Raw genomic sequence first — 115,343 nt, 5'->3', positions numbered from 1 at the left:
TTGTTTTAATCATTGAATAGATACATTATATGTTTCTATTCGATGTCAAAGATAATGCAAACTGTAAAATATAATACCAAAACAGTTGTTTTTGTGCTTAGTTTCGCAATTTAAGTTTGAGTAGTTTAGTATTAGTTGTGATATATAAGGTCTTAAAGTCATCTGAGAATACACAATTAGTAGCTAATTCTGAGAAGTGTACACGAGCGGTTAGTTCAAGGTCTTTATTGAATATCCATAAACCATTAGGCCCTGCAGTAAATATATTGCCAAATCGATCTACTTCAATGCCTCTAGGTTTATCTTCTATTTCACTGATGAATGGTGTGTAATCAAATACTTTAGGTGTGTCTGATTGTATTTTGCTTTTATTTAAGTTATACTGATATAGATAGTCTTTCTTTTGGTCTGAATAGGTGATATAGAGAAGTTTATTATCAATAGATAAAGTTATTCCTTGTGGTGTTAAATCACTTTGAAAGAGCAATTCTAGTTTGTTTTTGTTTGTTATTCTATATAAACCGTAAGTAGTAGTTTTTTTCTGTTTTGATTTACTTTCTGTAAGAATTGTATCCGTAAAATAGATATTACCAGAGTTATCTTCTGTAAAGTGAGAAGGATTGATTAATTTGATTTTTTGAGGGTTATTGATCCAAGAGGTGAAGTTAAACTTTGGTTCTCTAATAATGGCACTCATTTTAGCTATTTTATCTTCTCCATAAAGGAAAAGAGTAATCTCTCCTTGGTTATTAAAGTGTAAAGCACTTGAGTTTAGGTCTCCATTCTTTGTGTTTTGACCTATAAAATCGATGGCTTCTAAGTAAGTTCTAGGCTCGTTATAATGTTCTTTCCAATAGTGTATTTTCTTATTGGGGAAGTCTGTAAAGAGCAATAAGTTTTCTGCTTGAATCCACAAAGGTGAATCAGCATATTGAAAACCTTCAGCGATTACCTCTATGTATGCGTTGTCATCAAATACTAATTGCGCTATAGGATTGATGATTTCAATTTTGCCTATACGTTTACCACTTTTAGTATTAGTGTTATTATGTTTAAGATTCTTATTCATAATAAGTTAATTGATAATTATAGAGATAAATATAGTAAAAAATGTAATATAAGGTCTTGTGATAATAAATTTAAATACAGTCTTTTTGCTGTATAGATATTATATCTTTTTCAAAATATAGATAAATACAAATTCTAAAGTATTGTTATATGAATAAGTGATTTCGTTTTTTAAAGAATACTTTGTGATAATTATAGGATAAAATCTGTTACATTTACTTAGATATAACTACTAATAAGAAAAAGAAAAGATATGAACTTGTTTAAAAAATTAGCAGGAGAATTCATTGATATCATTGAGTTCTTAGACCCAACTCAGAATACTATAGTACACCGTTTTGAGCGTTATCAAAACGAGATAAAGAATAATGCAAAGTTAGTTGTTCGCGAAGGACAAATGGCTGTGTTTATCAACGAAGGACAATTAGCAGATGTTTTTAGTCCAGGTACACATACTTTAAATACGCAGAACTTACCAATATTAGCAACTTTAAAAGGTTGGAAATATGGCTTTAATAGCCCTTTTAAAGCAGAGGTTTATTTTGTAAGTACAAAGACTTTTATCGATCAACGTTGGGGAACTAAGAATCCAATTATTCTAAATGACAATCGTTTTGGAATGATAGAGGTGCGTTCTTTTGGTACGTATACATTTAAAATAGCAGATCCAGGTAAGTTTATTAAAGAAATAGTAGGTACATCAGGAACTTTTACAACAGATCAAATCAATGATCAGTTGAGAAGTGCTATTGTTACTCGTTTTACGGATTCTATTGGTGAAGCTAATTTACCTATTGAGACGTATGCTGCAAACTTAAATGAACTTTCTACTGCGATTTTCGCGTATATGAAAGACGATTTCGAAGTTTATGGTATGGATGTTACGAAGTTCTTAATTGAGAACGTATCGATGCCTGAAGAGATTAAGAAAGAGATCTTTGAGTTGAGTAGATTGAATCATGTTGATTTGAATAAGTTGATGCAGATGAAAGCAGCTAAAGCGATGGAGGCAGCAGCTAATAATCCATCAGGTGTTGCTGGAGCAGGAGTAGGTATGGGAGCAGGATTCGCTATGGCGAATCAGTTTGGACAAGCAATGGCGCAAGGACAAACTACTACACAGCAACAACAACCAGTAACTAATACACCGCCACCAATACCTGGTACTATAGCTGTAAGTTATTTTGTGGCTGTGAACGGGCAACAAGCAGGGCCTTTTGATTTAGAAGGATTAAAGCAGATGGCAACTAATGGCCAATTGCAAAGAGATACTTTAGTATGGAAGAACGGAATGGGGAATTGGGAGAAAGCAGGCGACCAAAGCGATTTAAGTGCTGTATGGGCACAAACACCTCCACCATTACCAAATATGTAATACGATAAACAAAGGTGCTTCAGAGGCTTTAAATCTTCTTCAGCACCTTTTTTGTACAGGATTAGAATAAAGAGAAAGTTAATAGCTATTTAATTAGAATAAGAAGTGTCGTCAGGAGAAGAGATAAAATTAAATACATCAGAAGCTACACCATGTAGCTCATGTGGTGGGGCAATGACCTATAAGCCAAGTGCTCAAGCATTAGTATGTGAGTATTGTGGTACTGTAAAGGAAATAGAGCAGGGGACAAAAGATTTGAATGAGCATGATTTCGCCAGTTTTATGGAGAGTTATGAAAAAGAGAGCTTTAGTACTACGAAGGTTGTAGAATGCAGTAGTTGTCATGCTACTTCTACCGTAGATGAGAACCTGAAGTCGATGGCATGCCCTTATTGTGCAAATCCTTTAGTAGAACAAGATATACACGAAGAACGATATATTAAGCCGGAGTATGTATCTCCTTTTGCTGTAGATAGGAATCAAGTGTCAGGTATATTACAGAAGTGGATAAAAGATTTATGGTTTGCCCCTAATAAAATACAGAGAGGGATATTCTCTGCGGATAATCTAAGAGGAGTATATGTACCTTTTTGGACCTATGATATGCAAACTCATACTGACTATAGAGGGGAGCGTGGAGATGTCTATTATGTGACAGTAGGTAGTGGAGATAATAAAAGAAGAGAACGTAGAGTTTCGTGGTCAAGAGTAAGTGGTAGAGTCTCTAACTTCTATGATGATATCTTAGTGACAGGAAGTAAAACACTGAAGATGGATTTACTTAATTCTATCTCTACAGGTTGGGATCCTAAAGGCGTACAAAAGATAAAACCAGATTATTTAAGTGGGTTTATTACAGAGAAATACCAAGTAGATTTAAAAGAAGGATATGATAAGGCCAGAGATATCGTCTATCAATATGAAAGAGAAAGTGTAAGAAGAAATATAGGGGGAGATGAACAGCGTATACATAATATGAATACAGATCTGTCCGATATTACTTTTAAGCATATTCTTTTGCCTTTATATGTAAGTTCTTTTTCTTATGGCAATAAGCAGTATACTTTTTATGTCAATGGAGTAACGGGTAGAATCACAGGTGAACGACCTTATAGTACATGGAAGATTGCTTTTGCATGCTTTATTGGTTTACTCATACTTATCTTTCTTGTTTATTTATTTAAAGATGCATAGGTATGAACGCAAAACAGCGGAACCGATGATGAAGCCTGATAAAGCAAGAGTTTTTAGATATACTTCTTATGAATTTGTAAAGAAGAAATAAAATAACAAAGCCTCCTAATGGGAGGCTTTGTTATCTTTTAAAAGTATATTTTATGGTTTGTGTGCCTTTAGGGTAATCTAAACTAAGAGTTATTTCTTCTTTATTTACTTTTTCTACTAAATGCATTTTATAATGGTAGAAATTTGAAATTTCTATTTTTTTAAATGTACTTGTAGATTGTGAAGGAACCATGACAAGTAAATCTCGTTCAACTACTTTGTAACTTAGTTTGTCTGTTGTTTCATTACAATTTCCTGCTTGATTTGTAGAAGATATTTTTCGATTAACTTCTTCTTTGTTAAAAGTCCATTTTTCAGTTGAACATTTTTTTTTCTTTGTGTAATCAATACTTAGAATAACTTTTCCTTTATTATCAAGAAATTCCTTTTTTTCGATTGTCCATTCTTTTATAATTTCCTCTTTAAAATTAGCTACTTCGTAAGGGACATTATCATCGCTAGAACATGCTGTAAAATTATAACTTGTAATAGCTATAATTATAAGTACTACAATTTTTTTCATAATAGTTTCTTTAGTTGGTTAAGAGACTAAAGGTATAGTAAAGCATATTTTTTTAAATATACAATTCAAATTGTTTAACTCAAATTATGTATTAAATCAAAGAGTGTAATGTTTTTTAAATTTATTATATACTAAAGAAGGGCTGTCTATTTAAGACAGCCCTTCTTGTTATTTATAAGCCATTTGATTATTTAGCGTTGTTTTCTTCAATCCACTTGCGTGCATTAACGAATGCTTCCATCCAAGGAGAAACTTCATCTTTTCTTCCTTCTGGATAGTTAGCCCAGTGCCATTGGAATAATGAACGCTCGATATGAGGCATCATTACTAAATGGCGTCCTGTAGTATCACACATCATCGCTGTGTTAAAGTCAGAACCATTAGGGTTAGCAGGGTAAGCATCATAAGCGTACTTCGCTACGATATTGTATTGATCTTCTGTCTCAGGTAAGTTGAATTTACCTTCACCGTGAGAGATCCACACTCCTAATGTACTTCCAGCTAAAGTAGAAAGCATGATAGAGTTGTTTTCTTGGATTGTTACAGATGTAAAGTTACTCTCGTGTTTTTGAGAGTCATTGTGTTGCATCTTACCATGTACTTTGTGTTCAGGGTTGATTAATTCTAACTCCATAAACAACTGACATCCATTACAGATACCTACAGATAAAGTATCTTGACGAGCAAAGAAGTTTTTCAGTGCTGTATTCGCTTTCTCGTTGTACATAAATGCACCAGCCCATCCTTTAGCGGATCCTAATACGTCAGAGTTAGAGAATCCACCTACAGCTCCGATAAATTGGATGTCTTCTAATGTTTCTCTTCCTGAGATAAGGTCAGTCATGTGAACGTCTTTTACATCAAAACCAGCTAAGAACATAGCATTAGCAACCTCTCTTTCAGAGTTACTACCTTTCTCACGGATAATAGCCGCTTTAGGTCTTGGTTTAGAAGCGTCAACTACAGGTTTTTTACCGTCAAACTGAGCAGGGAAGCTGAAGTTTAAAGGCTGTACTTTATAGTTGTTATAACGATCTGTTGCTTTGTTGTTTTTCGTTTGTTTTTGGTCTAATAAGTAAGACGTTTTAGCCCAAGTATCTCTGATAGCAGGCACGCTAAATGTAAAGTGATCTGCGCCATTAGTGAATGATACTTGTTCATCTGTAGTTACAGTACCTATCTTAGTAGCGATAACACCTTTAGTAGCTAAAGCTTGTTCTAAAGTAGCATCGTCTTTTGCTTGAACGATAAGTGCGATGTTCTCGTTGAATAACGCTTTTACAGTATCTTTTTCGTTAAGAGCATTTAAGTCATACTTAGCTCCTAAGTTTACATCTGCAAACGTCATTTCTAAAAGAGAAGTAACTAAACCTCCACTTCCGATATCGTGTCCAGCAGCGATTTGCTCATTCGCTACTAATTCTTGAATAGCATTAAATGCATTCTTAAAGTAAGTAGCATCAGTGATAGTAGGAACTTCTTGACCGATTTTGTTTAATACTTGTGCAAAAGAAGAACCTCCTAATTTGAAGCTATCTTTAGACAAGTTGATATAGTAAATAGAACCAGCATTTTTCTTTAAAGTAGGTTCTACTATTTTCGTAATATCAGTACAGTTAGCCGCTGCAGAGATAATAACCGTACCAGGAGCGATTACTTCATCATTTGGGTACTTCTGCTTCATCGATAAAGAATCTTTCCCTGTAGGGATATTGATTCCTAATTCGATAGCGAAGTCTGAACAAGCTTTTACGGCTTTGTATAGACGAGCATCTTCTCCAGCATTGTTACATGCCCACATCCAGTTAGCAGATAAAGAAACGTTCTTGATACCTTCTTTTAGCGGAGCCCAAACGATATTAGATAAAGCCTCTGCGATAGCGTTTCTACTACCTGCAGCAGGATCTATGATTGCTACGATAGGAGCGTGTCCTACAGTAGTAGCGATACCTTCTTTACCTTTGTAGTCAAGTGCCATAGCACCTAAATTGTTTAATGGCAATTGTAATGGACCAGTACATTGTTGTTTAGCCACACGACCACCAACACAACGGTCTACTTTATTTGTTAACCAATCTTTAGAAGCTACAGCCTCTAATTGTAATAATTGGTTTAAGTATTCTTCTACTTTGTTTACAGAGTAATCTAAATCAGCATATACACGGTTGATAGTTTTATCATCCATGATTGTTTTAGGAGAACTACCGAACATATCTTCGATAGCGAAGTCCATTGGTTTATCACCTTTAGTTTTAGACTCTATCGTAAAGCGGTGATCATTTGTAATCTCACCTACAGTGTACATCGGAGCACGTTCTCTCTCAGCAATCTTCGCTAAAGTATCGATGTCTTTTTGACCAATAACTAATCCCATTCTTTCTTGAGACTCATTACCAATAATTTCTTTAGCAGATAGAGTAGGGTCACCTACTGGTAAAGCATCTAAGTTGATGTTTCCACCTGTTTCTTCTACTAACTCAGAAAGACAGTTTAAGTGTCCACCCGCACCGTGATCGTGAATAGATACGATAGGGTTGTGTTCAGCTTCTACCATCGCACGGATAGCATTAGCAGCACGTTTTTGCATCTCAGGGTTAGAACGTTGGATGGCATTTAACTCAATACCTGAACCAAAAGCACCTGTATTAGCAGAAGATACTGCTGCACCTCCCATACCGATTCTGTAGTTCTCACCACCTAAGATTACCACTTGGTCACCTTCAGATGGCTTGTATTTTAATGCTTGGTCAAGTTTACCATATCCAATACCTCCAGCTTGCATAATCACCTTGTCAAATCCAAGTTTACGAGCGTCTTCTTCATGTTCGAATGTAAGGATAGAACCTGTGATTAATGGTTGTCCAAATTTGTTACCAAAGTCAGAAGCACCATTAGAAGCTTTGATTAAGATATCAATAGGAGTTTGGTATAACCACGCTCTTTCGTCCATCGCTTGTTCCCAAGGGCGGTTTTCTTCTAAGCGAGAGTATGATGTCATATAGATAGCAGTACCTGCTAATGGCAATGAACCTTGTCCACCAGCTAAACGGTCGCGAATCTCTCCTCCTGATCCAGTAGCAGCACCGTTAAAAGGCTCTACTGTAGTAGGGAAGTTATGCGTTTCTGCTTTTAATGAGATCACAGAGTCAAACTCAGTCTCTGCGTAGAAGTCAGGCTTGTCTGCTGATTTAGGAGCAAACTGGGTTACCTTAGGACCTTTTATGAAAGCAACGTTATCTTTATAAGCCGAAACAATATCATTAGGATTTGTCTCAGATGTATTTCTAATTAATTTGAATAGGGAAGTAGGTTGTTCTTCTCCATCAATGATGAATGTACCATTAAATATCTTGTGACGACAGTGCTCAGAGTTAACTTGAGAGAATCCGAATACTTCAGAGTCAGTTAACTTACGTCCAAGTTTAGTAGATAATTCATTTAGGTAAGTAATTTCTTCTTCATTTAAAGCTAAACCTTCTTGTGCATTGTATTTAGCGATGTCTTCAATGTAGTTAATTGCTTCAGGAGCAATGTTGATAGTAAAGATGTCTTGGTGAAGTGCATCAAACTCTTGTAGTAACATAGGGTCAAATGCGTCACTGTCTTCAGCTTTTACAAACTCTTCAATACGGATAATTCCATTGATCCCCATATTTTGAGTAATCTCTACTGCATTCGTACTCCATGGAGTAACCATCGTAGCGCGTGGACCGACAAATTTAGCATTGATTGTTTTCTCGTTAATGTGCTTGGCATTGCCAAATAACCAATTTAACTTTTGGATATCTTCATTAGATAAGTTGTTCTCCACTTGTACAGTGTAGAACTTTCTCGAAGGGTTTTCGAAGAAATGAATCATTACGTTAAGAATATTTAGTTGTTGTTGTAATGCACAAAAATAGACTAAAAAAACAAGATTTTAAAACTTAATATTTTACTCTTAATTTTTAATTCAATAAACTCATTTTAACAAAGAAAGATTATAGACAACTCTATAATCTTTCTTTGTTATGATTTGATATCATTTCTTAACATCCATAGTTTTACATATCTAAGGAAGGTTGCGTAACTGTTTAAAACAGATAATATTAATCCTGGTACACCATCTCTAAATCCTTGTTGAATAAAATAGTGTTTTAAGAATCTAAACGCTGGTTTAAGAATAAAATGATATAGAGTTAATTTACCTGTTCGTTTATTATAATCCTCTGCTTGTAGAGTTGCATATTGATTAAGTTTTTGAATATGAATGTCAAATCCTCTATATGTATTATGATATAGTTTATTTTTTAAAAAGCCTATAGTGCCATCTACGACTAAGTTCTCATGAACATAGTTTTTATATGAACATTTGTGCTTATTAAATAGACGGATAACTTTGTCTTTCTGATATCCAGAATAATGTATAAGTTGATTAAAGAAGTAGTTCGATCTATATACCCAATAAGCTTCGTGATTATTTATGTTATCGTTATTTATCAGGACTTGTATCTCTTGTTTAAGGTCTTCTGTTAATTGTTCATCTGCATCTAATAATAATATCCAATCATTTTTAGCATGAGGTATAGCATAATTCTTTTGATTCGAGAAGTTGTCAAATTTGCGTTGTATAACTTTTGCCCCTAAGCCTTCAGCAATGCTTACAGTATTATCTTGACTATAAGAATCTATAACTATAATTTCACTTACAATGTCTTTAGCAGATAAAATACACTGTTTAATCTTGTCTTCTTCATTTTTAGTCGGGATTAAAAGAGTCAATTTATTGATCATTGTAATAATTTAAATGATGAATGTATTTAGTAATAGTAACAGAATAAAAGCTGCTTTATTGCTTATGCAAGTTAATTAATTTAGTATATTTCATAAAAGAAAAGAAAGATTGAATTAGAGCAAATGCAAGACCATCTATTCCATTAAAAATTCCTTTTTTAAAGAAATAACATCTAATGAAGGCTACAATACCGTTTAAAATAGGTTTAAACGAAGAAACTTTTTTGCCTTCATCAAAAAGTTGTTGAGCAGCCCAAGTAGAGTATTGATTTTTTTTGTCTATAACTTGTTTATAAGAGCTCCATCCATAGTGTAAAATATGGACGTTGATGCTCTTTTCATTTGTTGCTATAATATGTTGGTGAGCCATATGATCTGAAGGATAGGCTGTTTTTTTATTAAAAAAGCGAATCTTTGAATCAGGATACCACCCAGAGAAGTTAATTAACTTATTTCCTAAAAAGTTTTTGACTCTGAATTTATAAGCATCATAAGTATTATTCTCATAAGATTTTTTCGAAATGAAAGTTAATGCATCTTGATCCAAAAATTCATCAGCATCTAAGTTCATAATCCAATCGTTTTTACAATATTGTAATCCATAAGTTCGCTGGGGACCGTCGCCTAGGTATGCTTGAGAATAAACTTTAGCTCCTTTATTTTTAGCTATTTCCACTGTTTTATCTGTACTATTTGAATCTATAATGATTACTTCTTCACAATATTGAAATAATGAATCCAAACATTTTCCAATGTTTTTTTCTTCGTTAAATGTTATTACAAGTCCACTAATTGCCATGATCTATTTGTTCTCTAAAGATAATTGTTAAATGTAAGGTTATTATAATATTATTTCACAGTCAATTGATTGTTTTTAACTCTAGAATTAAAGGACTGTATATATGCTTTGATGAATTTTTCCATCTCTTCTCTTTTTGCAGCCTCTGTATTCATCAGGTTTTGCTTTAGTAGAGGATCTTTTTTCCAGTTGTATAGACCTAAGGTTTTCTTCCCGTCAAAAGCTAAGTAATAATCTCCTTTTTCATAGTTATAGATATTATCTAAGTAGTTTACTACAAAGTCTTGATCAGATTTATAAGATTTACCATAAGTAATAATCTTAGTATTAATCTGTAGATAGTCCAGTAAACTTGGTAGGATATCGATCTGTTGGAAGTTCTTCTCTACTTTTTCAGTTGTTATACTTGGGTCATTAGGAGCAAAGAACAAGATAGGAATACGGAATTTACCTACATTCGTTTTCCATTCATCTTCTATAGGTTCTGCACAGGTATGGTCTGCAGTAATAATAAAAATAGTATTGTTATACCACTCTTTATTTTTTGCAGTTTCGAAGAACTTTTTAAGAGAATAATCAGCATAGGCGATTGATTCGTGGATGTCTGCTTCTCCTTTAGGGAATTTACCTTTATACTTCTCAGGGATAGTATATGGGTTATGTGACGAAATTGTGAATAGAGTAGTAAAAAAAGGTTTCTTGAATCGGTCTAATTGTTTGATATAGAACTGTAAAAACTCTTCATCAAATACACCCCAAGTTCCGTCAAATGCATCAGGGCCTTCGTATTCATTCTTTCCATAATATTCATCAAAACCTGCTACATTAGCATATTGATCGAAGTTTTGACTACCGTTGAACGCACCATGGAAGAACGCAGTGTGATATCCATTTTCTTTTAATATTTTAGGTAGTGTATATACGTCGTTTAATGCATAGCTAGACGAAATAAACGTTCTATTCATTAAGCTAGGAATACTAGAGATAGACGATGGTACAGCATCGATAGATACTTTACCATTAGCGAATGCATTTTCGAAGAAATGACTATTCTGCGCTAGCGAATCCATAAATGGAGTCAATCCTCTATGCATCGTTTCTCTACCGAAACTTTCAACGATTAACAAGACAACATTCTTTTTATTAATACTGTCATATTTGAACTCTTGTACAGGATTAAATACCTGGTCTAGTTCAGCTTCAGTATAGAAGTTTACCTCTTCTAAGTTTTCGTTTCTTCCCATTGTTTTTAATACAGAGAATGGAGTGTTTAAGACTAGAGCTGTATTTTTTAATCCTCCATATTGAGATGCATCTACTAGACGAATAGGTTTGCGTTGTAATCCCCCACGACCTAATACTAGCATGATTCCTATTACTAATACCATCACGACAGTATCTTTAATATTGAATTTACTGCTTTTGATTTTGTAATCTATCTTTCTGTATATCAACCAGAATATTACGAAGGATAAGAACATATAGACTGGTATCCACCAGTAGTCTACAATGAAATTCTTTAATAATCCTGGTAATTCTTGTTCCATACCAGAGGCAGTGATAAAGGCATAAGAACTACGTCTACTGATAAATCTAAAGTATTCGTAGTCTACAAAGTTTAGACATAGTATGAATATATTCACTAAGTAGAAACTGTAAAATAAGAACTGTTGATATCCTTTGTTATTTTGAAATTTACCAGGGAATAAGTGTAATAAGGCGAATGCCATATTAATAAATCCTAGTGCCGCTAAGTCAAATCGAACACCTCCAAGGAATACCTTTAAATCCCAAGGATCTAATAAGTGTGAATTGTAAAAATAGAAACCTACTCTACATACTTGATAAAAGAAGAAGATTAAAAGAAATCTTTTAAAGAATAGGATACAATTTTGAGAAAATAATTTACTCATAATCAATAATAAAAACTTTTTTTAATAAATAAAAACAGAGCACAAAAGTACTCTGTTTTATGATAGTAATGGTATATTTAGTATTTATACAGCTACATTATATTCTCTTAAAGCATCGTTTAGAGATGTTTTAAGATCTGTAGATGGTTTTCTCTGTCCGATGATTAACGCACAAGGTACTTGGAACTCACCAGCAGGGAATTGTTTTGTATACGAACCAGGTATCACTACAGAGCGCTCCGGTACATATCCTTTTATTTCTTTAGGAGTATCTCCTGTTACATCTATAATTTTAGTAGATGCTGTTAGTACTACATTAGCACCTAATACAGCTTCTTTCCCTACACGAACACCTTCTACTACGATACAACGCGATCCGATGAATGCATTGTCCTCAATAATAACAGGCGCAGCCTGTAGAGGTTCTAGTACTCCTCCGATACCTACACCACCTGATAAGTGAACATGTTTACCTATCTGAGCACAAGATCCAACAGTAGCCCATGTATCTACCATCGTTCCTTCATCTACATAAGCACCTATATTCACATAAGAAGGCATAAGGATAACACCTGATGAGATATAAGCTCCATGACGAGCCACAGCATTAGGTACTACTCTGATTCCCTTTGCAGCATAATTCTTCTTTAGAGGCATTTTATCGTGGTATTCGAAGATACCAGTTTCTAAAGTTTCCATCTTTTGAATAGGGAAGTATAGCACTACTGCCTTCTTTACCCATTCATTGATTTGCCATTCTGTTCCCTTAGGTTCAGCTACACGCAATTTACCACTGTCAATCAGCTCTATAACTTCACGAATAGTATTTTGAGTGTTTTGATCTTGTAATAGTGAGCGGTCGTCCCACGCCTTTTCGATTACTTCTTGTAAGTGCGTCATCTGTATTAGATTGAGGTTTGTTAATATATAATTATTGAATGGCTTTGATTACCGCCATTAAGTCTTGTTCGGCTAATCCTTGTTCACTTGCTTTTGCATACGCTTGTTCAGCAGCTTGTGTCAGTGTAGTATTCCATCCTGCATCTTGTGCTAGGCGAATGTCCTTTAGCATAAATTTTAGTGGAAATGCAGCAGGATAGTTATCTTCTAGTATAGCAGGGGTCTTTATCTTACTCATACCAGAGCCACATGCACTATCATTTACGATAGCAGTCATCATCTCTCTTTTTATTCCATTCTGTTCTGCGTATAGTACAGTCTCTGCTAGCCCTTGTACTACTACAGACATATAGTAGTTAATTGCTAATTTAGCTTTGCTACCACTACCTGCCGTTCCTAAGTAATAATGGCTTTTACCCATTACTTCAAAAAGAGGTTCGCAAGTCAAATGATCTTCTAGATCACCACCCACTAAGAATAAGAGTGTACCATCTATCGCAGGTTTTACACTTCCTGATACAGGAGCATCTAGATAGAAAGCCTCTTTCTCTTGTACTTGTTGGTATAGTTTTTCAGCTAATGTAGGCGATATTGTACTACTGTTAACGAATGTTTTTCCCTTTAGATCCGTAGTGAGAATTTGCTCAAAAGTACTTACTACTATTTTATCATCAGGCAGTGTTAGAAAGATAATATCTGTCTTAGCGATAAAGTCTGTAAGATCTTCTATAGGAGTAGCTCCTTCAGCGATAAGTGGAGAAGTTTTAGCATTGTCTCTTCTATAGAAGTTTAGTTTATAACCTGCCTTTAAAAGATTGTGCGCCATAGGGGTTCCCATATTTCCTAATCCTATCCATCCTATTGTTTTCATATCTTTTATTTTTTGTGTTGAGGTTATTTTAATGATAAAGCAAATATAACGATATTTTTTTTGAGAGTCGTTTCTCATGCTATGGAGTTACAGATTTTATACGAATAAATGTAGTGAGGCAATGAGGTACAAGAAGTATCAAAAAACGAAATTATTCTAAATAACTTTCTATTTTTGCCTATCAGCTAGACTAGAAATGAAGAATATTAAATGGGAAACCTTAGATCGCTTAAAGAATAGTTTCAAAGAATTAGAGACTCAGGAGCACTATATCTATATGCCATTTATTAATCTAGCATACTATCCGGCAGAGCCATATCGGTCTAATTATTATGGAATAGGGCTTTTAGAAGAAGGAGAGATTACCTTCTATATCGATCTTACAGAGTATACTATCAAGGGGCCTGCCATTATTTTTGCAGATACTACATCAATTAAGAGATGGGACAAGACTCGTCGTACCTATGAGATGATGACAATCTTATTCTCAGAAGATTTCTTACAAGATAAGTTAGTAGAGAATAATGTACTCGCTTCTTTTTCGGATTTATCTAGTCTAGGAGGTTGTGTCACACAGTTAGATTCTAAGGAGTTTGAGAGTTTTAAAACCATGTTTAAGGTCATAGATCTCTATCATAATTCAACCAACTCTTTTCATACAGAGGTCATCAGAGGAGTAATCTACAGTATGATTAACGAAGTAGCGTATCTGTATGAGAAATATGGTAATGTGACCAAAAGTTTACATAAACTAGCTCTTAAGTTTAGAGAAGCAGTAGGTAAGCACTGTAAAGAACACAGAAGTGTACAGTACTACGCTGACTATCTTCATGTACATCCTAAATATCTAAGTCAAGTAATCTCATCAGAAACGGGACTGACTGCTAGTGAGTGGATCCAAAATCAAGTAGTCTTAGAAGCTAAAATCTTACTACAAGACCAAAACCTCTCTATAGGAATCATCGCAGAGATACTTCACTTCAGCGACCAGAGTACCTTTGGCAAATACTTTAAAAAGTATAGCAGTATTAGTCCTAGTGCTTATCGTCACAGTTTATAAGAGGAATTACTTATAAGAGCGTTATCATCTTTTTATTGATAATAGTATTACTTTTTTATAGCGTATCCCATTCTTGTTATAAGAGATAAGAATGCATTGCCAATTAATAGAAGTCCATTGCCTTCTTTTCTCTAGTTCTCCATTTTGTTAACCTATTTATTGAATATTGTGAATGATCATTAAGTGATTCATAATTGAGCACTGTGTTTTTCTCTAAATGAAATGATTGGAAAATACTGGGAGAATAAAAGAAGTATTCCTCGACAAAGCCCATTTTAGCTCCACCATTATCGGGGTATTCTCCATGTTTTGTCGAAGGAATTAGTATGAATGCTAGGTTATATAAGGGATGAGAGGAGATAGTGCTTTATCAGATAAAAATAGGAATAGATATTATTGTGTTGGTTAGTAGTGGTTTAAGTGTTTTTGTTCTTCAAAAAAGTGAATCTCTTTTTTACTATTTATGGCTAGAATTAGCCTAATAGATCCCTTTTAAGAAAAAATAGAGATTAAAAAAGTGTTTTATTGCTATAAATAGGTAGTAATAAGTAGATTATTTAAAAAAAGTGTTTCCCATTTTTTAAGAACTATAAATAGAAGGGATAAGTGGCTGAAACTTACTTATTGGCTAAAATTAACTTATTTAGAACGATTATAGTTAAATGTTTGAAATCCGACATTTTGAACATCTATACCGTGTTATAGTGCTTGTGTGCTAGTGCTCATTGATGGAATTTTGCCTCATGTTAATAGTAGCCTAATGGCTGTGTATTATATTCTTTTATAAGCTAGGGCATAGTGCGGTAGGGAAGAGAAATAATGTGTTTTGTACTTAAGGGAGATACTTCTTGATTTCTATAATCTTACCTTTTGACTAAAAAATCTACTTTTTACCCCTTTACCTCATTTTGTTTAGATAATACATTTGCCACGGGTTTAAATAGAAATAGTGCTACTACTTAACGCAATAGTTCAATCAATAATAAATAGTTAAAGATGAAAAAAACATCTACTTTTTTAGGTCTTACTACAATCGCCTTATTATGGGCATGTCAAGATAAAAAACAAGAAGCAGAATGGGGAGGAGACGGTCAAGTCGAGCAGTATCCTGTACTTTCAATAAAAGCGGAGCAAGCTAATTTATTTACAGATTATCCAGTGGTGTTACAAGGGATAAAAGATGTAGAATTGCGTCCAAAAATTGATGGTTTCGTGGAGACAATCTATGTGGATGAAGGACAAACAGTCAAAAAAGGGCAACCCTTATTCAAAATCTACGCTCCACAATATCACGAAGAGAGTGTGGCAGCGGTGGCTTCTATAAAAAATGCAGAGGCAGAGTTAAACAACGCTCGTATGCAAGTAGCTAAAGCTAAACCACTAGTGAGTGAAGGTATTATCAGTAACTATGAGTTAGAGTCTGCAGAGTATGCATTAAGAAGTAAAGAAGCACAACTAGCACAAGCTAAAGCAAACTTAAATAGTGCACAGGCTAATGTGGGATATACGCAGGTGGTAGCTCCCTTTGATGGAGTTATCGGGTTAATCCCTTATAAAGTGGGAGCACTGGTAAGTAGCGCTTCACCAGAACCTCTAACTACAGTATCTGAGATAGGAAGTATCAATGCTTACTTCTCTATGAATGAAAAAGAGTTTATCGACTTTATGCAAAAAGGAGGAGAACAAACTCTAGAACAGAGACTCGCGAGTATGCCTGAAGTATCTCTTTTATTAGCGAATGGAAGTGAATACAATCAGAAAGGAAAGATAAATACAGTGAGTGGACAAGTAGACCCTCGTACTGGAAGTGTGAACTTCAGAGCTGTGTTTACTAATCCACAGGGAATATTGAGAAGTGGAAATAGTGCTACCATTCGTGTACACGAGAGTGTAAGTGAAGCTATCCTAGTTCCTCAGAAGGCGACTTTTGAAGTGCAAGGAAAGCGTTTTATTTATGTGGCTAATGCAGAGGGTGTAGTGACTAGCACAGAAATTAAGGTTATGGAGAAGGTGCCTTCGAGTCAATACTTCGTAGTGACAAGTGGGTTAAAACCAGGAGACAAAATCGTAAGTGCAGATATAGGAGGACTACGTGAAGGAATGAAGATTAAAATGTAATAGAGGATAGCATTATGTTGAAAAGATTTATAGAAAACCCAGTATTATCTACCGTGATATCTATCATTATAGTAATACTAGGGTTGTTAGGACTATTCTCATTACCTATCACACAGTATCCTGAGATAGCACCACCTACAGTACAGGTGACTGCTAACTACCAAGGGGCAAATGCTGAGGCGGTAATGAAGAGTGTGATTATTCCATTAGAAGAACAGATTAATGGAGTAGAGAATATGGCGTATATGAACTCAAAGGCGAGTAATGATGGTTCGGCTGTTATTACCATCACTTTTACACAAGGAGCAGACGCTGATATGGCAGCTGTGAACGTGCAGAACCGTGTGAGCCAAGCCATGAGTCAATTGCCAGAAGAGGTAATAAAACAAGGGGTGACTACAACCAAGAGATTGAGTAGTGAGATATTCAGTTTCTTAATGTATAGCTCTGATAGTAGATATGATCAGGCATTCTTAGAGAACTATGCTCGTATCAATATTCTACCTAAGATCAAGCGTATCAATGGAGTCGGAGATGCCTCTATCTATGGAGGGCGTGAGTACAGTATGCGTATCTGGTTAAAGCCAAACGCAATGGCTTCTTACAGACTTACACCAAGTGATATCGTACAAGCGTTACAAGAGCAAAACGTAGAGGCAGCACCAGGTAAGGTAGGAGAGAATAGCAGACAGAGTTTTCAGTATGCTTTAAAATACACAGGTCGATTAGAAACACCTGAGGAGTTCGGAGATATTATTATCCGTTCTAATGGTACAGGTAAGATATTGCGCCTAAGTGATGTGGCAGAGATAGACTTAGGAGCCTACTCGTATGCGATGACCATGACTGCTTATAAACAGCACGGTACTTATATCGCGGTAAATCAGGTGGCAGGGTCTAATGCCCATGAGATTATTAAGCAATGTGAAGAATTATTAAAAGAAGCAGAAAAAGACTTGCCTGCGGGTGCGAAATTCGAAGTATATGCGAATTCTAATGATTTCTTATTAGCCTCTATTGATAAATTGATAGCGACTTTAATAGAAGCATTTGTATTAGTGTTCATAGTAGTATTAGTGTTCTTACAGGATTGGCGTTCTACTTTGATACCCGCTATAGCGGTACCAGTAGCTATCGTAGGTACGTTCTTTTTCTTGAATTTATTTGGCTTCTCTATTAACTTGTTGACTCTTTTTGCTCTAGTACTGTCCATCGGTATTGTGGTGGATGATGCCATCATCGTAGTAGAGGCAGTACATGCCAAGCTATATGAAGGAGCAGAGACAGCGAAGAAGGCTACAGTGAGCGCGATGAATGAGTTGACTACAGCTATTATTTCGATTACGTTAGTGATGTCAGCTGTATTCGTACCTGTTACATTTATCGAAGGATCTGTAGGGGTATTTTATAAAGAATTTGGTATCACATTAGCTGTCGCTATTTTGATTTCGGCTATTAATGCCTTGACACTGAGTCCTGCGCTATGTGCTATTATGTTGAAACCTGAGTCAGGTATACACGAGGAGAAAAGAGGTTTTGTCAATAGATTTAAATCAGCTTTTAATAGTTCATTTGACAGAATGACTAATCGCTATGTGGGTGTATTGGGCTTCTTGAATAAGAATAAATGGCTGTCATTAGGAAGTATCGTTGTATTCGGAGCCTTGTTTGTATTCTTAACGAAAACGACACCAACAGGATTCGTACCTAATGAGGATAGTGCTTCTATCTACGGTAATATTATCTTAGCTCCTTCTACTTCTCTTGAAGAGACTGAGCGTATCTCTAACGAGATCGATAGTATCGCGATGAGCATACCTGAGGTGAAGTTCACTTCACGACTAGCAGGTATGGACTTCTTCAGTGGGAATGGTAGCTCGTATGCTGTAGAGTTCATTAAGTTAAAACACTGGAAAGATCGCCCTAATCCAGAGCAAAATATTCACAGTGTAGTAGGACAATTATTTGCTAAGACAGCGCATATTAAGGATGCTAATGTTGTATTCTTTGCAGCACCTACACTACAAGGATTTGGTAACAGTTCAGGATTCGAAGTACAGTTACAAGATAAAACAGGTGGAGATTATAAGAAGTTTGAAGAAATAATAGGAGGGTTCTTAGGAGCGTTAAATCAACGTCCTGAGATTATGTATGCAACTTCGTCTTTTAATACGAACTTCCCACAGTATGAAGTGTCTGTCAATGTAGCAAAAGCAAAAGAGGCAGGAGTAGGGGTAACAGAGATTCTGACTACACTACAAGGGTATTTAGGAGGTATTTATGCAACGAACTTTAACCGCTTCGGTAAGCAGTATAAAGTGATGATACAAGCAGATCCTAATTTCCGTGAGAACAAAGAGGCTATCGATAAACTATATGTGAAGAATGAGCAAGGAGTAATGTCTCCTATCACAACCTTCATTGATCTGAAGAAAGTGTACAGTCCAGAGTTCTTGACGCGCTTTAATTTGTTTAACTCAGCTTTCGTGAATGGTAGCCCTAATCCAGGTTTTAGTTCTGGAGATGCTATACGTGCGATAGAAGAAGTAGCAGCACAGACTTTGCCACAAGGTTATGGTTTTGAGTATTCAGGATTGTCAAGAGAAGAGAGTGGTAGTGGTAATCAGACTGTTATTATTTTCGTGCTTTCTATCTTATTCGTTTACTTCTTATTAAGTGCTCAGTTTAAGAGTTATATACTTCCATTGGCAGTGTTGTTCTCTTTACCGATAGGGTTAGCAGGAGCTTTTATCTTCGCTAAGCTATTTGGAATAGAAAACAATATTTTCTTACAGATTAGCTTAATTATGTTGATTGGTTTATTAGCGAAGAATGCTATTCTGATTGTAGAGTTTGCCCTACAGAGAAGACAGTCAGGTCAGTCTATTACAGCGGCTGCTATAGAAGGGGCGCGTATTCGTCTAAGACCTATTCTGATGACTTCGTTTGCTTTCATATTTGGATTATTACCACTGATGATGGCGACAGGAGCAGGAGCATTGAGTAATAAATCAATTGGTACAGCTGCGGTAGGAGGAATGTTGATTGGTACGCTGATCGGGGTATTAGTTATCCCTTCATTATTTGTTGTGTTCCAGGCGTTACAAGAGAAAATAAGTGGAGCTCCTGTATTAGAAGAACAAGAGTAAGTGTAATTATAAAGTGAGAAATGTATAAGTGTATCTAAGGGTGCACTTATACGTTACACAATGACTTAAGTCAATGCGATAAATCAGAAGAATCATGAAATGGACATATAAAATATATATAGGTGCTCTGGCTATAGGGATGTTGGCCTCATGCCAATCCACACAGAGTTATCAGCACTTAGATATTGCTGCAAAAGAGCTTTATCGAGATACCCAAGAAGGGGACACATTAAGTATAGGCATGATGCCTTGGCAAACTTTGTTTAAGGATGCAAAGCTACAAGAGCTAATAACAGAAGGAATAGAAAATAACCTAGACCTGAAGATGGGAATAGAAAGGCTACATGCTTCAGAGGCGTTATTAAAACAATCTAAAGCTGCTTTCTTACCTGACTTAAGTATAGGTGGAGGAGTGAAAAGATCAAGATTATCTTATCCTCAGGGGTTTGGTTTTGTAAAAAATGCTACGCAGTATGATGTATTCGCTAATACTTCTTGGGAAATAGATGTATGGGGGAAATTAGCGAGTAGCAAGCGTGCCGCTTATTACAGAATGTTACAGTCTGATGCAGGACAAAAGGCAGTACAGACTCAGATAGTAGCTCAGATAGCGGATTATTATTACCAATTATTGGTGTTAGATCAACAACAAACTATTATCGAAAAGACGATAGTGAATAGAAAAGTAGATGTTGAAACAATGCAAAAGTTGAAGGAGTCAAGTGTAGTAACAGGTGCGGCTGTGGTACAGAGTGAAGCTAACTACTATGACGCTGAGGCTACACTACCTGGTGTGAAACGCCAAATCAGAGAAGTAGAAAATGCATTGAATGTTCTATTAGGGAAACCTGTAGGTACAATAGATAGAGCTAACTTAGCTGTACAAGAACTACCAATAGAACCAAGTATAGGGATACCTGCACATCTATTAAAGAATAGGCCTGATGTGATGGCAGCAGAGTATGAGTTGGCAGCCTATTTTGAAGATGTGAATGCGGCTAAGAGAGCATTCTACCCTTCATTAAATATCACAGGAGGAGCGGGATTCTCTAGTTACGAGTTTAAAGATTGGTTTACTTCTACAGGATTGTTTGCTAATATAGCAGGAGGTTTATTACAGCCTATCTTTAATAAAAGACAAAATAAAACAAGGTTAGAGATAGCGAAAGCAAGTTATCAAGAGAAAGCGTATAACTTCCAAAAGGCAATGTTAGTAGCAGGGCAAGAGGTCTCTGATGCACTATACGCTTATGAAATGGCAGGAGAGCAACTGACTATAAGACAACAACAAGTGGATAAGTTAGCCTTAGCTGTTGATTATACAAAGAAGTTATTAGTGTATCATTCATCAACGAATTATACAGATGTATTGACTTCAGAACAAGCACATCTTTATGCACAATTAGCACATAGTAATGATCAACTATTAGAATGGCAAGCCATTATTAAGCTTTATAAAGCATTAGGAGGAGGTTGGAGAGAATAATTTTTTCCATTTATATATAAAGTAATGAAAGTGATACTATAGTGAGAACAATCTTTATAGTAGATTATTAATTACTTGACTCAATCTGTTCGTCGGCATTTTACTTTTAGATAGTTAATCATCGTGCTAATTTGGAAACTATTTATAAAACTGGATTATGTCAATAGATTGAGTCTTTCTAGACAAATAATCTTTGTCGATTTTTTACTACTTTTTAATTGAGAGAGCCACATCGTGAGATGTGGCTTTTTTGTTTTAATTGATTTCTTTTAATATTTAAAAAGAAATGTTGTGAGTGTTCTTAATTTCTCTCATCACAAAAGAGCTATGAGTACTACCAATGCTGTCTACCATTGCAAGTTTATTAAATACAAAGTCTTGGTAGTGTTTCATATCATTAGCATATACTTTTAGGATAAAGTCAAAATCTCCTGATATATTATAACATTCAACAACTTCGTCTATTAGCATAATATCTTCAACAAATTTGTTATTGATAAGGCGTTCATGCTGTTTGAGCTTAATATTACAGAATACAATAAAGCCTTTATTTAACTTTTCTGCATCTATTAAGGCAATATATTTTTTGATAAAACCTTCTTTTTCTAGTCGTTTTATTCGCTCAAATACTGGGGTAGCAGAAAGGTTTACTTGTTGAGCAATCTCTTTTGTCGTCAGGTTAGAATTATCACACAGTATTCGAAGTAGTTTTAAATCGGTCTCATCTAGGTTATGCATCAGAATAATATTTTGTTTTAGTAGTACCAAATGTAATGATAATAGAATTAAAATCTTGTATAATAGTTTATATGGTTATTTATTCTTAATTGATGAGAGTTTTATGTGTTTATATTCTATAATTGTATCTTTGTTTAGAATTAATGAATTGTTCTTGAAATACTTCATCAAGCGAAAATAGGTTTTACTTAACTGTAGATTAAAAGGGAATCGTGTGAGAATCACGAACTGTCGCGCAACTGTAAGTAACATTGAATATACTAGTCATATTATGCTCACTGATATAAAATCGGGAAGGGCGATTAGTGTAGTTATAAGTCAGGAGACCTGCCATTTTTGAATTGACAATGCTTTCGCGGTAAAGAGCTATAAGTCAGGTTTGATGCTATGATGTACTGTTTCTATGTTATATAGAAGTAGTATTGTATAGCTATACCTTATCTATTAGAGTTTCCCCACTACCGTGTAATGCATTAGGAAGAGAGAACTTTTTAAGTGATTAATTAACCATTTTAAAAAGTTGTGAAAAATGCAAACACAAGTATTAGGCTATCCGCGTATTGGTGGCCAAAGAGAGCTGAAAAAAGCAAATGAACAGTATTGGGCTGAGAAAATTGAAAGAGAAGAGTTAGAGCAGGTTGCGCAAGCTATTCGTCATCAAAATTGGCAATTACAAAAGACAGCAGGTATTACATTAATTCCTTCTAATGACTTTTCATTTTATGATCAGGTATTGGATTGGAGTTTAACCTTAGGAGCTATTCCTAAAAGGTATCAGCCTCTCCGTACAAATGAAGGTCTGTCTTTACTAGATTTATACTTCGCGATGGCTAGAGGGTATCAAAAAGGCGGATTTGATATTACTGCTATGGAAATGACAAAATGGTTTGATACTAACTATCACTATATCGTACCGGAGTTTTATAAAGGACAGCAGTTTGAATTAACTTCACTAAAGGTAGTAGAGGAATATCAAGAAGCCAAAAAGATTGGTATAGAGACGAAGCCTGTTATCTTAGGTCTTGTTTCTTATTTGCTATTAGGTAAGGTAAAAGAACAAGACTTTAATGTATTGAGCTTAGCAGATAGTTTATTACCTGTATATCTTGAAATAATAAAACGTCTGACAGATGAAGGAGTTCAATATATACAAATTGATGAACCTTTTCTAGTGCTTGACTTGACAGAAGAACAGAAAAAAACAATCACATCGTTTTACAATACGATACAATCTACTTTTCCAGATCTTAAGGTAATTGTAGCTACTTATTTTGGAGGGTTAGAAGATAATGCTTCATTGGCATTGGCATTACCAGTAGAAGTATTGCATATTGATCTAGTGCGTAATGAAGAGCAGCTAGAAGAGATACTTAATAAGGCTCCGTCTAGTTTAAAGTTGTCACTAGGTGTGGTGGATGGTCGTAATATCTGGAAGAATGATTATGAACAATCGTTAACATCGATAGATAAAGCTATTGAGCGAAGAGGGAAAGAGACAATTATCATAGCAACATCGTGTTCTTTACTTCACAGTCCTATTGATTTAGAAGGAGAGGTGAAATTAACATCAGAAATCAAGCAATGGCTTGCTTTTGCTAAACAAAAGGTTCAGGAAGTAGTAGATTTAGCTAAGTTAGCGAGTGTTGCAGATAGAGAGGGGGTATCAGCTTATCAAGAGAATAAAATAGCTCAATACAATAAACGTACATCTGCATTAATACATCATGAAGCAGTCAAAAAACGCGTACAAGGAATCACAGCACAAGATGCACAAAGAAAAGCTCCGTTTAGTACAAGACAACCCTTACAACATAAAGCATTAGACCTTCCTTTATTTCCAACAACAACAATCGGTTCATTCCCACAGACGACAGAAGTAAGACAGTGGAGAGCTAAGTTTAAAAAAGGAGAGCTTACAGAGCAACAGTATGAAGATTTATTAAAACAAGAGACGGCTAGAGCTATACAGTGGCAAGAAGAAATAGGGCTAGATGTATTAGTACATGGAGAGTTTGAACGCAATGACATGGTGGAGTACTTCGGAGAACAGCTAGAAGGATTTACATTTACTCAGAATGGTTGGGTACAGAGTTATGGAAGTAGATGTGTGAAACCTCCTGTTATTTATGGAGATGTGTATCGCAGTAAGCCATTGACAGTATTTTGGTCTGCTTATGCTCAGTCATTGACTAAACAAAAAGTAAAAGGAATGTTGACAGGGCCAGTGACGATATTACAGTGGTCTTTTGTACGAAATGATATTCCTAGGTCTGAGACCTGTACTCAAATAGCTTTAGCAATTAGAGATGAAGTAGTAGATTTAGAAAGTGCTAATATTGAAATCATTCAGATTGATGAGCCTGCGATAAGAGAAGGCTTACCATTGCGTAAAGCAGCATGGGATAGTTATTTGGAGTGGGCTGTAAGAGCATTTAGAATTTCTGCTTCAGGAGTGAAGAATGAAACACAGATTCACACTCATATGTGTTATTCTGAGTTTAACGATATTATACAGCATATTGCGGCTATGGATGCAGATGTGATTACGATAGAGTGTTCTCGTTCACAGATGGATTTATTAGATGCTTTTGCGGTATTTAAATACCCAAATGAGATTGGACCAGGAGTATATGATATTCACTCTCCACGTGTACCTACAGAAGAAGAAATGTTGTATCTAATTAAAAAGGCAGAAAATTATATACCAACAAAACAATTATGGGTAAACCCTGACTGTGGATTGAAAACGCGTCATTGGGAAGAGACTGAAAAAGCGCTTATAGCGATGGTGAATGTCTCTAAAAAATTGAGGGAAGAAAGTTTAGTAGAAGCTATTTAATAGAATAAGGCTCTTGATGATCTACAAGAGCCTTATTTCTTATTCTATTTAGAAAGATAGACGAATGATTCTATCTAATTTATCCTTGTCTATATGAGGAGAGAATTCATTGTATAGTTCATGCTTAAGCAGTGATACGATAGCAAAGAAATCTGATGTAAGCGTTAAGTAGTATTGTTCTACTTTTTCTACTGATTGGTTTTCTGCTATTTTGATCTGATGACTCTCAGTCATTAGATTACCTACGTGAACTAAGATTTTATCAAAGGTCTCTGCTGAGGTATGCATTTGAAGAAAACCAAACTCAAAGATCAGATCGTGTAGGTTATTCACTTCTTTCTCTATTTTCTTACCTGTAGATAAGTGTGGACTAAGAGACTCTCGTTGTAAGATCGTGTTTAGTTGAGTCAAGAATTGAAAGAAAACTTCTTGTTTTTTTTCAAATACTAATAAGTGACGTTCTCTAGACTCTTCACTTTTAGTTTGCCCTTGTAATAAAAGAACAGTAATAATAGCCGTAATTACAACTCCTAATAAGGTGCCAAAGAACTGACCAGGAAGTGAAGCTAGTTCAAATATTTCAAAAGTTATGGCTACGATAAAGAAGATAATTGTACTTGTGATAATACCTACTCTTGGCCAATTGATTTTGTTTTTCATAAAGTCTTTTTTAAAAAAACGTTGTAATGGTTTGATGAATAACAGCATAGCCTTTTTTAAGAGATAGAAAAAAGAAAAGCTTATTCAGAATGAAATTACAACTATTTCTGATATAAAAAAGATTATCTTTTCTGATAAGTCTTTCTATAAGCCGACATACTCATCTCTTCGTGTTTTTTAAAGAACTTATTAGCATGACTCTCATCTGTAAACGTAAATTCAGAAGCTATTTCACCTATTCTAAGATCGCTAAACAGTAGGCGTTGCTTAATAAGTTTTAGTCGATAAGTAGTGATGTACTGCTGCATAGTTTCTCCGCATTGATTAAAGAAATAATTACCTATATAAGATGGTGCTAGACCAAACTCTTGTCCTATAACCTGTGCTGTTAATCGTTTGAGGTCATAGATGTTCTGCTGTATGTAACTTATGATGTCTAATACCTTTTGTTCTTTAGTGGTTAAGTTTTCAGGAATATAGTTCATTAGATTACGCGTAGCGATAATCATGATGGCATTGATATACTGACGTTGCAAATCATAGTTACACGTTTTAGTATTTTGGATACTGAGTATAAGACATTCTACTATTTTGTGAATGATATGTTTGTCTTCCTCATCTGTTATAATAGAAGTAGGTAGATGCGTAGCATAGTACAGCACGCATTCTAAGTGATTAATATTAGCAGCATTGTATTGCTTGATGTATTCATCATTCACACGAATAACGACAAACTCTGATTGAGCTGTTAGGTCAAAAGAGTGTTTGTCTTCTGGAGTGATTAGATATAGGTCACCCATAGTTATTTTGCTTTTATTGCCATTTACAGTGTGTGTTCCTTCTCCTGAAATCACAAATACAAACTCAAAAAAATTGAATTGCCTGTTCTGTAGAGGACAAGAATCTACCTTCTCATAAAAGACCTCAAAGGGTTGATATATATTTTCTCTTGCCATGTATATACTGTTATTTGATTGAAATGTACCTGTATGATGGTGTTTAATCAGTTTATTTTTGTGTAAAAGTAATAATTATATGAAAGCAATTGTGTTAAATGAATTTGGAGGAGTAGAGAATCTTCAAATGACAGAGGTAGAGATACCTCTTATCAATAAAGAGGAAGTGCTAGTAAGAGTGAATGCGCTTAGCATTAATCCTGTGGATGCACTAACTAGATCAGGTACAGTAGGAATGTCTAAGATAGTGGGACAGTTTAGTCCTATTATTTTAGGATGGGACTTCTCAGGAATTATAGAATCTATAGGCGAGAATGTCAAGGAGTTTAAAGTAGGGGATGCTGTTTTTGGTATGGTTAACTTTCCTGGACATGGTAGAGCTTATGCAGAGTATATCGCTGTCTCTGTAGATCAAATAGCATTAAAGCCTAGTAATATCACACATGAAGAAGCAGCTGCGTCTACCTTAGCCGCTTTGACAGCATGGCAAGCTTTTGATAGTTATGGTAAACTAAGACCTAATGATAAGGTACTAATACATGCTGCATCTGGAGGAGTAGGGCATTATGCTGTACAGATGGCTAAGCATTTAGGCGCTTATGTGATAGGAACATCTTCATTGAAGAATAAAGACTTTGTTTTAAACTTAGGAGCTGATGAGCATATTGATTATAGAAGTGTGCAGTTTGAGGAAGTAGTGCCAGATATAGATTTTGTCTTAGAGGCAGTAGGTGGAGACAATTTTCAGAAATCAGTAAAGGTACTTAAGCAGTTCGGTACTCTTGTTGCTTTGCCATCAGGATATACAAAAGAAGATGAAGCAATATTTAATGAAAAACAGTTACATGGAAGTTGTTTTATGAGTGTGTATTCGAGTGGAAGAGATATGAAAATCATAGCTGATCTCTTAGAAAAAGGTATTGTAAAAGCTCATATTAGTCGTGTTTTTGCCTTCGAAGACATGGATAAAGCACATTTATATATAGAAAGTGGGAATACTGTAGGGAAGGTAGTTGTGTGTATTTCTTAAAATAAATATAATAATCAAACATAAAAGGTGATGTAATTACAAAGTATATCACCTTTTTTTGTTTTTATATGTTTTGTTATTTAGTTCTTTTGGTGGTTATATTATTGTTTTTTAAGTGTAATAATTAAATAATGTTAATTTTTTATATATTTGAATTGATGAATTTGTTTGATTCTCCTTGTTAACTATTCGAATAATCGTTAAACGTTTATGAAAAAAATAACCTTACTTATATTAATTGGCTTTTTGTCATTTTCTTGTAGCAATGATGACAATAACAAGAATGATAAACCTAAAGAAGAGAAACCAGATTATCAACCTAAAATACTTATCCCTTTTGAAGAGCGTGGTTTGTGGGGATTCAGAGATCCGCAGGCTAATGTTGTGGTAGTGGTACCTCAGTATGAAGCTGTAAAAGACTTTGACCAACATAAAATAGCTAGAGTAAAAAAGAGTAAGCTTTGGGGAATAATAGATATGCTGGGCAAACCTGTAATAGCTCCTACTTATAACGATATTAAAGATTTTAGTATACAGGGATATGCGACTGTGGTTAGATTAGAAAAAAGTGGAGTGATTAATACTAAGGGAGAAGAGAAGATAGAACCTTTGTATGATGAGATTACAGGCTACTATGATAAGCAGTATGTAAAGGTGATGATAGAGCAGAAGTATGGTATTATAGACAAGGATTGGAAATTAGTAATCAAACCTTCTTATACTAAGATTCGCGATTTTGGAACAGAAGGAGTGAATGTAGATCACATCATCGTAGAGCAGAATACAAAGAGAGGATTGATTAATAAGAATTGGAAAGTATTAGCGAATGCTAAGTATGACAGTATTACCAAATTTGATACTAGAGGTATAGCGATGTTAATCGATTCTTTAAAGATGGGGATGATTAACACGGAAGGAAAAATTCTAGAGCCTAAGTACGATGAGATTAAAGAGTCTAACGACGAGGTAGAAGTTACTTATAAAGTAGTTTTAAAAGAGAAATGGGGACTGTTAAATAAAGATTGGAAAGAAATTATAGCACCTCGTTTTGAGGCAGACTTTAAGATATTTGAGTTTGATAAATCAGGTTATGCCAGATTACATGTAGGGGAGAAGTGGGGATTCATTGATAAGAATCACAAGGTGATCTTAGAGCCTATATATGATGAGATCACAGAATTCGACGAACAAGGTTTTGCACGTATTAAAGTAGGAGAGAAGTGGGGAGTGATTAACAGAGAGTTTAAGGTATTATTAGCTCCAGAATATGATAATATAACCGTGTTTAACGCAGAGGGCTTTGCGCGTGTCAATCAGAATGGTAAATGGGGAGTGATTAATAAACAATGGAAAGTAGTGCTACCTGTGATGTATGATAATATCGGAACTTTACTACCTTATGATATGACAATCTTAACACTAGACAGTAAACTAGGGTTAGCGAATAAGAATTGGGAAGTTGTATTACCTGTGGACTATAAGGATATCAATGTGACAGAAGACCAAGGTACTGTGAGAATCTACAATGATATACCAGGTATAGAAAGAGCTGTAGGGTTATTCCATTTAAAAACGTATAAACGTTTAGAACCAACCTATGAGCGAATAGATAATTATAACTCTTTTGGATATGCATTAGTACAAAAGAATGAGATATCTAAGAATCTTATAGATAAAAACTTCGAAGAGCGATTAGATACTTATTATACAGAGATATATCCATTTAATGAAGCTGGAGTGTTTAAAGTACTTAAGGCTCCTTATTTAGGTGTATTTGACTCTAGAATGAATATGTTGGTAGAACCTACTAAGTACACAGATATAGATGAGTTCGCAGAGGATAATCATGCAGTAGTGTCTTTTGGTAATAAGAGTGGACTTATTAATAGACAGTGGAAAGAAGTTCTAGCTGTAGAATATGATGAGATATCTACACCAGACAAAGAGAATAATAGAAAACTTACTATTCACACCTCTTCAGTGACGATGTATAATGTCTTTAATCAGAATGGAAAGACCTTAGAGGATAACTATAAAGAGATAAAGTTTGACTATGCAAACAAAGTCATTTTGTTAAAAGGGATGAATGATTTACATGGTTTTGCATCTGTTAATCTTGTACATATCACTTCTCCTGTTTATGAGAACGAGCTAGACTTTACCAATGCTCTAGTAGCTAGGATGAAACAGAATGGGGTATGGGGACTGATTAATAAACAGGGCATCATTGTTATAAACCCGATGTACGATCGTATCAGTGAGTTTAATAATGAAGGATATGCCTATTTAGTAAAAGGAGGTTTATACGGATTTGTGAATCATGTAGGGCTTACGACTGTGCATGCCAAATATGAAATACCGGATTATGCTTTGACAAAAGACAAGTTAGCAAAGGTGAGAGCGAATGGACTATTGACTATTGTTAATTATGAGAATGGGATAGAGTTATTTAAACCAGGTCAGTATGCGGATGTAGATAATTTATTTAAAGGCTACGCTACATATTTAGAGAAAGGTAAGTGGGGCATAGTGGATAAGTTACAAAAGGTAGTATCAGTAGCGAAATATGATAAGGTAGAGCGCTTCACTAAAGATAATACAGCTCGAATCAGGCTGAATAACTATGTAGGCTTTATGAATGATAAAGGGGTAATCGTATTAGAACCGACTACATACAGTCATATAGGAGAGTTTAAAGATGGTAAAACTACTGCGATAAAAAATGGAGTAGCAGTAGTTATTGATATAAATGGAAAGGAAATATAGGTTTGTATAAAAAGCACTTTTGTAGAGATACAGAAGTGCTTTTTTATGGTAAAGAAGGCAGGATATAAGCTAAAAAAGAATGAAAATGAAGATATTCCTTTTTAAATAATGAAGATATTGTCTAATTACTTGAAAAACAGAATTAATCCATTGGCAGCTAATTTGTTATATTCCTATAAGTATCGTAAATTTAAAGTAATAAAAAGGTGACCTTTTTATATGTGTATTGTCTAACTAAAATCTGATTGTTATGAAACAAAAGGTTCCAGTTGAAGAGATTATGACTAAAGAGCTCATCACTCTTACTTTATCCGATAGTTTATATGATGCAGAGAGATTGTTTAAAAAACATAAAATAAGACACATCCCTATCGTTAAGGGGGATAAATTAATAGGAGTGCTAAGTTATTCTGATTTGATTAAAATTAGTTATATCGATGTGGTCGAGGATGAGTCAGAAGACATGTCTTCTGTAGTATATGACTTATATTCTATAGAACAACTAATGGCAAAAGTGGTAGTAAGTGCTCTCCCTACAGCAACAGTAAAAGAGGTAACAGAAATACTGTCAAAGCAGAGTTATCACTCTATACCGATAGTTGATCAGCTAGGATATTTAAAAGGAATAGTGACTACTACGGATTTATTAAAGTACTTCTTAAAACAGTATTAGTGTCATAAAGATAAAATAGGTGTGACTCTATCAGGATAATATAAAGCAGGATAAATCGGTCGAAAAGAATTTATCTTAATATCTAAATGAACTTTATTCATTAATAGTTATGAATAGAGTTCATTTTTTTATACCCCCAATTTGTTTGGAAATACACATTTTGTGAATTTATAGGGTAACATGATGTTTTTATATAATACTTACAGATGTTTGTTGATACTATTTTATATATTAAGATATAAAAGTTTATTTAATGTATAAATGCTTAAAATAATAATAAAACATCATTTATTTTTGTGTTTTAATATGATAAGTGCTAATTTAGCTTATGTGTTACAATAGTATTACAAATATGAAAAGAAGAACAATGTTTGATTTTGCCAAAACGATATTAGAGAATGTAAGTTTTGATCCAAAGTTATTTTATAAGGAATTGCAAAAAGCAATTCAGAATTTATTACCATACGATTTAGATCAGTTAAAACAGTGGGTTAGTGGTTATGTTCAGGAAAAACCAGAACTACATCAATCCTTAGAGTTATTAAACGCATAAGATAAAAGCACTTCCATAGGAGGTGCTTTTTTTATAAGATCAACTCATTGCATAAAATGAAATTATTGAAATATTTATTTAATAAAATTCAGTCAATTTATTCAAATTATGAGAATCAGATATTAATTGCTAAAATTGTATTAAAGTCTGAGGGAAAAACGGGAAATACTTTTCAAAATGACTATGTTTACTATGTAGTAAGATAAAAAATTACAGATATGAAAACACGTTTAATGTTTGATTTCGCAAAAACTATACTTGAGAATGTAAGTTTTGATCCAAAGTTATTTTACAAAGAACTTCATAAAGCTATTAATCAATTATTGCCTTATGATGTAGATCGCTTAACGAAATGGGTGAATGGTTATGTTCTAGAAAAACCAGAACTTCAAGAATCTTTAAATTTAATTAACGCTTAATTATAACTAAAAAGCACTTCGAATGAAGTGCTTTTTTTATGGGTGTTAGTGATGTACTTTCGATACATTATGTAACGATATAGTTCTTATCAGGTGTCATCAGCTCTGGTAGAGGCATTTCCGATATTTCACTGAGAGAATAAGCTATATTAGCACACATCTGATCTAGAGCAAGGTCGTTTTCTTCTTCTCCGAATGGCTCTGCTATCTCTGCTACTACAGCGTCTAGTGCGATAAAGGTATACGCTACGAAGGTCACAAAGAAGGGCATAGTCCAGACAATAAGATCAATTAATCCAAACGGAAGTATAAAGCAGTACACATAGACTGTCCTGTGTAGAATAACAAAGTATACAAACGGAATTTTAGTATGTACGATACGTTCACATGCACCTAATACTATGGATAGTTCATCGATATTCTTGTCTATCCTAGCTTGTGTGATAGTATCTAGTCTACCTGCACGCTGCTGTGTAGCTATCCATTTCGTTAATTCATTAAGAATATACGCAGGTTTAAATTTCTTAGTCAGCATTTCTTGATATACCTCTTCTTTCAGGTACTGACGTATCTCTTCATAGTCTGTCTTTTCTCTCAGTTGTTTATTTAAGAGATAGCAGAAAGCAATAATAAGTTTGATCCCCTCTTGTTTTTCCTTTTTAGAGAACGAAGGGCTTTCGTCTATATAGTTTTGAATCTGAAAAGCAAGCGATCTAGAGTGTATCACTAGGCTTCCCCATTGTTTCCTTCCTTCCCAGAAGCGATCATAAGCCGCATTATTACAAAATCCTAAGAATATCGCTAGCGAAATACCTACTAAGGCAAACGCTCCTACATTAAGTGGGATTATTACATCAGGGAATAGGTAATGAGCAAAATAGACAATCCAAGAGAATATAAAGATAGCCAGTAGCGTTGGAAATATTTTTTTAAGGACAGACCCCTTCCATATAAAAAGCATTTGTATGATATGCTTTTTGTGTCTTACTATCATATTGTTGAGTTTTGATATAAGAGCAAAGTTAGTTTGGGATTCAGTCTTAGACAAATAATCCTTGTGAAATTAATAAAAGCAATCGTTAAAAAATAGAATAATGGACTGACTATAAGGTTTGTGTAAAATAATATTGTTGTAATTAAGGGGTGAGGTACCTATACTTTAGAGGTATAAAAAAAGCTACTTATTGTAGATAAGTAGCTTAATATGATGTCCTCTAAAAACATCAAAACAACAATATTTTATATCTAAATGTATCTCTTCTTTAGAGATAGTACATAAAGATTGCATATAAATTGCTTTATATGTATGTAGTAAATATAGAAAAAAGTTTTGTTTTTAACAATTTTTTTGAACCTTTAATTGGATTTATTGGTATTCTTTTTTATAATAAACTATGAATCAGTAAAGTAAAATATGATTTTTTAATAGTTATATTGTATTATGTTTTATTTTGCATAAGATATAACTGTAAAATCGTTACTTTCGCATCAAAATAAATTTAAGATTTAAGTAAATGAGTAGTAAACACGACAAAGTAGAGAAGCCAATCACGTTATTTCAATCGCTAATTCCTGTTGTTATTTTAGTAGGATTATTAGCTATTAATGTGTTTGTATTCCGGGATGACGCCTTGTCTGGTACGAATCAGTTTATCTTATTAATAGGTGGTTCTATTGCTACTGTTGTGGGTATCTTTAATCATGTAAGTTACGATAAGGTGATCACGCAGATTATTAATAATGTTAGAGATACCTCTAGTGCTATCTTTATTTTATTATTAGTAGGAGCCTTATCGGGTACTTGGCTTTTAAGCGGGATTATACCTAGTATGATTTATTACGGGTTACAGATTTTACATCCCGCTATTTATCTACCAGCCTGTCTGATCATTACTTCTATTATATCTATAGCTACAGGTAGTTCATGGACTACATCTGCTACAGTAGGGATAGCGTTAGTAGGGATAGGTAATGCGATAGGGATGCCTATAGGGATGATAGGAGGAGCTGTGATATCAGGAGCTTATTTTGGAGATAAGTTATCCCCATTATCTGATACGACTAACCTTGCTCCAGTGATGGCAGGTACAGACTTATTTACCCATATCAGATATATGCTGTACACTACAGTACCTACTTATATCGTTACGTTAGTGCTGTTCTCTGTGTTAGGGGTATTATATGGTCATGGAGGAGATGTAGATACATCAGTGACTTTACAGGCTATAGCAGATACATTTAATATCACACCTATTTTATTTATAGTACCAGTATTTGTAGTTTTTTTGATCGTTAAGAAAGTACAGCCTATAGCAGCATTATTGATAGGAACACTATTAGGAGGAGTATTTGCACTGATTTTCCAGCCAGACATCGTAGTCGCAGTATCAGGTGGAGATACATTTAATTTTTATAATGCGTATAAAGGTGTTATGCTAGCACTGACTACAGATATCAGAATCTTGTCGCCATTAGAGAGCCTGAACGGCTTGTTTGAAGCAGGAGGGATGGCAAGTATGTTGAATACGGTTTGGTTGATTTTATGTGCTATGTTTTTTGGTGGAGCGATGGAAGCTATTGGAGCATTACAGAAGATCTCGATGGCACTGTTGAATATTGCTAATAATGTATTCGGGTTATTTGCAAGTACAGTAGCTAGTTGTTTAGCGATTAATGTGATGACATCAGATCAGTATCTATCTATCGTGGTACCAGGTAAGATGTTTTCTGACGCTTATAAGGCAAAAGGATTAGCACCAGAGAATCTGAGCCGTACATTAGAAGACTCAGGGACTGTGACATCAGTATTGATCCCTTGGAATACTTGTGGAGCATATCATTCAGGAGTATTGGGGATACCTACGATGACCTATCTACCGTATGCATTTTTTAATTATTTGAGTCCATTTGTGACCTTGTTATATGCAGCATTTAATTATAAAATTAGAAAGATAGTGAATAAGGCATAAGACATACCTTATATATTATAGAGAAAAGGGGCGATAAACTTAGGTAGTACTAAGCTTATCGCCTTTTTTCATTGCTTATTTTTTGATTCATTTTTGGAGTGGTCGACTTGTGATGGGAAGGTTATCGCATAGTGGTCGCATACTTTTAGCCCTTTTTTATGCGACCACTATGCGATAAGTATCCGATAAGTATGCGATCACTTCTGTAAAAATGAATAAAAGATGAGAAAATTAAAGACTTGGATGATGAGGTGGAAATTATTTTGTTATAGAGAAGCTAGGGAAGAAAGTGATGCAGAATAAATATACAGATCTATAAAGGAGCTGATATACTATAGATTATAATAATATTTAGGTTTATTAATATTATTATAACATGCTAAGATTTCCTAGTTCTATATAAAATGACTATCTTTAGACATGTCTAAACTAATCAATAGACAATGCAATGTAAGTATAGATTTTATTTATGTTAGAATAAAAAACAATAATCAAGATTAATAGATTATCGTATTTACTAGCCTTACATTTGTAAAAGAAATCAAGAAGGATTATTAACTTTAAAATAAATTATTATGTCTTTAGTAGGTAAAAAATTTCCAAACATCACAGTAGACGCAATGTCTGAAATGGGAGATGATTTAAGAATCAACATTTTCGAAGAAGCAACAAAGAACAATAAAAAAGTATTATTATTCTGGTACCCAAAAGACTTTACATTCGTATGTCCTACAGAATTACACGCTTTCCAAGCAGCTTTACCAGAGTTTGAAAAAAGAAACACTATGGTGATTGGAGCTTCATGTGATACTAACGAAGTACACTTCGCTTGGTTAAACACAGCAAAAGACAATGGTGGAATCGAAGGAGTTACTTACCCAATTATCGCAGATACTCAAAGAAACTTATCATCAGTATTAGGAATCTTAGATGTAGAAAACGAAGTATATAATGAAGAATTAGATTCAGTTCAAATCGAAGGATCTAACGTTACATATAGAGCTACTTACTTAATCGATGAGACTGGAAAAATTTTCCACGAATCAGTAAACGATATGCCATTAGGAAGAAACGTAAATGAGTACATCAGATTAATCGATGCTTACGCTCACGTACAAACTCATGGTGAAGTATGTCCAGCTAACTGGGAAGAAGGAAAAGATGCAATGAATGCTGACAGAAAAGGTGTAGCTGAATACTTAAGCAAACACTAAGAAATAAACCAGGTTACTAACCCAAAATTTAAAAAAAATGCTTTTAGAACTAGATAAAGATAATTTACAAGAAATTGTAAATTCAAATGAAAAAGTGGTTGTTCAATATGCTGCATCTTGGTGTGGTAATTGTAGAATTATGAAGCCTAAATTCAAAAAATTGGCTACAGAGAAAGAAAACATGACATTTGTAATTGCAGATGCTGAGAACTTCCCTGAGTCAAGAAAATTGGCTGATGTAAGCAATTTACCAACTTTTGCTACATTCGTAAACGGTAAGTTAGTTAACCAAACTCAGACAAATAAAACTGAGGTGTTACACGAATTAGTAAACGAAATTGTATAATTTCATAAATCTGATATAGAATGAAATTACCAGTGATAAGACAGTTATCTCAATTCATTGCAGATAACGACCAAGATTATATTATAGAAACGCTAGAAGTGTTAGAAAACCTAACAGAAGTGCCTTCTCTTAAGGATGAGGAACTAGATGTGATCGGTGAACTTATTTCTAATATGTATGGGGCTCTAGAGGTTCAGAAACTTGTAAAAGAAGGAGCTACCCAAAAAGAAGCGTTGAATACCTTTATGCAAAGAGTTTTAGGATCGATAGATAAATAAAACTCTCTTTATAAAATTTTTAAGGACTGTACTCTGAGTACAGTCCTTTTTTTGTTTTTAGGGTTAAATAAGACTGTAGTCCAATTCTAGAAGACTGCATACGAGAGCTTCATTGATTATATATTTATTACATTTAGGTTTTGCTAATATATCTATCAGTATTTAGCATTATATTCTATCGAATTTTACTTATTTTTGTGTAACCTAAAAAATAAAACAATATGGCGACTGTAACATTAAAAGGTAATGCTATCCAAACTATCGGAACATTACCAGGATTAAATACAAAAGCTCCTGAATTCAATTTAGTAGGAGGAGATTTAGCTGATAAAACATTAGCAAACTATAAGGGAAAAAGAGTAATCTTAAACATCTTCCCTAGTGTGGATACACCTACATGTGCTACTTCTGTAAGACATTTTAACCAAGATGCTTCTAAACTAGAGAATACAGTAGTATTATGTGTTTCAAGAGATTTACCTTTTGCACAAGGGCGTTTCTGTGGAGCTGAGGGTATTGCGAATGTAGAGATGTTGTCTGATTTTAGAGACGGACAATTTGGAAAAGATTATGGGGTGCTGTTTACAGACGGACCTTTAAAAGGATTGTTGTCTAGATCTATTGTTATCTTAAACGAAGAAGGTACAGTAATCTATACAGAACAAGTGGCTGAAACAGCTGATGAACCAAATTATGAAAAAGCTATCGCTGCTTTAAAATAAGGGTTTTATATACATAGACTGCTAGTATATTGAATGATTTACTAGCAGTCTATTGTTATAAAAAGAATTAGGTTGAAAACAATATAGCCATATTGTCAATAAAAAAGGAAATGGAAAAAGAAAATACAACAAAAAAGAAAACTACAAAATCAACGAGTACGGCCAAACGATTTGATACAACGATACATATCAATAGCCGATTCTTAATCACTATACTGTTAATCATCAGTGGTATCGCACTAACGTTGAGTTTTATATCCTATTTAATCACAGGGATAGAAGATCAGAGTAATTTAGAATTATTAGGAGATAGACAGGCTGAGGTGGCTAACTGGTTAGGTAAACTAGGGGCATATCTAGCTCACCTATTTGTATATCAAGGCTTCGGAGTAGCGTCTTTCTTTTTTGCAAAGTTATTAGTTCATTCAGGTATTTATGCCTTTTTCACTATACCAGCTAGAAGAATCAAGAAAGTGATTTTCTGGGACTTGTTCTCAATGTTATTGCTATCTGTTTTCTTAGGTTTTTTCTGGAGCAGTAATCCTCTTTTAGGAGGGACAGTAGGATATGAGTTAAATCTGTACTTTGTAGATTATCTAGGTACAGCTGGTACGGTATTGTTATTGTTATTCTTTGCGATTGCTTTTGCGCTGTTTAGATTTAAATTATCACCTACTTCTATTCGTCAAGGATTAGAAGGGTTACCAGCGTTCTTTAAGAAGTTTAAAAAGAAACATATAGAGACTCCTGCTGACTTCGATAATAATGGACAAGCAAATCAGGTAAATGCAGAACCTGTAGCAGTAGCGAATAAGGAGGTAGAAGCACCGTCTGCTAAGCAGGAAACACCTGTTAAAGAAGAAGACTTTAGTATCTATGAGCAACCAGAGTCTCCTAAGTCTGCTATAGTAGAACCAAAGAATATTAAACCGACGATAGAACATAGCTCTGAGTTAGTATTAGATCATAAAAATCCAAAGCCAAACGTAGAGAAGGTAGAGTCTGTGACTGCTAAGGAAGCAGGTGCTAATGACTTCGTTATTGAAGAAATAAAAGACGAAGGAAGTTTAGAAGAGAATCTAGCAGCTAGATTGGTTCAAGACTTTGGAGAGTTTGATCCTACATTAGAGTTGTCTAATTATCAGTTTCCTTCTATTGAATTATTGAAAGAATACAGTGGTTCTGGAATTACGATTAATCAAGAAGAATTAGAAGAGAATAAGAATAGAATCGTAGACACCCTGCGTAACTATAAGATCGATATTGCTCAGATTAAGGCTACTGTAGGACCTACTGTTACACTATATGAGATCGTGCCAGAGGCAGGTATTCGTATTTCGAAGATTAAGAACTTAGAAGATGATATTGCTCTTTCTTTATCTGCATTAGGTATCCGTATTATTGCACCCATACCAGGTAGAGGAACGATAGGTATCGAAGTACCTAATAACAGTCCTTCTATTGTGTCCATGAGAAGTGTGATAGCTTCTCCTAAATTCCAAAGTGCTGAAATGGAGTTACCAGTGGCACTTGGTAAGACGATTTCGAATGAGACCTTCGTAGTAGATTTAGCAAAAATGCCTCACCTTCTGATGGCAGGGGCTACAGGACAAGGTAAGTCTGTAGGACTGAACGCTCTATTGACATCGCTTCTGTATAAAAAGCACCCAGCCGAAGTGAAGTTCGTATTAGTTGACCCAAAGAAAGTAGAATTAACTTTATTTAATAAAATAGAACGACATTATTTAGCTAAATTGCCTAATTCGGAAGATGCTATTATAACAGATAATACGAAAGTTATTAATACGCTGAATTCTCTGTGTATAGAGATGGATAACCGTTATACGCTACTAAAAGATGCAATGGTTAGAAACATCAAGGAATACAACGAGAAATTCAAACAACGCAAGTTAAATCCTGAGAATGGACACCGCTTCTTGCCTTATATCGTATTAGTAGTGGATGAGTTTGCAGATTTAATTATGACAGCAGGTAAGGAGGTGGAGACGCCTATTGCACGTTTAGCTCAGTTGGCTCGTGCTATTGGTATTCACTTAATTATCGCTACACAGAGACCATCTGTAAACGTTATTACTGGTATTATTAAAGCGAACTTCCCAGCACGTGTAGCTTTTAGAGTTACTTCTAAAATAGACTCTCGTACGATCTTAGATCAGCAGGGTGCAGATCAGTTAATCGGTAGAGGGGATATGTTGTACACACAAGGAAATGATTTGGTACGTGTACAATGTGCCTTTGTAGATACTCCAGAGGTAGAAAAACTAACAGAGTACATAGGGGCACAAAAGGCTTATCCAGAGGCTTATATATTACCAGAATATGTAGGTGAGGAGGGAGCTAGTAATTTAGATGTGGATATTAGTGAGAGAGATCCTCTGTTTAAAGACGCTGCAGCTATCATCGTTACAGCACAGCAAGGGTCAGCTTCATTGTTACAAAGAAAGTTAAAACTAGGTTATAATCGTGCAGGTAGATTAATTGATCAGCTAGAGGCTGCAGGTATTGTAGGACCTTTCGAAGGAAGTAAGGCACGTACAGTGAATATACCAGATTTGATGGCTTTAGATCAGTTTTTTGATAATGAAGAAAACAACAATTAAAGAAATAGAATGAGAAAGATTATTGCACTTATAGGAATAGTACTATTTGCTTTTTCAGCAAATGCACAGAGTAGTCAACGAGCTAAGAATTACTTGTTAGAAGTAACGAAGAAGATAAATGGGTATGAGAATATCTCAATCGACTTTTCTTTTAATCAAAAAGGGGCTAATAAAGACTTCGATGGCAAAGGACATCTGGATCTAAAGAAAGATCTTTATAACCTGACATTTATGGGGATAAAGAAGATATACGATGGTAAGAAGATATATACTATCTCGGATGAAGATGAAGAGGTGACAGTCTCTAAATTCAATGAGAAAAATGCAGATGGGATATTGCCTTCTCAGATGCTGACTTTCTTTAATCAAGGATATACATTTCAGTGGGATATTCTACAGAATGTAGAGGGGAAGAAAGTACAGTATATAAAACTAATCCCTACGGATAAAAAATCTGTTATAAAAGAGGTATATCTAGGGATAGATACAGCAACGAAAGATATCTATAACAAGATTCAAGTAAACAAAGACGGTTCTAAATCAACACTGACGGTTAATTCTTTTAAAACAAATCAGTCAATGTCGAAAAATCATTTTACCTTTACACAGTCGTTGTACCCTAATTATTACATCAACAATATAGATTAAAGATTTAAGTGAAATTACTTGACCGTTATATTTTAAAAAGCTTTATATCGACACTGCTAACAGTGTTCGCTATTTTATACTTTATTTTTATCCTACAAGGGGTGTGGTTATTCATCTCAGAATTAGCAGGAAAGGATCTTGATTTGATTGTGATTGTTCAGTTCTTGCTGTTCTATTCACCTAAGATGGTACCCTTGGTATTGCCCTTGTCAGTGTTATTAGCATCTATTATGACCTTTGGTAGCTTTGCAGAGAACTATGAGTTCGCAGCGATGAAGGCATCAGGAATTTCTCTTCAGAGAGCGATGCGTCCATTGTCTATATTCATATTTATATTAGCAGGAGTATCATTTTGGTTTGCGAATGATGTTATTCCAAAGGCGGAATATCGTTTTTTAAATCTTCGAAAAGAAATTATTCAAACAAAACCAGCTATGGCAATAGCCGCTGGGCAGTTTAATGATTTAGGACAGGTCAACATTAAGGTAGATAATAAGACTGGAGATAAAGGTCAGTATTTAGATAATGTAACGATGCATGTCAAGTCTAGTTCTGGATATGAGAATAAGACTGTGATAAGATCTGTTAACGGGGAACTAGAAACAGAAGAAACGTCTAATATCTTAAAGCTTCACTTATTCGATGGTAACTACTATGATGATGTAGTAGCGAAGAACTATGAAGAGCAGAAGAAAGAGCCGTTTATCAAAACTTCTTTTGAAAAATATACGATGAATATTGATTTGAGTAGTTTTCAAGATGAGGGGAAAGATGAGGATAAGATTACCAATACGTATGGTATGCTGAATATAAAGGAGCTAAACTATACGATAGACTCTCTTCAAAGATCTATGAATGTAGAGAAAGCATCTAATGCAGATAACCTAACTTTGAGATTAGGAAATCTGTTGTCTATGGATCGACAACCTTCTAGTAATGATACTATTGCAAAAATAGAAATAGCGGATGCTGACTTAATAAAGGATTTTTCTTATGATAATCAGAGTAGAATCTTACAGTCAGCGATAGATTATACGAATAACATTAGCTTTAATACAGAGAGTAATGACCTTTCTATATTAAATCAAGTAAAGAAGATAAATGATCACTGGTTAGCTCTATACGAGAAGTTTGTGATTGCCTTTTCGTGTTTCCTGATGTTCTATATTGGAGCACCATTGGGAGCTATTATTCGAAAAGGGGGGATTGGTTTGCCAATTGTATTTGCAGTAGGTATCTTTATTACTTATCACTTTATAAATACTTTTGGAAGAAAGATGGCTCAGGAGGATGGAATTATCCCATTCTTTGGAGGGTGGATAGGATCTTTAGTTCTTACTCCATTGGCTATATATTTAACGTATAAGGCTACAAGGGATAATGGAGATGTTAGCTTTAGTCTATCGTTAGATACATTTAAAGATTTATTTGTTGCTTTAAAATCAAAAAGACAACAAAAAAAGAAATAATACAAAACAACAAAATACAACTATAATGTCACATAATCACATTCAATTAAACACTATCGAGGAAGCTATTGAAGATATCAAAGCAGGAAAAGTAATCATAGTGGTAGATGATGAGGATCGTGAAAACGAAGGCGATTTTATCGCTGCTGCAGAAATGGTTACTCCAGAGATGATCAATTTTATGGCCACTCATGGACGTGGACTTATTTGTGCTCCCCTTACTAAAGAGAGATGTCAAGAATTAGACTTGCATCCGATGGTAACTAATAATACTGTACTTCACCAGACAGCATTTACAGTATCTATAGACTTAAAAGGACATGGATGTACGACAGGTATCTCTGTATATGACCGTGCTAAGACAATAGAATCATTGGTAAAAGAAGAGACTACAGGAGAAGATCTTGGTCGTCCAGGACATATCTTCCCATTGATTGCTAAAGAGGGTGGTGTACTGAGAAGAACAGGGCATACTGAGGCTGCAGTTGATATCTCAAGACTGGCAGGGTTTAAACCAGCAGGTATCTTAGTAGAGATTTTAAATGAAGATGGTTCTATGGCTAGACTACCACAGTTAATGGATGTAGCGAAGAAATGGGACTTAAAAATTATATCTATTGAAGCTCTTGTGGCTTATCGTATGAAGCACGATAGCTTAATCGAAAAGAAAGAAGACTTCGAATTAGAAACTAAATATGGCACTTTTAGATTAAGAGCGTATCAACAGAATACAAATGGACAAGTGCATATCGCTTTGACTAAAGGAGATTGGAATGCTGATGAGGCTGTTTTAACACGTATTAATTCAACGATCGGTAATAATGATATCTTAGATGCCTTAAGTGGTAAATTAAGCATTCGTATGGAGAATACGTTTGCTAAGATTAACGAAGGGGATAAAGGAGCGATCTTATTTATTAATCAAGAAGATCACAATGCAAGTCTTTTAAATAGATTAGCTGTACTTAAAAACTCTGGAGCGAAGTTAGATCTTGATACACCTAAGTTATCTGGAGATGAAAAAGACTTCGGTATCGGAGCGCAGATATTACATGACTTAAATATTTCTAAGATTAAGTTGTTGTCTAATTCTGCTCAAGGCAAAAGAGTAGGGATGACAGGATATGGTTTAGAAATCACTGAATATATCAATTACTAATAGTATAATTAGTTTTTAGAGTTAGAATAAGAAGGTCTTGATAAGTTTTTTACTTATTAAGACCTTTTTTTATTCTTTATAAATATTTCATGCCGAGAGAGTTAGTTTTATTACTAAAAAAAAAGTGTGTTTTTTAGTATATATTTTTTTGCAGAATTGAAGGAAGTGTCTATATTTGCACTCGCAATACGGAAGTAATGCAGACCACTGGAGAAATGGCAGAGTGGTCGAATGCGGCGGTCTTGAAAACCGTTGACTGTAACAGGTCCGGGGGTTCGAATCCCTCTTTCTCCGCGAAATTATAAATGATAACTTTTTAAAAGTCATCAAAACAGCTTAAAACCTATGATTCTCAATGAATTATAGGTTTTTTCTTTTTTGGCCCTATCGCATTTTTTTCAAAAATGCTCATAAGGAATCGCTTAATTCATGGCGCAGAGGAAATGTTTTGTCCTGTGCCACAAAAATTAACTAGATCCTAGTGATAATAAGGGGTTAAAGAGATTTACATCTTGATTTTTTAGTGTTTTAATTCGACATTTATTACTAATTTTAAACAGTTGAATTATGCTAGAAAAACGCTTATCAATTAGTTTTTTCCTTAAGAAAGGAAGAGATGGAGGTGATTTAAGGATGGTTTACCTTAGAATCATCGTAGATGGAATCGCTAGAGAGACTTCCATTAGCCACAAATGGGATATCAATAGATGGAACCAAAGATCAGGTCGTGCACTTGGTACAAAAGAAGAGGCAAGGACTCTTAATTTTCTATTGGATACAATCGTATCTAAGATTAATCATTACAAATTAGAACTTGTAAGTAATGGGCAACCTATTACTGTATCTGTGTTAATGGATTTTGTTCAAGGTAAAGGCTCTGATAAAAGTAAGGTTTTGGTTGAGTTTCAAAAGCACAATGAAGAAATTTTGGAACTAGTTCCTAGAGAGTATGCACCTGGTACCTATGAGAGATATGTAACAGCAAGGTCTCATGTAGGTGAGTTTATTAAAAAGGTTTACAATAAAGATGATATAGAGTTTAGAGAACTTGATCATGAGTTTATCCTTGAATATGAACACTATTTAAAGACTGTTAGAGCGTGTTCTAACAATACGGCTATAAAGTATATTTCAAACTTCAAGAAGATTGTTCTACGAGCTGTTGCAAAGGGAATAATCCCTTCTAATCCTTTTGTACAATACAAGCCTAAGAAGACAAAACTCAATAAGAAACCTTTAAGTAGGGAAGAACTGTCTATATTAGAAAGTAGAGAGATTGATAATGAAAGATTATCTATTGTAAGAGATGTGTTTGTGTTTCAATGTTATACAGGACTTGCCTACATTGATGTATTTAAACTTCAAAAAAGTGATATTACTAGAGATGAAGAAGGAAACTTATGGATAAGGACTAATCGACAAAAAACAGATGCTAATATCACCATTCCATTACTACCTAAAGCTATAGAGATAATGGATAAGTATAAAGACCATCCTGATTGTATTGGAAAAGATGTAGTGCTTCCTGTTCGCTCTAATCAAAAGATGAATGCCTATTTAAAGGAAATTTCTGCTCTTTGTGAAATCAGTGAATTAAATACTCACAAAGCAAGAAGAACTTTTGGTAGTACTGTAACTCTTGGTAATGGAGTTCCTATTCATGTAGTCAAAGAAATGTTAGGTCATCACTCTGTTAAACAGACAGAGGAATATGCTTTAACGGAAGAGGAAGCCATCAAGAGTGAAATGCAGATATTAAAGGGTAAGTTAGAAGGACAAGCCACTAAGAGAACTGCAGAGTATAAGAGTTTAGTTGAGAAATTAGAATCTTTAGATCTTAATCAAGAAAAACTAACTCAGTTAATAGATATTGTAACTAAGTTAGTTTAATAGTAATTACTCCCTCGTACAATCATAGGCTTTTATGCAATAATTCAACTGTACTACGCATGTCAGGGTGATACGAGGGAGTATATTTTATATAGCCCAATTCTTGGAGTTCTTTTAAGTATTTATGATAAGTAGGAAGTGTATTAATATGAGCATATTTCATCAGTTTACGTCTACTTACTCTAATTAGTTTACCTTGTTTTTGTAAAAATGCAAACTGAATAATCCCAAGTAGTAGAGCAAAATGCCAGACATTGAGTCTAGTATCACTTTTAAGCTCTACAATATAACGAAGTAGTTTATCTGAAATACTCATATACTACTCCTTAAAAAGATTTTCAATATCAGCTCTATTGTAATAATAGGACCCAAGTATTTTTCTGTATCGTAGCTTTCCACTAATACGTAGTGTCTGTAATGAAGCTGCTGAAATACTAAGTAGTTGCCTTGCTACTTTAGCTTTTACCCATTCAAGTGAAGTCTCATTTGATTTCTGACTAAAGAATTCTTTTAATTCTGTAACGATTGTTTGACTAAACAGCCTTAAATCTTCTTTTGTGATTTGATTGTCCATAATAGTTACTTTTAGGTTAAAAAACTAAAGTATGTGGATATCAATATCTATTAGTGAAATCGGTATAGAGGAGGAGTGTTTGGCTTTTAATTAATAAGCTAGAAATTGAACTAAAAATTATTCTTATAATTATGTTTAATTATAACCCACTTCGTTTTCCAAATACTGGTTTTAATTTATCCCAAAATTGCTGTTCGAGAATTTCAACAATTAAACGGTCAATGGTTTCAGTATTAGTAGAGATAACTTCATATACTGAAATTTCTAAATCATAGTCTAAAGAATTATCCCATTTGCATAAGTGTAAACTAAAAACTTGTGTTCCTGCTGTTCCTAAATGGTTTTTTATTCTGGTTTTAAAATCTGTTGTAGAGCTGCCTACGTATAATACATCAGAGGAAGTACGATTATATCTAGATAAATTAATTCGACTTTTACCTGCTATTTTTAATTTGTTTACTGAATGATAATTTTCAAAATGTTCAAGTAACGTATTTAATTTTTCGACAGACTTTATTTGAAGAATGTAAATAAGTGGATTTCTATTCTTAGGGATTTTATCTAAATTTTTTTTAAGAGTTTCTTTGTTTCTATATTCAGAGGAGTGAAAAGTTACTTTACAAAATGGCTGTATTGATATCTGTGATATTTGTTTAGCTATGTTTAAAGCAAAATGTTTAGATTCACTTACAATGTTTTTTGGATCAATATTCATTTAAATGATTTTTTTTCGTTTTATCGAATTCAATTTTACTCTTTCTTTACTTAACTTATCATCCCAAAAGAAGACTGATGATTTAGAACCCTTGTTCTGTGATGAAGGATATATAATCCCCGTAATTTTATTTGACCTATTTTTATTAAATGGAAATCTTAGAAATTCAGTTACAACTTGAGTTGGAACATACTCAGTGTGCTCTTTTCCATCTTTAATAATTTGTTGGGTTATATCCCTTACAAAGGAATGTAAAAATAAAATAAGGTAATATCGTTTTTTATTTTTGATCTCAAAAATGCTTGGGATTTTAGGGAGTTGGCTAAAATCAACAATAATTTGATCTTCTAAAGTTTCAAATTCAGCAATAGTTATCCATTTTTTATGTTTACTTGTTCTGCTGACTGTTTCAAAAATTGCTGTATCAACATCAAAAGCAGAATAAAACATTGATATTCCTGAAGGGCTGAACCTGTTTGGATAGATTGCTTTTTTATTTGAAGGAGCAGTAATATCTTTAAATTCAGTAATATTTGTTTTAAAGTCATGTTGTCTACAACGATAAAGTTTTGCTCCTGCTGGAATTGTCTTTATTATATTGAGTTTTGAAATTAACTTACCAACTTCTTTTAGAATTAGAAAAGCATTTGGTTGATCGGTATTATCAGATGAAAAAAGATAGCGAGATTTGTGTTTAATAATGTTTTTAAAATGTTGCCACGCATATTCTAAATCATCATTAGGTTTGTCATGATATAGATCTGGTTGAGACCAAGCAATATCTTCGATTGAATCAACAATGTCCTCTATGATTTCAAAAGGTTCAGCATATAGCCCTACTTGTTCTTGAATGAGTTCATCTGGAGTGTAGGTTTCGTCAAGATAACCACCTTCTCTTGTATTGTAACTCATAAAATTCGCAGCATCTTCATAAAAAAGTGAAATACCATCCATTATAAATTCCATTAGATTCTCAAGTGAGATAACTTTTAAGTTTTTTTCACAATAGTCACAAAAACCATCTTGGTAGTTTTGTTTTATAAAACGGTTAATGGCTTTATCTTCGAAATGATTAGCACAAATATTCTTATCTGGTATATTGTTTAAATTTCTGCTTTCTAGCTCAATCCATCTTTGTTTTACGAATCCCATATATTTGATTTATTGTATTCTAATAAATTACAAACTTAACTAATTTATAGTGGTACAAAAAAATGGAAAGTACTAATGTTTAATTACATGAGGGTATTATTTTGATGAGTAACTTATTTTAATATGTTTTATGGCGCAAAAAAGGTTAGCGAATTGCTAACCTTTCTTTATGTGGTGAGCCCCGGTATCGAACCAGGTTTCCTATTTTACTCTTTAAATATATTCATCCTTTCAGATTATTTCGGTCAACTCACCTTCGATACCGAAACTCAATGAAACTAGTAGATTTCCTAAAAGACTTAGCATATAACCTATTGATAGGTTAGTTATAATTGATTTTATTGTTTCCATACATTGTAGTTTTTTATTATTCAACCATTTGTCGATGAAAATTACCAAGATATCTTTTAGATGAATCATACCAAAGAACGCAATAAGAATTTCCAGCTTTTCATATTTAGAGATTAAATATTTCGAACTATTCTTGACTAAATTACATTAAATATATTTAATTTAGGAGTATTATCGCATAATGGTGTGACAATTTTTTGTTTTTATAAATCCTAAATCGATATTTTGTTTTTTATAAATAATTGATTAATAGTGTTTTAGTTTTTAGAAAGCAATGTGTGAAAAAAAAAACGGAACGCATTAAATATTAATAATATAATATATAAGGGCAGTGTGACAAATGGAAAAGAAAAAAGTAACTGTACAAGATAATTATAATGAATTTCTTGTAAAACTGTTAGATGAACAATTGTATTTGGTTGCATCGGATGTGATTAAGCATCTGATAGATAAATTTGATGTTTTACCAGCAAATGCTAGAAAAATAATAGGAAGAGCTGTAGAACAAAATTGTATACAGTCCTCGGCCCCCTATACTTTTGGGAAAAATCAATTTGCGTATCTAAATGTTGAGCATAATTTGACTAAAAATGATATAAAGAATATTTCAAAGGAGAATCGACCACCAATTTATAGATTACTTGAATTAATGGATCAAAATGGTGGTATAGTGTCTTACTATGAAGCTTTAAAAATCACAGCCTCACCTGTAGAAAAAAGTTCCACTAAGGTAGATTCATTGGAAGATATACTTACTTTTCTTATGAAATTAGATATTGTTCAGAAAACAACTGATCATAATGGAGTTGGTTTTGTAATTTATAAAGATGCTACTGATACTGGATTGCCTGAAGAATTGTTGAGAGATACTTTGGAAATTATGACCAGGCAGCATTATGATAAAATGATTGCTGATTGCATACTTCTGCCTGATATTTTAAATTGGTTAAGACGTTCAAATATCATAGATAGTGAGAAGGTTATTTACCGTAATAAAATAACTCCTCATAGAGGTGGTATTCATAATAACTTAGTGTGGGATGCTTTTGGATATTCAAGCACTACAGGTATTAAAACTGTTGTTAAAAAAGGTGATGATTTAATTGATAAAAAAACACTTGTAGTTTTAGATGTAGTTCTTTCTCATGAATATTTAGATATTCATTTAGATGCTTTTATTAGTAGAATGCAGATTAATGTAAATTCTGTAAAAGAAGAACAGAGAAAAGTATTACCTATTATTGTTTATGCATCAAGTTCAATAGCAACTATAAATAAAATGCGCAAATATGGAATTATTACTTTTGACATAGGTTATGTTTTTGGAAATAGGATTTACGAAGTACTAAATGATATTGGTCAATTACCTATTTTGGAATCAGTTAATAGTGGTGACGTAGATAAAGTAATTGAGAAAATGCTTGACTCTATAAGCTCTTCAGGTCAAGATGATGCATTAAAAGCACTAAAAGGAACTCTCTTTGAATATTTAATGTATCCATTACTTAAAACTATTTTTCCTAATGCTATAATTGAAAGAAATAAAACTCTTATAGAGAAGACAAAGGAAGGTAAAAGGTATAACTATGAGTATGATTATATTATTCAAAACAATACTCCTAAGGAGCTGATTTTTGTTGAGCTAAAAGGATACCGAGCAAATGCTATAATTGATGTGGGTAATTGGGAAACAAAAAACACCTTAAAGTGGTTTTTTAATAGAACACTTCCTTTTGCCATGAAAGAACATAAAGCAATGAAGGAAGAAGGTATTAGTTCTAAAGCAATTTATATAACGTCAGCTAATTTTTCAGATGAAGGAAGATTACTTATAGAGGAATATAATAAGAGTAGTTTTAAATCAAGATTATTAGATGTTGGATACGACAGAGAACCTTTACTTTCTTTGCTTAGAGAATATGAATTTGAATCTGAGATAAAAATCATTGATAAATTTTATAAAGAAGTAGACTCTAAAAAGTAATAGTTTTTGTAAAATAATTTATTTGAGATAATTAATAAAATAAGCCTTTGAGTTGATCGAGAGGCTTATTTTCATGATATTAAAATTATTATTCAATGGTTATGTTACTATAATAACTTGAAAAATGGACGATTAAGATTTCTAAAAAGCGTCCCATTAGATATCCATATTCAGGTTTAAATTTAAGTGGTTTACCATCAATTTTTGTTACTCGAAATACTAATTTTTTATTGTCATCATATTTGATAGGTTGAATATACAATTCATCTTCCCATTGCTTAGATTTTGTACTATGGAAGTATAAATTGTAACCATCCGTAGAATCTGTTGTGTGTTCCCAAGTTTCTAATTGGCTCTTTGTTTTTTCTTTAATCGCTTTGCTTAGTGTTTGTGCGTTATTAGTATGTACGGTTATTTTCATAAATATTTTTTTAAGTAATTGATTTTTAGTTGTTTTATTAAATGTAAAGTTCTGAAAATATAAAATATAAAAAAATATTTTGTCAGTTTAAATATTCATCGTAATATTGCGATATATAATTAAGTATAAAACAATGGGAGTAACAAAATCAGAATTATTTAGTGATAAGAAGAATAAGTTATCACTTATGTTTAAGGTTTTAGGGCATCCGGCAAGACTTGCAATTCTTCAGTATATTATCAATCAAGATGCTTGTATTTGTAATGATTTGGTAGAAGAACTTGGATTGGCTCAAGCAACTATTTCACAGCACTTAAAAGAGCTTAAGAATAGTGGACTTATAAAAGGAACAATTGATGGTAAATCAGTTTGTTATTGTATTGATGATGCAGTTTGGAATGAATTTTTTGAGGAATTTAAAATGTTCTTCACTCAAAGAATCCAGTCAGAGGGTTGCTGTTAATATTTTTTAATTAAAATCATCGCAATATTACGATTATAGTGTAACGAAAATAGAATTATAATATGAAATTATCAGAAGTAAAAGCCGTTTTAGGAAATTTAGATCGAGTAGATTTTCAATTTGAAGATGGAACGTTTGTAGCAGAACACTTCCATGTAACAGAAGTAGGTCAAGTAACCAAAAAGTTTATTGACTGCGGGGGAACAATAAGAGAAGAGGTTAAGGTAAGCTTTCAATTATGGAATGCAGATGATTATGAACATCGTTTAAAAGCAGGTAAATTGCTTAATATTATTCGATTGTCAGAAACAAAATTAGGTATTGTTGATGCAGAGATTGAAGTAGAAGTTCAAGGGAAAGAAACAATAGGAAAGTATTTCTTAGAATTTAATGGAACTCACTTTCTATTAAAAAACACATTGACTGCTTGTTTAGCTGAAGATGCTTGTGGGATTACACCAAGTAATCAGGCAACTACAACTAGTTGTTGCGATCCTAACTCTGGATGTTGTTAATCTTAAAAAAGTAAAAGATGTATAAAACACTATCAACTACAATTAGCACTATACTTGAATCACAAATGATAAGTGATAGTAGAAAAGAAGTTTTGGCTCCTTTGGTGGCTTATATTCAATCTAAGGTTGATTCAAAATCTCCAATTCGAATCAATTTTATCTGTACACATAATTCAAGAAGAAGTCATTTGACTCAGATTTGGATGCAAGTAGCGGCTAGTTACTATGGCATTGCAAATGTTACTTGTTATTCAGGAGGAACCGAGCAAACAGCTATGTATCCAATGGTTGCTACAGTTCTGAAAGAACAAGGGCTTGATGTATTTAAAATTGCAGAAGGAGAGAATCCTATTTATGCTATAAAGTATGGTGATAATGAAGTTCCTATTATTGGTTTTTCTAAGAAGTACGATGCTGCTTTTAATCCAAGTGGTGATTTTGCAGCTGTAATGACTTGTTCACAGGCTGATGGAGGTTGTCCTTTTATAGCAGGTGCTGAGCGAAGAATCCCTATTACATTCGAGGATCCTAAGGCATTTGATGGAACAGCAAATCAACAAACAGGATATTTTAATCGAAGTATTGAAATTGCAAGTGAAATGTTTTACATCTTATCACAAATTAAAAAGTAAGTTATGCAAGTTAGAATGAAATTTTTAGATCGATACTTAACCCTTTGGATTTTCTTGGCTATGGGGATTGGTGTTTTGATAGGAAATGTATTTCCAAGTGTTTCTAATGTAATGGATAAACTGTCTATAGGAGCTACCAATATTCCGCTGGCTATAGGGCTAATCATCATGATGTATCCTCCACTGGCTAAGGTTGATTATAATCTATTACCAATGGCTTTTAAGGATAAGAAAGTACTAAGCTTATCTCTTTTCTTAAACTGGATTGTAGGACCTGTTTTAATGTTTGTATTAGCCATTATTTTCATGCGTGATGAACCAGATTATATGGTAGGTTTGATCCTTATTGGTTTAGCAAGATGTATTGCTATGGTGATTGTATGGAATGATTTAGCGAAGGGCAATAGAGAATATGCTGCCTTACTGATTGCATTAAACAGTGTGTTCCAAGTGCTGTTTTATAGCTTTTTTGTTTGGCTTTTTATCAACGTATTACCTTCTTATTTTGGATTTGCGGATTATGCTATTTCAATTAAGATGAGTGATGTTGTACAGAGTGTACTTATTTATTTAGGTATTCCATTTTTAGCTGGATTTTTAAGCCATAAGTATTTAATTAAAATAAAAGGAGAAGATTGGTTTAAGCGTAAGTTTATCCCTTTTATATCACCTTTTACTTTATATGCTTTACTGTTTACCATTGTGCTTATGTTTAGCTTAAAAGGAGAACAAATTGTTCAGTTACCTATGCAGGTAGTTAAGGTCGCTATTCCACTTGTTATCTATTTTGTATTGATGTTCTTTGTTAGTTTCTTTTTAAACAAGTCAATGAATGTGGATTATGATAAAAATGCTGCTATTTCTTTTACTGCATCAGGTAATAATTTTGAATTAGCGATTGCGGTGGCGATTGCTGTATTTGGGATACATTCTCCTCAAGCTTTTGTTGGGGTTATCGGACCTTTAGTAGAAGTTCCTGTATTGATTTTACTGGTTCGTGTGAGTTTATGGATGAAAAAGAAATATTATACAAAGTAAAATATAGCCTTTATGAGAAGTTTTGTAAATGATAATAAAGTTGATCAAAATGATTATGATTTAATCATTATTGGTGGTGGTCAAAGTGCTTTGGCTTGTGGGTTCTATTTAAGAAGAACACAAATAAAGTATTTGATTTTAGATCAGCAATCTCAACCAGGAGGAGCTTGGATTCACGGATGGGATTCATTGTCTTTGTTTTCTCCTGCAGAGTTTAGCTCTTTACCAGGCTTTATGTTTCCTAAATCAGAAAACTATTATCCTGTTCGAGATGAGGTTATTTCCTATATGGAAGATTATCAGTCTAAATATGAACTACCTGTAAAAAGATCTGTTCAGGTTACAGCAGTTTTAAAGCAAGAGGGAGGATTTACTTTAAAAACTTCGATTGGCGATTTCAAAGCAAAAGCAGTAATATCTGCTACAGGAACATGGGCTAGTCCTTTTGTTCCTGTCTTTAAAGGTTTAGATCAGTTTAAAAATGAACAATTACATTCTGCTTATTATAAAAATGCTTCAGATTTTATAGAAAAAAAAGTATTGGTCATTGGTGGAGGTAACTCTGGAGCACAAATTTTAGCAGAAGTTTCAAAGTATACGGCTGTTACTTGGTCAACAATAGGAGCACCAGCTTTTTTGCCTGATGATGTTGATGGTAGAGTTCTTTTCGATGTAGCAACGCAAAAATATAATGAGCAAAAGGCGGGCAATGATCAGGTACAAGCAAAATATAATGTAAGAAGTATTGTTATGGTTCCTCCTGTTGTGGATGCTAGAGGTAGAGGTGTGTTAAATAGCAAAGGAGAGATCGAACGTTTTACTGAAACTGGTGTTGTCTGGAAAAGTGGAGAAGAAGAAAACTTTGACGTTGTAATTTGGTGCACAGGATTTAAACCTGCATTAAAGCATTTAGAACCTTTAGGAATACTTCAACCAGATGGCAGAGTGAATACCAATGGTAACAGCAAAGTTGAAGGAATTAATGGTTTGTGGCTTGTAGGCTATGGTGATTGGACTGGTTTTGCTTCTGCAACATTGATTGGAGTTGGTAGGTCTGCTAGGAGTACAGTGGAAGAAGTTGGAGATTTTTTAAAGTTGTAAGAAGAACTTTAGATAAATTGTTCGTATATTTACGAACAGATTAATTTGATAAATGATAAGGGTATGTTGAAAAGAGACTTAACAGAAAAACAAGTAGAGATAGCAAGAATAACGAAGGCTTTATCTCATCCTATACGAGTTGCCATTTTAGAAATGCTTGCTTCTCAGGAGTGTTGTTTTCATGGAGATATGTCAGAGGTATTACCTGTAGCAAAAAGTACATTGTCTCAACATTTAAAAGAATTAAGAGAAGCTGGCTTGATTCAAGGAACGATTAATTTACCTACAGTAAAGTATTGTATTAATAAGGAGAATTGGCGAATTGCTAAGCAACTATTAAATGAGTTTTTTGAAGATATTAAAAAGCCTTCTGAGTGCTCATAAAAAAAAAAATTACTTTCAATGTTCGTAGTTTTACGAATTACGAACATTAACAATTAGTGAAACTAAAAATTTAAATAACATCAAAATTATTACTTATGAAAACAACTTTTTTAAGCCTTATCTGTATGTTGGCTTTAGTTACTAGTTCATGTTCAGACAAGAAAAACACACAAGAACAAGATGCGTTAGTCGAGTCGAGTATAGAAGCATTAGATCAAGAGCAGACTATACAAGAGAAATCGGATAACACGATGGTTTATGTTTATTATTTCCATGGAAAGCAACGTTGTAAAACTTGTCTAGCAGTTGGAGACTTAACTAAGAAAACTGTAGAAGGGGCTTTTGCTAGTAATGAGTTAGTGAAGTTTATAGAAGTAGATACAAGTGAAAAGCAGTATAGTGATTTAGTAGAGAAATATGAGGTGACTTGGAATGCACTTATTATTGCAAAGGGAGATGATTCAATTAATCTAACAGAAGATGCTTTTGCAACAGCACTAACAACACCAAAGGTATTAGAAGAGCTTATAGTTGAACAAGTAAACAAAAAACTTTAATGTTAGATGGAATTACTACAACAATTAGTAGACAGTTCTGATATTCCAATAGTAACTGCGTTTTTGTTGGGACTGATGACTGCTATTAGTCCTTGTCCTTTAGCTACTAACATTACAGCTACAGCTTATTTAAGTAAAGATATTACAGTTAAGCGTAAAGTACTATTTAATGGACTGTTTTACACCTTAGGTCGTGCATTTACTTATACTGTATTAGGAGTTATTTTCTATTTTGGAGCAAGTAAGTTTCAAGTAGCAAAACTATTGCAAAATGTAAGTGGTGTTTATTTGGGAATTGGATTAATTCTTATCGGTATTTTAATGCTTGATATTATTAAATTAAATATACCAGGAGTAGGATCACTAAGTCAGAAGGTAAATCAAAAGAACTTTAAGAAGAATTATTTCAATGCTTTTTTACTTGGTGTTTTATTTGCTTTAGCGTTTTGTCCTTACAGTGGAGTATTATTTTTTGGAGTGATGATTCCTTTAATTATGGCGAGTGCTTCAGGATTATTATTAGCACCAGTTTTTGCTTTAGCAACAGGGTTGCCTGTAATCATCATAGCTTTTTTACTTGCTTACAGTGTATCTAATGTAGGGCATTTCTACAATAAGATGAAGAGTTTTGAAATTTGGTTCAGACGTATTATATCTGCTGTTTTTATTGTTGTAGGTGTTTATTATATATATGTGAATTTATAAAAAAATAGATATGGAAATAATAGTTTTAGGTACAGGTTGTGCCAAGTGTAAAGTAACTTTAGAAACCGTAGAATCTGTAGTAAAAGAATTAGGTTCTGATATCAAAGTTACAAAGCAGGATGATATCATAGAGATTGTAAAATATAACATTATGTCTTTACCTGCTTTGGTTATTAATGGAGAAGTTACTGTAAAGGGGTATGTTCCATCAAAAGAAGAAGTAAAGGAATTAATTAAAAAACATCAGATATGAAAAATGAAGTAAAGATTTACGATCCAGCTTTATGTTGTCCAACAGGGCTTTGTGGGGTTAATATTGATCCTGAATTAATGCGTATTGCTGTTGTAATAGAAAGCCTAAAGAAAAAAGGCATTTTAGTTGAGCGATTTAACTTACGTGACAATCCTCAAGTTTATGTAGACACTAAAGTAGTTAATGACTTTATCCAAAAAGAGTCTATCGATAATTTTCCTATTACTACCTTAAATGGAGTAATTGTTCTTACTAAATCATATCCCAGTAATAAGCAAATTTCAGAATGGCTTGAAGTGTCAGAATCTGATTTGATTGTTACAAAATAATCTAACCAAATTTTCATTTTCAATTTAGTTCGACATACCTAAATGTATGTCGAACAGGAATTGTATTGAATAAAAAAAATAGTAGTTATGAGTAATTTTAAACTATATAATCCCTCTAATGAAGGATTTACAAAATATATTTTCTTTACAGGTAAAGGAGGAGTAGGAAAAACATCAATTGCATGTGCTACTTCTTTAAACTTAGCAGATAGTGGGAAAAATGTATTACTTATTAGTACAGACCCTGCATCAAATTTGCAAGATGTATTTGATATACCTTTGAGTAATAAGGTAACTAAGTTAAAAGATATTCCCAATCTTTCTATTTTGAATTTAAACCCAGAGCAAGCAGCTTTAGAATATAAAGAATCCATAATAGGACCTTATCGAGGAAAGTTACCTGAGGCTGTTTTATTTAATATGGAAGAGCAACTATCAGGATCATGTACAGTGGAGATTGCTTCTTTCAATGAATTTGCAGATGTAATTACCAATAAAGAGAAACACGATTTATATGACCATATTGTGTTTGATACAGCACCAACAGGACATACACTTAGAATGTTACAACTACCAGCAGCATGGAATACATTCATTGATGAAAATACAACAGGTGTTTCTTGTCTTGGGCAATTGTCAGGATTAGGTGATCGTAAAGAGGTATACGAGCAAGCAGTAAAAACATTGAGCGATAAAAATAATACAACTTTATTTTTGGTGAGTCGTCCAGATGAAACACCATTAAAAGAAGTGGAGCGTTCATATAAGGAACTACTTGAGTTAGATATACAATCTCAGCGTTTAATTATCAATGGAGTGCTAGAGAATTTTGATCAGGATGATTCTATTTCAAGTAAGTTGTATAAACGCCAGCAAAGTGCCTTAGAAAATAGAAGTAAAAGGCTTCTTGATATTCCAACCTATTATGTTCCATTAAGATCGTATAATATGACTGGAATTGATAATATTAGAAATATGCTTATTTCTAATACAAGTGCTGTTTTGACTGAAAATAGCTTAGACAAAAGCGAGTTACAAGATATTGATGTATTAATAGAAGACCTTTTCATTTCTAAGAAAAAAGTGATTTTTACAATGGGTAAAGGAGGTGTAGGGAAAACAACAATAGCTGCTCGAATCGCTAGAGGACTGGTTAAAAAAGGAGTTAAGGTTCACCTAAGTACAACAGATCCAGCCAATCACTTAGCGTATGTAAATACAAAGGTAGAAGGGCTTACTGTTAGTCATATTGATGAGAAGAAGGTGTTAGAAGCTTATAAGGAGAAAGTTTTAGCTAAGGCAAGACAAACTATGGGGAGCAGTGATTTAAGTTATATTGAGGAAGATTTACGCTCTCCTTGTACACAGGAAATAGCTGTTTTTAATGCTTTTGCTGAGATTGTAGCTATAGCAGACCATGAAGTAATTGTTATCGATACAGCACCGACAGGTCATACTTTATTGTTATTAGATTCAACTCAAAGCTATCACAAAGAAGTAGAGCGTACACAAGGAGATATTAGCGAGGCTGTTCAGAATTTATTACCACGTTTAAGAAATGAACAAGAAACAGAAGTAGTTATTGTTACGTTACCAGAAACAACGCCTGTATTTGAAGCACAACGCTTACAAGAAGATCTTGCAAGAGCAGGTATACACAATAAATGGTGGGTAATAAACTCAAGTTTATATCTAACAGATACAACAAGTACTTTCCTGAAGGATAAAGCAAAAACGGAAGTACAATGGATTAATAAAGTCAATGAACTTTCTAAAGGTAATTTTGTTGTAATACCTTGGATGGAAAAGGTTGAATAAAGAAGTACTTTTTAAAAACATCACACTGAATTAGAATGATATACTAATTTAAGTGTGATGCTTTTGTTGGTCTCAGATTATAATTAAAACTATACGTTAAAGTAAATTTAGTTTCCAAAATCTTTTTGGCTTTATAGCCTTGTGTAACAGAAAATAAAACTCAATAAGGAAAGTTTAGTTATGTTCTTTTAAATTTAACTATTTGGCTTGTATTTGTTTTTTATACATGAAATATAGTATGCTCTAGTAAAATATTAGGAATTGTATTGCTTATAGTCGGTATCGAGGATACTTATATCAACAACTCCTTGTGCATTTTTGATTAATCTTCTACAGGATAAACTTAAATGTTTTAAATGAACTTGTTTATTAGCTTTAGCATATTTTTCAGTAAGTTTATTAATTGTTTCTATTGCAGACATATCTGTAATTCGACTTTCCTTGAAATCAATAATAATCTGATCAGGATCATTCTCTATATCAAATTTTTCAAGAAATATTGTAGTTGAACCAAAAAATAAAGGTCCATATATTTCATAATGTTTTATTCCATTTTTATCGATATATTTTCTAGCTCTTATTCGTTTAGCGCTTTCCCACGCAAAAACAAGAGCAGAAACAATAACTCCTATTAATACAGCTAATGCTAAATTATGCAATATAACTGTTATACTCGCTACTAGGATAATAACAAAGATATCGTGGCGAGGCATTTTATTTATTATTTTAAAACTAGCCCATTCAAAAGTTCCAATGGCTACCATCATCATTACTCCAACTAATGCAGCCATAGGTATTTGCTCAATTACAGGACCTGCAACTAAAATTATTAATAGTATAGAACATGCTCCTACAAGAGCAGAGAGTCTTGTTCTTCCCCCAGCACCTATATTTACTAGGGATTGTGCAACCATAGCACAACCTCCCATACCACCAAAAAATCCATTCGTAATATTAGCAATACCTTGGGCAGTTGCTTCTCTATTTGAATGTCCTCTTGTATTCGTAATTTCATCAACCATATTAAGTGTAAGTAAACTCTCAATAAGCCCAACTCCTGCCATAACAATAGAGTAAGGGAATATGATTTTTAAAGTTTCAAAGGTAAAGGGAATATTTGGAATATGGAAAGTAGGTAAGGAGCCTCCTACAGAGGCAATATCAATTACTTTTTTAGTATCGATATTAAAAAAGTAAACAAGTGCAAAAACAACAATAATAGCTGCAAGAGAAGATGGTATTACTTTTGTTACTTTAGGAAGTAAAATTACTATTGTAATTGTAAGTAAAGTTAATCCAATCATAAGATATAAGGCTGAACCTTCTAACCAATTTTCAACTCCATTTGTAGTAATTTTAAATTGAACAATTTGTGACATAAAAATGATAATTGCTAATCCATTTAAAAATCCATACATTACAGAGGAAGGAATTAACCGAATGTATTTACCGAGTTTTAATACTCCCACAAGTAGTTGTAAAAGTCCTGCTAATACAACAGCAGCAAAGAGGTATTCTGTTCCATAACTAGCTGCAAGAGCAATAAGAACTACAACAGTTGCTCCAGCTCCTCCTGAGACCATACCAGGCCTTCCTCCTAATATTGCTGTTACAAGTCCCATTAAAAAAGCAGCATATAAACCTGTCAATGGTGATAGACCTGCTAGTATAGCAAAAGATAAGGATTCAGGTATCATAGTCATAGATACCGCTAAACCAGCCAATATCTCATTTTTGTAATTGATTGGTTGACTAAAATCAAATAAATTGATTAGTTGCTTCATAGAAAAAAAATTAAATAAGTATGACGCTTTGTAATTTTAATTACAAGCAATAATAGATATGATATATGTACTTTTATAAGTATATATAAGATAAGTCCATGACAAAAGTGCCAAAGGAAATAATTGGATAAAAAAAACTATTAGCCTAAGATCAAGGCGGAGTAATTTGAGAAGATATTTTTACTGTTTTTTTCATAAGTTACAAAGTTATTGCTTTTTTATTGTATTCTGAAGATTTTTTTAATTTTTATTTGATAGTATGAAAATTCTCAAGATATTTCTGCATAGCATCGCGGCAGTGTCTAATGGATTTAAACAAATATTTTACAAACAAGTAACTGAATAATTTTTTTTAGTAGAAATCATCATCAATAGCTTAAGAGAAACTACTTTAATCAACAGTATTTGATGAAATAGATATACATTAAGCTATTTAATTATGTAAGTTTATGATTATAAGATTTTTAATAAAGTTATTTATTATTTTGATTAGTAGAGTATATACCCCAACAAAGCTCCTACTAAAACAATAAAAGCACTATTTACTTTTTTAAATTTAAAAACGAGTATACCACTAAGTAGGGTAATAACAAGGGTTTGCCAGTTGAGCAAGACATCTCGTGTCATCGTTATACAAACAGCGACAATCAAGGCGACAGAGGCAACATTCACCGCATCTAAAAAGACAGATAATCCTTTTGAGTTGCGAAGTTTTTTCATCAATGGGTTTAGTAAGGCTACTAGAATAAAGGATGGTAAAAAAATTGCAACAGTTGAAAGAATTGCTCCAGATAAACCATTAATTTGAAAACCAATAAAAGTAACGGAAGAGAAAACAGGTCCTGGTGTGAATTGCCCTACAGCAATTGCATCCATTAGTTGTTCCCTTGTTAGTAATCCTGTTTGTACTAGTTCTGTATCTAAAAAGGCAAATAGCACATAACCACTACCATAAAGTATAGCCCCTATTTTGAGAAAAATCCAAAATAACTGTCGATTGGTTGTGCTACAAAACGGACTTTGTATGCTAAGTATGAGAGGTAATGCAATCAAGCTTTGTAAGGTATTTTGCTTTCTCGTCTTGATAAAAAACAGGGCATAGGCTAAAAATCCAGCTCCAAACAATAAAAAGATTTCACTAACCCCTAGCAAAGAAGCTACCAAGACGATTAACCCCAAAAAGGCTAAAAAGGTGGAGTTAATAGATTTTTTAGCTAGGGAAAAAACAGCTCCAAGGATAATAGCAATAATGGCAGGTTTAATTCCATAGATAAATGGTTGAACTTGTGGCAATTGCCCATATAGTTTATAAAAGTAGGCGAGTACACCCGTTAGAAAAACAGCGGGAAGAATAAAACATAGCCCTGCAATTATGAGGCCTTTCCATCCCCCTTTGTCATAGCCAATGTGAATGGCCATTTCTGTACTGTTAGGACCAGGGATTAAATTGGTAGCTCCCAGTAGATCTAAGAAGTGTTGTTCATCCATCCATTTTCTTTGTACAACGACTTCCTCTCTCATCATCGCAATATGCGCTGCAGGACCTCCAAAACCAATAATTCCCAGTTTTGTAAAGACTTTGGCTATTTCTTTTAGGCTTACTTTTTCTGACATTTTGCTTCCTATTTTTAGTTTTTATTGCAATTGATGTGTTCAACATTATTGTGTAATAGGAACAGGGGGTAAAACTAATGATAATTAGATATTCAAAGGTTACCTAAATGTAAACAAAATGAGGATTAAACCTTTTTTCAATAATCTTAATATCCAACATTATCAAATAAATCTTATATTTTTCTAATATTCTAATTGAAGCAAGGTTCTTTATTTTTACAAGAGAGAAAATCTCTTTTATATCTAATTCGTTAAAAACATAATCTATTGCTTTCGGATCGCATTCTGTAATATCGACTCACCTAAATAAAAAGTAGCTCTCTAAGTTAATTTACTTTTGCTGTTTTATGTCTAATTCGATTTTATTGATACTTGTATGTTTATTGAGTTTAAATAAGCTAATCTTTCTTATCATCTTGATTAATCTATTGGTTTATGTGTACTAACAGCGACTCTGTTCCATGCATTAATAGTAATGATAGCCATAATAATGAACCCTATGTATTCTTCGTTGAATAACTTTGTAGCCATTTCATAAGTCTCTTCTGTTAAACCACGCTCACTAATTAGAGTAATTTCCTCTGTCATAGCTAAAATAGTACGTTCTTCTTCTGTGAATAGTTCCGTTTCTCTCCAAGCATTTAGTAAGAAAATTCGTTGAGCAGTTTCTCCTTGATTCATAGCGTCACGTGTATGTAAATTAAGGCAATACGCGCAACCATTAATTTGAGATGCTCTAATCTTTATTAATTCAAGATGAGTTTTGTCTAAATCTGAATTCTGAACAAAACTGTCAAGTGCAATAATTCTTTTATAACCACTTGATACTACATTTGATAAGTCAATACGTTTTTTCATTTGTCAATTTTTTTAAGTATTAGAAGGATATAAGTTACAAATAAAACTATAGAATAGATTATTTTAAATAAGTATGTAAGTGAACTGCAGATAGTTCGAAGTGATTTTTAAAGTATAATTTCTGTGCAGTGTGATTGTCAAAACCAGTATCTAATACTACAGCATCCATAGACTCGGATTCAGCTATAGATCTTATGTGGGCTAATAGTTTACCTCCAAATCCTTTTCCTCTATAGCTTTCTACAGTACATAAATCATCGATATAAATAATATATCCACTATGTAACGTGGTCATTTTTCTATAACCAATAAAAGCAACAATATTTTCTTTGTCGTAGATACCTTTTAATGCATATTTTTCATTTTTAAGCATTTCATTAATTGTAATAAGCCAAGTATCTTTGTTTAAATGTGGTCTTAAGATTAAAGCAACAGCTAAACATTTTTGAATCTCTGATGCTGTTTCAATAGCTTTAATTTCAAATGTATTTTCCATATTTTAATATTTTTGGTAAAATTAAAACAGAGTCAAATAAGCTCAACATGCCAGATTATTAATAATAGGTAGCCCAGTGAATTTTAATACATTACTTTTTTTAGAATAGCACAAGCCTCTATCATTTCTTTTTCGTCTAATGATGCAAATCCCATACGAATGCCATTAGTTGAAAATACCTCATTCTTGTAAAACAAGCCATTGTCTAGATATAAACCTTGTTTTAATGCATTGTGAGATAGTTGTATTAGATCTATCTCTGGATTAAAAATAGCCCAAATAGCTAATCCACCTTCGGGAACTTTAAAGGTAATTTGATTAGCGAAATTAGTATCTAATAAAGAACAGAATGTATCGCGTCTTTCCTTATAGGTCTTAAGTGCTTTTCTGTTGTATCTATTCATTTCTCCTTGCTTAAAAAGGGAGGCAAATGCCTCCTCTAAGGTTGTATCGCCTTGTCTATCGATTAGTTCTCTTAAGGCGGTGGCTGCATATATAAAGTTAGCTGGGCCAGTCATAAAACCAATTCTTAGAGCAGGGGCAAAGGTCTTAGTAATTGACCCAAGATATATTACATTTTGATTGTGATCTATACTTGCTAAAGGTAAATAAGGTTTATTAGCATAGTGGAAATCAAAGTCATAATCATCTTCTATAATTGCAAATTGATGTTCTTTGGCCAATTTTAAAAACTTTAATCTGCGTTCCATACTTAGTGTAACTGTAGTAGGGCTATGATGATGTGGAATGATATAGATAGCTTTTATTTTTTGTTTTTTTAATTTGTTTTCGAGATAGTCTACATCCATCCCATTGTGATCTATAGGTATCCTTAAAAGGTTAGCACCTGCTTGTTTAAAAATCTGATCTGCTGTAGGATAGTTAGACATACCTACGGCAATAGTATCTCCTGGATCTAAAAGTAATTGAGCGGATAAATAGATCCCCATTTGACTACCCTTTGTGATTAGTAAATCATTGATAGAGGCATTTAAGCCTCGAGTGGTAGAGAGATAATTAGACAATGCCTCCCTTAGATTTTCTGAACCTTGAGGACTTCCATATTTCAAATAATTACGACCATAGAATTTTCTGGAAATGCTTCTGTATTCACGCATTAACTCATCAATGGGAGCAAGGCGGACATCTGGAAACCCATCATCAATGGCAAGTTTAGTCTTCTGAAAGTTTTGACCTAACTTAACATCCTTAAATTTGTTTGTCCATTTAAAAGCTTCTTGATTTAATTTTTTAATCGGTTCATTACTAATACTTTTTTTAGAAATTGAAGGTAGTGTTGACAATACATATACGCCTTTTCGTTCTATTGACTCCGTCCATCCTTGGCTAATAAGCTCTTCATAGGCAAGTTTAACTGTATTTCGATTTATGCCTACTAATAAAGCTAAATTACGTGTGCTAGGTAATATATCAGATGGTTTTAATGTACCATCTGTAATTAATGATATAAAAGCATTACACACTTGGATATACAAAGGAACAATAGAATCTCTGTCCACTTTAATTAAAGTTTTATAAGGTAACATCTGGGCTGTGCGATTTGTATTAATTGGTATACAAATATAATCCAATAAGCAACTACTTTTGGCTAAAATATTAAAAGATGAATGTAAAGAAAGACATAGACAAACAGGTTTTAATTATAAATGCTAGTGCAAGAACTATACGTTCACAAAGTAGAAAATTAGCAGAAACCTTTAAAGAGCTATGGCAGAGTCATACTCGTAATACTGTAATTCAATTAAGAGATCTTGGTCTTGAAAATGTACCACATATTAATGAAATATGGATTAGTGCTGCCTTTAAGCCATTAGAAGATAGAACTTATGAGGAAGTAGAAGCCTTAAAGATGAGTGATGAGTATATAGCGGAATTAAAAGAAGCAGATATTATAGTTATTGCAAGTCCTATGTATAATTGGTCTATTCCCAGTAGTTTAAAAGCGTACATTGATCAGGTAGTTCGCGTTAATCAAACCTGGAGATATAATCCAGATAATATACAAGACCCTTACATAGGATTACTAGAGAACAAAGAAGTTGTTTTATTGTTAACAAGGGGATCTCAAGGATATGAAATAGGTAACTATAATGAGCAAATAGATTTTCAAACTAACTATTTAAAGAGAGTTTGTAATGTAATGGGAATAACTAAGATTACAGTTGTTACACTTGATGGAGAAGCGAATGATAAACTAGAATATAGCGACAATATCACGGAAGCTCACAAAAAAGTAAGAACATATATAGAAACTATCTTTTCTTAACTCTTGTATTATTATAGTCTTCTTCTTCTATATTTTAAAAAGAGATTTTTTTCTCTGGGTGGATTCAAGTATTAAATGCAACAGTAACCATTAGGTTTAATTTTTCTGTAAAAATTTCGTTAGGCGATTTAAAACCAAATCTCTTTCTTGGTCTGTTGTTTAAAATATTTACAGCCTTGTCAATTGCTGCTTGTGTAATTAAATCGAAATTAGTCATTTTAGGGAAATATTGTCTTACTAATCCATTTAAATTTTCATTAGCTCCTCTTTCCCAACTGTGATAAGGCTTTGCGAAGTAGTAATCAAGCTCTAGAGTGTTAGCTATATTTTGATGGTTTGCAAACTCTTTTCCGTTATCAGAAGTCATAGTATGAAGTAACGGTTTGAAGTCTTTTAAGAGTTCTATAATTTTAGCTTCTACAACGTGAGCTTCCTTTGATTCTATCTTTCCCATCCATAAAACCCCTGTAGCTCTATCGTTTATAGTAAGCAGTGCTCCACGATGATTTTTCCCTATTACTAAATCTATTTCAAGATCACCTATTCTATATTTATCATCAACTATACTAGGTCTTTTTTCAATATCTACTCTATTACTTATCAAGCCTCTACTGTCTTTGCATGCACCTCTTTTTCTATATTTTTTACCTTTAGTTCTAAGATGCTTATAAAGCTTTCCTCCTTGTTTTTTGTTCTGCCAAATGAATTGATAAATACATTCAACAGAGACCATTTCTTTTGCTTCAAGTTTACTTCTACCTACTATTTGTTCTGGACTATAATCTTGATTAAGATAGTCTATAATAGTTGTTTTTACGTTTTCAGTTAAGCGTATTCTCTTGCGTTTTTCTTTGTGTCGTTGAGCTGTCTTTCTTTGTCCAAGATTAGCTTTATAAACACCATTTCTTTCGTCTGAATTGCGCTTAAGCTCTCTGCTAACAACAGACTTGTCTTTGCCTATATAACAAGCAATTTCAGTAAGTGATTTACCTGCCTTTTTATATGCTTCTATTTTATATCTTTGTTCTAACGTTAAATGTGACATCTTTTTGGGTGTGTAGGAACCTCAAAAGTAGATGTTTTTTTTCGCCAACGGCGGAGAACATTTGCTCCATGGAGCAAATGTTCTCCGCCGTTTTTTAAATGCTGTTGCATTTATTAGTTGAATCTAAGTATACTTCAGTTTGCAAACCAAAGCAATTCAAAGTTATTTTAAATCAGAACTAACAGGATCTACTATTAAAAATCTATCTTTAAAAACATTAAGAGAGACTTTTATAACTTTGCCATATCAAAATGAACAAAATAAAATTGTTTCGTTTCTTTCACTTATTGACGAAAGGATATCAACCCAAAACAAAATAATTGAGGAGCTGAAGTTATTAAAGAATACACTTAGTAAGAAGATATTCTCTGGTCAATTGAAATTTAAAGATAAAAATGACAATAATTTTCTTAAGTGGGAGTCGAAAGAATTAGCAGAAGTTATGTCTGTTCCAGAAAAAATAAAATCAAAGAAAATTGACAAAAGTAGATTACTTACTGTAAAACTTCATTTAAAAGGTGTTTCTCAAAATGATAATACAAATACTTTATCATTAGGAGCAACAAATTATTTCATTAGAAAGAAAGGGCAATTTATTTACGGAAAGCAAAATCTATTTAATGGAGCTTTTGGTATTATTCCTGATAAACTTGATGGATTTTTATCTTCTGGAGACGTACCTGCTTTGGATATTAAACACTCAAAAATTAACACAGCATATCTAATATATTTTTTAGGGAGAGTAGATTTTTACAAAAGATTAGAAGATTTAGCAACAGGTTCCGGAAGCAAACGAGTACATGAGACTACATTATTAGGAATTAAAATAGATTTTCCGACAATTGAAGAGCAACATAAAATAGCTAGCTTCTTATTATCTATCGATGGGAAAATTGAAATTGAAACCAATATCTTACAGAAGTTAGAGAGAAAAAAGACATATCTTTTAGCCAATTTGTTTATATAAATAAATTGGCTAAAAGATATTTTTTCTGCTTAATTAATAACGTATGAATTTCAAATTCAGTTTTTATTTTATCATCAATACTTGATAGAGAATCTGCAACATGTTTCTGTTGAATATAATTTGGCAATAGAATTTCCATAGGCTCAATTTCCGAAATATAGTGCCGTTTGTGTTCATTTGACGATAGATTTAAAAATGACAAATATTCAAATATAAATTTTAGGTTCACATTTGGTTTAGCTGTTAGTATTTTAATTGCTGAAGATTTTACTTTGAAGGGAAAATTAACAAACTTTATATCCATTGTAAAGTCATCGAAAATTATACATTGGCCTTTATCATAAATACCAAATTCTTCATTAGTATATCCTAATACAAAAGCTTTATTTGCAGTTAGAACCGGAATTAACAAAATATCAGATGAGTAATCTGTATTTGTTATCAAATACTTTGTTGGCTGTTCATAATTTAAAGTATCCTTAACTTGGACGAATTCATTTTCTTGATTAAGAATTTGTTCATATAGCTGATAGCGAATTGTATTCACTCAGGAAATAAAATCCTTAATTAAAGGACTTTGTCAAAAACTTTTTCATAATAGAAATAACAAAGATTGGTCTGAACAATCCCTAGAAGATGTATTAGAAGAACGTAAAGAATTAAATACAGATAATTATACTGTACATTCAGTATCAGTAAGTAAAGGAGTGATTAATCAAATAGAATACTTGGGAAGATCATTTGCTGCTAAAGATACCAAGAACTATAATGTTGTTCATTATGGTGATATCGTATATACAAAAAGTCCAACAGGAGAGTTTCCATATGGTATTATCAAACAGAGTTTTATAAAAGAGCGAGTAGCTGTGTCTCCTTTATATGGAGTGTTTAAAGTAAAAAACTTTTATATGGCAAATATTTTACATTTTTATTTTAGTAATCCTATAAATGTACAGAATTATCTACAAAGTATAATTCAGAAAGGCGCTAAGAATACTATTAGTATTACAAACCAAAGCTTTTTAAAAAAGAGGCTTTATTTACCAATAGATGAAAAAGAAATAAAGAAAATATCTTCTTTATTAAGTGCAATTGAATCTAAAAAAACAGTTGAAATGAATATCCTAGAAAGGCTAAAGAATCAGAAAAAACACTTTTTACAACAAATGTTTATCTAATATAAAAGGCAAGAAGTATAATCAATATTTCTTGCCTTAATTACTTATATGAATAATTCTTTTAATAAAAACTGTTTCTGTAAATTTAATTGATTTAAATTTTGTTTCTCTATTTCTATCTTTTTATCAATAGATGATAATAAGCCTTCTATTTTATATTGTTCTGCAAGAGAAGGACAATAAATCAAGGCTTCACCATAGTCTTTAAAATAAATATGGGGAATACCAGATCCAACTTTATATTTCTCAAAATTGAAAAATTTTAAAGAATATAGAATATACCTTAAGTTTACCTGTGACTTAATTGTTAAATAATTTAAAGTACCTATAACTGAGAACTTATTCGTAGCATATTGAACTTTACCAACTCCAGAACCATCTTTAATAATAAGTATAGCATCTTTATCAATTTGATAGTCTACTGTATAAGTAATGATTCCTGTAGCTCCATAAACTGGATGAGTTCCTTGTTGATTAATAACCTCTGATTCTGTTAATGATGAAGTATTACATATAACACATTGATTTAATTTTGCATTTGGCACTTGTTTTAGAATAAGATTAATACAAAGTCCTTTAATTAACTGTTCTAACTCCTCAATTATTTTGTTTTGGGTTGTTATCCTTTCATCTATTAACGAAAGGAAGTCTGCTATTTTTTGTTGTTCATTCTTTTGAGGGATTGATAATTTGATTCCTTTTATACTCTCAAAATTCAATCCTTCTCGACCACTTCCTGTTTGTAAACTATTAAAAATGTTTTGACCTTTATAAGAGGAAAATATTGGCTGAATAAATCTTGAATTGTAGTTTTGTTTTAATCTAATAATACAAACATGTTGGTTAACGTTTCCTATTTTAAAATCCTCAGGAACAACACAACTTCTTCCTAACGATGCCCCTGTAATATTAAGAAGTATATCATTAGATCTAACAATACTATTTTTCATTTGATTATTTACAGATTCCGGAATAAATACGGAATTATTTAATTCTAATCTGTCGTTGTTTACATTTTGGCTCCTTATAAAAAGTACACCTTTCTTTGTGTAAACATCTTCACCTCCTAAAGGAGTCTTTCCACTATTGACTTTATCTGCAATCTCCTCCAGTTTCTTAGTTTCCCATTCTCCTTCAAATCCTGGAAATCTCAAATTAGGAACCTTAGAACCTAAGCTATCACTAGGATTAAATATCCTTAATTGTTTTCCTTTGGCGTTTTAAAATATAAATACAGAATGAATACACAAAAACAACTTTCAGAAGTAATTGAGCTATGGAAAATAGACAAACAACAATATGTAAAAAAATCCAGTTTTTCAGCTTATACTCTTTTGATTGAAAATCACTTATTACCCATTTTTGGAGAACAATATGAAATTGAAGAAGCAGATGTACAAAGTTTTGTACTTCAGAAATTAGAAGGAGGATTGAGCCATAAAACAATTAAAGATATTTTGATAGTCTTAAAGATGGTATTAAAATTTGGAGCTAAAAATAAGTGGTTAAGTTATACGCCTTTTGATATACAGTTCCCAACAGAGCGAGAAAAGCAAAATTTAGAAGTACTTAGTCGAGCTGAACAAAAAAAGATAATGAACTACATTCAAGATCATTTTACATTTAAAAATTTGGGAGTTTATATCTGTTTAAGTGCAGGGATACGTATAGGAGAAGTTTGTGCCCTTACTTGGGAAGACATTGATACCGATAATGGTGTTATTAGTATTAATAGAACTATTCAAAGGATTTATTTGATTGAAAATGGAGTAAGAAGAACAGAACTGATTTTGGATACACCAAAAACAAAAAACTCTATTCGCGATATACCAATTAGTAAAGATTTATTAAGAATATTAAAGCCTTTTAAAAAAATAGTCAACCCCTCTTTTTTTGTACTAACGAATGATGCTAAGCCTACAGAACCCAGAACATATCGTAGTTATTATAAAAAATTGATGAATGAATTAGATATGCCTGAATTAAAATTTCATGGATTAAGACATAGTTTTGCGACTCGTTGTATTGAGAGTAATTGTGATTATAAAACAGTTAGTGTGCTTTTAGGCCATTCTAATATTAGTACAACCTTAAATTTATATGTTCATCCTAATATGGAACAGAAAAAAAAGGCAATTGAACAAATGTTTAAGACATTAAGATAAAATTATTATCATTATGAATTAGGAGAAATGAGTGGGAGTATGTATATTTTGTTAAATTTGTTTACAAATCAAATATTCACCTTTTTTAACTCCTAATTCATAATTATTTTGAGTAAGCAGTCTGAACAGTTTTTAGAAGAGCAATTGGTCATTCAATTGCAAAAGATGGGCTATAAATACGTTTCTATTACTAATGAAGCAGCTTTATTAACTAATTTAAAAATACAATTAGAAAAGCATAATCGCATTGAGTTTAGTGACAGTGAATTCGAGAAAGTATTAAATATACTTAACAAAGGATCTGTCTTTGAAAAAGCAAAAACTTTACGAGAGAAAAAGCATCATATCATCAGAGATAACGGAGATAATCTATATTTTGAATTTCTAAATGTTGAGCATTGGTGTCAGAATGAATACCAAGTAACAAATCAGATTACGCAAGAAGGAAAATATGTAAATCGCTACGATGTTACACTTTTAATTAATGGTCTTCCTCTGGTACAAATTGAATTAAAAAGAAGAGGACTCGAATTAAAAGAAGCTTTCAATCAAATTAATCGATACCAAAAGCACAGTTATGGCTCAGGAAAAGCTTTGTTTCAATATGTGCAATTGTTTGTAATAAGCAATGGAATTAATACGAAGTATTACAGTAATTTTGGAACTCATACACCAGAGTTTTTACAGACTTTTCATTGGACAGATGAGCTTAATAATCCTTTAAATAATATTTTAAACGGTTTTACCGATCGATTCTTAGAACCTTGTCATGTAAGTAAGATGATTTGTAAATACATTGTTCTTAATGAGACTGATAAACGTTTAATGGTGCTTCGTCCATATCAGTATTATGCTGTGGAGAGTATTATTAAAAAAGTTACAGAGAATGAAGTGCTTAATGGTTATAATATTGAAAAGAATGGATATATCTGGCATACTACAGGTAGTGGAAAAACATTAACAAGTTTTAAAGCGAGTCAAATTCTATCTAATATACCTGCTATTAGAAAAGTTGTGTTTGTTGTAGACCGAAAGGATTTAGATTATCAAACCAATCAAGAATATGATAAGTTTAGTAAGGGATCAGTTAGCTCAGCTACCAATACAGACGATTTAATTAAAAAATTTATTGATCCTAATGTTAGTATTATTGTAACTACTATTCAGAAATTAAATAATGCTATATCGGGTAGGAATGTATCAAAGATGAAATCCATAAAAGACATGCGTATGGTTTTTATTTTTGATGAATGTCATCGCTCTCAATTTGGTGATACGCATAAAAATATAGTGCAATATTTTACTAATATCCAACTATTTGGATTTACAGGAACCCCAATATTAGCTGAGAATGCAAATGGAGAGAAAACAACAGCCAGTCTTTTTGGAAACTGTTTACACAAGTATGTCATTACTGATGCAATACGTGATGAGAATGTCTTGAAGTTTTCGGTTGAGTATATTCAAACTTTTAAGAAGAAGGATCATATCATTGATTTACAAATAGAGCAAATTAATGAAGCTGAAGTTTATGAAGCTCCTGAACGTAAAGAAGCTATTGTAGATTATATTATTCAATATCATAACCAAAAAACACAAAATAGAAAATTCTGTGCAATGATGTGTGTACAGGATATTGACGCTGTTATCCAATATTATGAGATTTTTAAAAGAAAGAAACAGACAGGAGAACACGATTTAAAGATTGCTACTATATTTAGCTTTACTCAAAATGAAGATGAGATGGAAGAGCAGGTTGTAAATCAGTTAAATATGGCTGCTGAATCACCTCTTGAATATCAGAGTAACTACATTCCTCATCGAAGAGAATTACTAGAGTCTTATGTTGATGATTTTAATAATCAGTTTGAAGAGAAACATAATATAAAGGATACAGAAGGTTTCTATAACTATTACAATGCTGTGGCAAAGAAATCAAAACAAAATCAAACAGATATTCTTTTGGTTGCTAATATGTTTTTAACGGGATTTGATAGCAAATATTTAAATACACTATATGTAGACAAGAATTTACAATACCATGGGCTTATTCAAGCCTTTAGTCGTACAAATAGAATTTTAGATAAGAATAAGACACAAGGGAATATAGTATGCTTCCGCAATTTGAAGGAGAAAACAGATCAAGCAATTGCTTTGTTTAGTAATAAAGAAGCTATTGATGAGATTATCGTGGAACCTTATGAAAGGTACGTTGAGAAATTTAATGACGCTACAGAAAAGCTTTTAGAACTTGTACCAGGAGTTGATGCAGTAGACGGACTATATTCTGAAGACGAAAAATTAAAGTTTATCTTGGCATTTCGTACTCTTATAAGACTTCATAAAAAGATGACTCATTTTACGGAGTTTAAATGGGAAGATTTAGATTTAGAAGAGCAAATATTTGCTGATTACACTAGTAAGTATTTAGATTTAAAAGACAAGTTAAGCTCTGATACTTCTGCACCAGAAAAAACATCAATTCTAAACGATATTGATTTTGAATTAGAACTTATTAGAAGAGATACAATTAATGTGAATTATATTCTCCAGTTATTAATTACATTCAAATCAAAACAAACAGATAAGGATAAAGAAACTATTGAAAAAGAAATATCTAATTTATTGAATACAGAAGTATCTCTTCGAAGTAAACGCGAACTAATAGAGAAGTTTATTCAAGAAAATTTACCTCTAATAGAAGATACAGATAATATCACAGAAGAGTTTGATAAATTCTGGGTTAAAGAACAAGAATCAGCACTGGTTAAATTAGTTCAGACAGAAAATTTATACAGAGATCAAACAGAGAAGCTAATAGAAAACTATTTATTTTCTGAAAGAGAACCACTACGAGATGATTTATTGAGCTTAAGAAAAGATGGTAAACCAAGTGTTCTAAAATTTAAAGAAACAGGAGATCGTATTTTAGGGAAAATTCTGGGATTCGTTGACACTTTTGTAAATGGAATATCAGGATACTAATGACTCATTTAATTATACTTTGATTAAAATGAATGAAAATTAATTTTATTATGAGTGTATAATTGACAAATTAGCTATAATTGTATTGATGTTGTTGAAAAATATACCTATCTTTGAAAATAGATTAATGCGCTAAAAATCATCGATTTAAAAGCTCGGCTAATTCATGGCACACAAAAATACAAAAGCCTGAAAGTCGCTATTTATAAGACATACGGAGTAGGGTGTAAATCCCTCTTTCTCCGCTGAAAAGCCCGATAACACTCGTTATCGGGCTTTTTTTATGCCCTTGAGCACCTAGTTTGCACCTTTCTTTAAAAAGTTCGTAAAAGCAATTATTCTAATCTCAATCTAACCTTATTTCAATAATCGTTTTCTTATAAAAACACTCCTCTCTTTTACGTTAAAATTTAAACATAGATACTTAACAAACTACATTATCTCTTTCATTTTAGAAGTTATTGGATATTACGTTTCGATTAGTGCCAGTGATTTCGGAGTACTTGTGCCACCTATTTCGGTCAAACCGTGCCACTATTCCGTTTCGAATGGTGCCAATTTCCGGTTTGATTTGTGCCACTTAAAATAACTCGTTAAGTTATTTCGGTTCAAACCGCGCCACTTTGGAAAGTTAATTACATCTATCTTGTTGTTTATAAAACGATAAGAGATGGCTAATAAACTTGATCCAATGGACTTAAAACAAATTATTACCTTGCATTTAGATGGCTATAGCAACCGAAAAATAGCCAATACGTTGGGTATTTCCCGCAACACCATTAATACCTATATGCAATTATTTGCTGCTAGTGATTATTCATTAGAGCAATTGTTATCGTTTGAAATATCTGAATTATCAGAGCTTTTTTCAAGTTATACAACTGTTGATACACAACGTCATAATGAGCTTATGTTGTATTTTGAAACAGTTAATAAAGCTCGTAATCATCCAGGTTTTACCTTTTTATATCATTATAGTCAATACGCTGATACAGTAGTAAACCCTTATAGCTATACTCAGTTTATGGAACACTATAATCGAAAGTATAAAGAGATAAAAGGTTCTATGAAATTAGAACATAAACCTGGTAAAGAAATGTATATTGACTTTGCAGGTAAGAAGCTCTCTTATGTTGATAAAAGTACTGGTGAAATAACACCTGTAGAAGTATTTGTGGCTATTTTACCTCATAGCCAGTACACTTATGTACAAGTCTGCAAAAGCCAGAAAAAAGAAGATTTAATAATGTGTTGTGTTAATGCACTTAGTTTTTATGGAGGAGTCCCTTCAGCTATTGTATCAGACAATCTAAAATCCGCTGTATCACGTTCTAGTAAGTACGAAGCAGAAATAAATAGAAGCTTTAAAGATTTTGCTTCGCATTACGGATGTGTCATAAACCCTACTAGAGTCTACTCTCCACAAGATAAAGCTCTTGTAGAAAATGCAGTTCATCTAGTATATCAAAGAATATCTTATCCCATTAGGGAAATGACATTCTTTAGCTTAGAAGAACTAAACCAAGAGATACAAAATAGACTAACTCATTATAATCATCTTCTTTTTCAACGCAAAGAAGCAAGTCGTATAGAACTTTATCAATCTATAGAAAGACAATACCTTAAACCTTTACCAAGTAGTAATTATCAAATCAAGGATTATACAAGAGCTAAAGTTCAAAAGATAGGCTATGTATATTTTTCTCCTGATAAGAGCTACTACAGTGTCCCATATCGCTATATAGGACATCAAACCACTATTCATTACACCAATACTACGGTAGAAGTTTATTACAATCATTTGCGTATAGCATCACATAAAAGAAGTTTTGCAAAAGGAGTATATACCACTGAGAAAGAGCACTTATCTAGTACACATCAGTTTTACTCGAGTTGGAGCCCAGAATACTTTAAAAAGCAAGCTAAAACACTTGGTGAGAATGTGGTTAAGTGTGTTGAAAAAACACTGGATAATGTTGAGTATCCAGAGATAGGTTATAAACGAGTTTTAGGGATTATACAACTACATCGAGGTTACGGTTCACATAGACTTGACAAAGCTTGTGAACTTGCTTTAAAAGAGAATATAGCTACTTATCACCATATCAAAAACATCCTTAAAAACAAGATGGATCTAAACCAAGAAACTATACAAGAACTCAATGCCGATACTCCTCACATCCCTTCGCATAATAACATCAGAGGAGCTTCTTCTTATCAATAAACATTAATAATCAATTATATGGATAACAATCAAACAATCGAAAAACTAAAAGCTATGCGATTAAACGATATGGCGATACTGCACAGCAGACACCTAAAGGACAATACTACAACATCCTTTACTATAGATGAATACATTGCATTATTAACTGATCACGAATATGAAAACAGACAGAATAGAAAAGTAGAAAGACTAATCAAACAAGCTAATTTTAGGCAAAATGCTAGTATAGCCGATATCAACTACACCCATCATAGAGACTTAGATAAGAATATGTTTAGTCGATTAGCAACATTAGATTTTATGCTTAAAAAACAGAACATTATTATAACTGGAGCCAGTGGTGTTGGTAAGAGTTATTTAGCACAAGCACTAGGATATCAAGCTTGTTTAATGGAACATAAAGTACTGTATTTTAATACAGCTAATCTTTTTAACTTACTTAAATCAAGTAAAATAGATGGTACTTACCAAAGGGAAATGAAGAGAGTACTCAAATGTGACTTACTTATTCTTGATGATTTTGGATTACAACCCTTTGATAATCTTATTAGAGAAGTACTCTTTGATATCGTTGATCAAAGATATAATCGAGCATCAATCATTTTATCTTCTCAAATACCAGTATCTGCATGGTATCCTCTAATTGGAGAAAACACTATAGCCGACGCAGTTTTAGATCGTATCGTAAACTCTTCTCATAGAATTGAACTTAACGGTGATTCCATGAGAAAGACAAACTTTTAAAGTTTGATGTAACTTTTTTTGTATTATTGTAAGACTTTTCAAAGTGGCACCATTTGACCGAAATGAGTGGCACGGTCTGACCGAAATACCCAGTTATCATTCTAAAACACTTGCAGTCTTAAAATGATAACACAATATTGATTAATAATTAACAACCAAAGCTTCGCGGGAAACGAATATTCTCTAGTTTTCTCAGTATATTTGAGTGAAACATAAAAAAGAATATTATTATGAGCACAATGAAAGCAGCACGCTGGTATGCAGCCAAAGATATTAGAGTAGAACAAACAGAAATCCCTACTCCAGCTAAAGGACAGGTAAAAGTAGCAGTTCAATATGCTGGTATCTGTGGATCAGACTTACACGAATATGTACACGGGCCTCAATTAATTCCATTAGACAAACCTTATCCATTAAATGGTCATCAGGGTGTAACTACTTTAGGACATGAGTTCTCAGGTATCGTTGAAGAATTAGGTGAAGGTGTAAAAAATATTAAAGTAGGGGATCGTGTAGTAATTGAGCCTATCTATAAAAACTTCGATAGTCCATTCGTAGCTTCTGGAGAATACAACTTAGGAGAACACTTAGGTTTCATCGGATTAGCAGGTAATGGAGGATTTGCAAAATACGTAGTGGTTGAAGATTATATGATTCACAAAATTCCTGATACGATGTCTTTTGAACAAGGTGCTTTAGTAGAGCCTGCTGCAGTAGCTGTATACTCAGTACTACAGAGTGGTCTAAAAGTAGGACAGACAGTATTAGTATCTGGTGCAGGACCTATCGGGTTACTATGTGCTCAAGCAGCTTTAGCAGCTGGTGCGTCTACTGTGATCGTTACAGATGTAGCAGAGAAACGCTTAGAGAAAGCAAAAGAAATCGGAGCTACTCATGTATTCAATGCTATGGAAGCTGATCTTCCTGCTAAGATTAAAGCCTTGACTGGTGGTCTAGGAGTTAATGTATTCTTAGATTGTGCTGGAGTACAAGCTTCTTATAATACAGGTATTGCTTCTACTCGTAATGGAGGTACTGCTGTATTAGTTGCTTTATTCGGAAAACCAGTTCAACACGATGCTTTAGATCAAGTATTAAGAGAGATCACTGTAAAAGGGGTTATCGCTTATAGAAATATCTTCCCTGAAGTAATTAACTTAATCGACTCTGGTCGTATGGAGGTAGAAAAATTAGTGACAAATAAAATTGGTTTAGACGAGATTGTAACAAATGGTTTTGAAGCCTTAGTAAGCAATCCAGAACAAGTTAAAATCCTTATTGATATCAATAGAGCATAACTTTTAATTAGGAGTTATAAATTAGGAATTAGGAATGCTTTCCCTTCGGGAATTAGGATTCTATTAATAAATACAAAAGCCATTACTTAAAAACAAGTAATGGCTTTTTTGATGGGTTTAACACTTATGATTTTATCTGCCAGATATACATACCTATGCTGAAGTCATAAATTCCTAATTCTCAATTCCTAATTAATGAGTGTTGCAAGCAACATTTTTAATTCTTTTATTAATGCCTAAAAGGCAAGCCTCGTAATTCGTAATTCAAAATTCGTAATTTCTTAGTGGCTTATTTCACTTTCTTAATCACTTCTCCTAGCATATGTCTAATTTCTTGGAACATTGCCTTAGTATCTGGTTCTCCTAGGTCTTCTGGTTTAAACTCTTCTGTAGCGATACTACTCGCATATTCCCATATTTCTAATACATCATACGCTTTAATGCGATAAGGCTCGTAAAAGGTATTGTCTGAGTGTAGTTCTAACGTCTCATCATCTATGCGATATACACGTTTATAAACCACCCCTTCATTTGCTGTAATGATGATATATGTATGTCCGTTTCGGATATAATCTAGACGCTCGATATAACTACCGATGATAAAAGAACCTTCCTGATGTGGAGGCATAGAATCCCCTTCTATAGGAAAGGCTCTATACTTCCCTTCTTTTAGGAATGGAAGAGAGATCTGGTCTAGGTTCTGAATAAACTCTGGATCTGCATACCCTGTCAAATATCCTGCTCTCGCTTTATGAGGAATAATCTCAATAAAGTTATTGCCATGAGGATCTACCATAATAGGCAATAGAATACGGTTGTCCTCAAGCTTTAGTAAATCTTGCATGGGAACTTTGCGCAAATCAACAGAAATCATCAAGTCCACACTGACATGAAAGAAACGAGAAATACGCAATAATACTTCTAAAGGTGGCTCAGAGGCTCCTTCTTCATACTTTGAATAACGTGCACGAGTTATCATTAACTCATCTGCTACTTTCTGCTGAGACATGATCTTCTGAGCACGTAGATACCTTATATTATCTGATAAAAACGACATTTGCTATTATTTATAGCATCAAATATACGTATTATTGCTAATATAGATAGTAATTTCGTACAAGATTTTTTAATTATTTCTATTATGGAAAGGGCGATTGCACATTTAGATTTAGACACTTTCTTTGTGTCTTGTGAGCGTTTAGTAGATTCTTCTCTAAATGGGCTACCTATCATTATCGGTGGAGGAGATCGCGGAGTCGTCTCTAGTTGTTCATATGAAGCAAGGCAATTCGGGGTGAGGTCTGCCATGCCTATTCGTATGGCTACTCGTTTATGTCCACAAGCCATCGTCCGAAAAGGAGATATGCAGTTATACTCTAAGATGTCTCATCTCGTTACGGATATTATTACAGAGAAAGCTCCCGTTATGGAAAAGGCGAGTATAGATGAGTTTTACTTAGATCTAACAGGAATGGACAAATTCTTTGGATCAGCACTTTGGATCAAAGAATTGACGCAAACGATACAACACGAATCTGGATTACCCTTAAGTTATGCTTTATCTATTAATAAAACAGTCTCTAAAATAGGGACAGGAGAGGCTAAGCCTAAAGGAGCTCTCAATATTACAACACCTGAAGTACAGCCCTTCCTCAATCCACTGTCTATCCGCAAAATCCCTATGTTAGGAGAAGTTAGTTATACGCTACTCTCTCGCATTGGTATTCGGAATATACAGACGCTATCTGAAATGCCACATCAAATACTCCAAAAGTTATTGGGTAAAAATGGTATAGACTTATGGAAAAAAGCTAATGGCATTGACCTCACACCTGTAGAGCCCTATAGAGAGCGAAAGTCTATTTCGTCCGAACACACTTTTGACCAAGATACCATAGACATCCCTATGCTCAAATCTATCTTTACAGGTATGGTGGAGAAACTGGCTTATCAACTGCGTTCCGAAGAATGGCTTACTTCTATCATTACTGTGAAAATACGCTATACGAACTTTGATACAGAGACCAAACAAACTCGGATAGCTTATACATCAGCAGATCATACGCTTATTAAATTAGTCCATGAGTTATTTGATAAAGTATTCCAAAGAAGAATGCGTCTTCGCCTTATAGGTGTTCAGTTTAGTGGGCTGGTACGAGGAACATACCAAATGAACTTATTCGAAGATACAGAAGAGATGATGGCGCTCTATCAGGCAATGGATAAAATGAAGAAACGCTATGGTGTAGATGCTGTAGTAAGGTGTTCTGGGGCTTTCTTGAAAATGAAGAAAGAATGAGACCCTTCGGGGAATTAAAAATTAGGAATATTGCCTGCGGCATTCAGTATGCATATCATGTTCTATCGACACATAATCGTAGGGACGATTACATACTTCCGACAGCGTAGCCACAATGTATAACACGTCCTATCGGCACCCAACCGTAGGGACATATTACATACGTCTGACAACGTAACCACAATGTATATCACGTTCCATCGGCACACAACCGTAGGGACGTATTACATACGTCCGACAACGTAACCACAATGTATATCACGTCCTATCGACACCCAATCGTAGGGACGATTATTAAGAATTAGGAATTTTTGGCTAGGCTATGATGTACTTATGTGACGTGATAAACTGACAATTGATATGATAAACTAAACTATCTGATTTCACAAAACATCTAAGCAGTGTCTTCTTATCGTCTTGATTTATGGCGATATACAACATTGTATTTACGTTTTGGGGCGTATAGTAATCGCCTTTACTGTGTGTTGATGTAGTGTGGTATGCGCTGTGTGTATCATCTGTTGCCAAAGGCAGTGATTCCTAATTCCTAATTTAAATTCATAATTAAATAAAAACATGTTATTAAACTGTCATTCATATTATAGCTTGCGCTATGGGACTATTCCTATACAGCGTCTTGTAGAATTAGGTAAACAATATCATATTAGTACAATGGCGCTGACTGATATCAATAATCTAAGTGGTGTATATGAGTTTATTACAGCTTGTAAAGAGACCGCTATCAAACCAATAATAGGTACTGAAATCAGAACTGAGGATAAATTACACTATATTCTCATTGCTAAAAATGAAGAAGGCTTTAGTGAAATAGGTCAGTTCTTGACGGATATAAATGAAGAGATTATTACAGTATCTTCTACTGCTCCAGACTTTCAAAACTGTTTTGTGATTTATCCATTCTCAACTGTGGTTCCTACTCTAAAAGAGTGGGAATATATTGGAGTACAAAATAATCAACTTTCTCTACTCTATGCAGAGAAGTGGAGATCATTAATGGATAAGCTAGTTGTCCTGCATACAGTCAATCATTTGAATGAAGAAGAATATAAACTACACTGTATTCTACGTGCAATAGATAAGAATACTCTACTCTCTAAATTAATAGAGAAAGACTGCGCTTCTCCTCAAGATAGTTTTAAATCTGAAGAACAAATCATAGCAGAGTTTAAGGATTATCCTGAGCTGATAGAGAACACTCAAAGACTAATGAGTGAGTGCAATTATTCTTTTTCTTTTAAAGTTCCTAGAAATAAAAAACACTATACTGAAGATAAGGTTAGTGACTTGAATTTATTACAACAACTAGCCTATGAAGGGATGGTCAAAATATATGGAGAAGATCATACTCTTGCCCAAGAAAGATTAGCTAAAGAACTCAGCGTAATAGATCAACTTAACTTTGAGGGGTATTTTCTGATTACCTGGGACATTATTCAGTATAGCAATAGTCAAGGCTATATGCATATCGGACGGGGTAGTGGTGCCAATAGTATAGTGGGCTATTGCCTAGGCATTACTAATGTATGTCCTTTAGAACTAGACTTGTACTTCGAGCGTTTTTTAAATCAGAATAGAAAGTCTCCTCCTGATTTTGATATTGATTGGTCTTGGAATCAACGGGATGATATCCTTCAATACATCTTTACGCGATATGGAAAAGAGCACGTGGCGTTCTGTGGTGCAGTATCTACTTTTAAATATCGTTCTATTATTAGAGAAATAGGAAAGGTGTACGGGCTATCTAAGAACGAATTAGACACACTAACGCGTAATCCTATAGAAGACCACGAAACGAACAGTATCGTGCTTCTAATCCATCAATACGGACAATTGTTAGAAGGTTTTCCTAATCAGCGTACAATGCATGCTTGTGGTATTTTGATTTCGGAGGATCCTATTACTCGCTATACCGCATTAGACTTTCCTCCTAAGGGATTTCCTGTGGTACAGTTTGATATGCATACTGCTGAAGATATTGGTTTTGATAAATTTGATATCCTTAGCCAACGAGGCATTGGGCATATAGATGAAGCTACTGAACTCATTCTTCAAAATCAAGGAATAGAAGTTGATATTCGAAATATTGCTTTATCTAAAGATGAAGAGCTGTGTAACCAACAGTTAAAAATAGGTAATACGATTGGCTGTTTTTATATAGAAAGTCCTGCTATGCGTGGATTATTAAGAAGGTTGCAATGTGATAATTACAAAATACTAGTAGCAGCTTCTTCTATTATACGCCCTGGGGTAGCACAGAGTGGGATGATGCAAGAATATATCTATCGCCATAACCACCCTAATCAATTTGAATACTTTCATCCTGTATTTAAAGAACAATTAGGCGAAACCTATGGCATCATGGTCTATCAAGAAGATGTGATCAAAATAGCGTTACACTACGGCGGACTACCTGCTGCTGATGGAGATATTCTGCGCAGGGCAATGAGTGGCAAAAGCCGTTCTCTAGCAGGGTTACAGGCTGTGAAAGACAGGTTCTTTGAGCATTGTGATCTTAAAGGACATCCTAGAGCACTTAGTGAAGAAATATACAGACAGATAGAGTCATTCGCAGGGTATTCTTTTTGTAAAGCACACTCTGCCTCTTATGCCATAGAAAGTTATCAAAGTCTATATCTTAAAACTTACTATCCATTAGAATTTATCACTGCGGTTATCAATAACGAAGGAGGGTTCTATCGCACAGAAGTTTATATACACGAAGCAGCGATGTCAGGTGCTCATGTATTGCCACCTTGTATTAATGCTAGTGAATTGCAGACTACTTTAATAGGTAAAGAGCTATTCTTAGGGTTAAAACTCATAGAAGGATTAAATATAGAGTTGCTTAAAGCTATTTTAAAAGAGAGAAAAGCCAATGGTAGATATGAATCTCTCTATGACTTTATACAACGTATTTCTATAGCGATGGACTCTTTACAGAAGTTAATATTCATCGGTGCTTTTCAATCCTTTGGCAAACAAAAGAATGAGTTATTGATTCAGGCAAAACTACTGTTGAGTAAAAAGGAGCCAACTCCTACACTTACTTTATTACAAGAACCTATACAGGAATACACTTTTCCGACCTTAACGCGCTCTGTATACGAAGACGCATTTGATGAGTTAGAGTTGTTGGGCTTTCCTATTTCTTGTATGCCTTTTGATTTATTAAAAACGAAGTTCAGAGGAGATGTAATGGTCTGTGATTTAATACACCATCATAAGAAAACAGTAAGAATGCTCGGTTACTTAATTGCTCGTAAGCACGTACCTACTTCTAAAGGGAGTATGTACTTCGGTACTTGGATAGATGCCAATGGACAGTATTTTGACACGGTACACTTCCCTGATAGCTTAGAGGAATATCCTTTCGTAGGAGGTGGTTGTTATTTGTTATTAGGAACGGTGGAGGTAGAATATCACTTTCCCAATGTACAGATTCTAAAAATGGCGAGATTGCCTTTTATGGCTGATCCTCGTTATCACTATGAGGATGAACACTATCAGACTACAGAGTCTAAGGTAAGAGAAGATGTGAGTCTTACTCATCGCCAGCCTTATCCTAAAGCTTCTGAAATCAATCTACCGCGTCATAGAATGAAGTTTAAATAAGAAAAGCCTTGATACAAGATATGTACCAAGGCTTTCATTGTATATATTAGCTAAATTAGTCTCTAGCTATCTCTATCTTTACTCTCTTATTTTTAAGTCTTGTATCTACTAGTGCAGTCAGTAGAGCCTTAACTTTCTTTGTATTCACTGCTACGAAAGCCTGTGTATCACGTACATCTATCATTCCTATATCTTCTTTAGTTAATCCTCCTGTCTTGATTAAATAGCCTACTATATCCCCTTTGTTGACTTTATCTTTTTTACCAGCACTGATATAGATTGTTTTAAAATCTGTTTTATTGTCGATAGTATAGCTTCCATCAAGGTCTTCTATCGGCATATCAGGGTTGATAAACTCGATATTCTCTTCTTTAGTAATCATCACATAGGCTTTACCTGATGCCTTCATACGTGCAGTACGTCCATTCCTATGAATAAAAGCATCTTCTTTCTGTGGTATCTGATAGTGAATCACATGACCAATCTCAGGGATATCAAGTCCTCTAGCTGCTAAGTCTGTTGCGATAAGAATATGTGCACTTTTATTTCTAAACTTCATGATAGCACGCTCCCTATCTTCTTGTAACATTCCTCCGTGAAAAGCACTATTCGCAACTCCTTTTTTAGTCAATGTTTCACTAATACGAGCTACGGCATCACGGTGATTACAGAAGATAAGAATAGTGTCCTTACCTATCTTACCAATAAGCTTAATCACAGTCTCTAACTTCTCTTCTGCAGTAGAAATAACCTGACTAAAAGTTAGGTCTGGCATTACCTCTGTTTTCTTTAAGAAGTGAATACGCTCAGGATCTACTATACCTGTAAACTCAGGAATCTTCTTTAAAGCAGTAGCAGATGTAAGCATTCTGAAAGAGATATTATCAAACGAATTGATAATATAATCCATATCAGTCTGGAAGCCCATCTCTAGAGCTTTATCAAACTCATCTACTACATAGCTAGTCACAGTCTCTGTGTTAAAAGAAAACTCTTCTACGTGAAAAGCCACTCGACCTGGTGTACCCACTAATACTGTTGGTGGTGTGCTAAAATTCTTTATTTCTGTTTTAGTAGAATGCCCTCCATAACAAGAGTTAATCTTAAAAGGTGTTCCCATCTTCTTAAATACAGTCTCTATCTGTAGAGCAAGTTCTCTAGTTGGTACTAGTATAACTGCCTGTACTCCTTTGATAGCAGGGTCTAATCGTTCTAACAAAGGCATTAAGAATGCAACTGTCTTACCTGATCCTGTAGGGGAAAGAAGGATAATATTTGGGTTCTTCTGAGCTGCACTAAATGCTTTGGTTTGCATTTCATTTAATGCCTCAATATTTAAGTTTTTAAGTATCTCTGCTTTATTCATGGAGCAAAGGTAGTTTTTCTAATTCACTTTATTATTCTCTAGTTATTTAATTTTATCTAATAAAAGTAGAAGCGTAATACTGTCAATAACTCTATAAGCGATATTAAAAAAAGAATAATTAAACTCTATTATAAAATTAATCTAAGTTTTCAAAATCGCTTAAAATCCCAAGTATTTCAGCATCATTTAAACTTGAATTTTCTATTCGATCGATTAGCTCTGGTTTAGAAGCAGTAGCCTCAAGAAGTTTTTTTCTTTTACTATTAAAAAGACCCATATTATATCTCTTATTATCTTGATCAACTAAATAATCAAAATATTGAATAGATCTATCCATCATATGTTGGCTAAGAAATTTATACCATTTTATTTTTTTTCCATCAAATACAAGGCGTTGCAAAACATCTCCACCATTTACATAAATTTTTTCCACTCCTTTTAAATCAATAAACTGTAATTTCTTTACATCACTAGCTTTTAATTTGACTGTTTTTTTCCCATTGCTATCTAAAAGAACTAATCTCCTATAAAAAGATGCTTCATCGATTAACTTTCTATCAAACAGATTTCTTTCTATCCTAAGTTGTGAATAAATAGTGTCATTATTATTTCTAATAATCATAACATCCACAGACTTCTGTCCAAAACAAAGTGTAGAAAATAGAACTAGCAATAAGCAAAAAATATTTCTCATAATAATCTTTAGATTACTTACATTATAATATCCAAATATATAGAAAAAAACAAGCTGGTTTTAAGATGGAAACATAAATATGAGTCCGAATAATAATAAAATGTTGTAATTATATAAGCAATAAAATAAAAAAAGTAATACAAATATTTGAATAATAGAATATTCAAATATCATGATTAAAAAAAGTACGTAAAAGACCTATTTCTTATCTGTCTTTATTCATAAACTAAGGCTAGTTTTGTATTGATTTGCTAGGAGATTGCTTGAGGGTTTCTTGCACCTTTCTTCGACAAAGACGCCTCCTGGGCAAGAAAAGCCCTAGAAATCTCCTAGGAATCTCCTAAGAAGTGCAAGCTAAGTATTTTGTTTCTTGTTTCGTATATTCATAATATCAGTCTAAGATAGTATCAAGATGGGCCTATGCATACAGTTTTTTTAATCGCAAGGAGGTCATAAAATAAGACGATATATTCTCATTAAATAAGTATAATATTCTTCTATCTTAGAAAGTATCATTGTATCATCTATAAAAGGTAATCTGAGATTATGGGATGATATCTACTCCTATGATGATAGTAGTAATGTGGCTGCAGTGCTATTATTCTCTTTTATTGGATGAGGATTCGCAGGGTGAGGAGGTTTTAAGTACCATAGATGTTCCCGTGTTAGCAGATGTATAAATGAGTACCCAAATAGTAAATCGCGCTAACAAAATAACAAAATATTATATCTCTAGGTTATTATAAATGCAGTACTTTGTACCCTTGTTAATAATTAAACTAAATAGATGAGTTTAGCTGCTGTGCTATGGGATGCCAATCCCGAAATGATTAAAATAGGTGCTGTACCTGTGCGTTATTATGGAGTTCTTTTTGCCTTGGGGATTATCCTAGGCTATAAGATTGTGAGTTATGTTTTTCAGAAAGAGCGCATTCCGCAGGCGTATTTAGACAAACTGTTATTATATATTATCGTAGGTACAGTATTAGGAGCTAGGTTAGGACACTGTTTATTTTATGAGTTTGATTACTATATGCAGCACCCCTTAGAGATTATTATCCCTTTCGCTAAGGTCGATGGAGTGTATGAGTATGTAGGGTTTATGGGGTTAGCCAGTCATGGAGGAGCTATCGGAGTACTGCTAGCGATCTATCTATACTGTCGTAAGTATAAGATAGGAGCATTTTGGATTTTGGATAGAATAGCCTTAGGAGTACCGATAGCAGGAGCATTTATTCGCTTTGGTAACTTTATGAATTCAGAGATCTATGGCAAGCCGACGAGTGGGAGTTGGGGAGTTATATTTGCTCATGATGATATGATTCCACGTCACCCTACTCAGCTATACGAAGCCTTTGGGTATATATTGACAGGAGTGATCTTGTGGTTTTTATACCGCAGTCAGAAGGTAAGGAATAATGGAGTGATCTTTTCTTATTTTTTAATTCTGATGTTCCTGACTAGATTTGTGTTAGAGTTCTTTAAAGAGAATCAGGTAGCCTTCGAACAAGATATGATGTTGAATATGGGGCAGTGGTTAAGTGTTCCGTTTATATTAATAGGAGTATTGATGTTAGTGTTTCAGGATAAGTTGAGAGGGATAAGTCATTATGACTCTCGTGCTCTGATAGGGACAACGATAAAGTAATAAGGTATAAGAAGTATATAGATCATGGGCGAATTTGTAGAAGAAGTACATACTTACTGGAGATCTCAGATGGTGCAGGGAAGTATTATTCATCTAGATGAGGTGTTTACATTAGTGTCTAATCCAGCCTTAGATGAGCTGTATAAAGTCATGATTTTAGAAATGACGAATAAGCATACCATGGCTGTAGTCACCCCAATGGTAGCAGAAGCATTAAAGCTAAGGGAATTAGAGGAGTACTCTATCCATACTCTTAGAGAGGCTATCTCTACCTGTAAGTTAGAATTGCACTCACCAGATTATATTTATTATCTATTAGATAATAGAGTCTCTCAGCTTAGTGATATCACAGAAGGGATAGTGATCAGAGCTTTGTCTATAGAAACGGATAAAGAGGCGTTTAGAAAGTTCGAATCTGTATGCTCAGAAGAAGATCTCGATGGAGCTTATGTTTCTTTAAAGCATTGGATCGTATATGGCGCCTTCGATGGAGATCGGCTAGTAGGCGCTGTGAGTGTGTATCCATGGGAAGAAACTAAGCTAGCAGATATAGGAGTGATAACGGATGATGCCTATAGAGGTAGGGGGATTGCGACACGTTTAGTTCAGGCTATTTGTCTAGAGGTGATTGATAGAGGGCATGTACCTCAGTATAGATGCCAGACAGATAATGATACTTCTATAGCTTTAGCTAAGGCAGTAGGTTTCACCCTATTCGGACAATGGGAAGCCATAGTCGCAGATGAAGAATAAGTAGATAATATACTAGGATAATAAGATTCCCTCAGTAGCATGTGTTACTGAGGGATTTTTTTTGTGGTATAGTGATTCGGATTAGTTGGCTTTCTAGTAGAGAGGAGTTATTTATTTATTATTAGGAATATCTGGTATTTTATTGCATTAAAGCAATAGTTCTTTTTTGATTACTGAGATAATTTTTGGTTTTAAGGAGAATGTAGGCGTGTTTTTTTAGCGTAAAGGATTAAATGGTATTAATTATTTTGTCTTTTATTGTTAAATGTGTTAATATTTTTATTAGTTTTGTTTTATGTTAAGATAATTTGTATTTGTTATGGGTTGTTTTTAACTGTTTTTGTTTGTGAAAATATTGTGAAATAAAAAGAATACTATGAAAAAGAAATTACTATTTGCTGGTGTAGCATTTATGGCACTGAGTACGATGCAAGCTCAAGATGGTATTGGTATTGGTAAATCAATTATACCTGATGGGACAGCAGTGTTAGATGTAGGATCAGATACTAAAGGTGTTTTAATCCCACGTGTTTTTTTAACAGGTGAGAAAGATATTACTACTATTAAAGGGGGGATATATCCTGAGAGTTTATTAGTGTACCACAAGGCAAAACTTCCAACAGATGTATTGAAATCTGGATTCTATTTTTGGGATGGAACACTTTGGAGAGCTTTGATGTCTAAATCGAGTGAGCATTTATCTGAAACATTAACAAAATTATCCGTTAAACAAGAGGCAGGAGAAACTGTTTTAGTGTATAAAGCAGAGGATGGAAAAGATACTGAAATAGAAATATCTAAAGAATTACAATCAAGTACAAATTTTGAGACTTGGATTAAAGACTTAGTTACTAGTGCAGCAACTAAAGTTAAGGTTGAAGAAGGAACAGGAATTAAAGTTGATGAGGCACCTCCAGTAAATGGACAAATTACATATACAGTTAATGCTGACCCTTCAGGTATCACTTTAGGAGGAGATGTGTCAGGAAAGGCGGATAGTACAAGCGTAGATAAGATTAAAGGAGTAGAAGTAGCTAAAGCAAATCCTGCAACAGATAAAGACCTTGCACTTGTTTATGATGGAACTAAATGGACTCCAGGAAAACCTAAAGTAGATGGAAATAATATCACTGATAAGAAAGAACTGAAGGTATTAGATGGTATTAGTATTACTAATGGGACAGCTTCTGTGTTGAATGATGTTACTATTGGTATAGGTGATAATAGTGTTATGCCTATTAAAATATCAGCTGAAGATAAAGCTAATCAAGTTTTAGTTACAAGTGATGATGGAACAAAAGCGGAGTGGGTACCTCAAAGTAATATTAAACCAGCAGGAACTAAGTTAAGTGGTGATGCTTCTATTGAAGTAACAGATGGAGATTTAGCATTAGTAAATGCAGCGTCAATAAAAGTAAAAGCTCTAGGTATTGAAGAAGGACATATTGCTAATAATGCAGTATCAAAAGAAAAGATAAAGGGAGAAGGTAATGATAAAGTATTAACTACTAATGCTACAGGTGGAGTAGAGTGGGCACTTAAAAGTGATATTAAACCAGCAGGAACTAAGTTAAGTGGTGATGCTTCTATTGAAGTAACAGATGGAGATTTAGCATTAGTAAATGCAGCATCAATAAAAGTAAAAGCTCTAGGTATTGAAGAAGGACATATTGCTAATAATGCAGTATCAAAAGAAAAGATAAAGGGAGAAGGTAATGATAAAGTATTAACTACTAATGCTACAGGTGGAGTAGAGTGGGCACTTAAAAGTGATATTAAACCAGCAGGAACTAAGTTAAGTGGTGATGCTTCTATTGAAGTAACAGATGGAGATTTAGCATTAGTAAATGCAGCATCAATAAAAGTAAAAGCTCTAGGTATTGAAGAAGGACATATTGCTAATAATGCAGTATCAAAAGAAAAGATAAAGGGAGAAGGTAATGATAAAGTATTAACTACTAATGCTACAGGTGGAGTAGAGTGGGCACTTAAAAGTGATATTAAACCAGCAGGAACTAAGTTAAGTGGTGATGCTTCTATTGAAGTAACAGATGGAGATTTAGCATTAGTAAATGCAGCATCAATAAAAGTAAAAGCTCTAGGTATTGAAGAAGGACATATTGCTAATAATGCAGTATCAAAAGAAAAGATAAAGGGAGAAGGTAATGATAAAGTATTAACTACTAATGCTACAGGTGGAGTAGAGTGGGCACTTAAAAGTGATATTAAACCAGCAGGAACTAAGTTAAGTGGTGATGCTTCTATTGAAGTAACAGATGGAGATTTAGCATTAGTAAATGCAGCATCAATAAAAGTAAAAGCTCTAGGTATTGAAGAAGGATATATTGCTAATAATGCAGTATCAAAAGAAAAGATAAAGGGAGAAGGTAATGATAAAGTATTAACTACTAATGCTACAGGTGGAGTAGAGTGGGCACTTAAAAGTGATATTAAACCAACAAAAGCTGATTTAACTACTGATGGTATTATCGTGGTAGGGGATGCTACAACAGGAACTCAGCTAGCCACAGGAGCACTTCTTGAAGGAGTAAATTTGTCGATTAAAAAAGAATCTATTGATAATGATAAGATAGCACCTAGTACTCTTACAATAGATAAATTAGCTACTGTTCCTGAGAAAAAGAATATGCATTTAGTAACAGATATAAATGGTAAACCACAATGGGAAACTTTGAAAGGTAGCGATATAAAAATTACTACTAAACCAATAGCGACCAATGAAACTGTTGAGGGACAAAGAGTTTATACTGTTAGAATTATAAATGGAGAAGTAGAAACCCCTCCAGGGACAAGCTTAACGTATAATTCAGAAATAAAGGCTATTCCATTGAGTAATATAGATTATTTATTAACAGCTCATATTTATGATAGTAGTAATAAATTATTAATTAATGGTGTAACTGATGTAACTAATAGTAAAAATACATCTGTTAAATTCCGTTTTGGTAGTGGTAATTTTTATAACACTTTGCCAGTGGCTAAAAATTATATTGTTGTACTAAAATATGTATCTACAGAAATAGTTACTCCTTAAATATACAAGTAAGAGAAATAAAAAAAAGCAATAAGAAGAATTCTTCTTATTGCTTTTTTTATTTAGAAACAAATAGCAGGTAAGGGTTTAAAACAAATAATAGGATTTCATTTATCTCTATATGCATACCATTTATGGTATGATTTTTGGCTTTTTAATAGTAGATCTTTTTAAGATTTGATTAATCGTTAATATACCTAATCTGTGCTGTATCTATATTGATATTTGCTTAAATTAATACGATATGGGTATAAAAGTTTTAAAAATCAAATATTTTTAAAACTAAAAATTAGAAGTAGCTAAACGAAAGTTGATAGTTAAATTTTAAGATTTAATAAATTAATAAAAAAAGTATTCTATAAACAGTGTAATTGTTGTTAATTATTAAAATCGAATCTTGTAACGATTGTGAAAACGATATTTAATTGCTGTAAAAATTGTTAATAATTGAGTACTTTTAGGCTAGTTTATAACAAAGAGATATGAAAAAAAAGGTAATTACTATTGGAGTTTTAATGATGAGTGGATTAGCTTTTTCACAAGTTGGTATTGGGATAAGAGCACCGCACAAATCAGCATTATTAGAGTTAAAAGCAGATGCAGGTGAGTATAGAGGGGTATTGATTCCGCGTATTCCTTTAAAAGACTTAACCGATAAATCACTTATAAACAAAGGGGATGTAGAGACTAGCTTATTGGTGTTTAATACAACAGAGAATAGTGTGGTTACTTCTGGGTTTTACTATTGGAAAGGAAAAGAATGGGTTAGATTAGTAAATAATCAGGACGTTATTGATAATATAGACAATTTTCCTCGAAATAAAGTATTAGGTGTTAAAGGGGATGACTTAGTATTAGAAGATACTAAAGGAGGAAAAGTGAACACTCCTATTAAAGACTTGAATATCATTACCACTATTAAGGAAGGTGCAAATGGTATATATACGTATACGAATGAGGCAGGTGTAGCACAGGTTATCGATGTGACAGGCAGTGTTATTAATAATATTACAGAGATACTGAAAGACGAACAAGTCGTTAATGAAATATATACTAATGTAGCTAATAATGGGAAGGCAGCTACTCCAGCAGATACTTCTATCAAGATCGATAATGGAGGGAAGGCTGTATTAAACCCAATGCAAGTCTCTGTAGCTGAGAAAGGTATTACACCTAATAAAATAGCACCTGGTGCAATAGGTACTTTTTTAATTACGGCTAAGAATGGAGATGTACAGTGGGTAAGTGCTACGGATGATTCTATAAAAGAAATCTTGTCACTGAACCAAGCAATTACGCTGTTAAAAGATAATGGTAATGGTACTTTGACATATTATAACGAAGCTTGTTTTGACAAAGACGGAAAATTTATAGAGGGATCTGTAGGAGAATCTTTTGATTCTAATACCCTACGTATCGAATCGACTAAAGATGGAAAGTATCTTTTCTTCGATGGAAGAAGTAAGGATATACCAGTGGCTACTATAGATGTGAAGCAGACTGTAGTAGAGAATATCACAGAGATATTAAAAGAGAATACTGTAAAAGAAGAAATATATAATACTGTAGCTGCACAAGGGAAAAAGGCAACAGGTGTAGATGCTGTGGATATCGTAGGAGGGGATAAGGCTGAGGTCTACTATACTATTGAAGGGGATAATCGAAGTAATGGAAAAAGAGGTAAGTCTCGTCCTACAGCTATTACTATTGATGGTATTGCTTGTGGAGCTATAGCTAATCCCCAAATTAGCACTAAAAGTAATCAATAATAATGATTTATAAAGAAATAAAATATAGAAGAAGGAAGCTTATAGTTTCCTTTTTTTATTGATAATAATATGCTCATTTGATATGCTTTGAGTCTGTTTTTGATCTTTATTATAAGCAATTATAGCCTCATAACTTTAAAGAGGTTATTTGACATGTAAAAGGATGTGGAATATTGATGAAAATCCTGCAAAATATTCTAAAAAAATGCCAATACTCTCTTCGATAAAAGCTTTTGAAACCTCTTGAATTATCAAATCTGTAAAAGTGCATATTAACAGTGAATTGGCTTAAAAAAACACCTTTTTGTGTGTTGATTTTTTTGTCTTGTAAATTATATTTGTGTACTTTTTATTTGTTAATGTATGGGTGATTTTGAATTAAATCCATTTTATGAGTTAATAATAGACGATTTAGTGAATCGTAAATACTCGGTGGTTGACTGTTTTTTTTCGGAAGAAGAGATCAACTTGTTAAGAGCAAATTTGCTTTTAAAACAAGACTTACACAGTTTTAAAAAAGCAGCTATAGGGCAGGCAAGTAGCGAACAAATAGTAGAAGAAATTAGAGGAGACTCTATCTTATGGTTAGATGAGAAAGAACCTGATGAAGTAGAGCAGATGTATTTCAATAAAGTGAATCACTTCTTAGAATATGTAAACAGAACTTGCTATCTAGGTATTCAAGAAGGAGAGTTTCACTATGCGTGTTATCCTCCAGGTACTTGTTATAAGCGTCATTTAGATATTTTCCAATCAGATAGCCGTAGAACGCTGTCTGTAGTGTTATATTTGAATGATCAAGAATGGACTCCAGCTTATGGCGGAGAGTTAGCACTTTACCTACAAGACGAACATGGAAATGAAAGAGAAGAGATTGTACATGCCTTACCAGGACGCCTTGTCGTGTTTGACAGTAAGAGTATAGAACACGAGGTGAAGATGGTAAATCATACTCGTTATAGCATTACAGGATGGTTAAAGACTAGATAAGTAAAAAGCCTTTATATGTTTTATCATATAAAGGCTTTTTCGATTTATAGAAATAATGAGTAAACTATTCTACTGCTGTATTTAATTTTTTCTCTTGCTTATCTTTGACTAGTTTCCACGAGTATAGTGTGATAAGTGGAACGATGATCCAGAATAAATCAATAAGCAGGATATCAGAATAACCTTTAACCCAACTTACCCATATCCAGTTACCTGTCATGACACCATTAAAGATAGGAATAGTAAGACCAATAATACTTCCGACTAATAAACAGTCTCTATTGGTTTTATAAATATTCTTTCTGATGCTTAATAAGATCGTGATAGCTAACCAAGTCCAGAAATAAAAGGAGTAAACAAAGTTTTGCCCTCCTGTTGGGTTTAGTTTTACTGCTATAAAAGCTAATGCCGTTACAGGATACATAGATAAGCAGATAGCCATATAGATATTTGCTAGCCAGAAGTTAAACTTGCGTTTGTGTTCAGGAACATTCTTTTTATCTCTGGCCACTAACCAGATCAGTACTCCAGATATAATGACTATACATCCAGCTATCCCTACTAAGAAGTAAACGATACGAGTCGCTAAACCTCCGAAAGAACCAAAGTGAAGTAAATAAACTAAGTTAGAGAATATATAACTATATTCAGGATTTTCATTAGGATTACTTATCTCTTCTACTTCTCCTGAATGAATGTGATATTTTATTTCTCCACGACTATTTAACTGTTTTTCATTATGCGCTCTACCACTGATGGCTACAGTCATACTTTCATCCCCATAATTAAGTATAGAGATATTAGAGATATATGGATCATCCCATTTTTCTACTGTTTGAAGAATATAGGCGTTTAGATCTATTTCTTTATCAATGGCTTTATGTTGGTATACGATCTCTTTAGCTCCTCTATCTTGTGTGGTATCACTGCTAAATTTGTCTGCATCACCACCATATCCTAATGCAATGATAGTAGCTGCGACTATTCGATAGTTTAATAAGAAATAAGCTCCCGTGATAGCAAAGATTAATTGGAAAGGAAAGGTAATAACACCTAATGCTGTATGTAGGTCAGTCCATACGGTTTTTAGCTTTTCCCAAGGTCTAAATACATAGAAGTTAGATACTATCTTTTGCCAGTGTACAAGTAAGCCTGTAATAAGTGCAAAAATGTAAATGAAAGAAACTAACCCAGCTACAAAGTAACCAAATGGAGAGATATGGATATTAACTAGACCATTTAATTGTGCTAAAAAGTGAAGTCTGTATAAGAATTCTCCTAAAGAATACGATTCTTCATATCCGTGTTTTTCTTCTGTAGCAGTGTCATATAGACCGAAGTCACGTTCTTTCGCTTTAGGTAACAAGGTGTCTTGTGAAGTAGAGATATTATAGCTCATGACTCTACTTCTATCATTCATTCGGAAGTAAATATTTCTACCCTGTAATCCTATTTGATTGTCTAATGAGTCTAATAAGGTATTGTAGTTGATAGATTGAACAGCTATTTTTTCTTGTGGTTTATTACTTTGCCAATTCGCTATTTCATTTTTAAAGAAAGAGAAAGAACCTGCGAAGAAGATAATGTATAGTAATACTGTAATAATAATCCCACTTATCGTATGTAGGTGGAAGTATTTATTATAATTTCTAATATTCATAATAGTGATGTGTCTTGTGTTTAGGTATGTATTGGAGCGATTAAATAAGGTGAATAAAAAACCAGTGTTAGCACGATATAGGCTAACCATATTTTATATCCGTTGCCAATGATAAAGGCCATAATGAATAAGACGGTCCATAATACATATCCTGTGACGAACATCGTTGTATAAATAGGATGAGAAGGGAAAAAGTACATTAGAAACATGTGAAATGTTGTACTTACTAAGAATCCTCCGAATAGACCTGCAGTTATCTTCAGTATACGTTGTATAATTGAACTTTCTAAATGCTTTTTATTTGCGGGCATAATTAAAATATTAGTAGTTCTAGAAATAATCCTAACCCTATAAAACTAACGATGTGTTTAGTCTTAAATGATAACATAGGATATAATGTTAGAATAGCAGAACCAATAAACATTAAGAAGATAAAGAACGTTAAGCTTCCTACTCCTAGACCTTCATAAATAGACTCTGTTGTTAAGGCTATTATTAATAGTGAGTAAGCGATAATCTTGGATAATTTAGTGTTTGACCTAATCCAGGTAGTTAATGTACATTTCTTCTCATATTTTACTTTCTGAGAAGTGTTATATAGCATAAAGAAAGCAAATGCTGTAATTGAAAATAATAAGGTATGCATTTTATTTAGATTGAGTATAAACAAATGTATGACATATTTTATAGTTTTCAATAACAAAATATTAAACTTTTTGATATGATAACGTTGTGTTGTTATTGATTGTTTATTAGGGGTTTAGTGTTTGGTTAACATGCATTATGAGAATTAAAAAGACTAATTGTATGGGCAATTAGTCTTAGTTGTTTTTATAATTAACACTTATTAAATGGTCTGAGTCTAAATTACTTTGTTTTGATAACCCCATTTCGATATAGGTTTAAGGCTTCTTGTAGAACATCTATTATAGCATCAATAGGTAAATCAGCATTGGCATCTATACTTAATGTTTTCATGCGCTTTCTACTTCCTATTTCTAATAAAGGATGTTCTATACGCATTCCTTCTACTATTAATAGATAAGGTGTTTTAGGTTCTTTAGTCAAAGCGAGAAAACAGAACATACGATTCTTATAGCTAAAACAAGGAGTCCCCCACTTTAACGACTCTGTGACATGATCATCTAACTGCAAGATAATGTTTCTTAATGCCTGTAAGCAACCTCTATTGGGTTCTTCTTGTCGTAAATAGTATTGTTCTGTTTCTTTCATAATTGTTATTTTATAGCTACATAAATGCTTACTTCAGCATCCTGTGGGTTCATGGATTTTTCGTCATATATTTCAAAATCAGCTGTGTATTTTCTATCCCACTGTTGTTCCCATATTTGAAACCACTCATTGATAACCAACCCTTTTGTTAGATCTCCAGTAGCAGTTATTTTATTATAAGTACTTGCTTCTATAGTATGCCCTGTCATTCCTTCTGGGATATTAGATAGGTCAGATACTTCACAGCCTATTATTGTAGTATAGGGCATCGTATGGTCCCCTTCATAATTCGTGTACATGGAGTAGACAGCAGTACATACTTTATTTGGTATACGGTTTAGCACATCTTCTTTCCAAAAGCGTTCCCATAGTAAGGGAATATCATTAGCTGCTTTGTTTTGTTCATTGGTAGTGCGTACTTCTATTCCGATGATGTGGAATTTCTTTAAGGTTACTTGATTCATAATACATGAGTTTAAGATTATGTAGCAAAGTTAGGTTCCCCTTATGACATAGGTATGTCAGGGGTGTTGTCTTGTGGGTAATATTTTTCTCTACACGCTTTTAAGTATTGCTCCATCGTGATTTGATGAGGTTCGAATGTTTGCAAGGTATCTTTTAAGTGTTGGATACAGTCTAGTCTAAAGGCTCTAAAGTCTAGTCTCAATCTACAGTAGGCTATTAATATCCAGTTGTCCTGTGTAGTATAGATAGCAAAGGGTTCTATGTCTCGCTGACTCTTTTGGTTTTCTAAAGACAAATAATCAATAACAAGCACCTGATGATTGACAATAGCAGTCTGTATTTGTATTAAGTAATCACTCGTCTGTGCTTTATCAGGATTATCTCTTACGATTATTCTTTGAGAGAGCAGATCAGCTTTATCTTTTTGGGTGTAGCGCAGTACAGCTTTTAGTTTGAGAATAGCATTTTGATATTGTTTGATTAGAGAAGCATCTTTATTCTTTAATATCAGTTGCTCAGCAGTGATAAGAGCATTCGCCTCTTCTTGTGTAAACATGACAGGAGGTAGAGCATACCCATCTACCAGAGAGTATCCTTTACCTTCTTCTGTATAAATTGGAATACCAGATTGTTCTAACGTTCTGATATCTCTATACACCGTACGTATACTTACATTGTGTTTTTCGGCTATCTCAGTAGCGGTTACGATACGCTTAGATTGTAACTGGGTCACTATAGCTGTTAATCGGTTTAGACGAGGTTTACTTTCTGACATAAGACTACAGAGAATTAGATTTATTGACAAAGATAACATTTCGATAAGCCCAGAATAAGAGATAGACATATAAATGAAAAGGAATTATACAAATAGGACTGAATTAATGATCAAAGCATATTATAGTGTGGTTTTAGAGCTAATGAAATAGATATGAAGTAGAATTGCTTTGTAATATTTGGTCAATGCTTAATCTAGGATAAGTATATTTACACCTTCTAAATATTCGCACTATGGCAGAACCAGTAGGAGTCTTTGCTCAAATACACCTAACAGAGGTTAATTATAAAGCATTTTTTAAAACCAAAGCAATCACTGTGATTAGTGAAGAGATGCACCAATGTATCCTTTATAATTGTCAAGATAACTATTGTTATCAGTACAATAAAAAGAAAGAAGAACTACTGTGTTTAGCTTTTTATAACCATGGTAATAGAGAGACTATCAGAGGAGATTTTTATCTAAGTATTCAGACCATTGCACCTTTTGCAAAAGAGGGAAGAACAGGTTTAATAGCACTGACATTAGATGCTTATAATTGGCAGGAAATAGAATGCTATGAGGTGTTAGTAGATAACCAATGGGAGGTGCAGGCCATCAGTGCTGTAGAGTTAGAAGCATTACGAGTTTTAGTCTTTAGTTGTTTAGAACACTTTGATCAGCCTTTTGCGCAGAAAGTGTTTGATTCAAAAATGGTAGATAGTAATGTAGTCAAAAAAATAGCTACACTACAAGAGAAGAACCGCTTGGCTAACTTAACCGTTTTTGCAAAAGAGGCAACGCCTTTAAACCCGATTCACTTATTCGGAGCTTTTTATTATAATGGCAAGGTGGTGTTTAGTTGTAAAGAGGGAGGGATAGTGTACCCTCAGATTGATTTAGCTACTTTTAAGCCAATGGTATATGGGGCTTGTGATCAAGAGCATGTTATTTTTAATGGCAAGTGTATCAAGACCAATCCTAAGAAGTTTAAAAGAGTAGCGAAGTATGAGACGGTCTATTATTTATCTGAAGAAGGAGTATTAGATGAGAAGGGCGAATGGATAGAGGGAAGCGATGCTACTACCTTTAAGCTGACAGAAGACTACTTAGCAGAAGACAGTATTCATCTGTACTATTGGGGACATGTAGTTTCTAAATCTTCTTTTTCAACTTACAGAGTGGAGAGTTATCCCTATCACACAGACTTTTTGATCACAGATACAGCAGTGTATTATACTCAATATAAGCTAGAGGTAGATGCTCAGAGCTTTCGTTTTTTAAAGAGGTTAGAAGGTTTAGCCTATTCTTATACTGGTTTTGTAGGAGAGGATAAGGAGGGGCTGTTTGTGTACTTGATAGAAGATAATAAAGGTCAAGTTATTCGTTCAACAGGATTGTCTATTGATCAATTGTTACAATTATTTCAAGATAAGTATGGCAATAAATATTGGCGAATGGAAGAGGATGAACGTATCTGCCTAGAGAAACCAAGTGCTGCATATTATAAGGAGTTTGCTAAAAAGTGTAAGACTCCATGGGTATTTTATCAAATAAAGGAATTGCGTGACTATGCTAAATTGATTGTTCAGAAATATGAGGATAAGAAGGACAAGGAAGAGTTAATTCCGTTTTGGAAGATCTATAGTCTAGTAGAACCTTATTTATGGATAGAAGCAGATAGTTATAAATATGTGATACTGATGTATTGTATAGAAGGAAAACAAGAACATGCATTAGATACTCTGAGAAAAGCGATTATGTATGGAGCATTTGATATGGAAGAGTTCTTTGACCATCCTTTATTAAGCACTATCCAAGAGCATGAGTACTTTTTAGAATTAAAGGAATATGCTACACAGAATAAGCCAATAGGCTATAAAATCCCAATGCAATTAGAGATTTTAGAGAAGCTCTTAGCTCTTCCTCAGTCGATGTATACAGATGGGACGATACTGTGGAAGTATCACTTATACGATAATGTCGATATAGAAGAAGCTATGCGTGAGCATCCACAGTTGACAGATTATTATACGCGTTATATCACTTTAAATACAGAATTGTTTAATCGATTCTTTAAGCGTTATAATCTGATAGATATGGATTATACTCCTTATGAAGAATATCACTGTATGCCGATAGAAGCTTCTATCATTATGCTTAAGTATTATATGCGTATGGCTGATATACCATCGGGAAGTGTAGCTTATTTTATCCCACAATTAATACAACGTATGGATAAGATAAAAGAGAGAATTCATCGATTAGCAGGAGAAGAACATACTCACTACCAAACAGTGTATAATAATAATGAAGTTGTTCAAATATTAGAGCAGTATTTCTAAAAGTAAACAAAGATTATGTTTCTTACTTTTTTGTTAGTAAATATATTAGATGAAAATATATTAGATGAAAATATATAAAAAAATGAAGAAACTAATTGTTTTGTTAATGTTATTACTGCCATTGTTGATGACTGCGCAGAAAGAAAATGAGTACAAGAGTAGATTCTATATACAGACTAGTTTTTTAGGAGTAGATGCAGGAAGAGATTTTTTGATAGGTGAGAATATATTCGTTCAGACGGGTATGGGGATAGGCGCAGGTTATGATGTATGGAATAATAGTATGTCAGTTGTATTTACCTTTAAGAAGCCAATTCCTTATCTGAGAGGGGGACTAGATTGGTATTATAATAAGAATAAGAGAATAGAGAAGAATCGTACTTTAGACAATAATTCAGGTAATTATGTAGGGTTTCAAGCTAAGTATAGTTTTGGTACAGATAGTGAAGAATATATGAATTCCTTAAATAGTGTTCTAGTAAGTGAAGTACATTGGGGAATAAAACGCAAGTTAGTAGGACCAATGTATTATAAAGTACAGTTAGGTGTAGGACACTTTAATGATTATGATGCGAAGTGCTCAGAAGTATATCCTGTAGTAGGTGTGTTTTTAGGTGCTACGTTCTAAGAAATAATATAACGATACTTAAAAAGATAAGGCTGTTCAAAAAGGACAGCCTTATTTTTATTAAAGTATCTCATACTTTCCAGCAGAAGTTAATATCTTTTGTACTTCTTCTTTCGTCACTTCAGGAGTTTTAACCTCTATACTATGTGTATCTAGAGTGACTGTAGCTTCTATATTAGGGTACTTTTTTAGTTCTTCTTGAATCTTTCCGACACAACTACTGCATCCCATTCCTTTAATTTGATATACTGTTGCCATTTCTTTTTTGTTTAATAATTTATATTACAAATGTAGGATAGTGTGTCATTATCGTTGTTATACGATTTTAAGGAGTTGTTATATAATTCTTTTAAAGAGTAAGATGAAGTCTTTTTTTTCATCTATGTGATGATCCGTATTCTTTGCTTATGAAGAAATAAAGGAATCCTTTTTTTGTTTTCAAGTCTTTTTTTGTCTTTAAATCAAGGAAAATAAACTTTTAAAATCTGTTTTTTTTCTAAATCAGGAGGATATAAGTCTATTTAGGGGATTATTTTAAAAAAACATAGATACTTTTTTTAAATAGGTTTTATTGTAAAGTGCTGATATTTAAGTTGTTATTTGTTTTCGACTTTTTTTTAGCCAATATGGATATTGCCTTAACCCCAGTAAAATAGGGCACTTGACTAGAATCCCTCGACAATTCATGGAGAATACCCCATACATAGTGGAGCAGAGAAGATGTTTGTCGAACAATGCTTCTTCTATTCTCCATGTATTCTCCTTCTAATAATGTACATGCTAAAATAAAGAAGGGTATAGTACATACGAGTGAATATGTCTATGAAAAAGAGTCATTATAACGAGGGATGAGTTGAGTAGATAATATTTAAGAAATTATCTCCGATGGGGATTAGAAGAGGTATTCTATTTATAGAAAATAAGCAGTAAAACAGAACTCAATATACTCATCCATAAAGGTGATAAGTCCTGCTTACTGCTTAGTTAAAGATTTGTCTAATGAAGAAATATTATCTGTAAGATTACGGATTAGGATATCTTACTAAAAGCGTCTTCACACTGTAATACCATAGTGTCTATAATAGGTATTTTAATATCAAGTGAATTAAATACTAAAGGCAATTCTGTACAACCCAGAATCACTCCTTCTACAGAGGAATAATTTTCTATTAATGTCATAAAGAATGAACGCATCTCTTCTGTGATGGCTCCTGTAGCGAGTATAGATTGGAATTGACCTATTTGGGCTATTTCTTCAGTGTTAGGAATGATTACTTCTATCCCTGCTTGCTGTAAAGGAGATTTAAAATAATCATCTTCCATCATGAAGGGTGTACCTAGCAGAAGTACTTTCTTCATATTATGCGTTAGTATATGTTTTTTGGTCAGTTCTATACTGTGTGAGATTGGAATATTAGTTAGTATTTCCTGTTTGATCTCATCATAAGCTTTGTGTAAGGTGTTGTTTGCTATCAAGAAACAATCTGGTTGTAGCGATAGTAGGATTTCGATTTCGTGTTTTAAGATATTAGGTACTTCATCCCATTGATTAGCATATCTAGTTTTGATATTGTGATAATCTATACTGTATAAGAGGATAGGGCATGAGTGATATCCACCCCATTTTTCATTTGCCATTTTGTTTAATAGCGTGTAGTATAACGCTGTAGAAGGGTATGCTGTACCACCTAGTATTCCTATTCGTTTCATTGAGTTTGTTTTTTAGTTTTATGGATTGACTTTGTCTAAAAAGGACAGTCAAATATAGGTATAAGTCAAATTTTATCTCTGTGTAAATAGTATAAAATACCCATATTAATTCATTAATTTTGTTGTTTAGGGAAAGAGGAGATGTTAAGAGAGAATTACTTCTATGATAAAAAAGAGATGATATGTTTGACTTTAGATTAAAGGTGTTTTATACAGTAGCGAAGAGAGGGAGCTTCACGAAGGCTTCTAAGGAATTGTTGATTTCTCAGCCTGCTGTGACGAAGCATATCCAAGAGATAGAGGCTAGCTATCAGACTAAACTTTTTGTACGTGACGGGATGAAGATACACTTGACAGAAGCAGGTGAACTACTCTATACGTATGCAGAAGAGATATTCTCTATCTATCGCAATCTTGAGTTCGATATACACGCACTGAATGCTAAAATGGACGGAAGCCTTAGAGTAGGAGCGAGTACTACTATATCACAGTATGTATTACCTCCCTTATTAGCAGAGTTTAGAAAGAAGGTAAATGATCTGCATCTAGACGTAGTATCTGATAATACGAATGCTATCGAGAATCTTCTGCTGAACAAAACAATAGATGTAGGTCTAGTAGAAGGGTATTCTAAAAATCCTCAGATAAAGTATATTGACTTTATCAAAGACGAAATCGTCTTGGTGTGTAGTAGCAATAATGAATTAGCCAAAAGAGGAAGTATTAAACCTCAAGAGCTAAAGGAGTTGTCTTTTTTATTAAGAGAAACGGGGTCAGGGACACTAGATGTCGTGGATACTACACTTAAAGAGATCGGTATAACTTTAAGTGATTTGACTAATGAAATGAACTTCTCTAGTACAGAGAGTATTAAGATGTATTTAATGCACTCAGATAGTGTTGCATTCTTATCCGTACACGCTATTCTAAAAGAGTTGAGGTATAATGAGTTGAGCATTGTAGATATAGAGGGATTAGATATCAGTAGAACTTTCTCTTTAATACAGCGTCAAGGACAAGAAAGCGCTTTGGTAGAACTGTTCATTCGCTTTGTACAGAATCATAACTTAAAGTTATAGGTTATAACAATTATGTATTTTCTTTTCCTTAGTGTATGAAGGAAATTTGTATCTGTAAATAATGATACAAATGACAACAGAAAATAACACTCGTGAGACAATAGGTAAAGTGCTTCTAGTAGGACTCGCTTTGCTTAGTTTATTTCCATTTATTTCATCCGCAGTAGCACTAGTGATAGGGATAGTATATGCACAGCTATTTGAGAACCCGTATGCAAAACAGACTAAGAAGGCAACAGGGCTATTGTTAAAAGTAGCTGTGATAGGGCTTGGTTTTGGTATGAATGTGTATAGCGCAATATCTGCAGGTAAGGATGGTTTTATACTTACTATCTTCTCTATCTTTTTGACTCTAGCACTAGGATTCTTATTAGGAAAAGTGTTGAAAATAGACAAAAAAATATCGTATTTGGTTTCTTCAGGTACTGCAATCTGTGGAGGTAGTGCTATCGCTGCGGTTTCTCCTGTTATTAAAGCAGATGAGAAGCAGATATCAGTAGCTTTAGGAATCGTGTTTATCTTAAACTCTGTAGCTTTAATTATATTTCCGCCTATAGGACATGCCTTAGGATTAAGTCAAGTAGATTTCGGGTTATGGTCTGCTATTGCGATACACGATACGAGTTCGGTAGTAGGAGCTGCGGCTAAGTATGGTGACCAAGCTCTAGAAGTAGCTACTACTGTGAAGCTAGCTCGTGCATTATGGGTGATCCCTGTAGCATTCTTATCTATGGTATTCTTTAACAATAAAGGAGGTAAAGTGAAGTTGCCTTACTTTATCGGGTTATTCGTATTAGCAATGCTAGCGAACTCTTATATCCCAGCAGTACAGTCTATCGGACCATATATCGTAGAAGCTTCTAAAGCAGCATTGACCTTGACCTTATTCTTAATCGGTACATCTTTATCTTATCGCACCGTGAAATCTGTAGGATTTAAACCTCTATTAGAAGGAGTAGGACTGTGGATATTTATCTCTGTGACTTCACTGCTTTATATTATGTATGTGAATTAAAATAGATAGGAAACAATGTGTTTAAATTGAAAATCACACTAAATTGGACAAAAGAAATTATCTTTATAGTTTATCAGCAATAAATAGTTAACACTTATCATGAATATAAGTACGTATATCGCTTACTACACTAAAGGGTTAAAAGATAGATTAGAAGTAGTAAGACCTACTATGATAGATAGTTTATGTAGTTTATTTGTAAGGGAATATATACCTTTAGTTGATCCATGTACTGTTAGAGATGTAGATACATTTTATTTTGAATATGACTATGAAACACTTGATATTGTAGTTTGGGCAGAGGATAAGGCAGAGCAAGTTATTTCAAGTATATCAATGGGTATTCCAGAGAACTTAAGTGATAATTTGTTTCCAAGAGAATTGTACTTTTCTTTACACGATTTAGAAGAATCATGGACAGAGACTGAAGATGGAGAAGAAATGTATGACGAGTTAATGCAAACTCTATCTGAGCAACAAGAACGAATACTTGAATTTTGGTTTACTCAATGTTGGTTAGAGGCAAAGACTAAAACAGGTGTATCAATAAAAGGTAAGTTTAGCATACACGATACAACTTATAGAACAGAGCTTCCATAATGAAAAGGAGAAACTCTCAAATAATAAAAAGGGCTTTCAAATACATTGAAAGCCCTTTTAAGGTTTTTATTATACTTGAATAACTCCTAAGTTAAACGGTTTTTCGATAGGAGCGTGATTTGCAGCTTCAATACCCATAGAGATCCACTTACGCGTATCTAATGGATCGATAATAGCATCTGTCCATAGACGAGCTGCTGCGTAATAAGGCGAAACTTGATTGTCGTATCTCGCTTTAATTTTATTGAATAATTCTTCTTCTTGTTCTTTAGTTAGTTCTTCCCCTTTTGCTTTAAGAGATGAAGCTTCTATTTGTAATAATACTTTTGCTGCCTGAGCACCTCCCATTACAGCAAGCTCAGCACTAGGCCATGCAAAGATAAGTCTAGGGTCATAAGCCTTACCACACATCGCATAGTTACCTGCTCCATAAGAGTTTCCTACTACTACAGTGAATTTAGGTACTACAGAGTTAGATACAGCATTAACCATCTTAGCACCATCTTTAATAATACCTCCGTGCTCAGACTTAGACCCTACCATAAATCCTGTTACATCTTGTAAGAATACTAGTGGTATTTTCTTTTGATTACAGTTCGCTATAAAACGAGTAGCTTTATCTGCAGAGTCAGAGTATATCACTCCTCCGAATTGCATTTCGCCTTTTTTAGTTTTTACTACTTTGCGTTGGTTCGCTACGATACCTACAGCCCATCCATCGATACGAGCGTATCCTGTGATGATCGATTGTCCGTACCCTTCTTTGTACTCTTCGAATTCTGAGTTATCTACTAGACGTTTGATAATCTCCATCATATCGTACTGCTCATTACGAGCCTTTGGTAAGATACCATAGATGTCTTCTTGAGCTAAAGTAGGTTTGGCAGCTTTGATACGGTTATATCCTGCTTTGTCAAAGTCTCCTATTTTATCAATGATATTTTTGATTGTGTCAAGGGCATCTTTGTCATCTTTAGCTTTATAATCAGTTACACCTGATATTTCGCAGTGCGTAGTTGCTCCACCTAAAGTTTCGTTGTCAATGCTCTCTCCGATAGCTGCTTTTACTAAATAACTACCTGCTAAGAAGATACTTCCTGTCTTGTCTACGATAAGTGCTTCATCACTCATAATAGGAAGGTAAGCACCACCGGCTACACAGCTACCCATGACAGCAGCTATCTGTGTGATACCCATACTGCTCATGACAGCATTATTTCTGAATATACGTCCGAAGTGTTCTTTATCAGGGAAGATTTCGTCTTGTAGAGGTAGATAAACACCTGCACTGTCTACTAGGTAGATGATAGGTAGTTTATTTTCTATTGCTATTTCTTGGGCTCTTAGATTCTTTTTTCCTGTAATCGGGAACCAAGCACCTGCTTTTACAGTAGCGTCATTTGCTACTACGATACACTGTTTTCCTTTTACATAACCTATTTTAACCACTACACCTCCAGAAGGACATCCTCCATGCTCTTCATACATCCCGTCTCCTGCGAAGGCACCGATCTCTATACTATTGGTCTTATCATCTAGTAAATAGTCGATACGTTCTCTAGCAGTCATTTTGCCTTGCTCGTGTAGTTTAGCTATTCTTTTTTCGCCACCACCTTGTTTTACTTTTACTAATTTTCTTTTTAAATCAGAAAGCAAAAGCTTATTGTGGTCTTCGTTTTTATTGAAGTTTATATCCATAGTTTGTTGGGTTGATTCACTGTTGTCTGTGGTTTAGTATAAGTTATATTTAGAGAGTAAATAGTGTACTAATCCTTGATCGTTTTCGCTAAAATACAAAATATACTAGAATTTTGACTATCCAAAAATGAGGAGATGCGATTTTTAGCATGATACCTATTTTCTTTTGTTCATTTTATTAATATTTATAATGACAGTTGTTGAAGTAAAAGGAGGTTTAGATTCAGGAGAATAGTTGATAAATGTGTATAATTTGGTGATTTATAAAAGTGTAGTTCTGTAGATTGATGAGTAAGATATAATAATGAAATGAAGAGGGATAAAAGTGAGTTAGGTAATGAGGTTATAGTATTGTCTTCTTTTAAAATTATATATCAGGAATGGTGAATAATGAGATAAAAAGAAGTGAGGGTGTGATGAATTGTAATTAATGAGGGTAATTGTCGTCGCTAAATAAGAATATAAGGGGGAAAGTGTACTTTTATTACATAACATTAAATTAATATAGGGAAATAGGTTTATATTTGTAATTCAGATAGTTATGTTTTTATCGTAAAGTAATAGTATTAATAAAGTCGTAAAAATTAACGTTAAGGAAACATTGAGCTAACTTAAAAGGTTTACTTTTGCGCCCGATTATTATCATTTATAAGATGTCATTAAACAATATTTTTCAGTTTTTAGTGCCTAAGGATAAAGTGTTTTATCCATTATTTGAAAAGGCAGCAGGTAAGATTAAGAAAATTTCAGAAACTTTAAACGAAGCAGTAAATGCTCCAGCTAAAGAAAGAGATCAGTTATTAAAGAATGTAGAAGTATTAAAACAAGAGATAGAAGCAATCGCTCAAACTACACGTGTAGAACTTGGAAAAAACTTCATCACACCTTTTGACCGTGAGGATATCCACAATTTGATTACAGCTGTAGATGATATAGCGGATCACTTATCGGATGCTGCATCTCGTATGAGATTATATCAAATCGATAAAGTAACAAAACCTTTGCGCAAATTAACTGAGGCTAATTTAGAAGCTTGTAGTGAAGTGGCTAAGGGGCTTTTAATCTTAAAAGACAATAAAAATTTTACAGCATTAGCAGAAATCAGTAAAAATATCTCTCGTTTAGAGCGTAAAGCAGATAAAGTATTTGATAAAGCTGTTGCGGACATCTTTGAGAATGAAAGCAATGCTATTGAGATTATTAAATATAAAGAGGTAATGATGGCTCTAGAAACAGCAACAGATAGTTGTAAAGACGTTGCTAATGTACTTGAGACAATTACAGTAAAATACGCTTAATTAATCAGAAACATTATTTATGGATTTTTTCTTAGGAATGTTTACTAATCAAGCTGGTATTATGCTGATGATCATTATCGTCTTAGCATTAGGGTTTGATTATATTAACGGTTTTCACGATGCAGCAAACTCTATTGCGACCATTGTGACTACAAAGGTGTTGACACCATTCCAAGCTGTATTATGGGCAGCAGCATTTAACTTTGCTGCTTATTTTATCTCTCTTTATATTATTGGAGAGTTTAAAATTGGTAATACGATAGCCAAGTCAGTGAATGAAAACTTTATTAGTTTAGAGGTGATATTCGCTGGATTAGTAGCTGCTATTATTTGGAACTTATTGACTTGGAAGTTGGGTATTCCTTCTTCTTCTTCGCATACTTTAATTGGAGGATTTATTGGAGCAGCAGTAGCTCATGCAGGTGGTTTTGCACCTGGAGGAGAGGATGTTATTGTATATTCTAAAGTAATTCCAATTTTCTTATTTATCTTCGGAGCTCCGTTTTTAGGTATGATATTAGCCTATTTTATAACGGTGGGTATTATGTGGATTTGTAGAAATGGTAATTCTCATAAATGTGATACATGGTTTAAACGTTTGCAGTTAGTGTCATCTGCAATGTTCTCTTTAGGACATGGTGGTAACGATGCTCAGAAAGTAATGGGTATTATCGGTGCAGCTGTTATCTTCTATCATGTTAATATAGATATGGATGAAGCTTATCTAGTGGATGGAGTAGATACATTTAAAGTATTCGTAGAGCACTGGTGGTGGGTTCCGTTAGCATCATTTATATTCATTGGTCTAGGTACTTTATCAGGAGGATGGAAGATCGTGAAGACTATGGGATCTAAGATTACTAAAGTAACTCCATTAGAAGGGGTGGCTGCTGAGACAGCTGGTGCTGTTGCGTTATATGTGACTGAGCATTTAGGTATCCCAGTATCGACTACGCATACGATCACAGGTTCTATCATCGGGGTAGGAGTTACTAAACGTATCTCTGCTGTTAGATGGGGAGTGACTATTAACCTATTATGGGCTTGGATATTAACTATACCTGTATCAGCTATTATAGCAATGGTAGTATATTATTTGATTACATTCTTTATGTAAGCATATAGTTTAAAAGATATATAGAGTGGTACAGCGATGTGCCACTTTTTTTATTGCGGGAAGTTGATGTGTTAATGAAGCAAAAAAGGAGCTGCTAGCTCCTTTTTTTATTCTTCTTCTTTTTGTCCCATCATCATTAGATATGCTTTTAAGAAGTTGTCAATCTCTCCATTCATTACAGAATCTACATCAGTAGTTTCGAATTGTGTACGGACATCTTTAACTAGTTTATAAGGATGCATCACGTAGTTACGGATTTGCGAACCCCATTCTATTTTCTTCTTATTTGCTTCTATTTCATCACGCATTGCTTGTTTCTTCTTAAGCTCAATTTCATATAATTGAGACTTTAAAAGTTGCATTGCTTTTGTTTTGTTGTCTAATTGAGAACGCGTTTCAGAGTTCTCAATAATAATACCAGTAGGGTGGTGACGCAATCGTACTGCTGTCTCTACTTTATTAACGTTCTGTCCACCTGCACCACTAGATCGCATAGTCTCCCAAGAGATATCTGATGGGCTAATTTCGATTTCGATAGTATCATCTGCTAATGGATAAACATAAACAGATACGAATGAGGTATGACGCTTAGCATTGCTGTCAAATGGTGAGATACGCACTAAACGGTGAACTCCGTTTTCGCCTTTTAAGTATCCGAACGCAAATTCTCCATCGAACTCTAAGGTTACTGTTTTTACACCAGCAACTTCTCCTTCTTGGTAGTTTAGTTCTTTTACATTAACGCCGTTCTTCTCTCCCCACATGATGTACATACGCATCAGCATAGCTGCCCAATCGCAACTCTCTGTACCTCCTGCACCTGCCGTAATCTGTAGTACAGCACTCATATTATCTCCTTCGTCAGAAAGCATGTTTTTAAACTCTAGTTCTTCTATAATCTGAAGCGTTTTTTCATACTGTTCTACTACTTCTTCTTCTGTGTATTCACCTTCTGCATAGAATTCTAAAAGAATCTTTAATTCCTCTAGGTTAGATATAGCAGATTCATAGCCTTCTACCCATTTCTTTTTGGACTTCAGGGCTTTAACGATAACTTCTGCTTCTTTAGGATTATTCCAAAAGTCTGGAGCAAAAGTTTTTTCTTCCTCGTTTGTTATTTCGATAAGCTTCTTATCGATGTCAAAGATACCTCCTTAACGCACCAAGGCGATCAATAATATCCTTCTGTTGTTCTGTGGTTACCATAATTTTTAATACTTTTATAGCACAAAAATACTTATTCCTATCAATTTATGGAAATTAATTTAATCAGTGATACAATCACTAAGCCTACACCTGAAATGTTGAATTACATGATGAAAGCGAGGGTAGGAGATGATGTTTACAAGCAAGATGGAAGTACCAATGAATTAGAAATTGCTGTTGCTGAGTTGTTTGGGATGGAAGCAGCCCTTTTTTTTCCTTCAGGAACAATGGCAAATCAAGTCGCTATAAAATTGCATACTCAACCTGGAGATCATTTAATTTGTGATAAAAGTTCTCATATCAATATGTTTGAAGGGGGAGGGATAGCAGTGCACAGTGGAGTGAGTTGTGCATTAATAGATGGAGATAGAGGACGTATTACAGCAGAGCAAGTCTTGGAAAACTATAATGACCCCAATAATATTCACTTGCCAATCACTAAATTAGTTTGTATAGAAAATACGACAAATTTAGGTGGAGGAGCTTGTTATGAGCTAAGTGAGATAGAGCGTATTCGTGAGGTGTGTAATGAAAAGGGATTAAAGATGCACTTAGACGGAGCTAGATTATGGAATGCATTGGTGGCTAAATCACAACATCCAAGTCAGTTCGGTGCTTTATTTAATACGATATCAGTGTGTTTCTCTAAAGGACTTGGAGCTCCAGTGGGTTCTGTGTTGTTAGGATCGAAAGAAGATATCAAAAAAGCTATTCGCCTACGTAAATTAATGGGGGGAGGAATGCGTCAGATTGGGTATTTAACTTCGGCTGCTTTGTTCGCTTTAAAAAATAATGTTGGTCGCCTGCAAAGAGATCATTTCAGAGCGAAGCAAATAGAGATGGTTTTAAGTAAGAAAATATGGGTTAAGGAGGTTTTGCCTGTTCAAACTAATATCGTCGTTTTTAGGCTGCAAGAAATAGCTCAAAACAAAGTCTTTATAGATAAGTTGAAACAAAAGAATATATTTATCAGTGATATGGGAGGGGGATGGCTTCGTATGGTGACACATTTAGATTATCGCGAAGTAATGCATGAATATGTAATAGAAGCTCTTACTAAACTAGAATTGTAGAGGTAGAGGTAAGACGATGTAAATCGTTTATTTAGTAATATTTATGTTTTTAGATCAGGGAAATTGACTTACCTTTGTTTAGATTTAAATTAAATAATGGAAAAATTAAAACAACGTTGGGGTATTACATCAAATTGGCAAATGGGTGTAATCTTATTAGTTTTTGCAATTACAGGTTCTACTGCAGCTTACATATCGAAACCTATTTTAACTAGCATAGGGCTAGACAGAGCTACAACTAATCCGTTTATATATTGGGTTCTGTATATTGTGCTAATTCTGCCCGTTTATAAAGTTATTTTGATTTGTGTGGGTACTATATTTGGACAACATCGCTTTTTTTGGAATTTCGTGATGAAAATGCTAAGAAGAATGGGTTTTGGTTCTTTAGTGCCAAAAGATAAATAAGAAGTTTACCAATTATTATATTTATAAAAAAGCTGAAAGTATTAGTTAATACTTTCAGCTTTTTTTGTTCTATTTAGTTCTTGTGAATGATAAAGATACAAGGTCTTTTGTGTAAGTCTTCTTTTGTGTTTTTCCATTGAGAAGCTGGTTTAGTCTGTATAAACTCTGTCTCTAAGGTTATATCACAAGCTACGCAGATAAGAGTGTTTGGATTTAATATCTGTACCATATCTTGTAACAGTTGATTATTTCTATATGGAGTTTCTATAAATAACTGTGATTGGTTTTTCTCTTGAGAAGTTCTCTCTAAAGCTTTAAGAGCACTCTTTTTATCACTTTTATCTATAGGTAGGTATCCATTGAAAGCAAAGCTTTGTCCGTTCATTCCTGAAGCCATAACGGATAATAAGATAGAAGAGGGACCTACTAAAGGAGTTACTTTAATATTTCTTTTATGAGCTATGTCTACAATAACTGCTCCAGGGTCTGCGACACCAGGACAACCTGCTTCACTCATTACACCAACGCTTTTGCCTTCTAATAATGGTTTAATATATTCTTTGTATTCACTTACTTCAGTGTGTTTATTTAAAGGAAAAAGAATAAGTTCTGATTGTTTTTTTTCAGGACATATGCTTTTAATAAAATGTCTTGCTGTTTTTTCATTTTCAACTATGAATATGTCAAGCATTTCGATAGCGCGTTTTACAGTTTGTGGCAAAACGTCTATAGGATTTGTAGTGTCTCCTAGGGTGATAGGGATTAGGTATAGTGTACCTGTAGGTATATTATTTGTCATTTGTCAAATTTCTCTCAAATAGAGTACAAAGGTAAAGATAAAGTATAGTACAAAAAAGAAAAGGAAGAAAATGACTTTCTTCCTTTTACTTACATATATCTAAGATTTTAAATCTTTGGCTATTACATTACAAACTTCATCTAAAAGATGAAAAACATGTTCAAAACCATCATCTCCTCCAAAATATGGATCAGGTACTTCTAGGTTTTGACCAGGTGTGTTCTCATTAAGAATTAACTTTACTTTATTTTTAGCTTCTTGATTAGGTGCTAACTTAATTACATTTTCGTAATTAGATTTGTCCATCACATAGATGCGATCAAAATTAGTAAAGTCACTTACTTTAAACTGTCTTGCTCGTTGTGTAGTTAAATCAATATTGTATTTTTTAGCAACAGCTATTGATCGTTTGTCTGGTTGACTACCTATATGCCAATCTCCAGTACCAGCTGAATCAACAAAAAAACTTTCTGTAGAAAGCTTTGATTGTAATATCCCTTTTGCTAAAGGCGAACGGCAAATATTGCCTAAACAAACCATCAATACTTTTGTCATTACATACTGAATTTAATATTTATATCATCGTGGAATTTCTTAAACTCCTTATCCGTTTCTAATAAATTATCCACAGTTTTGCAAGCGTGTAATACTGTAGCGTGATCTCTATCTCCTATTTGTGAACCAATAGAAGCTAAAGAAGCTTTAGTGTATTTTTTAGCAAAGAACATCGCTAGTTGTCTAGCTTGAACTATGTTTCTTTTTCTTGTCTTAGAACGCAATGTTTCTGTGTCCATTTGGAAATAATCAGAAACAATTTTTTGAATATAATCGATAGAGATTTCTCTCTTCACACTCTTCACAAATTTCTCAACAACTTGTCTTGCTAAGTCAATTGTTACTTCACGCTTATTAAATGAAGATTGAGCGATTAATGAAATGATAGCTCCTTCTAATTCTCTAATATTAGAGTTTACATTTTTAGCTACATATTCGATTATTTCTTTTGGCATATCTACTCCATCACGGAATAATATTCCTTCAACAATTTTTACTCTTGTTTCAAAATCTGGGTGTGATATCTCTGCAGATAATCCCCATTTAAAACGAGATAAAAGACGTTGTTCGATATCTTGAATATCTACTGGTGCTTTATCAGAAGTAAGAATTACTTGTTTACCATTTTGGTGTAAATGGTTGAAGATATGGAAAAACACATCTTGTGTACCTGATTTACCTGATAAGAATTGAATATCATCGACGATAAGTACATCTATTAATTGATAGAAGTAGATAAAGTCATTACGCGTATTCTTACGTACAGAGTCGATATACTGTTGAGTAAAGACTTCTGCAGAAATGTACAAGACAGTTTTTTCTGGATAAAGATCTTTAATTTCAACACCGATAGCGTGTGCTAAGTGAGTCTTTCCTAATCCAACTCCTCCAAAAATAAGAAGTGGGTTAAAAGAAGTACCACCTGGTTTATTCGCAACAGCCATACCAGCAGAACGTGCCAATCTATTTGAATCACCTTCTAAGAAGTTATCAAATGAATAGTTTGAATTTAACTGAGATTCGATTTTTACGTTTCTGATTCCAGGAATTACAAAAGGGTTTTTTAATTCTGGATTCTTGTTTTGAATAGGTACATCTAACTCTTGAGGTTTTACTGGACCTCTTTGTGTACTTGGTAATTGTTCTGTATAAGGTTGTTTGTTTCCAGAAGGAGTTTCCATCTGAATCTTATACAATAACTTTGCTTCAGCTCCTAACTGTTTTGTTAGGGCTACTTTTAGGATTTTTACATAGTGTTCTTCCAACCACTCGTAAAAAAACTTACTAGGCACCTGAATATAAAGAGCATTCTCTGTAAGCTCAATAGCCTTAATAGGCATGAACCATGTCTTGAATGCTTGTTCTTGGATGTTATCCTTTATGAATTCAAGACAATTATTCCATACAGATTCTGCTGTCTTAATTGTATTATCGTGCATTTTAGGTTAGAATTATAAAAACAGTTACTACTTTTGAGGGATTTTCAAGGGGAGAAAATGACCTCTTATTTCAGTGGCAAATATGTGAACAATTTTTGGGATAAAAAAACCTTTTTGTCATTGCAAAGTATAAAATAATTTGTTA

The 115,343-nt window shown here is 33.5% G+C and carries 99 protein-coding genes, 1 tRNA gene and 1 riboswitch; of the genes, 59 read left to right on the top strand and 41 right to left on the bottom strand.

Annotation, left to right across the window (positions count from 1 at the left end; all coding sequences use genetic code 11):
• Positions 1-97: 97 nt before the first annotated feature.
• Positions 98-1,069: an SMP-30/gluconolactonase/LRE family protein gene (locus BK054_RS00500; protein WP_006265888.1), complete on the bottom strand. Its 972-nt coding sequence runs from the start codon at positions 1,067-1,069 to the stop codon at positions 98-100.
• A gap of 252 nt (positions 1,070-1,321) precedes the next feature.
• Between BK054_RS00500 and BK054_RS00495 the strand changes: the two genes are divergently transcribed.
• Positions 1,322-2,443: an SPFH domain-containing protein gene (locus tag BK054_RS00495; protein ID WP_071306865.1), complete on the top strand. Its 1,122-nt coding sequence runs from the start codon at positions 1,322-1,324 to the stop codon at positions 2,441-2,443.
• A gap of 105 nt (positions 2,444-2,548) precedes the next feature.
• Positions 2,549-3,637 carry a hypothetical protein gene (locus BK054_RS00490; RefSeq protein WP_006261785.1) on the top strand — a complete coding sequence of 363 codons (1,089 nt, stop codon included), beginning with the start codon at positions 2,549-2,551 and terminating at the stop codon, positions 3,635-3,637.
• A 121-nt stretch (positions 3,638-3,758) separates the two neighbouring features.
• On the opposite strand, the gene BK054_RS00485 is transcribed toward BK054_RS00490, so the two are convergent.
• The 7 genes from BK054_RS00485 to BK054_RS00455 all read right to left on the bottom strand — a co-directional run bounded on the left by BK054_RS00485 (position 3,759) and on the right by BK054_RS00455 (position 13,506).
• Positions 3,759-4,250, bottom strand: a complete 492-nt coding sequence (locus tag BK054_RS00485) for a hypothetical protein (protein ID WP_006258652.1) — start codon at positions 4,248-4,250, stop codon at positions 3,759-3,761.
• Positions 4,251-4,437: 187 nt separating this feature from the next.
• Complete coding sequence (gene purL, locus BK054_RS00480; RefSeq protein WP_071306864.1) at positions 4,438-8,109, bottom strand: phosphoribosylformylglycinamidine synthase; 3,672 nt, start codon at positions 8,107-8,109, stop codon at positions 4,438-4,440.
• A gap of 149 nt (positions 8,110-8,258) precedes the next feature.
• Positions 8,259-9,023, bottom strand: a complete 765-nt coding sequence (locus tag BK054_RS00475; RefSeq protein ID WP_006258650.1) for a glycosyltransferase family 2 protein — start codon at positions 9,021-9,023, stop codon at positions 8,259-8,261.
• 55 nt (positions 9,024-9,078) lie between these two features.
• Complete coding sequence (locus tag BK054_RS00470) at positions 9,079-9,822, bottom strand: glycosyltransferase family 2 protein (protein ID WP_006258649.1); 744 nt, start codon at positions 9,820-9,822, stop codon at positions 9,079-9,081.
• Between the two features lie 50 nt (positions 9,823-9,872).
• Positions 9,873-11,741 (bottom strand): LTA synthase family protein, encoded by a 1,869-nt coding sequence (locus BK054_RS00465; protein ID WP_081048712.1) that lies wholly within the window; start codon positions 11,739-11,741, stop codon positions 9,873-9,875.
• A gap of 78 nt (positions 11,742-11,819) precedes the next feature.
• Positions 11,820-12,635 carry a 2,3,4,5-tetrahydropyridine-2,6-dicarboxylate N-succinyltransferase gene (locus tag BK054_RS00460; protein WP_071306863.1) on the bottom strand — a complete coding sequence of 272 codons (816 nt, stop codon included), beginning with the start codon at positions 12,633-12,635 and terminating at the stop codon, positions 11,820-11,822.
• Positions 12,636-12,666: 31 nt separating this feature from the next.
• Positions 12,667-13,506 (bottom strand): NAD(P)-dependent oxidoreductase, encoded by an 840-nt coding sequence (locus BK054_RS00455; RefSeq protein WP_071306862.1) that lies wholly within the window; start codon positions 13,504-13,506, stop codon positions 12,667-12,669.
• Between the two features lie 196 nt (positions 13,507-13,702).
• On the opposite strand from BK054_RS00455, the gene BK054_RS00450 reads away from it, so the two are divergent.
• The 4 genes from BK054_RS00450 to BK054_RS00435 all read left to right on the top strand — a co-directional run bounded on the left by BK054_RS00450 (position 13,703) and on the right by BK054_RS00435 (position 21,319).
• A complete protein-coding gene (locus tag BK054_RS00450) occupies positions 13,703-14,566 on the top strand; it encodes a helix-turn-helix domain-containing protein (protein WP_006258645.1) in 864 nt (287 codons plus the stop codon).
• A gap of 996 nt (positions 14,567-15,562) precedes the next feature.
• A complete protein-coding gene (locus tag BK054_RS00445; protein ID WP_025124660.1) occupies positions 15,563-16,684 on the top strand; it encodes an efflux RND transporter periplasmic adaptor subunit in 1,122 nt (373 codons plus the stop codon).
• A gap of 14 nt (positions 16,685-16,698) precedes the next feature.
• Entirely contained in the window at positions 16,699-19,833 is a 3,135-nt protein-coding gene (locus BK054_RS00440; protein ID WP_071306861.1) for an efflux RND transporter permease subunit, read from the top strand.
• A gap of 94 nt (positions 19,834-19,927) precedes the next feature.
• The gene (locus BK054_RS00435) at positions 19,928-21,319 is read left to right on the top strand and encodes a TolC family protein (protein ID WP_071306860.1); all 1,392 of its coding nucleotides are present in this window, start codon (positions 19,928-19,930) and stop codon (positions 21,317-21,319) included.
• Positions 21,320-21,595: 276 nt separating this feature from the next.
• Here the strand turns inward: BK054_RS00435 and BK054_RS00430 are convergent, their stop codons facing one another.
• Complete coding sequence (locus tag BK054_RS00430; protein WP_006258641.1) at positions 21,596-22,057, bottom strand: Lrp/AsnC family transcriptional regulator; 462 nt, start codon at positions 22,055-22,057, stop codon at positions 21,596-21,598.
• Between the two features lie 162 nt (positions 22,058-22,219).
• Positions 22,220-22,407: riboswitch (cobalamin riboswitch) on the top strand.
• A 179-nt stretch (positions 22,408-22,586) separates the two neighbouring features.
• Between BK054_RS00430 and metE the strand changes: the two genes are divergently transcribed.
• Complete coding sequence (gene metE / locus BK054_RS00425) at positions 22,587-24,896, top strand: 5-methyltetrahydropteroyltriglutamate--homocysteine S-methyltransferase (protein WP_071306859.1); 2,310 nt, start codon at positions 22,587-22,589, stop codon at positions 24,894-24,896.
• A 48-nt stretch (positions 24,897-24,944) separates the two neighbouring features.
• On the opposite strand, the gene BK054_RS00420 is transcribed toward metE, so the two are convergent.
• The gene (locus BK054_RS00420) at positions 24,945-25,556 is read right to left on the bottom strand and encodes a hypothetical protein (protein WP_058698981.1); all 612 of its coding nucleotides are present in this window, start codon (positions 25,554-25,556) and stop codon (positions 24,945-24,947) included.
• Positions 25,557-25,678: 122 nt separating this feature from the next.
• Positions 25,679-26,512 (bottom strand): helix-turn-helix domain-containing protein, encoded by an 834-nt coding sequence (locus tag BK054_RS00415; protein WP_071306858.1) that lies wholly within the window; start codon positions 26,510-26,512, stop codon positions 25,679-25,681.
• Positions 26,513-26,591: 79 nt separating this feature from the next.
• Here BK054_RS00415 and BK054_RS00410 point away from each other — a divergent pair, with 79 nt between their 5' ends.
• The 5 genes from BK054_RS00410 to BK054_RS00390 all read left to right on the top strand — a co-directional run bounded on the left by BK054_RS00410 (position 26,592) and on the right by BK054_RS00390 (position 31,953).
• A complete protein-coding gene (locus BK054_RS00410; RefSeq protein ID WP_071306857.1) occupies positions 26,592-27,542 on the top strand; it encodes an NADP-dependent oxidoreductase in 951 nt (316 codons plus the stop codon).
• A 210-nt stretch (positions 27,543-27,752) separates the two neighbouring features.
• Positions 27,753-30,308 (top strand): WG repeat-containing protein, encoded by a 2,556-nt coding sequence (locus tag BK054_RS00405; protein ID WP_071306856.1) that lies wholly within the window; start codon positions 27,753-27,755, stop codon positions 30,306-30,308.
• Between the two features lie 250 nt (positions 30,309-30,558).
• The gene (locus BK054_RS00400; RefSeq protein ID WP_006264307.1) at positions 30,559-30,981 is read left to right on the top strand and encodes an HPP family protein; all 423 of its coding nucleotides are present in this window, start codon (positions 30,559-30,561) and stop codon (positions 30,979-30,981) included.
• A gap of 352 nt (positions 30,982-31,333) precedes the next feature.
• A complete protein-coding gene (locus BK054_RS00395; RefSeq protein WP_029988608.1) occupies positions 31,334-31,534 on the top strand; it encodes a hypothetical protein in 201 nt (66 codons plus the stop codon).
• A 218-nt stretch (positions 31,535-31,752) separates the two neighbouring features.
• Positions 31,753-31,953 carry a hypothetical protein gene (locus tag BK054_RS00390; RefSeq protein ID WP_006258632.1) on the top strand — a complete coding sequence of 67 codons (201 nt, stop codon included), beginning with the start codon at positions 31,753-31,755 and terminating at the stop codon, positions 31,951-31,953.
• Between the two features lie 67 nt (positions 31,954-32,020).
• On the opposite strand, the gene BK054_RS00385 is transcribed toward BK054_RS00390, so the two are convergent.
• The gene (locus BK054_RS00385; protein WP_006258631.1) at positions 32,021-32,947 is read right to left on the bottom strand and encodes a bestrophin family protein; all 927 of its coding nucleotides are present in this window, start codon (positions 32,945-32,947) and stop codon (positions 32,021-32,023) included.
• Positions 32,948-33,467: 520 nt separating this feature from the next.
• On the opposite strand from BK054_RS00385, the gene nhaC reads away from it, so the two are divergent.
• The 11 genes from nhaC to BK054_RS00330 all read left to right on the top strand — a co-directional run bounded on the left by nhaC (position 33,468) and on the right by BK054_RS00330 (position 45,269).
• Complete coding sequence (gene nhaC / locus BK054_RS00380; RefSeq protein ID WP_006258629.1) at positions 33,468-34,922, top strand: Na+/H+ antiporter NhaC; 1,455 nt, start codon at positions 33,468-33,470, stop codon at positions 34,920-34,922.
• 575 nt (positions 34,923-35,497) lie between these two features.
• Positions 35,498-36,136, top strand: a complete 639-nt coding sequence (locus BK054_RS00375) for a peroxiredoxin (RefSeq protein ID WP_006258628.1) — start codon at positions 35,498-35,500, stop codon at positions 36,134-36,136.
• Between the two features lie 37 nt (positions 36,137-36,173).
• Positions 36,174-36,482: a thioredoxin family protein gene (locus tag BK054_RS00370; RefSeq protein WP_006258627.1), complete on the top strand. Its 309-nt coding sequence runs from the start codon at positions 36,174-36,176 to the stop codon at positions 36,480-36,482.
• Positions 36,483-36,502: 20 nt separating this feature from the next.
• A complete protein-coding gene (locus BK054_RS00365) occupies positions 36,503-36,760 on the top strand; it encodes a DUF6952 family protein (protein ID WP_006258626.1) in 258 nt (85 codons plus the stop codon).
• A gap of 221 nt (positions 36,761-36,981) precedes the next feature.
• The gene (gene tpx, locus BK054_RS00360; protein ID WP_006258625.1) at positions 36,982-37,482 is read left to right on the top strand and encodes a thiol peroxidase; all 501 of its coding nucleotides are present in this window, start codon (positions 36,982-36,984) and stop codon (positions 37,480-37,482) included.
• Between the two features lie 110 nt (positions 37,483-37,592).
• Positions 37,593-40,103 (top strand): DNA translocase FtsK, encoded by a 2,511-nt coding sequence (locus BK054_RS00355; protein ID WP_006258624.1) that lies wholly within the window; start codon positions 37,593-37,595, stop codon positions 40,101-40,103.
• A gap of 9 nt (positions 40,104-40,112) precedes the next feature.
• Positions 40,113-40,751 (top strand): LolA family protein, encoded by a 639-nt coding sequence (locus BK054_RS00350; protein ID WP_071306855.1) that lies wholly within the window; start codon positions 40,113-40,115, stop codon positions 40,749-40,751.
• Positions 40,752-40,759: 8 nt separating this feature from the next.
• A complete protein-coding gene (locus BK054_RS00345; RefSeq protein ID WP_071306854.1) occupies positions 40,760-42,220 on the top strand; it encodes an LptF/LptG family permease in 1,461 nt (486 codons plus the stop codon).
• Positions 42,221-42,245: 25 nt separating this feature from the next.
• Positions 42,246-43,379: a 3,4-dihydroxy-2-butanone-4-phosphate synthase gene (gene ribB / locus BK054_RS00340; RefSeq protein ID WP_006258621.1), complete on the top strand. Its 1,134-nt coding sequence runs from the start codon at positions 42,246-42,248 to the stop codon at positions 43,377-43,379.
• 209 nt (positions 43,380-43,588) lie between these two features.
• Positions 43,589-43,673 (top strand) — tRNA-Ser (locus tag BK054_RS00335).
• Between the two features lie 273 nt (positions 43,674-43,946).
• Positions 43,947-45,269, top strand: a complete 1,323-nt coding sequence (locus BK054_RS00330) for a site-specific integrase (RefSeq protein WP_071306853.1) — start codon at positions 43,947-43,949, stop codon at positions 45,267-45,269.
• A gap of 22 nt (positions 45,270-45,291) precedes the next feature.
• On the opposite strand, the gene BK054_RS00325 is transcribed toward BK054_RS00330, so the two are convergent.
• The 4 genes from BK054_RS00325 to BK054_RS00310 form a co-directional block, all read right to left on the bottom strand.
• Entirely contained in the window at positions 45,292-45,585 is a 294-nt protein-coding gene (locus tag BK054_RS00325) for a hypothetical protein (RefSeq protein WP_071306852.1), read from the bottom strand.
• A gap of 3 nt (positions 45,586-45,588) precedes the next feature.
• Entirely contained in the window at positions 45,589-45,843 is a 255-nt protein-coding gene (locus tag BK054_RS00320) for a DNA-binding protein (protein ID WP_071306851.1), read from the bottom strand.
• A 139-nt stretch (positions 45,844-45,982) separates the two neighbouring features.
• Positions 45,983-46,558: a GIY-YIG nuclease family protein gene (locus BK054_RS00315; protein ID WP_071306850.1), complete on the bottom strand. Its 576-nt coding sequence runs from the start codon at positions 46,556-46,558 to the stop codon at positions 45,983-45,985.
• Positions 46,559-47,710, bottom strand: coding sequence for a HEPN-associated N-terminal domain-containing protein (locus BK054_RS00310; protein WP_071306849.1), 1,152 nt, complete (start codon positions 47,708-47,710; stop codon positions 46,559-46,561).
• Positions 47,711-48,401: 691 nt separating this feature from the next.
• Here BK054_RS00310 and BK054_RS00300 point away from each other — a divergent pair.
• Positions 48,402-50,045 (top strand): hypothetical protein, encoded by a 1,644-nt coding sequence (locus tag BK054_RS00300; protein WP_071306847.1) that lies wholly within the window; start codon positions 48,402-48,404, stop codon positions 50,043-50,045.
• A gap of 88 nt (positions 50,046-50,133) precedes the next feature.
• Here BK054_RS00300 and BK054_RS00295 read toward each other — a convergent pair whose 3' ends face one another.
• Positions 50,134-50,466, bottom strand: a complete 333-nt coding sequence (locus tag BK054_RS00295; protein ID WP_071306846.1) for a hypothetical protein — start codon at positions 50,464-50,466, stop codon at positions 50,134-50,136.
• A gap of 133 nt (positions 50,467-50,599) precedes the next feature.
• Between BK054_RS00295 and BK054_RS00290 the strand changes: the two genes are divergently transcribed.
• The 11 genes from BK054_RS00290 to arsA all read left to right on the top strand — a co-directional run bounded on the left by BK054_RS00290 (position 50,600) and on the right by arsA (position 58,261).
• On the top strand, positions 50,600-50,929 hold the full coding sequence (locus tag BK054_RS00290; RefSeq protein WP_016361620.1) for an ArsR/SmtB family transcription factor: 330 nt from the start codon (positions 50,600-50,602) through the stop codon (positions 50,927-50,929).
• Positions 50,930-50,991: 62 nt separating this feature from the next.
• A complete protein-coding gene (locus BK054_RS00285; RefSeq protein WP_006260095.1) occupies positions 50,992-51,444 on the top strand; it encodes a DUF6428 family protein in 453 nt (150 codons plus the stop codon).
• 17 nt (positions 51,445-51,461) lie between these two features.
• A complete protein-coding gene (locus BK054_RS00280) occupies positions 51,462-52,076 on the top strand; it encodes a low molecular weight phosphatase family protein (protein ID WP_006260096.1) in 615 nt (204 codons plus the stop codon).
• Between the two features lie 3 nt (positions 52,077-52,079).
• On the top strand, positions 52,080-53,114 hold the full coding sequence (gene arsB, locus BK054_RS00275) for an ACR3 family arsenite efflux transporter (protein ID WP_006260097.1): 1,035 nt from the start codon (positions 52,080-52,082) through the stop codon (positions 53,112-53,114).
• 12 nt (positions 53,115-53,126) lie between these two features.
• Positions 53,127-54,215 carry an ArsO family NAD(P)H-dependent flavin-containing monooxygenase gene (locus BK054_RS00270; protein ID WP_006260098.1) on the top strand — a complete coding sequence of 363 codons (1,089 nt, stop codon included), beginning with the start codon at positions 53,127-53,129 and terminating at the stop codon, positions 54,213-54,215.
• Positions 54,216-54,278: 63 nt separating this feature from the next.
• Positions 54,279-54,599, top strand: coding sequence for an ArsR/SmtB family transcription factor (locus tag BK054_RS00265; protein WP_006260099.1), 321 nt, complete (start codon positions 54,279-54,281; stop codon positions 54,597-54,599).
• A gap of 95 nt (positions 54,600-54,694) precedes the next feature.
• On the top strand, positions 54,695-55,156 hold the full coding sequence (locus tag BK054_RS00260) for a nitrophenyl compound nitroreductase subunit ArsF family protein (RefSeq protein ID WP_071306845.1): 462 nt from the start codon (positions 54,695-54,697) through the stop codon (positions 55,154-55,156).
• A gap of 6 nt (positions 55,157-55,162) precedes the next feature.
• Positions 55,163-55,861 (top strand): aromatic aminobenezylarsenical efflux permease ArsG family transporter, encoded by a 699-nt coding sequence (locus BK054_RS00255; protein ID WP_006260101.1) that lies wholly within the window; start codon positions 55,163-55,165, stop codon positions 55,859-55,861.
• 10 nt (positions 55,862-55,871) lie between these two features.
• A complete protein-coding gene (locus tag BK054_RS00250; protein ID WP_006260102.1) occupies positions 55,872-56,114 on the top strand; it encodes a thioredoxin family protein in 243 nt (80 codons plus the stop codon).
• Positions 56,111-56,443, top strand: a complete 333-nt coding sequence (arsD, locus tag BK054_RS00245; RefSeq protein WP_058699358.1) for an arsenite efflux transporter metallochaperone ArsD — start codon at positions 56,111-56,113, stop codon at positions 56,441-56,443. Before BK054_RS00250 ends, arsD begins: the two co-directional genes overlap by 4 nt.
• 87 nt (positions 56,444-56,530) lie before the next feature.
• Entirely contained in the window at positions 56,531-58,261 is a 1,731-nt protein-coding gene (gene arsA, locus BK054_RS00240; RefSeq protein ID WP_071306844.1) for an arsenical pump-driving ATPase, read from the top strand.
• Between the two features lie 254 nt (positions 58,262-58,515).
• Here the strand turns inward: arsA and BK054_RS00235 are convergent, their stop codons facing one another.
• The 5 genes from BK054_RS00235 to BK054_RS00215 all read right to left on the bottom strand — a co-directional run bounded on the left by BK054_RS00235 (position 58,516) and on the right by BK054_RS00215 (position 64,533).
• Positions 58,516-60,045 carry a SulP family inorganic anion transporter gene (locus tag BK054_RS00235; RefSeq protein ID WP_006266575.1) on the bottom strand — a complete coding sequence of 510 codons (1,530 nt, stop codon included), beginning with the start codon at positions 60,043-60,045 and terminating at the stop codon, positions 58,516-58,518.
• A 489-nt stretch (positions 60,046-60,534) separates the two neighbouring features.
• Positions 60,535-61,659 (bottom strand): chromate efflux transporter, encoded by a 1,125-nt coding sequence (gene chrA / locus BK054_RS00230; protein ID WP_071306843.1) that lies wholly within the window; start codon positions 61,657-61,659, stop codon positions 60,535-60,537.
• A gap of 420 nt (positions 61,660-62,079) precedes the next feature.
• Entirely contained in the window at positions 62,080-62,517 is a 438-nt protein-coding gene (locus tag BK054_RS00225) for a carboxymuconolactone decarboxylase family protein (protein ID WP_016649729.1), read from the bottom strand.
• A gap of 58 nt (positions 62,518-62,575) precedes the next feature.
• Entirely contained in the window at positions 62,576-63,013 is a 438-nt protein-coding gene (locus tag BK054_RS00220; protein WP_016649728.1) for a GNAT family N-acetyltransferase, read from the bottom strand.
• 83 nt (positions 63,014-63,096) lie between these two features.
• Positions 63,097-64,533, bottom strand: a complete 1,437-nt coding sequence (locus BK054_RS00215; RefSeq protein ID WP_198032308.1) for a PLP-dependent aminotransferase family protein — start codon at positions 64,531-64,533, stop codon at positions 63,097-63,099.
• Between the two features lie 104 nt (positions 64,534-64,637).
• Between BK054_RS00215 and BK054_RS00210 the strand changes: the two genes are divergently transcribed.
• Positions 64,638-65,300, top strand: coding sequence for an FMN-dependent NADH-azoreductase (locus BK054_RS00210; protein WP_071306841.1), 663 nt, complete (start codon positions 64,638-64,640; stop codon positions 65,298-65,300).
• Between the two features lie 64 nt (positions 65,301-65,364).
• On the opposite strand, the gene BK054_RS00205 is transcribed toward BK054_RS00210, so the two are convergent.
• Positions 65,365-66,345 carry an IS30 family transposase gene (locus tag BK054_RS00205; RefSeq protein WP_006265742.1) on the bottom strand — a complete coding sequence of 327 codons (981 nt, stop codon included), beginning with the start codon at positions 66,343-66,345 and terminating at the stop codon, positions 65,365-65,367.
• Positions 66,346-66,484: 139 nt separating this feature from the next.
• On the opposite strand from BK054_RS00205, the gene BK054_RS00200 reads away from it, so the two are divergent.
• Positions 66,485-67,312 (top strand): restriction endonuclease subunit S, encoded by an 828-nt coding sequence (locus tag BK054_RS00200; RefSeq protein ID WP_071306840.1) that lies wholly within the window; start codon positions 66,485-66,487, stop codon positions 67,310-67,312.
• On the opposite strand, the gene BK054_RS00195 is transcribed toward BK054_RS00200, so the two are convergent.
• Positions 67,305-67,859: a restriction endonuclease subunit S gene (locus BK054_RS00195; protein ID WP_071306839.1), complete on the bottom strand. Its 555-nt coding sequence runs from the start codon at positions 67,857-67,859 to the stop codon at positions 67,305-67,307. The two genes, BK054_RS00200 and BK054_RS00195, sit on opposite strands and share 8 nt — an antisense overlap.
• Before the next feature lie 181 nt (positions 67,860-68,040).
• Here BK054_RS00195 and BK054_RS00190 point away from each other — a divergent pair, with 181 nt between their 5' ends.
• The gene (locus BK054_RS00190; RefSeq protein WP_198032307.1) at positions 68,041-68,490 is read left to right on the top strand and encodes a hypothetical protein; all 450 of its coding nucleotides are present in this window, start codon (positions 68,041-68,043) and stop codon (positions 68,488-68,490) included.
• Between the two features lie 44 nt (positions 68,491-68,534).
• Here BK054_RS00190 and BK054_RS00185 read toward each other — a convergent pair whose 3' ends face one another.
• Complete coding sequence (locus tag BK054_RS00185; RefSeq protein ID WP_083387832.1) at positions 68,535-69,644, bottom strand: restriction endonuclease subunit S; 1,110 nt, start codon at positions 69,642-69,644, stop codon at positions 68,535-68,537.
• Positions 69,645-69,728: 84 nt separating this feature from the next.
• On the opposite strand from BK054_RS00185, the gene BK054_RS00180 reads away from it, so the two are divergent.
• From BK054_RS00180 to BK054_RS00160, 5 genes are all read left to right on the top strand, one after another.
• On the top strand, positions 69,729-70,655 hold the full coding sequence (locus tag BK054_RS00180; RefSeq protein WP_071306836.1) for a tyrosine-type recombinase/integrase: 927 nt from the start codon (positions 69,729-69,731) through the stop codon (positions 70,653-70,655).
• Positions 70,656-70,763: 108 nt separating this feature from the next.
• Positions 70,764-73,640 carry a type I restriction endonuclease subunit R gene (locus BK054_RS00175; protein ID WP_071306835.1) on the top strand — a complete coding sequence of 959 codons (2,877 nt, stop codon included), beginning with the start codon at positions 70,764-70,766 and terminating at the stop codon, positions 73,638-73,640.
• 670 nt (positions 73,641-74,310) lie between these two features.
• Positions 74,311-75,864, top strand: coding sequence for an IS21 family transposase (gene istA, locus BK054_RS00170; protein WP_071306834.1), 1,554 nt, complete (start codon positions 74,311-74,313; stop codon positions 75,862-75,864).
• 18 nt (positions 75,865-75,882) lie between these two features.
• Positions 75,883-76,611, top strand: coding sequence for an IS21-like element helper ATPase IstB (gene istB, locus BK054_RS00165; RefSeq protein ID WP_071306833.1), 729 nt, complete (start codon positions 75,883-75,885; stop codon positions 76,609-76,611).
• 230 nt (positions 76,612-76,841) lie between these two features.
• The gene (locus BK054_RS00160; protein WP_006258620.1) at positions 76,842-77,909 is read left to right on the top strand and encodes a 2,3-butanediol dehydrogenase; all 1,068 of its coding nucleotides are present in this window, start codon (positions 76,842-76,844) and stop codon (positions 77,907-77,909) included.
• A 289-nt stretch (positions 77,910-78,198) separates the two neighbouring features.
• On the opposite strand, the gene BK054_RS00155 is transcribed toward BK054_RS00160, so the two are convergent.
• The gene (locus BK054_RS00155; protein WP_006258618.1) at positions 78,199-78,966 is read right to left on the bottom strand and encodes an XRE family transcriptional regulator; all 768 of its coding nucleotides are present in this window, start codon (positions 78,964-78,966) and stop codon (positions 78,199-78,201) included.
• On the opposite strand from BK054_RS00155, the gene dinB reads away from it, so the two are divergent.
• Both dinB and BK054_RS00145 read left to right on the top strand, forming a co-directional pair.
• Entirely contained in the window at positions 78,967-80,208 is a 1,242-nt protein-coding gene (gene dinB, locus BK054_RS00150; RefSeq protein WP_071306832.1) for a DNA polymerase IV, read from the top strand.
• A gap of 576 nt (positions 80,209-80,784) precedes the next feature.
• On the top strand, positions 80,785-83,841 hold the full coding sequence (locus tag BK054_RS00145; protein WP_058699667.1) for a DNA polymerase III subunit alpha: 3,057 nt from the start codon (positions 80,785-80,787) through the stop codon (positions 83,839-83,841).
• 55 nt (positions 83,842-83,896) lie between these two features.
• On the opposite strand, the gene BK054_RS00140 is transcribed toward BK054_RS00145, so the two are convergent.
• Positions 83,897-85,207: a DEAD/DEAH box helicase gene (locus tag BK054_RS00140; RefSeq protein ID WP_006258615.1), complete on the bottom strand. Its 1,311-nt coding sequence runs from the start codon at positions 85,205-85,207 to the stop codon at positions 83,897-83,899.
• A gap of 136 nt (positions 85,208-85,343) precedes the next feature.
• Positions 85,344-85,901 (bottom strand): hypothetical protein, encoded by a 558-nt coding sequence (locus BK054_RS00135; protein ID WP_006258614.1) that lies wholly within the window; start codon positions 85,899-85,901, stop codon positions 85,344-85,346.
• Positions 85,902-86,688: 787 nt separating this feature from the next.
• Here BK054_RS00135 and lgt point away from each other — a divergent pair.
• The 5 genes from lgt (at position 86,689) to BK054_RS00110 (ending at position 94,116) form a co-directional block, all read left to right on the top strand.
• Complete coding sequence (lgt, locus tag BK054_RS00130) at positions 86,689-87,549, top strand: prolipoprotein diacylglyceryl transferase (protein WP_006258613.1); 861 nt, start codon at positions 86,689-86,691, stop codon at positions 87,547-87,549.
• 24 nt (positions 87,550-87,573) lie between these two features.
• Entirely contained in the window at positions 87,574-88,302 is a 729-nt protein-coding gene (locus BK054_RS00125) for a GNAT family N-acetyltransferase (RefSeq protein WP_006258612.1), read from the top strand.
• Positions 88,303-88,678: 376 nt separating this feature from the next.
• Positions 88,679-91,357: a hypothetical protein gene (locus tag BK054_RS00120; RefSeq protein ID WP_071306831.1), complete on the top strand. Its 2,679-nt coding sequence runs from the start codon at positions 88,679-88,681 to the stop codon at positions 91,355-91,357.
• Positions 91,358-91,839: 482 nt separating this feature from the next.
• Entirely contained in the window at positions 91,840-93,126 is a 1,287-nt protein-coding gene (locus BK054_RS00115) for a hypothetical protein (RefSeq protein WP_006258609.1), read from the top strand.
• A 363-nt stretch (positions 93,127-93,489) separates the two neighbouring features.
• The gene (locus BK054_RS00110; protein WP_006258608.1) at positions 93,490-94,116 is read left to right on the top strand and encodes a 2OG-Fe(II) oxygenase; all 627 of its coding nucleotides are present in this window, start codon (positions 93,490-93,492) and stop codon (positions 94,114-94,116) included.
• Positions 94,117-94,180: 64 nt separating this feature from the next.
• Here BK054_RS00110 and BK054_RS00105 read toward each other — a convergent pair whose 3' ends face one another.
• The 6 genes from BK054_RS00105 to BK054_RS00085 all read right to left on the bottom strand — a co-directional run bounded on the left by BK054_RS00105 (position 94,181) and on the right by BK054_RS00085 (position 98,249).
• The gene (locus BK054_RS00105) at positions 94,181-95,776 is read right to left on the bottom strand and encodes a PepSY-associated TM helix domain-containing protein (protein WP_039330329.1); all 1,596 of its coding nucleotides are present in this window, start codon (positions 95,774-95,776) and stop codon (positions 94,181-94,183) included.
• Positions 95,777-95,796: 20 nt separating this feature from the next.
• On the bottom strand, positions 95,797-96,087 hold the full coding sequence (locus BK054_RS18075) for a hypothetical protein (RefSeq protein WP_083387831.1): 291 nt from the start codon (positions 96,085-96,087) through the stop codon (positions 95,797-95,799).
• A gap of 2 nt (positions 96,088-96,089) precedes the next feature.
• The gene (locus tag BK054_RS00100) at positions 96,090-96,422 is read right to left on the bottom strand and encodes a hypothetical protein (RefSeq protein WP_225581760.1); all 333 of its coding nucleotides are present in this window, start codon (positions 96,420-96,422) and stop codon (positions 96,090-96,092) included.
• A gap of 221 nt (positions 96,423-96,643) precedes the next feature.
• Positions 96,644-97,009, bottom strand: a complete 366-nt coding sequence (locus tag BK054_RS00095) for a DUF1801 domain-containing protein (protein ID WP_006258604.1) — start codon at positions 97,007-97,009, stop codon at positions 96,644-96,646.
• 5 nt (positions 97,010-97,014) lie between these two features.
• Positions 97,015-97,473 (bottom strand): GyrI-like domain-containing protein, encoded by a 459-nt coding sequence (locus tag BK054_RS00090; RefSeq protein WP_006258603.1) that lies wholly within the window; start codon positions 97,471-97,473, stop codon positions 97,015-97,017.
• A 41-nt stretch (positions 97,474-97,514) separates the two neighbouring features.
• Positions 97,515-98,249 (bottom strand): helix-turn-helix transcriptional regulator, encoded by a 735-nt coding sequence (locus BK054_RS00085; protein ID WP_006258602.1) that lies wholly within the window; start codon positions 98,247-98,249, stop codon positions 97,515-97,517.
• 233 nt (positions 98,250-98,482) lie between these two features.
• Here BK054_RS00085 and BK054_RS00080 point away from each other — a divergent pair, with 233 nt between their 5' ends.
• Positions 98,483-100,573 (top strand): hypothetical protein, encoded by a 2,091-nt coding sequence (locus BK054_RS00080; RefSeq protein ID WP_039328005.1) that lies wholly within the window; start codon positions 98,483-98,485, stop codon positions 100,571-100,573.
• An 82-nt stretch (positions 100,574-100,655) separates the two neighbouring features.
• Positions 100,656-101,201 (top strand): hypothetical protein, encoded by a 546-nt coding sequence (locus BK054_RS00075; RefSeq protein ID WP_225581761.1) that lies wholly within the window; start codon positions 100,656-100,658, stop codon positions 101,199-101,201.
• A 60-nt stretch (positions 101,202-101,261) separates the two neighbouring features.
• Here BK054_RS00075 and BK054_RS00070 read toward each other — a convergent pair whose 3' ends face one another.
• A complete protein-coding gene (locus tag BK054_RS00070) occupies positions 101,262-101,459 on the bottom strand; it encodes a heavy-metal-associated domain-containing protein (protein WP_006258599.1) in 198 nt (65 codons plus the stop codon).
• A gap of 771 nt (positions 101,460-102,230) precedes the next feature.
• Positions 102,231-102,911: an aspartate/glutamate racemase family protein gene (locus BK054_RS00065; RefSeq protein WP_039327994.1), complete on the bottom strand. Its 681-nt coding sequence runs from the start codon at positions 102,909-102,911 to the stop codon at positions 102,231-102,233.
• A 182-nt stretch (positions 102,912-103,093) separates the two neighbouring features.
• On the opposite strand from BK054_RS00065, the gene BK054_RS00060 reads away from it, so the two are divergent.
• From BK054_RS00060 to BK054_RS00050, 3 genes are all read left to right on the top strand, one after another.
• A complete protein-coding gene (locus BK054_RS00060) occupies positions 103,094-103,990 on the top strand; it encodes a LysR family transcriptional regulator (protein ID WP_006258597.1) in 897 nt (298 codons plus the stop codon).
• A 70-nt stretch (positions 103,991-104,060) separates the two neighbouring features.
• Positions 104,061-105,005 carry a YeiH family protein gene (locus tag BK054_RS00055; RefSeq protein ID WP_006258596.1) on the top strand — a complete coding sequence of 315 codons (945 nt, stop codon included), beginning with the start codon at positions 104,061-104,063 and terminating at the stop codon, positions 105,003-105,005.
• 99 nt (positions 105,006-105,104) lie between these two features.
• Positions 105,105-105,605: a hypothetical protein gene (locus BK054_RS00050; RefSeq protein WP_006258595.1), complete on the top strand. Its 501-nt coding sequence runs from the start codon at positions 105,105-105,107 to the stop codon at positions 105,603-105,605.
• Positions 105,606-105,674: 69 nt separating this feature from the next.
• On the opposite strand, the gene BK054_RS00045 is transcribed toward BK054_RS00050, so the two are convergent.
• On the bottom strand, positions 105,675-107,303 hold the full coding sequence (locus BK054_RS00045) for an acyl-CoA carboxylase subunit beta (protein WP_006258594.1): 1,629 nt from the start codon (positions 107,301-107,303) through the stop codon (positions 105,675-105,677).
• 653 nt (positions 107,304-107,956) lie between these two features.
• Between BK054_RS00045 and BK054_RS00040 the strand changes: the two genes are divergently transcribed.
• Complete coding sequence (locus BK054_RS00040) at positions 107,957-108,601, top strand: DUF47 domain-containing protein (RefSeq protein WP_029988676.1); 645 nt, start codon at positions 107,957-107,959, stop codon at positions 108,599-108,601.
• 19 nt (positions 108,602-108,620) lie between these two features.
• Complete coding sequence (locus tag BK054_RS00035; protein WP_006258592.1) at positions 108,621-109,718, top strand: inorganic phosphate transporter; 1,098 nt, start codon at positions 108,621-108,623, stop codon at positions 109,716-109,718.
• Between the two features lie 107 nt (positions 109,719-109,825).
• Here BK054_RS00035 and prfB read toward each other — a convergent pair.
• A protein-coding gene (gene prfB / locus BK054_RS00030) for a peptide chain release factor 2 (protein ID WP_115283932.1) occupies positions 109,826-110,924 on the bottom strand; the annotation gives its coding sequence in 2 pieces (ribosomal slippage) (positions 109,826-110,860 and positions 110,862-110,924; 1,098 coding nt in all).
• Positions 110,925-110,971: 47 nt separating this feature from the next.
• On the opposite strand from prfB, the gene BK054_RS00025 reads away from it, so the two are divergent.
• Both BK054_RS00025 and BK054_RS00020 read left to right on the top strand, forming a co-directional pair.
• Positions 110,972-111,997: a threonine aldolase family protein gene (locus BK054_RS00025; RefSeq protein WP_006258590.1), complete on the top strand. Its 1,026-nt coding sequence runs from the start codon at positions 110,972-110,974 to the stop codon at positions 111,995-111,997.
• Positions 111,998-112,093: 96 nt separating this feature from the next.
• On the top strand, positions 112,094-112,405 hold the full coding sequence (locus BK054_RS00020) for a DUF6787 family protein (RefSeq protein WP_006258589.1): 312 nt from the start codon (positions 112,094-112,096) through the stop codon (positions 112,403-112,405).
• Between the two features lie 73 nt (positions 112,406-112,478).
• Here the strand turns inward: BK054_RS00020 and BK054_RS00015 are convergent, their stop codons facing one another.
• From BK054_RS00015 to dnaA, 3 genes are all read right to left on the bottom strand, one after another.
• Complete coding sequence (locus tag BK054_RS00015; RefSeq protein ID WP_059050965.1) at positions 112,479-113,204, bottom strand: SAM-dependent methyltransferase; 726 nt, start codon at positions 113,202-113,204, stop codon at positions 112,479-112,481.
• Positions 113,205-113,303: 99 nt separating this feature from the next.
• The gene (locus BK054_RS00010) at positions 113,304-113,759 is read right to left on the bottom strand and encodes a low molecular weight protein-tyrosine-phosphatase (RefSeq protein ID WP_059050967.1); all 456 of its coding nucleotides are present in this window, start codon (positions 113,757-113,759) and stop codon (positions 113,304-113,306) included.
• Positions 113,759-115,198: a chromosomal replication initiator protein DnaA gene (dnaA, locus tag BK054_RS00005; protein ID WP_006258586.1), complete on the bottom strand. Its 1,440-nt coding sequence runs from the start codon at positions 115,196-115,198 to the stop codon at positions 113,759-113,761. Before dnaA ends, BK054_RS00010 begins: the two co-directional genes overlap by 1 nt.
• Positions 115,199-115,343: the final 145 nt, after the last annotated feature.

The sequence above is a fragment of the Myroides sp. ZB35 genome (assembly GCF_001865835.1).
In the GTDB taxonomy this organism is placed as follows: Bacteria; Bacteroidota; Bacteroidia; order Flavobacteriales; family Flavobacteriaceae; genus Flavobacterium; species Flavobacterium odoratimimum.
Note: the sequence above shows the minus strand (reverse complement) of the source record. Positions and strands in the feature narration are given on the sequence as shown.

Excerpts from the sequence above, each read along its gene's own strand:
- BK054_RS00500 (WP_006265888.1), bottom strand. The coding sequence starts at position 1,069 with ATGAATAAGAATCTTAAACATAATAACACTAATACTAAAAGTGGTAAA.
- BK054_RS00495 (WP_071306865.1), top strand. The coding sequence starts at position 1,322 with ATGAACTTGTTTAAAAAATTAGCAGGAGAATTCATTGATATCATTGAG.
- BK054_RS00485 (WP_006258652.1), bottom strand. The coding sequence starts at position 4,250 with ATGAAAAAAATTGTAGTACTTATAATTATAGCTATTACAAGTTATAAT.
- purL (WP_071306864.1), bottom strand. The coding sequence starts at position 8,109 with ATGATTCATTTCTTCGAAAACCCTTCGAGAAAGTTCTACACTGTACAA.
- BK054_RS00475 (WP_006258650.1), bottom strand. The coding sequence starts at position 9,023 with ATGATCAATAAATTGACTCTTTTAATCCCGACTAAAAATGAAGAAGAC.
- BK054_RS00470 (WP_006258649.1), bottom strand. The coding sequence starts at position 9,822 with ATGGCAATTAGTGGACTTGTAATAACATTTAACGAAGAAAAAAACATT.
- BK054_RS00460 (WP_071306863.1), bottom strand. The coding sequence starts at position 12,635 with ATGACGCACTTACAAGAAGTAATCGAAAAGGCGTGGGACGACCGCTCA.
- BK054_RS00455 (WP_071306862.1), bottom strand. The coding sequence starts at position 13,506 with ATGAAAACAATAGGATGGATAGGATTAGGAAATATGGGAACCCCTATG.
- BK054_RS00450 (WP_006258645.1), top strand. The coding sequence starts at position 13,703 with ATGAAGAATATTAAATGGGAAACCTTAGATCGCTTAAAGAATAGTTTC.
- BK054_RS00445 (WP_025124660.1), top strand. The coding sequence starts at position 15,563 with ATGAAAAAAACATCTACTTTTTTAGGTCTTACTACAATCGCCTTATTA.
- BK054_RS00440 (WP_071306861.1), top strand. The coding sequence starts at position 16,699 with ATGTTGAAAAGATTTATAGAAAACCCAGTATTATCTACCGTGATATCT.
- BK054_RS00435 (WP_071306860.1), top strand. The coding sequence starts at position 19,928 with ATGAAATGGACATATAAAATATATATAGGTGCTCTGGCTATAGGGATG.
- BK054_RS00430 (WP_006258641.1), bottom strand. The coding sequence starts at position 22,057 with ATGCATAACCTAGATGAGACCGATTTAAAACTACTTCGAATACTGTGT.
- metE (WP_071306859.1), top strand. The coding sequence starts at position 22,587 with ATGCAAACACAAGTATTAGGCTATCCGCGTATTGGTGGCCAAAGAGAG.
- BK054_RS00420 (WP_058698981.1), bottom strand. The coding sequence starts at position 25,556 with ATGAAAAACAAAATCAATTGGCCAAGAGTAGGTATTATCACAAGTACA.
- BK054_RS00415 (WP_071306858.1), bottom strand. The coding sequence starts at position 26,512 with ATGGCAAGAGAAAATATATATCAACCCTTTGAGGTCTTTTATGAGAAG.
- BK054_RS00410 (WP_071306857.1), top strand. The coding sequence starts at position 26,592 with ATGAAAGCAATTGTGTTAAATGAATTTGGAGGAGTAGAGAATCTTCAA.
- BK054_RS00405 (WP_071306856.1), top strand. The coding sequence starts at position 27,753 with ATGAAAAAAATAACCTTACTTATATTAATTGGCTTTTTGTCATTTTCT.
- BK054_RS00400 (WP_006264307.1), top strand. The coding sequence starts at position 30,559 with ATGAAACAAAAGGTTCCAGTTGAAGAGATTATGACTAAAGAGCTCATC.
- BK054_RS00395 (WP_029988608.1), top strand. The coding sequence starts at position 31,334 with ATGAAAAGAAGAACAATGTTTGATTTTGCCAAAACGATATTAGAGAAT.
- BK054_RS00390 (WP_006258632.1), top strand. The coding sequence starts at position 31,753 with ATGAAAACACGTTTAATGTTTGATTTCGCAAAAACTATACTTGAGAAT.
- BK054_RS00385 (WP_006258631.1), bottom strand. The coding sequence starts at position 32,947 with ATGATAGTAAGACACAAAAAGCATATCATACAAATGCTTTTTATATGG.
- nhaC (WP_006258629.1), top strand. The coding sequence starts at position 33,468 with ATGAGTAGTAAACACGACAAAGTAGAGAAGCCAATCACGTTATTTCAA.
- BK054_RS00375 (WP_006258628.1), top strand. The coding sequence starts at position 35,498 with ATGTCTTTAGTAGGTAAAAAATTTCCAAACATCACAGTAGACGCAATG.
- BK054_RS00370 (WP_006258627.1), top strand. The coding sequence starts at position 36,174 with ATGCTTTTAGAACTAGATAAAGATAATTTACAAGAAATTGTAAATTCA.
- BK054_RS00365 (WP_006258626.1), top strand. The coding sequence starts at position 36,503 with ATGAAATTACCAGTGATAAGACAGTTATCTCAATTCATTGCAGATAAC.
- tpx (WP_006258625.1), top strand. The coding sequence starts at position 36,982 with ATGGCGACTGTAACATTAAAAGGTAATGCTATCCAAACTATCGGAACA.
- BK054_RS00355 (WP_006258624.1), top strand. The coding sequence starts at position 37,593 with ATGGAAAAAGAAAATACAACAAAAAAGAAAACTACAAAATCAACGAGT.
- BK054_RS00350 (WP_071306855.1), top strand. The coding sequence starts at position 40,113 with ATGAGAAAGATTATTGCACTTATAGGAATAGTACTATTTGCTTTTTCA.
- ribB (WP_006258621.1), top strand. The coding sequence starts at position 42,246 with ATGTCACATAATCACATTCAATTAAACACTATCGAGGAAGCTATTGAA.
- BK054_RS00330 (WP_071306853.1), top strand. The coding sequence starts at position 43,947 with ATGCTAGAAAAACGCTTATCAATTAGTTTTTTCCTTAAGAAAGGAAGA.
- BK054_RS00325 (WP_071306852.1), bottom strand. The coding sequence starts at position 45,585 with ATGAGTATTTCAGATAAACTACTTCGTTATATTGTAGAGCTTAAAAGT.
- BK054_RS00320 (WP_071306851.1), bottom strand. The coding sequence starts at position 45,843 with ATGGACAATCAAATCACAAAAGAAGATTTAAGGCTGTTTAGTCAAACA.
- BK054_RS00315 (WP_071306850.1), bottom strand. The coding sequence starts at position 46,558 with ATGAATATTGATCCAAAAAACATTGTAAGTGAATCTAAACATTTTGCT.
- BK054_RS00310 (WP_071306849.1), bottom strand. The coding sequence starts at position 47,710 with ATGGGATTCGTAAAACAAAGATGGATTGAGCTAGAAAGCAGAAATTTA.
- BK054_RS00300 (WP_071306847.1), top strand. The coding sequence starts at position 48,402 with ATGGAAAAGAAAAAAGTAACTGTACAAGATAATTATAATGAATTTCTT.
- BK054_RS00295 (WP_071306846.1), bottom strand. The coding sequence starts at position 50,466 with ATGAAAATAACCGTACATACTAATAACGCACAAACACTAAGCAAAGCG.
- BK054_RS00290 (WP_016361620.1), top strand. The coding sequence starts at position 50,600 with ATGGGAGTAACAAAATCAGAATTATTTAGTGATAAGAAGAATAAGTTA.
- BK054_RS00285 (WP_006260095.1), top strand. The coding sequence starts at position 50,992 with ATGAAATTATCAGAAGTAAAAGCCGTTTTAGGAAATTTAGATCGAGTA.
- BK054_RS00280 (WP_006260096.1), top strand. The coding sequence starts at position 51,462 with ATGTATAAAACACTATCAACTACAATTAGCACTATACTTGAATCACAA.
- arsB (WP_006260097.1), top strand. The coding sequence starts at position 52,080 with ATGCAAGTTAGAATGAAATTTTTAGATCGATACTTAACCCTTTGGATT.
- BK054_RS00270 (WP_006260098.1), top strand. The coding sequence starts at position 53,127 with ATGAGAAGTTTTGTAAATGATAATAAAGTTGATCAAAATGATTATGAT.
- BK054_RS00265 (WP_006260099.1), top strand. The coding sequence starts at position 54,279 with ATGTTGAAAAGAGACTTAACAGAAAAACAAGTAGAGATAGCAAGAATA.
- BK054_RS00260 (WP_071306845.1), top strand. The coding sequence starts at position 54,695 with ATGAAAACAACTTTTTTAAGCCTTATCTGTATGTTGGCTTTAGTTACT.
- BK054_RS00255 (WP_006260101.1), top strand. The coding sequence starts at position 55,163 with ATGGAATTACTACAACAATTAGTAGACAGTTCTGATATTCCAATAGTA.
- BK054_RS00250 (WP_006260102.1), top strand. The coding sequence starts at position 55,872 with ATGGAAATAATAGTTTTAGGTACAGGTTGTGCCAAGTGTAAAGTAACT.
- arsD (WP_058699358.1), top strand. The coding sequence starts at position 56,111 with ATGAAAAATGAAGTAAAGATTTACGATCCAGCTTTATGTTGTCCAACA.
- arsA (WP_071306844.1), top strand. The coding sequence starts at position 56,531 with ATGAGTAATTTTAAACTATATAATCCCTCTAATGAAGGATTTACAAAA.
- BK054_RS00235 (WP_006266575.1), bottom strand. The coding sequence starts at position 60,045 with ATGAAGCAACTAATCAATTTATTTGATTTTAGTCAACCAATCAATTAC.
- chrA (WP_071306843.1), bottom strand. The coding sequence starts at position 61,659 with ATGTCAGAAAAAGTAAGCCTAAAAGAAATAGCCAAAGTCTTTACAAAA.
- BK054_RS00225 (WP_016649729.1), bottom strand. The coding sequence starts at position 62,517 with ATGAAAAAACGTATTGACTTATCAAATGTAGTATCAAGTGGTTATAAA.
- BK054_RS00220 (WP_016649728.1), bottom strand. The coding sequence starts at position 63,013 with ATGGAAAATACATTTGAAATTAAAGCTATTGAAACAGCATCAGAGATT.
- BK054_RS00210 (WP_071306841.1), top strand. The coding sequence starts at position 64,638 with ATGAATGTAAAGAAAGACATAGACAAACAGGTTTTAATTATAAATGCT.
- BK054_RS00205 (WP_006265742.1), bottom strand. The coding sequence starts at position 66,345 with ATGTCACATTTAACGTTAGAACAAAGATATAAAATAGAAGCATATAAA.
- BK054_RS00180 (WP_071306836.1), top strand. The coding sequence starts at position 69,729 with ATGAATACACAAAAACAACTTTCAGAAGTAATTGAGCTATGGAAAATA.
- istA (WP_071306834.1), top strand. The coding sequence starts at position 74,311 with ATGGCTAATAAACTTGATCCAATGGACTTAAAACAAATTATTACCTTG.
- istB (WP_071306833.1), top strand. The coding sequence starts at position 75,883 with ATGGATAACAATCAAACAATCGAAAAACTAAAAGCTATGCGATTAAAC.
- BK054_RS00160 (WP_006258620.1), top strand. The coding sequence starts at position 76,842 with ATGAGCACAATGAAAGCAGCACGCTGGTATGCAGCCAAAGATATTAGA.
- BK054_RS00155 (WP_006258618.1), bottom strand. The coding sequence starts at position 78,966 with ATGTCGTTTTTATCAGATAATATAAGGTATCTACGTGCTCAGAAGATC.
- BK054_RS00145 (WP_058699667.1), top strand. The coding sequence starts at position 80,785 with ATGTTATTAAACTGTCATTCATATTATAGCTTGCGCTATGGGACTATT.
- BK054_RS00140 (WP_006258615.1), bottom strand. The coding sequence starts at position 85,207 with ATGAATAAAGCAGAGATACTTAAAAACTTAAATATTGAGGCATTAAAT.
- BK054_RS00135 (WP_006258614.1), bottom strand. The coding sequence starts at position 85,901 with ATGAGAAATATTTTTTGCTTATTGCTAGTTCTATTTTCTACACTTTGT.
- lgt (WP_006258613.1), top strand. The coding sequence starts at position 86,689 with ATGAGTTTAGCTGCTGTGCTATGGGATGCCAATCCCGAAATGATTAAA.
- BK054_RS00125 (WP_006258612.1), top strand. The coding sequence starts at position 87,574 with ATGGGCGAATTTGTAGAAGAAGTACATACTTACTGGAGATCTCAGATG.
- BK054_RS00120 (WP_071306831.1), top strand. The coding sequence starts at position 88,679 with ATGAAAAAGAAATTACTATTTGCTGGTGTAGCATTTATGGCACTGAGT.
- BK054_RS00115 (WP_006258609.1), top strand. The coding sequence starts at position 91,840 with ATGAAAAAAAAGGTAATTACTATTGGAGTTTTAATGATGAGTGGATTA.
- BK054_RS00110 (WP_006258608.1), top strand. The coding sequence starts at position 93,490 with ATGGGTGATTTTGAATTAAATCCATTTTATGAGTTAATAATAGACGAT.
- BK054_RS00105 (WP_039330329.1), bottom strand. The coding sequence starts at position 95,776 with ATGAATATTAGAAATTATAATAAATACTTCCACCTACATACGATAAGT.
- BK054_RS18075 (WP_083387831.1), bottom strand. The coding sequence starts at position 96,087 with ATGCCCGCAAATAAAAAGCATTTAGAAAGTTCAATTATACAACGTATA.
- BK054_RS00100 (WP_225581760.1), bottom strand. The coding sequence starts at position 96,422 with ATGCATACCTTATTATTTTCAATTACAGCATTTGCTTTCTTTATGCTA.
- BK054_RS00095 (WP_006258604.1), bottom strand. The coding sequence starts at position 97,009 with ATGAAAGAAACAGAACAATACTATTTACGACAAGAAGAACCCAATAGA.
- BK054_RS00090 (WP_006258603.1), bottom strand. The coding sequence starts at position 97,473 with ATGAATCAAGTAACCTTAAAGAAATTCCACATCATCGGAATAGAAGTA.
- BK054_RS00085 (WP_006258602.1), bottom strand. The coding sequence starts at position 98,249 with ATGTCAGAAAGTAAACCTCGTCTAAACCGATTAACAGCTATAGTGACC.
- BK054_RS00080 (WP_039328005.1), top strand. The coding sequence starts at position 98,483 with ATGGCAGAACCAGTAGGAGTCTTTGCTCAAATACACCTAACAGAGGTT.
- BK054_RS00075 (WP_225581761.1), top strand. The coding sequence starts at position 100,656 with ATGAAGAAACTAATTGTTTTGTTAATGTTATTACTGCCATTGTTGATG.
- BK054_RS00070 (WP_006258599.1), bottom strand. The coding sequence starts at position 101,459 with ATGGCAACAGTATATCAAATTAAAGGAATGGGATGCAGTAGTTGTGTC.
- BK054_RS00065 (WP_039327994.1), bottom strand. The coding sequence starts at position 102,911 with ATGAAACGAATAGGAATACTAGGTGGTACAGCATACCCTTCTACAGCG.
- BK054_RS00060 (WP_006258597.1), top strand. The coding sequence starts at position 103,094 with ATGTTTGACTTTAGATTAAAGGTGTTTTATACAGTAGCGAAGAGAGGG.
- BK054_RS00055 (WP_006258596.1), top strand. The coding sequence starts at position 104,061 with ATGACAACAGAAAATAACACTCGTGAGACAATAGGTAAAGTGCTTCTA.
- BK054_RS00050 (WP_006258595.1), top strand. The coding sequence starts at position 105,105 with ATGAATATAAGTACGTATATCGCTTACTACACTAAAGGGTTAAAAGAT.
- BK054_RS00045 (WP_006258594.1), bottom strand. The coding sequence starts at position 107,303 with ATGGATATAAACTTCAATAAAAACGAAGACCACAATAAGCTTTTGCTT.
- BK054_RS00040 (WP_029988676.1), top strand. The coding sequence starts at position 107,957 with ATGTCATTAAACAATATTTTTCAGTTTTTAGTGCCTAAGGATAAAGTG.
- BK054_RS00035 (WP_006258592.1), top strand. The coding sequence starts at position 108,621 with ATGGATTTTTTCTTAGGAATGTTTACTAATCAAGCTGGTATTATGCTG.
- BK054_RS00025 (WP_006258590.1), top strand. The coding sequence starts at position 110,972 with ATGGAAATTAATTTAATCAGTGATACAATCACTAAGCCTACACCTGAA.
- BK054_RS00020 (WP_006258589.1), top strand. The coding sequence starts at position 112,094 with ATGGAAAAATTAAAACAACGTTGGGGTATTACATCAAATTGGCAAATG.
- BK054_RS00015 (WP_059050965.1), bottom strand. The coding sequence starts at position 113,204 with ATGACAAATAATATACCTACAGGTACACTATACCTAATCCCTATCACC.
- BK054_RS00010 (WP_059050967.1), bottom strand. The coding sequence starts at position 113,759 with ATGACAAAAGTATTGATGGTTTGTTTAGGCAATATTTGCCGTTCGCCT.
- dnaA (WP_006258586.1), bottom strand. The coding sequence starts at position 115,198 with ATGCACGATAATACAATTAAGACAGCAGAATCTGTATGGAATAATTGT.